Origin of the sequence: Streptomyces lasiicapitis, from assembly GCF_014646335.1 — a bacterium.
GTDB classification, from domain to species: Bacteria; Actinomycetota; Actinomycetes; order Streptomycetales; family Streptomycetaceae; genus Streptomyces; species Streptomyces lasiicapitis.
In genome coordinates, this window is sequence record NZ_BMNG01000011.1 from 55,713 (window position 1) to 167,818 (window position 112,106).

Genomic DNA, 112,106 nt, shown 5'->3' on the forward strand with positions numbered 1-112,106 from the left:
GCGTCGTCCAGCGCCACGCCCACCACGCCCTGGACGACGCGCGCGTGCTCGCCGAGGCGTTCCGGCCGAGCCTGCGGGCGGCGGCCGGCGGGGGTGTGCGGCTGCCGCTCCTGGAGTGCCGCCCGCTCACGGAGTGGGTCGACGGCGGGGCGCGTATCGGCCGCCAGAGCACGGGGCCGGGCGGGGGGCCGGGCGCGGGCTCCTGGGGAGGCAACTCCTCGTACCAGCAAGGGAATTGGCGCGCCTCCCGCAAGCGCCCCGCCTGCCCCTTCCCCAACCCCGGACGGTGGGAGGACGGCAAGCCGCTGAAGCAGGGCATGCGCGTCGCCTTCTCCGGGGACACCTCCGTGGACCGCGAGCTCCTGGAGGACCGCGCGTTCGAGGCCGGTCTGCACATCGCCACGAGCGTGTCGCGGCTCACGAGCCTGCTCGTCACCAACGACCCGGACTCGGGCACGTCGAAGACGACGAAGGCCCGCGCCTTCGGCACCCCGGTCATCGACGAGGCGGCGTTCGGCCAGCTGCTCCAGGACGTGGCCCCGGCGGACGGCGCCGCCGCGGGTGCGTCCGGTAGGTCCAATACGCCGGGCTCATCCGGTACGCCCGGTGCGTCCTCCGCGTCAGACGGGTGATTGCCGGGCGACTCGCCCGCCCACCGCTCGCCCCACACCACCGCCGCGTCCCACCCTGTGGCGCATGGCACGTTGCGAGGTCTGTGGAAACGACTACGGCATGTCCTTCGAAGTGCACGCGCAGGGCGCGGTGCATGTCTTCGACTGTTTCGCCTGCGCCATCCACCGCATGGCGCCGATCTGCGAGCACTGCCGCTGCCGCATCATCGGGCAGGGCGTCGAGGTGGAGGGCCACTGGTACTGCGGGGCGCACTGCTCGCGGGCGGAGGGGATGGTGGGAATCGTCGACAAGGTCTGAGCGGGCTCGGCGCCTGCTGTGTGGGGGTCACCCCCGACGGGGCCCCTCCCGTCGGGGGTGTTTCACACGCGGGGTACCGTCGAAGTTGTGTACCGCTTCCTGTTGACCCGCCAGTGGGTGATCCTCACCCTCATCGGTCTCGTTCTCATCCCCGTGATGATCGAACTGGGCTTCTGGCAGCTGCACCGCCACGAGAACCGCGTGGCGCGCAACGAACGGATCGGCAAGGCCCTCGACGCCCCGCCGGTCCCCGCCGAGCGGCTCACATCGCCCGGCCGTGAGGTGCCCGACTCCGCCGTGTACCGCGCGGTGACGGCCAAGGGCACGTACGACGCGAAGCACGAGGTCGTGGTGCGGCGCCGCACCAACGGCGACGACGAGGTCGGCTTCCACGTCCTGACCCCCTTCGTCCTCGACGACGGCAAGGTGCTGCTCGTCAACCGCGGCTGGATCCCGGCCGACGGACCGCAGACCGCCTTCCCCAAGATCCCCGCCCCGCCCCGCGGCGAAGTCACCGTCACCGGCCGCCTCATGCGGGACGAGACGTCCGCGGCCAGCGGCATCAAGGACGTACGTGGACTGCCCGACCGCCAGATCATGCTGATCAGCAGCGGCCAGCAGGCGCACGCCCTGGGCAAGCAGGTCCTCGGCGGCTACGTCCAGCAGACCGCGCCGAGCGCCGACTCGCCGCAGCTCCTCGGCGCGCCCGACCACAGCGGCATCGGACCGCACATGGCGTACGCCGTGCAGTGGTGGCTGTTCGCCGCCGGGGTCCCCGCGGGCTGGGTGGTCCTGGTCCGCCGCGAACGCAAGGACCGCCTGGCGGCGGCAGCGGCGGAGACGGCACCGGCGGAGCCCGCGGAGGCGTCGCCCGCGACGGCCTGACACGGGCGATCCCGCGTACGGGGTCGGTACGGGGTCAACTCGCCCCCGCCTGACGGCTCACCGAACCCGGGGACCGGCACCGGCACCGCCCTCGCCCTGCTCCGGGCCGACGCGGCAGGATAGGGCCATGGATCTTGGACTGAACAACCGTGTGTACATCGTCACCGGCGCCAGCCGGGGCCTCGGCAACGCCGCCGCCCGCGAGCTGGTCGCGGAGGGCGCGAAGGTCGTCCTGACCGGACGGGACGAGAAGGTCGCCGCCGCGGCGGCCGCGGAGCTCGGCCCGAACGCGGTGGGCGTCGCCGCGGACAACGCCGAGCCGGACGCCGCCGAGCGGCTTGTCGCGGCGGCGCGCGAGAACTTCGGGGGCCTCGACGGCATCCTCATCAGCGTCGGCGGGCCGCCGCCCGGTTACGTCGCCGACAGCACCGACGAGCAGTGGCGGGAGTCCTTCGAGTCGGTGTTCCTCGGTGCGGTGCGGCTGGCGCGGGCCGCGGCGGCGGAGCTCGACGAGGGCGGTGTCATCGGCTTCGTCCTGTCCACGTCGGTGCACGAGCCGATCCCGGGCCTGACCATCTCCAACGGCCTGCGCCCCGGCCTCGCGGGCTTCGCCAACTCCCTCGCCGACGAGCTGGGGCCGCGCGGCATCCGGGTCGTCGGTCTGCTGCCCGGCCGCATGGACACCGACCGGGTCCGCCAGCTGGACGGCCTCTCCGCCGACCCCGAAGCGGCCCGCCTGGCGGCCCAGTCCCGCATCCCCCTGCGCCGCTACGGCACCCCCCAGGAGTTCGGCCGCACCGCCGCGTTCTTCCTCTCACCGGCGGCGTCGTACCTCACGGGCGTGATGCTTCCGGTGGACGGGGGCGCGAGGCGGGGCTTCTAGCTTCGGCGGGGGGGCGCCCGCTGGGCTGCGGGTGGGGTCAACTCACGCGCTCGGCGCGATGCTTCACCGCCCGCAGCTCCACCGTCGCAGGCAACCGCTCGAGCCCCGCCGAGTCCCGCGCATGCGCCAGCGCCTCCTCGCAGGTGCCCCGCAGGGCCTCCGCCGGGACGGCCTCCGCCGCCAGGAGGAGCCCGACCCGTGCCTCGGGCGCGTTGCGCCGCCCGGTCAGGCGTACGCGTGCGCGCTCCACGCCGTCGAGCGCGGACGCCTCGCCGGCCAGCACATTCTCCATCGCCCGCCCCCGCAGCAGCGCCCCTTCCCCGTCCCCGGTCTCCACGAGCACCTCGGCGAGCCGGCGCCACCGCAGCTGCGCGGTCAGCCACCACAGGGCGAGCAGCACGATCACGGCGAGCACGGCGATGACGGTCGGCCACCACCAGCCGTCGTCGCGCCACCGCGCCCGGTCGGCGTCGCTGAGCAGCACGTCGTCACGGCGGTCGTGCACCCACCACGACGGCGGCTCGACGCCGAGCCCGACGGCGAGCACGGACCCGCCGACCAGCACGAGCGCGAGTCCGGCAAGCCCGAGCAGTACGCGGTTCAACGTCCGCAGCATGCCGTTCACCCCTTCCGACCCGGCCGCGCCACGTGCACCGAAAGCGCGGGCGGGCTGCCGAGCCCGAGTTCGCGGATGGTCTCGGCGAGTGTCGCGTCCAGGTCGCCGCGTACGTCGTCGAGTTCACGGAAGTGCGACACGGCCCGCACCTCCACCTTGGACCTGCTCATCCGCACCCGTACCGACCGCACTCCGGCCACGTCCATGGCCCGGTCCCGCAGCACCATCGCGGCGGCGTCCCGGTGCAGCCCGGCCCGCACGTCGTCGTGCGTACGCCGCATCGGCAGCACGGCCCGCAGCCCGGGTGTCACCGCGAGCACCAGCAGCCACAGCCCGATCGCGGCCGCCGCCGCGGCACCGGCGAGCACCGCCGTGCTGTCCAGCGGCCGTTCGGCCAGCTCCCGCGCGAGCTCGCGGCGCCATCGCATCGCGGGGTGGTCGGCCCGTACGGCGACGATGTCGTACAGAAGGAGCCCGGCCCCGCCGAGGATCAGCAGGGCGAGCAGCCCGGCGGGCACGCGCCGCGCGGACCAGAAGCGGGGTGCGCCGCCGTCGTCGCCGCTGAGCGTGGGCAGCGGCTGGTAGTCGGCGGCGGACGCCGACTGGCCGAGCTCGGGCTCCGGCCCGGGCGCGGCGGCCTCCATGACCGGCGCCGCCTTGGTCAGGTCCGGCCCACTACCTTGCTGGGGCTCGCTCATCGGGTCCTCCCCTGCGCCGCGGCCCGCGCCTGCGCGGAGTGCAGCCGCTCGACCTGGACCGCCACTTCGGGCACTTCCATGCCCGCCAACGCCTTTACCCGTTCGGCGACTTGGCGACGCACGGCACCGCACTGGCGGCCGATGTCGCTGGGGTAGTCCAGTTCGAGACTGACGCGGACACGGGCGCTGTCGGATGGGGTCTCCCCTGCTCGAGCGGAGCCGAGAGCTCGGGGATGCACGCTGACCGTCGCGTGCGGCGCCGCCGCCTCGGCAGGCAGCACGGGCAGCGCCTCACGCGCGGCGCGCGCGGCGATCTTCGCGACGACGCGGTCGGCGATCCGGGTCGCGCCGCGCTCGCCGGGCGGTACCTGCCCCACGACCTCGGCCGCCACCGCTCATCGCCGCCGGTCGCCGCGCGGGCGGAAGAAGTCGCCGGGCTCCAGGTCCCCCTCCAGGAACCGTCCGGCGACGAAGCCGATGGCGCCCAGGGCGGCCACCAGCAGGAAGGCCCCGAACCCGCCGAAGTATCCGGCGAAGCCGAGGGCCATTCCGGCGATCATGCCGATCACGGCAAAGCTCATCGTGCGCTCCTTCGCTCCTGCGCGCCTCGTACTCCCCTGCGACCCCGCGGCCACGCCCGCCGCCGCGCGACGGCTCCTGCTTCACGCATACCCAGGCCGCGCGCCGACGCCGCCTCGCGACCGGTGACGGGTGCGGAACACACCGGGCCCGGGGTCCGCGCGGGGCGGCTACTGCAGCCGCGACGGCTGCTCGTCGTCCTCGTCGTCCGGCAGCTTCACATCGCTCACCGCGATGTTCACCTCGACGACCTCCAGGCTCGTCATGCGCTCGACGGCGGCGATGACGTTCTCCCGTACGTCCTGGGCGACATCGGCGATCGACACGCCGTAGTCGACGACGATCTCCAGGTCGAGCGCCGTCTGCACCTCGCCGACCTCGGCCTTCACCCCGCGCGACACGGATTTCGAGCTGCCGGGCACCCGGTCCCGCACGGCCCCGAAGGTCCGGGCGAGCCCGCCGCCCATGGCGTGCACCCCGACCACGTCGCGCGCGGCGAGCCCTGCGATCTTCTCGACGACGCCGTCCGCGATGCTGGTCCGCCCGCGCGTCGCGGGGTCCCCTCCCCCGCGCCTCCGCTCTCCGCCCTTCCCGGCGGCCTCGGCGGGCGACTCCTTGGCGAGCGTGTGGGACGTCGTCCGCTCTCCGGTGTCGGTCATCACGATGGTCCTTTTCGGCAGGGGATCTGCTCTTTCGTCCACACTAAGCGCGGCCCCGGACCGGCGCGCCCGGGATGGGGCACGCTGGAGCCATGACGGGTGACGGATGGACCTCGGCGGTACGTCGCCAACTGGGTCTCGGCCGCGTGCTGCCGCTGGGTGGCCCGGGTGACGGCGCGTGGCTCGCGGAGTCGGCGGCCCGCGCGGTGCTGCGGGGCTCGGCCGAGCGGGTGGCGGGGGTACGGCTGACCGGCCTGCGGGTGTCCCTCGCGGATCCGGACGCCGGGCGGCTGTCTCCTGACGCGTACGTCTCCACGGTGCCGTCGCCCCCGAGCGCGCTGCCGCCGGGGCCGCTGCGGATCAGCGCGGACTTCACGGCCGTCATGGCCGAGCCCCTGCCGGCGACCGCGTCCCGGCTGCGTACGGCACTCGGTACGGCCGCGGCGGACCGGCTCGGTCTGGTGGTGGCGGAGGTGGATCTGCGGGTTACGGGGCTGCTCGACGAGTACGAGTACGAGGCCGGGGACGGTGCCGAGTCCGGGGACGGTGCCGGGGAGGGCGCCCGACTGAACGCGGCCCTCGGCGACCTGCCCCCCGAAGAGCGGCACGACCAGGCCGGACAAGAGGACGAGCCGTCATCGGCCGCCGACTCCGACGAGGGGCGCGTGGCGCGTGCCGTCCTCGCGGTGCCGGGTGTGACCCGGATGGCGGGCACCCTCGGGGGCCTGGGCCGGGCCATCCACATCGAGGAGCACGCGGCGGTGCAGGCGCTGCCGCGCCGCCACGTCCGCGTGGAGGTGGCGGCGGACGCCGGCCTGCGCACGCTGGACGTGGCCCGCGCGGTTCGCGCGACGGTCACCGAGTCCCTGCCGGACCGGCCGTCAGTGGCGGTACTGGTCACAGCGGTGGACTAGCTCACTATTGTCGCCCCGCCAACTCACCTAAGGGCAGGTTGACTTGACGGGGCGTCGGCCATAGCGGCGCCCCAACCCCCGTACGAACAAAGAACCTTGTCAGTCCCCGATACCCGCGAGGTCCCGCAGCCTGCGTGCCTGCGCGGCCCGCTCGGCACGGCGCTGCTCCTCGTACGAGCGGCCCGTGACGCCCTGGAGCAGTGCCTTGGTCTCGATGACCGCGTCGCGCGGTGCGGCGAGCAGGGCGGCGGCCAAGTCCTGGGCGGCGGCGTCGAGTTGGTCGCCAGGGACGACGAGGTTGGCGAGGCCGATGCGCTCGGCCTCGGCGGCCTGGACGAAGCGGCCGGTGGCGCAGATCTCCAGGGCGCGGGCGTATCCGACGAGGGAGACGAGCGGGTGCGTGCCGGTGAGGTCGGGCACCAGGCCGAGGCTGGTCTCGCGCATGGCGAACTGCGCGTCGTCGGCGGCGACCCGCAGGTCGCAGGCGAGCGCGAGCTGGAAGCCCGCGCCGATCGCATGGCCCTGGACGGCGGCGATGGACACGATGTCGCCGCGCCGCCACCAGGTGAACGCGTCCTGGTACTCGGCGATGGCCGCGTCGAGGTCGTCGTCGGCGCCGCGCGCGAGGTCGAGGAACGACGGCTCGCCCTCGAAGCCCTCGGGCGTGAACGCCTGCCGGTCGAGGCCCGCGGAGAAGGACTTGCCCTCGCCGCGCAGCAGCACCACGCGGACGCTGCCGGGCAGCACCCGGCCGGCCTCGGTCAACGCCCGCCACAGAGCGGGAGACTGGGCGTTGCGCTTGGCCGCGTTGGCCAGCGTCACCGTGGCCACGGCGCCGTCGATCGTGAGACGTACGCCGTCCTGATCGAGAACCGGTGCCGTCGCGCCTGAACCGCTCAGTCCGATCGGACCGGTCTCAGCCGAACCGCTCGGGCTGCTCGAACCGCTGTCGGGCGAAGCCATCAATGCCTCCGGTGGTGAGTGCAGTCGTCGTGAACGGACGCGTCGACGCAGGTCAGCACCCATGCGGACGCAGATTCACGACCGCATCAGCGCATGTCGACGCACCGCCTTGCGGGCACTGGCTCGCGCCCACAAGTGACTGCACAGTAACCACCCGGTCGATCAGCCGATCGACCGGGTGGCCACACCGGCCCACCGGAGCCGGACGGCCGCGAGACGGCTGCTAGCTGGAAGCCGCCTTCTTGCCTCGCGTCGCCCCGCCGCGTCCCCGCAGCGTGACTCCGGACTCACTGAGCATCCGGTGGACGAACCCGTAGCTACGGCCGGTCTCTTCGGCCAACGCCCGGATGCTCGCACCGCCGTCGTACTTCTTCTTCAGGTCTGCCGCGAGCTTGTCGCGCGCGGCGCCGGTTACCCGGCTGCCCTTCTTCAGAGTCTCGGCCACCCGTGCCTCCTCATGGGAAGTGCGCTCTGGACTTCTCATGATCACCCCTACCGGGCCTCCTGGCCACCCATTCGGCAAGGTCCGTGCGACTTGATTGGCCGCGCGTCAAGCGGCCGCCACGAGCGGAATTAACGATTCCGCACGTCCCTGCACGTACCGCCGAATGGGTTCTGCGAGGAAGCGGCAGGTCAGCGGCGTGCCGGGGAAAGGCGGGCCTGCGGGTCCCGTGGGACGAAGAAATCCGTGTATCGCACACGTCGGTACGAGGACGACTCACACAGATGAAGGATCACGGATCGGCCGAATGATCCATACGCAGTGGATCAGTCAATCGATCAAGCGCGCTGGAGGTCGCCCGGCGGGGCCGTGACGGGTCCGTCGGGCGTCTCGCCAGGCGGTCCCGTCAGGCGAGGGCGACCAGGTCCGCGTAGTCCGCGCCCCACAGGTCCTCGACGCCGTCCGGCAGCAGAATGATCCGCTCCGGTTGCAGCGCCTCGACGGCGCCCTCGTCGTGGGTGACGAGGACGACGGCGCCCTTGTAGGTGCGCAGCGCGCCCAGGATCTCCTCGCGGCTGGCGGGGTCGAGGTTGTTGGTGGGCTCGTCGAGGAGCAGCACGTTGGCCGAGGAGACGACGAGCGTCGCGAGGGCGAGACGGGTCTTCTCGCCGCCGGACAGCACGGCCGCGGGCTTGTCGACGTCGTCTCCGGAGAAGAGGAACGAGCCGAGCGTCTTGCGCACCTCGACGAGGTCGAGGTCGGGGGCGGCGGAGCGCATGTTCTCCAGGACCGTGCGCTCGGGGTCGAGGGTCTCGTGCTCCTGGGCGTAGTAGCCGAGCTTGAGGCCGTGGCCCTCTATGACCTGCCCGGTGTCGGGCTTCTCGGCGCCGCCGAGGAGGCGCAGGAGGGTGGTCTTGCCCGCGCCGTTGAGGCCGAGGATGACGACGCGCGACCCCTTGTCGATGGCGAGGTCCACATCGGTGAAGATCTCGAGCGAGCCGTACGACTTCGAGAGTCCCTCGGCCATGAGCGGCGTCTTGCCGCACGGCGAGGGCTCCGGGAAGCGCAGCTTGGCGACCTTGTCGCTCTGGCGCACGTCCTCGAGGCCCGCGAGGAGCTTGTCGGCGCGGCGCGCCATGTTCTGCGCGGCGACCGTCTTGGTGGCCTTGGCCCGCATCTTGTCGGCCTGCGAGTGCAGGGCCGCGGCCTTCTTCTCGGCGTTCTGGCGCTCGCGCTTGCGGCGCTTCTCGTCGGACTCGCGCTGCTGCTGGTAGAGCTTCCAGCCCATGTTGTAGACGTCGATCGCGGAGCGGTTGGCGTCCAGGTAGAAGACCTTGTTGACGACCGTCTCGACGAGGTCGACGTCGTGGGAGATCACGATGAAGCCGCCGCGGTACGTCTTCAGGTAGTCCCGCAGCCAGACGATGGAGTCGGCGTCCAGGTGGTTCGTCGGCTCGTCGAGCAGCAGGGTGTCCGCGTCGGAGAACAGGATCCGGGCCAGCTCGATGCGGCGGCGCTGACCGCCGGAGAGCGTGTGCAGGGGCTGGCCGAGCACGCGGTCCGGGAGGTTCAGGGCGGCGGCGATGGTGGCGGCCTCGGCCTCGGCTGCGTACCCGCCCTTGGTGAGGAACTCCGTCTCCTGGCGCTCGTACTGCTTGAGGGCCTTCTCGCGGGTGGCGCCCGCGCCGTTCGCGATGCGCTGTTCGTTCTCGCGCATCTTGCGGATCAGTACGTCGAGTCCGCGCGCGGAGAGGACGCGGTCGCGGGCGAGCACGTCGAGGTCGCCCGTACGCGGGTCCTGCGGGAGATAGCCGACCTCTCCGGAGCGGCTGATCGTGCCGCCCGCCGGGGTGCCCTCACCGGCCAGGCACTTGGTGAGCGTCGTCTTGCCCGCGCCGTTGCGGCCGACGAGGCCGATGCGGTCGCCCTTGGCGATGCGGAACGAGGCGTTCTCGATGAGGATGCGGGCGCCGGCACGCAGCTCGATACCGGAGGCGGTGATCACGGTCAGACTCCTGGACAGGGGAAAGGACGGCGGGAGAAGGGCATGGACGATGCACGATGCGATGCCGCGCCGCTAAGCGCGCCGCTCAGCTCAGCCGTCTAATGCAGCAGGAGAATGGCCATAGGGGCAATTCTAACGGGGGGCCGCAAGCGGTTTTTCCTCGCGGGGGGCGGGGCGCTGGGCACGGGGCCGGCGGGGGGTGCTTGGGCCGCGGGGCTGCGGCGTCTGTGCGGGGGCGGGGGCGACACGGTGTGGCGGGGTGGCCCCGTCCCCCGTTCGGACCTCCGTCCGGGGCCGGGGGGCGGGCGGCGTATCAGGATGAAGTCGCCGGACGTCCGGCGCGGGGCGGCGCGGCGTCGGCCCGCAGACGAGGCAGCGGTCTCGCCCCGAGGCTGTCGGCTCGCCCCGCGGCAGCCGTCTCACCCCCGGGACGACCGCCTCGCCCCCGACGGCAGTGGGTCTCGTACTCGATGCAGGCAGAGGGTGGTGTGCCCATGCAGTTCGACGACGACGCGGATCTTGACACCTCTGAGGTGCAGGATGTGCGGGGCAGCCGGATTCCCGGCGGCAGGGCGACCGTCGGTGGTGGCATCGCGGGGCTGATCGCGCTGCTGCTCGGGCTGTTCTTCGGTGTCGGTCCGGACCAGCTCGGGTTGACCGACGACGGCGGCGACGAACCCGCGGCCTCGTCCTCCTCGCTGGCCCAGGTCCAGCAGAGCTGCCGTACCGGCAAGGACGCGAACGCCCGGGAGGACTGCCGGACCGTGGCGGTGGTCAACAGCGTCCAGGACTACTGGCGCCAGGAGTTCCCGCGCCGCGGGGGCCGGTACGCGCCGGCGCCGACCGTGTTCTTCAGCGGCCGGGTCGGCACGGCGTGCGGCGCCGCGTCGTCGGCGGTCGGCCCCTTCTACTGTCCCGGCGACCGCAAGGTCTACCTGGACCTGGGATTCTTCGACGAGCTGCGGACGAAGTTCGGCTCCAGCGGCGGCCCGTTCGCGCAGGCGTACGTCGTGGCGCACGAGTACGGGCACCACGTGCAGAACCTGATGGGCACGCTGAGCCGGTCCCAGGACGGGCGCACGGGCGAGAACAGCAACGCCGTACGCGTCGAGCTGCAGGCCGACTGCTACGCGGGCGTGTGGGCGCACAACGCGACACGGACCCCCGACGAGTCGGGCAAGCCGCTGATCACCAAGCTCACGGACGCCGACATCCGCGACGGCCTGGACGCGGCGGCCGCGGTCGGCGACGACCGCATCCAGCAGCGCTACCAGGGCCGCGTCACCCCCGAGTCGTGGACCCACGGCTCCGCCAAGCAGCGCCAGGACTGGTTCTACCAGGGCTTTCGTACCGGCGACATGGCGCAGTGCAACACCTTCCGCTGAGGCGGCGGCCGGGCCCGTCCGGCGGCCGCGGGCCGTTGTCAGACCCGGGTGCAAGACTGTGGAACAGGTCACAGGGACAGGGGTCGAGGACGAAGGAGTGATCGGCATGACAGGCGCTGTCAGGGGACGCCCCAGCATCTTCCCCACGCTGTTGTACGCGGACGCCAAGGCCGCGATCAAGCAGCTCACGGAGGCCTTCGGCTTCACGGAGACGAGTGTGTACGAGAGCGAGGACGGCAAGATCCTGCACGCCGAACTCGCGTATGGGAACGGCGCGGTGATGCTCGGCTCGAAGGGCCGCGGCGGCCTCTTCGCCGAGACGATGGACAAGGCGGGCCCCACGGGGACGTACATCGTGGTGGACGACGTCGACGCCCACCACCAGCGCGCCGTCGAGCACGGCGCGGACATCCTGATGCCCCCGACGGACCAGGACTACGGCTCGCGGGACTACATGGCGCGGGACGCCGAGGGCAACATCTGGAGCTTCGGGACGTACGCCCCCGAGATAGGCGGCTGACCCGCCCCACCCCGCGGCTGAGGCGGGACGGGCGCGGCGCTCACATGCCCCCGGTGTGCACCTGGAACGCGGCGCGCCGCACGGCCTTCGCGAGCGCCGGGTCGGGGTGCGCCGCGGCGAGCGCGACGAGCACCTGCACGGTCCGCGGATGCCCGACGGTGCGCACCTCGTCGATGAGCGAGGGCACGGTCGGCTGCGGCGCCGACTCCAGATGGCGTACGAGGAGTTCGGCCTCGCCGTGGTCGGCCACGGCGGCGGCGGTGTCGACCCACAGCCAGGTCGACTCCTCCCGCGTCAGGACGAGGTGGACGTCCTCGGGGTCGGTGCCCTCGTGCTCGGCGAGCCACAGCAGGGCGTAGGGCCGCAGCGAGGTCTCGTCGACGACGGCGCGTACGTCGGGTTCGGCCGGGGCGCCGACGACCCGCAGGGCCTCGAAGGCCAGGCCGCGCAGCAGGGCGTCCTCGCCGCGGGCGGCGTCGAGGAGTTCGGTGACGGCGCTGCCGGCGTCGCGGGCGGCGAGCCAGGCGCGGTATTCGGCGCGGGCCGCGTTGGGCCGCAGGCGGGCGCAGCCGCGGAGCATGTCCTCGGCGGACTGCTCGATGTGCCCGGCGGGGCTCTGCGCGGCGACGCAGATCTGCTCCAGCTTGACCCACACGGCCCAGCTGCCCAGCGGAGTGAGCGTGGCCTGACCGTCGGCGCAGGTCAGGGCGCCGACGGCGGACAGGGCACGGAGGGCCCAGTCGAGCAGGGCGGGCAGCGGCGGGGCGGTGCCGTCGTCGGGGTCGGCGGCCGCGGTGGGCGGCGCGGAGGCAGCGGGGGGCGGCGCGGAGGCAACAGCAGCCAGTGCGGTCGCCGCGGCGGGCGGGACGGGGCCGCCGGGGGGCGGGACCGCATTGGTGTGCGGCGGTGACTTGGGCTCGGGCTCCGCCTGCGAGTCGTAGGGGATTTCGCAGCGTTCGGTGCGCAGCTCCCGGACGCGCTGGTCGAGCAGGTCCAGGAGCTGGGGCACGGGCACGGGGCCCGCCGACAGCTGGAGGAAGGAGAGGAGCTGGGGGACGGCCTCGACGGTTTCCGCGACGGTGGCGGGCGGCAGTTCGGCGGGGGCCGGGTGGGCGAGCGACCAGGCGTCGAACAGGGCGACCCAGCCGCGCAGGACGGCGGCGTCGTCCCGGTCCCAGGCGCGCAGCCGCCAGCCGGGCCGCGCGGCGGAGCCGTGCACCTCGACGAGTCCGGCCAGGCGGGCGGTGTCCCAGTCGGAGCGGACCTGGTGGACCGTCACGTCCAGTTCGGCGGCGGCGCGTTCGGCGGACGCGTCGGAGAGGACGCCGCCGGTCCCTTTGCCCGGACCCGCGGCGGCGTCGGCGGGCGCGGCGGCGGCAGCGGCGGTCCGGGCCTGCTTGCCGCCCTTCGCGCCGCCGGCCCCGGTGCCACTGGCCTTGGCGCCGTTCTTGGTTCCGTTCTTGGCTCCGGCCTTGGCGCTGTCCTTGCCGGTGCCGCGCTGCGGCCCGGTGCCGGGGCTCAGCGCGTGGTCGGCCCAGCGGGCGACGCGTACGGCGGCGGCCAGGCCCGCGCGGGCCATGCGGGCCAGCTCGGCGGGCGCGGGTGTGCCCTCGGGCGGCGGGGGCGCGGGACGGCGCGAACGGCGCTGGGTCACCGCGCCGGGGGTGCCGAGGGGACTGCGCGGTCGGACGCGCTCCGGCTCCGTTCGCCTTTCGGCCTTCGGGGACGGCGTGCGGACGAGGTGGAGCCGGGAGTCGCGCGGGATACGGGACGTCACGGGAGCAGTCTTCCTGCTGGCGGTCGGAAAACCCAAACGGAATCCCGGCGGCGCCCCGGCGCACGCGCCCGGCGGCGGTTGCGGACGGTCAGGCGCAGGGGTGAGGAAGTGGCCGCATCGGCTACATCAAGGGGGTGAGGAAGCGCCGCAGCGCCTCTTCGTACCGTGCGGGGTCGGCGTTCCACATGGCGCCGTGGGGCGCATCCGGAACGCTGTGCAGGGTGACGAGGTCGGGTCGCTTTCCGGCCAGTTGACGGGAGAGGCCCCAAGGGGCGACGACGTCGGCGGGGCCGTGCAGGAGAAGCGTCGGCACCTTCAGGGCGGCGGGGTCGGCGGTGGTGGCGACCCGGTCCCCGCGCAGTCCGGTGCGGCCCTGGGCGGCGCGCACGGCTAGCGGGAGCAGGGGTCCCGGGGTGCGGCGCGCGGTGGCGAGGGCGCGCAGGGTGGTCTCCCAGTCGAGCACCGGCGAGTCGAGGATCAGGCCGCTGACGCGGTCGCGGAGGCCGGAGTGGGCGGCGGCGTGCAGGGCCATCGAGGCGCCGGTGGACCAGCCGTACAGGACGACGTCGCGCGCGCCGTAGCGCACCGCGTAGCGGATGGCGGCGTCCAGGTCGCGCCACTCGGTCTCGCCGAGGTGGCCGAGCCCGTCCGGCGAGCGGGGCGCGCCCAGGTCGCCGCGGTAGGCGAGGTCGAGCACCGGCAGCTGCTGGCGGCGCAGGAAGTCCATGACGACCATCGGGTGCTCGCGCGTCGTGCCGAGGCCGTGCACGGTGATCACCCAGGTGTCGCGGTTGCCGGGCACGAACCAGGCGGGCAGCGGGCCGAGTTCGCCCGGGATGTCGACGTCGGCGTGGTCGATGCCGAGCGCGGCGTGCGGGTCGCCGATGTGGACCTGCGGGGTGAGCCAGACCCGGGCGCCGGGTTCCAGGGTGCCGTGGGTGACGCGTTCGAGGCGGCGTACGACCGTGTCGGCCTCGTGCGGGGCGGTGTCGAGGACCGGGCCGACCACGGCGTGGCAGCCGTCGCCGCTCAGGCCGTAGACGCCGGGGCGCTGGGAGGCCAGGGCGCGGGTGAGGGTGATCTGGCCCGCGGCCGTGGAGTGCACCGTCAGGCGCGGCTCCGTCGGCAGGGGGCGGCCCGCGGGGGCCTTCAGGGCGGCGTCGCTGGCGTAGCGGCCGGCCGCGATGGCCAGGGCGGCGGTGGCGCCTAGGACGGCGGTGGCGGTGGTGACGGCGGCGGCCGTCGCTTTGGCTGGGCGCACGGGTTCAGTGTCTGCGGGGTGCGGGCCGGGGGCCAGTGGGCGGGTGCCGGTGGGGTGGGTTTTCCCCAAACCCGCCCCTTCCTGAGACCGGGGGCTTCGCCCCCGGACCCCCTATCGGCCTTCGGCCTCGTCCTCAAACGCCGGACGGGCTGAAACCTGGCCGTACCCCGACAGTTTCTCTTCCACTTCGTGCAGCTGGCTCAAAGACAGGAGATGGGGCACACGTCCCGGTCCCGCCGTCGCCGTGAGCCACACCTGGCACATCCACTCCAGTTGGGCCGTGCGGTCGAAGGCCTGGGCGAGGGTGTCTGCGTAGGCGACCGTTCCGTGGTTCTGGAGGAGGCAGGCCGAGCGGTCGCGCAGGGCGCGCAGCATGTTCTCGGCCAACTCGTCGGAGCCGTACAAGGCATAGGGCGCGACACGGACGGGGCCGCCGAGGGCGGCGGTCATGTAGTGGATGGTGGGGAGTTCCGGTACGAGGGTGGAGACGGCGGTGGCGTGCACGGCGTGGGTGTGGACCACGGCGCCCGCCGCGGTGCTGCGGTAGACCGCCAGGTGCATGGGAAGTTCGCTGGTGGGGGCCAGGTCGCCGATGGTCCGGTTGCCGTCCAGGTCTACGCCGAGGACGTGCGCGGGCGTCAGCTTCTCGTAGGGGACGCCGCTCGGGGTGACGAGGACGGTGTCGCCGACGCGCACGGAGACGTTTCCCGAGGTGCCGACGACGAGGCCGTCCGTCACGGTCCTGCGGGCGGTCGCGACCAGTTCGTCCCAGGCCCGCGCGATGGCCTCGCGCGCCGGGCCCGCCGTCGTGTCGTGCCGCTGCTCAGTCATGCGGGCGATCCTGCCAGAGGGCGCCTCGGCGGCTGGCCGAGGTTCGCGGGGCCCGGGCGGATCTTCCAGTACTCTTTGGGCGTTTTGTCACGCACGCCGCCATCGGGGGGAAGCATGGCCCGTGAGCACAAATCGTCCCGTCGGAGCGCCCGCGCCCTGACCGTGTCCGTGGCGGTCGCGGCCGCCGTGGCGGTCGGCGGGACGGCCTTCGCCGAGATTCCGGTTCCGGCGGCCGCCCGGACCCGGGGGCACGACGTGTCCTCGCACCAGAAGAACGTCGACTGGCAGCGGGCCGAGGACAGGGGCGCGCGCTTCGTCTACGTGAAGGCCACCGAGTCCCACACCTACCGCAACCCCTACTTCCGTCAGCAGTACGACGGCTCCCGCGCGGTCGGCCTGGTCCGCGGCGCGTACCACTTCGCCCTGCCGCACAGGTCCTCGGGCCGGACCCAGGCCGCGCACTTCCTGCGCAACGGGGGCCAGTGGACGGCGGACGGCTGGACGCTGCCGCCCGCGCTGGACATCGAGCACAATCCGTACGGCGACCGGAAGTGCTACGGCCTGAGCAAGAGCCGGATGGTGGGCTGGATCAGGTCATTCAGCGACGAGGTGCGGCGGCAGACGGGACGCAGGCCGACGATCTACACGACCGCGCGGTGGTGGAACGACTGCACCGGCGGCAGCGCCGCCTTCGGGGCGAACCATCCGCTGTGGCTCGCCCGCTGGTCGTCCTCCCCCGGAGCGCTGCCTCGCGGCTGGTCCTTCTGGACGATCTGGCAGCACGACAACGGTGGCGACCTGCCGGGTGATCAGAATCTCTTCAATGGCTCGAAGGCCCAGCTCAAGGCGTTCGCCCGGGGCTAGCCGAAAGGGCCTCGGACGGCGGGATTCCGGGCCCACGACGGGCTCTCGCCGCTACCCGGCCGCACCTTCCGGTTGCCGCCGGACGGATGCGGAGTGGCGAGAACCCACTTCGAGTCACCGCACAGCCCAACTCAGTTCACTTTCCGTTCACTCAGGTTGCCTACGTTCCACGAGCCACTGACGTCCAACAGAAGCCTGGGTAAATGGAACACATCACGCTTCTCCTCGGGATCGTGATCGTTACCGCTCTCGTGTTCGATTTCACGAACGGTTTCCACGACACAGCCAACGCGATGGCGACGACCATCTCGACCGGCGCTCTCAAGCCCAAGACGGCGGTGGCCATGTCCGCCGTGCTGAATCTCGTCGGAGCGTTCCTCTCCGTCGAAGTCGCCAAGACGATCTCCGGCGGCATCATCAATGAAGACGGTCTGAAGACCGAAGTGATATTCGCGGCCCTGGTGGGCGCGATCCTCTGGAATCTTCTGACCTGGCTGCTCGGCCTGCCGTCCAGCTCCTCGCACGCCCTGTTCGGCGGCCTCATCGGCGCCGCCGTGATGTCCATGGGCTGGTCCTCGGTCAACGGCGGCACCGTCGTCACCAAGGTGCTGCTCCCCGCGATCGCGGCCCCGCTCGTCGCCGGTATCGCCGCGACGCTCGCGACCCGGCTCACGTACAAGATCAGCAGCCGCACCGACGAGAAGGCGACCTCGAAGGGGTACCGCGCGGGCCAGATCGCCTCCGCCGGACTCGTCTCGCTCGCCCACGGCACGAACGACGCCCAGAAGACGATGGGCATCATCACGCTGGCCCTCATCACCGGCGGCGTGCTCAACCCGGGCGCGAACCCCCCGATGTGGGTCATCGTCTCGGCCGGTGTCGCCATCGCGATGGGTACGTACCTCGGCGGCTGGCGGATCATCCGCACCATGGGCAAGGGCCTCACCGAGCTGGCGCCGCCGCAGGGCTTCGCGGCGCAGACGTCCGCCGCGACCGCCATCCTCGCCTCCTCGCACATCGGCTTCTCGCTCTCCACCACCCAGGTCTGCTCCGGCGCCGTCATGGGCGCGGGCCTCGGCCGCAAGGGCGGCGTGGTGCGCTGGTCCACGGCGACGCGGATGTTCGTGGCGTGGGGTCTGACGCTGCCTGCCGCCGGCCTGGTCGGCGCGGGCGCCGAGCTCCTCACCAAGCAGGGCACCTGGGGCATCGCCACCACGGCCGCGCTCCTCATCGGTGGCTCCGCCGTCATCTGGCAGCTGTCGCGCCGTCAGCCGGTGGACCACACGAACGTCACCGCCGACGAGATCGGCTCCGCCGGTGCCGACGCCGAGCCCGCGGGCGTCGTCACCACCGCCATCGCCGCCGTCTCCCCGCCGCCGGCGGGTCCGGTCGCCGCGGCCACCGAGGCCATCAAGGACACGGCCGCCGGCACCGCCGCCGCTGTCGACGTCCGGACGACCATCTCGCCCGCGCCCGCCGCGTCCGCCACGGCCGTGGCGGACTCCGCCCGGCCCGCCACGGTCTAAGGAAGAAGCAGCATGAAGATCGACTGGGCAGCTCTGGGCTCCGTCTTCGGAGTCAGCCTCGCGGTGACCGTCGCCCTCGTGGGCCTGTTCACGCTCGGCATCGTCGGCCTCTCCAAGCAGGAGCAGGCCCGGGAGGCGCAGGCGGCCGGAGGCTCCGCCGCCGCGCTCCCCGCACGCGTGGGCGCGTACGCGTGCTTCGCGCTGTGCGCGGGAGCAGTGGCGTACGGGATCTCGCTGATCGTCGCCTGACACGTCCGGTCGCCGCGCGACAGCGCGCGGACCGGAATCGCAGCACAAGCCCTGGGGGGCGACCGACATGGTCGCCCCCCAGGGCTTTCGCAGTTCAGGGCCCGGTCCGCGCCCCCGCGGGCTAGATCAAAAGCGCGCATCACCGTACGTCCGCGATCAGGACGCGCGGCCATTCGCTCAAGTTCGATTAGACATACGGCATACTGGGTAGCAGCAGTCTGCTAGGGTCTGCCGCACATATGTCAGACAGAGCGGCTGCGCTGCGCTGCACGGCGGAGGGCCAGTCTTCGTTAGGCATAACTTCTTATCGCTGCCCTTCGTACGGCTTCATGGCGAGCTGACTCCTGGTCGTAGTGAAGGAGCCTCATGCCCAGCGAAGTAGACCCGAGCCTGAATCGTCGTAAGCTCCGCATCGCCCTGCGCAAGGCCCGTGAGGAAGCCGGGCAGACCCAGGGCGGCGCGGCCGGCGACCTCGAATGGTCCTTGTCGAAGCTGAACCGCATCGAAAAGGGCACAGTCAGCGTCTCGGTGACGGACCTTCGGGCGCTGCTGCGTCAGTACGGCGTGGACGACGAGGAAAGGGTGACCGAGCTGGTCTCCGCCGCCCGCGGCTCGAAGGGGCAGTCGTGGTGGGTGCAGTGGTCGGACATCGCCAACCCCCGGTTCACCGAGTACCTCCCGTTCGAGGCCGCCGCCGATTCACTGCGCACGTACCACCCGATCATCATGCCCGGCCTCCTGCACACCGAGGAGTACGCGGACGCCCTGTCCACCCCCGAGGTCAGCGACCCCGGCACCCGCCGCCGTCTCGTGGAGTTCCGCACGGCCCGCCAGGAGCGGGTCTTCGACGAGAGCGGGATCGGCGACCTCCACTTCGTCGTCGACGAGTCGGCGCTGCGTCGACAGATCGGGGGCCCCTCGGTGATGCGCGCGCAGTTGCAGCGCCTCATCGAAGTCGCCGAGCATCCCCGCGCCACGCTCCAGGTCCTGCCCTACTCGGCCGGGGCGCTGCTGAGCACGCAGAACGCGTTCGTGCTCCTCGGCTTCAAGGACGACGACGACCTGATCTACCTGGAGAGCGCCCAGTCCGTCGTGGCCACCCGGGACGACTACGAAATGGTCGCCAACTTCCAGGACTGCTTCGAGCAACTGCGGCAGATCGCCTACAGCGACAGCCGCGCGATCGACCTGATCAACGAGGTCAAGGAAGGCTTCGCAGGCTGATTCCGGAGCCGTCCGCTCCGGGACGAGGGGAGGGCTGGCACGATGCCGGTCGTCACGTTGGCACGGTGGCTGTTGCGCTGCCTGACGGCCTCGGACACCACGAACCCGGCCGACCCCACACCCCCCGGCGGCGTCACGGGCGCCGGCGGGGGCCCGGCCGCTGATCCCCTGGACGGCGGCGAGCCCGTCCCCGCCGAACCCACCGCCCCCTCCCACATCCACGACCTCATCAGAGAAGGGATGAAGGATCCGGCGTTCGCCCGCGAACTGGACCGCCTTCTCGACAGCGAGCACCAGCGCAGTCTGCACACCCAGGAGCAGCAGACACTGAGTTTCCTGGCGAAGGCGGGCTGTGTGTCGGTGTGTCTCGCCGTGGTCGTCGTGGCGCTGGTGCCGGCCGGGATCGTCGCCCAGGGCGTCGTCGCGCACTACGACGTCAACCCCTGGCACTTCGTCGTCGCGCTGACGGGTGGCTGCGGACTGCTGACCGCCGCGGTGGGCTGGCTCGTACGGACCCTGCGCCGCGGCCGCCGCCAGGAACCGGCCGCTACGACCGACGCCGGCCCTCCGGCTGACGGAGCGTCCGCGGACGGACCCGCTCCACGTGCCGGCGCGGGATGAGCGGCGTGCACCCCCACACGACCCCCGCGCCCGCAGCCACGACCGCGGCCGTGGCCAGCCAGACCGCGAGCCGGACTTGGAGGCCCTCCACGAGGAGGGAGGCGAGAGCACCGGCGGCCACCGCGACAGCACCGCTGACCACGCAGTACGACACGAAGACGAGGCGCCGGGCGGGCCCAGCGGCATGCCTGCTCAGTGGCAGCTGCCTGCTCTCAACCCCCATGGTCTCCAGCCTTTCGTGCGCACGCTGGGACAGCTCACTCCACCCCGACTCTCCCCGAGGCCACCCCTCTGACAAACGCGCGCCACGCCGACGGCGTCACGTTCATGTGCCCTTCACCGCGGTGATTCGAGTCACGGACCCACACCGCTCCATTCGGATGAGCCACTTCCACGCATTCACCGGTCGCCGTGCTGTAGCTGCTGGTGAACCACCGCCCTGCCGGTAAGTACTCGTCGGCCACACCGCCCCCTTGCCCGCTGCCCTCACGAGAGCCGGACGGTGCCTGGCCCGGCGGCAGTTGCCCGCGCCCTGCCGGGTTCGCGTTCCGCGTCGCTCTCCTGCTGTCATGTTCAAGCTTACGGAGAGTGGTGGGGCCCGCCTAGCCGTAAACCGGCCCTGGGCACGTGCCCGTGTGCACCTCCGCACACTCTCCCGTCGCAGGTCAACAGCGAGTTGACGGGCGTCGCGGGCCATGGTGGACTGCCCGAGCCAATTACGGCGGCAGAAGAGGAAGCCGGTGCGAATCCGGCGCGGTCCCGCCACTGTCACCGGGTGATCCGAACACGATCCCCGGGAGCCAGGAACTCTCGCCGCCGGTCTAGTCGAACCAGGGCGCGGACACCCTGAGTGAGGACATATCGCCATGCGCGGCCGCCCGTTGCCGGTCCCTGCTCCCTCGCGGGTGCCGTTCGCCCCGAGAACTCCGCTCGGCGTGGCGGCGGGCTGAGCCCATGTGTGCCGATCGCGACTTCGCGTACGGCGCCGCCGCCGGCCTCCTCGGTGACCTGCTGCTCGGCGATCCTCGCCGGGGGCATCCGGTCGCTGTGTTCGGGCGTGCCGCGGGGGCCGTGGAGCGGGTGCTGTGGCGCGACCACCGTGGGTGGGGCGCGCTGCACACGCTGGTGTGCGCCGGTGGTGCCGCGGGCGCCGGCGCGCTCGCCTCTCTTGCCGTACGCCGCTCCCCTGCCGCGTCCGTCGGGCTGACCGCCGCCGCCACCTGGGCCGTCCTCGGAGGGACTTCCCTCGGGCGGGAGGCCCGCGCCATCGGGGGTGCCCTCGCCGCCGGGGACGTCGACGTCGCCCGGGAGCGGCTGCCGCACCTGTGCGGGCGTGACCCCGAGGCACTGGACGCCGACGGGATCGCGCGTGCCGTGGTGGAGTCCGTCGCCGAGAACACCTCCGACGCCGTCGTGGGCGCGCTGGTGTGGGGTGCCGTCGGGGGCGTGCCGGGGCTGCTCGGGTTCCGTGCCGTCAACACGCTCGACGCGATGGTCGGGCACAAGTCCGCCAAGTACCGGCGCTACGGGTGGGCTTCCGCCCGCCTCGACGACGTCCTGGGGTGGCCCGGGGCGCGGCTCACCGCCGCGCTCGCCGTGGCCGCCGGGGGGTCGCCCCGGGGGGCGGTGCGGGCGTGGCGTGCCGACGCCCCGAAGCACCCCTCCCCCAACGCCGGGGTCGTGGAGGCCTCGTTCGCGGGGGCGTTGGGGGTGCGGCTCGGGGGGACTCTCTCGTACGGGGGGCGGGTTGAGCGTCGGCCTGTCCTCAACGGCGAGGGGCGCGCCGTCGCCGTGGACGACATCGAGCGGGCCGTGCAGCTGTCCCGGCGGGTGGGGTGGCTCGCCCTGGGGTGCGCGGTTGCTGTGGATCTTGTACGGCCGAAGCGGTGGAGGCGGTTCGCGTGAGTGGTGGGCTGCTGGTCGCCGGGACCACGTCCGATGCCGGGAAGAGTGTCGTCACCGCCGGGATCTGCCGGTGGCTCTCCCGCAAGGGAGTGTCCGTCGCGCCGTTCAAGGCGCAGAACATGTCGCTGAACTCGTTCGTCACGCGCGAGGGTGCCGAGATCGGGCGGGCGCAGGCCATGCAGGCGCAGGCCGCCCGGGTCGAGCCCAGCGTGCTGATGAATCCCGTGCTCCTGAAGCCGGGGAGCGACCGGTCGAGTCAGGTCGTGCTCATGGGCAGGCCCGTGGGCGAGATGAGTGCCCGCGGCTATCACGGAGGTCGGCAGGAAGCGCTGCTCGACACCGTCGTGGGATGCCTGGAAGAGCTTCGGGGCACGTATGACGCCGTGATCTGTGAAGGGGCGGGGAGTCCCGCCGAGATCAACCTCCGGCGTACCGACATCGTGAACATGGGGATCGCGCGGGCCGCCCGCTTCCCGGTCGTGGTGGTCGGGGACATCGACCGCGGGGGTGTGTTCGCCTCCTTCTTCGGGACCGTGGCGCTGCTGAGTCCGGCCGATCAGGAGCTGGTCGCGGGCTTCCTCGTCAACAAGTTCCGCGGGGACGTGTCGCTGCTCGAACCCGGGCTCGACATGCTGCGCGACCTCACCGGGCGGCGGACGTTCGGCGTGCTGCCGTTCCGGCACGGGCTCGGCATCGACGAGGAGGACGGGCTGCGAGTCTCGCTGCGCGGGGCGGTGCGGGAGTCCGTCGTGGCGGCGCCGGTGGGCGAGGACGTGCTGCGGGTCGCCGTGTGCGCGGTGCCGCTGATGTCCAACTTCACGGACGTGGACGCGCTGGCCGCCGAACCCGGCGTCGTGGTGCGGTTCGTGGACCGGGCCGAGGAGCTCGTCGACGCGGACCTCGTCGTCGTACCGGGAACGCGCGGCACCGTGCGCGCCCTGGAGTGGCTGCGTGAGCGCGGGCTCGCGGACGCGCTTGCGCGCCGGGCTGCCGAGGGGCGGCCGATCCTGGGGATCTGCGGCGGCTTCCAGGTGCTCGGGGAGCGGATCGAGGACGACGTCGAGTCGCGGGCCGGGACCGTGGACGGGCTCGGCCTTCTGCCCGTACGCGTCGCGTTCCAGCGGGAGAAGACCCTGGCCCGGCCCGTCGGCGAGGCTCTCGGCGAGTACGTCGAGGGGTACGAGATCCATCACGGCGTCGCCGAAGTCCTCGGCGGAGAACCCTTCCTGGACGGGTGTCGGGTCGGGGCCGTGTGGGGCACCCACTGGCACGGCTCGCTGGAGAGCGACGCGTTCCGGCGGCGCTTCCTCACCGAAGTCGCGCGTGCCGCGGGCCGCCGGTTCGTGCCCGCGCCCGACACCAGCTTCGGCACGCTGCGCGAGGAGCAGCTCGACCTCCTCGGCGACCTCATCGAAGAACACGCGGACACCGACGCGCTGCTGCGCCTGATCGAGACCGGCGCTCCGTCCGGTCTCCCCTTCATCGCACCGGGGGCACCCTCATGACCGTCCTGCTTCTGTCCACCGCCGACACGGACCTGCTCGCGGCCCGCGCCTGCGGCGCGGCGTACCGCATCGGCAACCCGGCCCGCGTGGACGTGCGCGAGGAGCTGCCCGCGCTCCTCGACGGCGCGGACGTCGCCGTCGTACGCCTCCTCGGCGGCAAACGCGCCTGGGAGGACGGGCTCGCCGCGCTGAAGGCGGCCGGGATCCCGACCGTCCTGCTCGGCGGCGAGACCGTGCCGGACGCCGAGCTGATGGCCGAGTCGTCGGTGCCCGCCGGTGTGGTGGCGGAGGCGCTGCGCTACCTCGTCGAGGGCGGCCCCGACAACCTCGTGGAGCTGGAGCGGTTCCTGTCCGACACCGTGCTCCTCACCGGCCACGGCTTCGCGGAGCCGCGGAAGATGCCCGAGTACGGGGTGCACGGGGAGCGCGCGCACGTCGAGGGGCGCCCGACCGTGGGCGTGCTCTTCTACCGCGCGCACCAGCTCTCCGGGAACACCGCGTTCGTGGACACGCTGTGCGACGCCATCGAGGCCAAGGGCGCCAACGCCCTTGCGGTGTACTGCGGTTCGCTGCGCGGCGCCGACCCCGGTCTGTACGAGACCCTCGGGCGGGCCGACGTCCTCGTCGCCACCGTCCTCGCCGCGGGCGGCACGCACGCCTCCGAGGCCAGCGCGGGCGGCGACGAGGAGGCCTGGGACATCGGCGCGCTCGCCGACCTCGACATCCCCGTCCTCCAGGGCCTCTGCCTGACCTCGTCCCGCGCCGCCTGGGCGGACTCCGACGCCGCCCTCTCCCCCATGGACGCCGCGATGCAGGTGGCGATCCCCGAGTTCGACGGCCGCATCGTCACCGTCCCGTTCAGCTTCAAGGAGCAGGGCCCCGACGACGTCCCCGTGTACGTCGCCGACCCCGAGCGGGCCGCGCGCGTCGCCGGAATCGCCGTACGCCACGGCCTGTTGCGGCACAAGCCGAACGCGGAGAAGAAGCTCGGCATCGTCTTCACCGCCTATCCGACCAAGCACAGCCGCGTCGGCAACGCCGTCGGCCTCGACACCCCCGCCTCCGCGGTACGCGTCCTCAACGCCCTGCGGGACGCGGGCTACGGCGTCCACGGCCACCCCGACAACGGCGACGAGCTGATCCACACCCTCATCAACGCCGGTGGCCACGACGTCGAATGGCTCACCGAGGAGCAGCTCGCCGCCGCGCCCGCGCGGGTGCCGCTCGCCGACTACCAGGCATGGTTCGACACGCTCGACCCCGAGCTGCGCGACGGCATGCTGGAGGCCTGGGGCGAGCCGCCCGGCAGCCTGTACGTCGACGGCGGCGACATCGTGCTCGCCTCGCTCCAGTTCGGGAACGTCGTCGTGATGATCCAGCCGCCGCGCGGCTTCGGCGAGAACCCCATCGCCATCTACCACGACCCGGACATGCCCCCGTCCCACCACTACATGGCCGCGTACCGCTGGCTGGACAACACGTTCGGCGCCGACGCCGTCGTGCACATGGGCAAGCACGGCACCATGGAGTGGCTGCCCGGCAAGGGCCTGGGACTGAGCGGTGGCTGCGCGCCGGACGCCGTGCTCGGCGACCTGCCGCTCGTCTACCCCTTCATCGTCAACGACCCCGGCGAGGGCACCCAGGCCAAGCGGCGCGGGCACGCCACCGTCGTGGACCACCTGGTGCCGCCGATGGCCCGCGCGGACACGTACGGCGACCTCGCGAAGCTGGAGCAGCTCCTCGACGAGTACGCGCTCGTCAGCGACCTCGACCCGACGAAGGCGCCCGCCGTGCGCGCGCAGATCTGGACGCTGGTGAAGGCCGCGGAGCTGCACCACGACCTGCACGTCGACGACCAGCCGGACGACGACTCGTTCGACGAGTTCGTGATGCACATCGACGGCTACCTGTGCGAGATCAAGGACGTACAGATCCGCGACGGCCTGCACATCCTCGGCGGCGGGCCCGTCGGTGAGGCGCGCGTCAACCTCGTCCTCGCGGTGCTCCGGGCCTCCCAGGTGTGGGGCGGCGCCGCCAACGCGCTGCCGGGGCTCCGGGCCTGTCTCGCGGAGCACTTCGGCCTGGACGAGAAGGAGTTGCTCGGTGAGCCGGGCGCGGCCGTGAAGGTGGCCGACGGGCTCACGGCTCTGGTGGACGGGCCCGCGCGGACCGCCGCCGACGCCATCGACCTCCTCGAGCAGTTGTGCCGGAGGCTCGCCGAGGGCATGGAGGAGCGCGGCTGGGACCTCGCCGCCGTGCGCGGGCTCGTCCGTGACGTCGTCGGCGTCGAACTGCCGCCCGCCGTCGCCGTCCTGGGCTTCGCCTGCGAGGAGGTCGTGCCCCGGCTCGCCCGCACCACCGACGAGATCGGCAACATCCTGCGCGCCCTCAACGGCGGGTACGTCCCCGCCGGTCCTTCGGGCTCCCCCACACGCGGCCTCGTCAACGTCCTGCCGACCGGCCGCAACTTCTACTCCGTCGACCCCAAGGCCATCCCGTCCAGGCTGAGTTGGGAGGTCGGGCAGTCGCTTGCCGACTCACTGATCGCCCGCTATCTGGCGGACACCGGCGAGCACCCGAAGTCCGTGGGCCTGACCGTGTGGGGCACCTCCGCGATGCGTACGCAGGGCGACGACATCGCGGAGATCCTCGCGCTGCTCGGGTGCCGGCCGGTGTGGGACGACGCGTCGCGCCGCGTCACCGGCTTCGAGGTCGTGCCCGTCGCGGAGCTCGGCCGGCCCCGCATCGACGTGACCGTCCGCATCTCCGGCTTCTTCCGCGACGCGTTCCCACACGTCGTGGGGCTGATCGACGACGCCGTACGGGCGGTCGCCGAACTCGACGAGGACGCCGCCGACAACTACGTACGCGCCCACGTCGACGAGGACGCCGCCGAACACGGCGACCGGCGGCGCGCCACCGCCCGCATCTTCGGCTCCAAGCCCGGCGCGTACGGGGCGGGGCTGCTGCCGCTCATCGACGCGCGCAACTGGCGCTCCGACGCCGATCTGGCGGAGGTGTACGCGGTGTGGGGCGGCTATGCGTACGGGCGGGGGCTCGACGGGCGGGCCGCTCGGGGGGACATGGAGACCGCTTTTCGGCGGATCGCCGTCGCCGCGAAGAATGTGGATACGCGCGAGCACGATCTCGTGGACGCCGACGACTACTTCCAGTACCACGGCGGGATGGTCGCCATGGTGCGGCACCTGACCGGCGAGTCGCCCGAGGCGTACGTCGGGGACTCGGCCGTGCCGGATCAGGTGAAGACGCGGACGTTGGGGGAAGAGACGCACCGGGTTTTCCGGGCTCGGGTCGTCAATCCGCGGTGGATGGCCGCGATGCGGCGGCACGGGTACAAGGGGGCCTTCGAGATGGCCGCCACCGTGGACTATCTGTTCGGGTACGACGCCACGGCTGGTGTCGTGGACGACTGGATGTACGAGAAGTTGTCGGCAGAGTACGTGTTCGACCCCGAGAATCGGGCGTTCATGGAGAAGTCCAATCCTTGGGCGTTGCGGGGGATTTCCGAGCGGTTGCTCGAGGCGGCGGAGCGAGGGCTCTGGGCCGAGCCGGACGCGGAGACGTTGGAGCGGTTGCGGGCCACGTATCTGGAGCTTGAGGGGCAGCTTGAGGGGGGTGCGGAGTGAGGCCCTGCGGGGCTTTCCCCAATCCCGCCCCTTCCCGAAGCCGGGGGCTCCGCCCCCGGACCCCCGTATCGGCCTGGACGGCCTCGTCCTCAAACGCCGGACGGGCTGAAATGTTGCCGTACGCCTGGAATCCGCTGGAGGTCGTCGCGTGAGTACCCCCTATCCCTTCACCGCCCTCGTCGGGCAGGACGATCTGCGGCTTGCCTTGTTGCTGAACGCCGTGTCTCCCGCCGTCGGTGGCGTGCTCGTGCGTGGTGAGAAGGGGACTGCCAAGTCCACTGCCGTGCGGGCGCTTTCGGCGTTGCTGCCGGAGGTGGATGTTGTCGCCGGGTGCCGGTTCTCCTGTGCTCCTGGGGCGCCCGATCCCGCCTGCCCCGATGGGCCGCACGAAGCCGGGGGCGGGGTCGCTCGCGCCGCTCGCATGGTGGAGTTGCCCGTCGGGGCCTCCGAGGATCGGCTTGTGGGGGCGCTCGACATCGAGCGGGCGCTCGCCGAGGGCGTGAAAGCCTTCGAGCCGGGGCTGCTCGCCGACGCGCACCGGGGGATTCTGTACGTCGACGAAGTGAACCTGCTCCACGACCATCTGGTCGACCTGCTGCTCGACGCCGCCGCCATGGGGGCCTCGTACGTCGAGCGGGAGGGCGTGTCCGTACGGCATGCGGCGCGGTTCCTGCTCGTGGGGACCATGAACCCCGAAGAGGGCGAGCTGCGGCCGCAGTTGCTCGACCGGTTCGGGCTCACCGTCGAGGTCGCCGCCTCCCGCGAGCCCGACCAGCGCGTGGAGGTCGTACGGCGGCGGCTCGCCTACGACGACGATCCGGACGGGTTCGCGGCACGCTGGGGCGATGAGGAGGGTGCCGTACGAGGGCGTATCGTCGCCGCCCGTGCGCTGCTGCCGCGGGTGCGGCTCGGGGACGGTGCGCTGCGGCAGATCGCGGCCACCTGCGCCGCCTTCGAGGTCGACGGCATGCGCGCCGACATCGTGATGGCGCGCACCGCGACCGCGCTTGCCGCGTGGGCGGGGCGTGAGGACGTGCTCGCCGAGGATGTGCGGCAGGCCGCCCTGCTCGCGCTGCCGCACCGGCGGCGGCGCAATCCCTTCGACGCCCCGGGCCTCGACGAGAACAAGTTGGACGAGACGTTGGAGGAGTTCGGGGAGAACGACGGGGACGACGAGCCCGATCCCGATGGTGGCGGGCCTGATGGTGGGGGCGGGCAGTCGCCTCAGGACTCCGGGCCCGAGCAGTCCGGGGACGGCGCCGCCGCGACGCCCGAGGCCTCCGACGACGGGCCGCCTCAGGGCGGTGGAGCCGGCGAGCAGCAGGCCGTGCGGGCCGGTGAGCCGTTTCGTACGAAGGTTCTGAGCGTGCCGGGGCTCGGTGAGGGTGCGGCCGGGCGGCGGTCGCGGGCGCGGACCGAGCACGGGCGTACGACGGGTGCGCGGCGGCCCCGAGGGGCGCTCACGAAGCTGCACTTGGCGGCCACCGTGCGGGCCGCGGCGCCCCATCAGCGGGCGCGCGGGCGGTCCGGGCGCGGGCTCGTGGTGCGGCGTGACGATCTTCGACAGGCCACCCGGGAGGGGCGTGAGGGCAACCTCGTGCTGTTCGTCGTGGACGCCTCGGGGTCGATGGCGGCGCGGCAGCGGATGGGCGCCGTGAAGGGCGCGGTGCTCTCGCTGCTGCTCGACGCCTATCAGCGGCGGGACAAGGTGGGGCTCGTGACGTTCCGGGGGGTGGGGGCGGAGGTGGCGTTGCCGCCGACGTCGTCCGTGGACGCGGCGGCTGTGCGTCTGGAGTCGCTGCCCACCGGGGGGCGTACGCCGGTCGCCGCCGGGCTGCTGCGCGCGCACGACGTGCTGCGGGTGGAGCGGATGCGGGATCCCGCGCGGCGGCCGCTGATCGTCGTGGTCACCGACGGGCGCGCGACCGGAGGCGTCGAGCCGGTGGCCCAGGCGGGGCGTGCCGCGCGCCTTTTCGCCGCCGAGGGGCATGCCTCGGTCGTCGTGGACTGCGAGTCGGGGCCGGTGCGGCTCGGGCTCGCGGGGCAGTTGGCCGGGGAGCTCGGCGGGACCGCGGTCACGCTGGACGAGCTGCGCGCCGACTCGATCGCCGGGCTTGTGAAAGACGTTCAGGGTGCTTCGACGAGGAGGGTCGCCTGATGCCTCAGGGACAGCCGAGTGTCGTGCCCGACGACGGGCTTACGACGCGTCAGCGACGCAATCGGCCGCTCGTCGTCGTGCACACGGGAATCGGCAAGGGCAAGTCCACCGCCGCCTTCGGGCTCGCGCTGCGGGCCTGGAATCAGGGGTGGCCCATCGGTGTGTTCCAGTTCGTGAAGTCCGCGAAGTGGAAGGTCGGCGAGGAGAACGCGCTGCGGGTGCTCGGTGCCAGCGGGCAGGGCGGGTCCGTCGACTGGCACAAGATGGGTGAGGGGTGGTCCTGGATCCAGCGTGCCCCGGCCGACGGCGAGATGAGTAACGAGGACAAGGCTCGTGAGGGCTGGGCGCAGGTCAAGCGGGACCTTGCCGCCGAGACCTATCAGCTGTACGTCCTCGACGAGTTCGCCTACCCCATGCACTGGGGGTGGATCGACGTCGAGGAGGTCGTCGCCGTGCTGAAGGCCCGGCCCGGGACGCAGCATGTCGTGATCACCGGGCGCAACGCGCCGGACGCGCTCGTGGAGTACGCCGACCTCGTCACCGACATGTCCAAGGTCAAGCACCCCATGGACGCCGGGCAGAAGGGGCAGCGGGGCATCGAGTGGTAGCACGTGTCGTTGTCGCCGCGCCGTCCTCCGGGAGTGGGAAGACGACTGTCGCGACCGGGTTGATGGCCGCCTTCACCGAGGCCGGGCTCGCCGTGTCCCCGCACAAGGTCGGGCCCGACTACATCGATCCCGGGTATCACTCGCTCGCCACCGGGCGGCCGGGGCGGAACCTCGACGCCTATCTGTGCGGGCCCGACCTGATCGGTCCGTTGTTCGCGCATGGGGCCGCCGGGTGTGACCTGGCTGTCGTCGAGGGTGTGATGGGGCTGTACGACGGGGCCTCGGGGCAGGGGGAGCTGGCTTCCACCGCGCATGTCGCGAAGTTGCTGCGGGCTCCTGTCGTGCTTGTTGTCGACGCCTCGTCGCAGTCTCGGTCTGTGGCTGCGCTGGTGCACGGGTTTGCCTCTTGGGATCCGGGGGTTCGGGTCGGTGGGGTGATTCTCAACAAGGTGGGGTCGCCTCGGCACGAGGAGTTGTTGCGGGAGGCGTTGGATTCTTCCGGGGTGCCTGTGCTTGGTGCGTTGCGGCGGGTGCCGCAGGTTCGGGCGCCCTCTCGGCATTTGGGGCTTGTGCCTGTTGCCGAGCGGCGGGCTGAGGCTCTTGAGGCTGTGGCTGCGTTGGCCTCGCAGGTGCGGGAGGGGTGTGACCTTGAGGCGGTGTTGGCGTTGGCTCGGGGTGCGGCGCCGTTGTCGGGTGCGGGGTGGGAGCCCTGCGGGGCTTTCCCCAGTCCCGCCCCTTCCCGAAACCGGGGGCTCCGCCCCCGGGCCCCCGAATCGGCGCTTCGCGCCTCGTCCTCAAACGCCGGACGGGCTGAGATCAGCACGCCGGACAGACAGCAGAGCCAGGAGCGACCCGTCGTCGCCATGGCCGGTGGGGCCGCGTTCTCCTTCTCCTACGCGGAGCATGCCGAGTTGCTCACCGCCGCGGGAGCCGACGTCGTGACCTTTGATCCGTTGCGCGACGAAGAACTTCCCCCCGGGACCCGGGGGCTCGTCATCGGTGGTGGGTTCCCCGAGGTGTACGCGCCCGAGTTGTCCGCCAACGAACCGCTGCGGAAAGCCGTCGCGGAGTTGGCGGCGAGTGGGGCGCCCGTTGCCGCCGAGTGTGCCGGGTTGCTCTATCTGGCGCGGGAGTTGGACGGGAAGCCGATGTGTGGGGTGCTCGACGCCGCGGCGTCGATGTCGGAGCGGTTGACGTTGGGGTATCGCGAGGCCGTCGCCGTGTCGGACAGTGTGCTCGCCGAGGCGGGTACGCGGATGCGGGGGCACGAGTTCCACCGGACGGTCGTCGAGCCGGGCGCGGGGGCGGCTCCCGCCTGGGGGCTGCACGCCCCTGAACGGCGCGTCGAAGGTTTCGTACAACAGGGTGTGCACGCGAGTTATCTGCACACGCACTGGGCCGCCGAGCCCGGGATCGCCCGTCGGTTCGTGGAGAGGTGCAAGGCATGAGTGGCAGCGGCAGCAGGCTGATCGGCGTGGGGGTCGGACCCGGCGATCCCGAGCTCGTGACCGTCAAGGGCGTGAACGCGCTGCGCGGCGCCGACGTCGTCGTCGTGCCCGTCATGGACACCGGCGAGCGCGGCCGCGCCGAGGCCACGGTGCTGCACTACGTGCCCGAGGACCGCGTCGTACGCGTCGTGTTCGCGCTCAACGAGCGCACCGACCGGGCGCGGCGCGAGGCCGCCTGGGACGCTGCCGGGCAGCAGGTCGCCGAGCTGCTGCGCGAGCGCGGCACGGTGGCGTTCGCGACGATCGGTGACCCCAATGTGTACTCGACGTTCACGTATCTCGCGCAGACCATCGCGGAGCTGGTGCCGGGCGTGGGTGTCGAGACCGTGCCCGGGATCACCGCGATGCAGGATCTCGCGGCGCGCAGCGGGGCCGTACTGACCGAGGGCACCGAGCCGTTGACGCTGGTGCCGGTGACGGCCGGGGCCGCCGTGCTGAAGGACGCGCTTGCCGGGCCGGGGACCGTGGTGGCGTACAAGTTCGGGCGGCTCGCGCACGAGGTCGCGGCGGCGCTGCGGGAGACCGGGCGCACCGAGGACGCGGTGTGGGGGTCGGCGCTCGGGCTGCCCGAGGAGTCCATCCGGGGCGCCGAGGAACTGGGCGACGGGCCGCTGCCGTACCTCTCGACGCTCATCGCGCCCGCTCGGCGTGACGGCGGGCGGGGCGGGAAGCTGTGACCTCCGACCGAGGGCGCGGCTCAGTCCGCGAGGCCCACCACCAGCCAGATGAACGCCGCCCCCGCCACCGTGCACAGCAGCGTCGAGCGCGCCGGGTGGTCGTGGTGCGCCTCGGGCAGGATCTCGGCGGCCGCGAGGTAGAGCAGGGCGCCGCCGAAGAAGCCGAGATAGCCGCCGAGCAGTTGCTCGGGAATGGTGAAGGCCAGCGTGGTCGCCGCGCCCACGACCGGGGCCACCGCGTCGGCGAGGAGCATCGCGACCGCCTTGCGGCGGGCGTTCCCGTACAGCCGGGTGATCGTGTACGTGTTGAAGCCGTCCGCGAAGTCGTGGGCGATGACGGCTACCGCCACCGCCGCGCCCATGCCGCCGCCCACCTGGAAGGCCGCGCCGATCGCGACGCCGTCCATCATGCTGTGGCCGACCATCGCCGCAGCCGCCGTCAGGCCGACCTCGGGGACCCGGCCGCCGTTGTGCTCGGCCGCCCCGTGCGCCGACCGGCGCAGCGCGAGCAGCCGCTCCACCACGTGCGCGAACAGGAAGCCCGCGACGGCCAGGAGCAGCGCCGCCGGTACGCCGAAGACCGGGCCACCGGCCGCCTCCAGCGCCTCCGGCAGCAGGTCGAGGCCAACCACGCCGAGCATCAGGCCGCCCGCGAGACCGAGCACCAGGTGACGCCGGTCGGTGACCCGCCCCGCGGTCCAGCCGCCGACGAGTGTCATCACGAACGCGCCGAGCGCCACGAACACCGCCATGCGCTCTTGCTAGCCGATTGACCCCGCCGACGCGCCGCGCACCCGCCCCACGGCCCCGTGGGCCACTCCCCCGGCCCCGTCCCCGGGCCACACATCTTCTTCAGTCCCCGTTCCGTACGAGTCCGTACGAGCCTGTATGAGAGGAACTCCCTCATGGCCGACGCCGCCCCCACCGGCAAGGTGACCTTCGTCGGGGCCGGTCCCGGCGCCGCCGACCTGCTGACCTTCCGGGCCGCCCGCGCCATCGCGGACGCCGACGTGGTCATCTGGGCCGCCAGCCTCGTACAGGCCGAGGTCCTGGAGCACGCCCGCGAGGGCGCCGAGATCCTGGACTCGGCGGTGCTGTCCCTGGAGGACGTCGTCGCCGTGTACGAGCGGGCGGCCAGGGACGGCCTGAAGGTCGCGCGGATCCACTCCGGTGACCCGGCGCTGTGGGGCGGCACGCAGGAGCAGTTCGACCGGTGCGTCGCGCTCGGCGTCGAGACGGAGATCGTGCCGGGTGTGTCGTCGTTCTCGGCCGTCGCCGCCATCGCCGGGCGCGAGCTGACCATCCCCGAGGTCGCCCAGTCCGTGATCCTCACCCGGCTCGGCGGCGGCAAGACGCCGATGCCGCCCGGCGAGGAGGTGCGGGAGTTCGCGCGGCACGGCACGACGATGGCGCTGTTCCTGTCCGCGGCACGCAGCGGCCAGCTCGTGCGGGAGCTCCTCGAAGGCGGCTACCCGACGACCACGCCCGTCGTCGTCGCGTACCAGGCCACCTGGCCGGAGGAACTCGTACTGAGCTGCACGATCGAGACGCTGGAGGAGACGGTCAAGGAGCACCGCCTCTGGAAGCACACGCTCTTCCTCGTCGGCCCCGCCCTCGCCGCCCACGGCACCCGCTCCCACCTCTACCACCCCGGCCACTTCCACGGCTTCCGCAAGGCCGCCCCCGAGGCCCGCGCGGCCCTCCGCGCCGAGAAGCCCCGCTCATGATCACCGTGATCGGTACGGGGACGGGGGCACCGTTGGACGCGGCGGCACGGGCGGCGGTGCGGGGCGCCGCCCTTGTGGTGGGCGGGCTCCGTCATCTTGAGGCGGCCGAGGTTCCTGCGGATGTGCGCCGGGTTGTGCTCGGTCCGCTGACGCCCGCGCTGGAGGCGATCGAGCAGGCACGGGTAGCCCGTCCGGCGATTGAGGACGAGGCCGAAGGCCGATCTGCGGTCACCACGCCCCCGGCACGCATAGTCGTCCTGGCCTCCGGAGACCCCGGATTCTTCGGCATAGTGCGCGCCCTGGCGGACAGGTTCGGCCCGGACGCCCTGGACGTCAGGCCCGGCGTCTCCTCCGTGGCAACGGCGTTCGCCCGGGTCGGCATACCGTGGGACGACGCAGTAGTGGTGAGCGCCCATGGGCGCCACCTGCGCACCGCGGTGAACGCCTGCCGCGCCCACCCGAAGGTCGCCGTCCTCACGGGCCCAGGCAGCGGCCCCGCCGAACTGGGCGCCGAACTGGCCCGCCGCACGGCGACCCGCACTCTGATCGTGGCCACCGCCCTGGGCGACCCCGCCAGAGAACGCGTGGAGCGGGTCACGCCCGCCGAGGCCGCCGCCCGCGACTGGGGCACCGCCGTCGGCGTGGTGCTCTGCCTCGACGAGGACCGGGCGGTCACGACGGCCGCCCGTACCGTCGCGGGGCCGCGGACCGGACCCGGCCAATGGGCGCTCGACGAGGACGAGTTCGCGCACCGGGACTCGATGATCACCAAGTTCGAGGTGCGGGCGCTCGCGCTGGCCCGGCTCGGGCCGCGCGTCGGCGACCTGGTGTGGGACGTCGGCGCGGGCTCCGGCTCCGTCGCCGTGGAGTGCGCGCGGCTCGGTGCCGCCGTGACCGCCGTGGAGAAGACCGCGGACGGCATCGAGCGGATCCGCGCCAACGCCGCCGCGCACGGTGTCGACGTACTAGCCGTGCACGGGGCCGCGCCCACCGTCCTTTCCGACCTCGCCGACCCCGACGCGGTGTTCGTCGGCGGGGGCGGGCGTGAGCTGCCCGCCATCGTGACCGCGTGCGCGCGGCGGGCGCGGCGGGCCGTGGTGGTGTCCCTTGCCGCGCTCGACCGGGTGCCCGCGGTGCGCTCCGCGCTGCTCGGGGCCGGGTTCGACTGCGACGGGGTGCTGCTGCAGTCGTCGCGGCTCGCGCCGCTGCCGGGGGATGTCACGCGGCTCGCCGCGACCAATCCGGTGTTTCTGCTGTGGGGTACGCGTCCGGCTGCGCCGGGCGTGGGGCCCTCTGGTTCAACTTCCTTTACCGAAGGGGTAGTTCAGTGATCGGCCTGATCTCCGGCACGAAGTCCGGCGGGGGCGCCTGTGCGCGGCTGGCCTCGGCCTGGCCCGCGCGTACGCGGGTGTACGAGGGTCCCGTACGGGAAGCGTTCGAGCGGGCCTTTCGCGAGTGCGAGCAGGTGGTGTGCTTCCTCGCCACCGGGGCCGTGGTGCGGTTGGCCGCGCCGCTGCTCGCGGGGAAGGCTGTCGACCCGGGGGTCGTGTGTGTCGATGAGGGCGGGCGGTTCGCCGTCGCCCTGCTGGGCGGGCACGCGGGGGGCGCGAACGCGTTGGCCCGGGCGGTCGGGGAGGTGCTCGGGGCCGAGCCGGTGATCACGACTGCCACGGACGCGGTGGCCGTGCCGGGGCTCGACATGCTCGGGTTCCCCGTGGAGGGGGACGTCGCCGGGGTCACCCGGGCCATGCTGGACGGGGAACCCGTCGCCCTGGAGGCGGAGTTGGTGTGGCCCCTTCCCGCGCTTCCGTCGAACGTATCGGCACCGGAGGCCGGGGCTGCTGGGGCTGTGCCCACCCTTCCCCAAGCTCTCGGCTCCGCTCGAGCAGGGGATGCCCCACTCGCCGGGCGGGGTGAAGAGCCGGTGGTGCGGGTCTCCGACCGCACGCTTGAGCCCGCGCTTCGCGAAGTCGTGTTGCGGCCGCCCTCGCTCGTCGTGGGGGTCGGGGCCAGCAAGGGGGCGCCCGTCGACGAGGTGCTTGGACTCGTCCGGGATTCGCTGCGGGGCGCCGGTCTTTCCGCCCTCTGCGTACGGGAGTTGGCGACCGTCGACGCCAAGCGGGACGAGGCGGGGATCGTCGAGGCGGCCGGGCGGCTCGGGGTGCCGTTGGTGACGTACGCGGCCGAGGAGTTGGCCGCAGTGGAGGTGCCGAATCCTTCGGGGGCGCCGCTCGCCGCCGTCGGGACGGCGTCCGTCGCCGAGGCGGCGGCGCTGCGCGGCGGAGGTGAACTCCTCGTGCCGAAGCGGAAGTCGGAGCGGGCGGACGGCAGGCCCGCCATGGCGACCTGTGCGATCGTGCGGCGGCCCGCGCGGGGGCGGCTCGCCGTCGTGGGGCTCGGTCCCGGGGCCCGGGACCTGCTCACGCCGCGCGCCCGCGACGAACTGCGGCGCGCCGCCGTGCTCGTGGGGCTCGACCAGTACGTCGACCAGGTCCGGGACCTGCTGCGGCCCGGGACCCGCGTCATCGAGTCGGGGCTCGGCGCCGAGGAGGAGCGGGCGCGTACCGCCGTCGCCGAGGCCCGCGCGGGCCGGGCGGTCGCGCTGATCGGGTCGGGGGACGCGGGCGTGTACGCGATGGCGTCGCCCGCGCTCGCCGAGGCCGGCGACGACATCGACGTCGTCGGCGTACCGGGAGTGACCGCCGCGCTCGCCGCCGGCGCGCTGCTCGGCGCCCCGCTCGGCCACGACCACGTGTCGATCAGCCTGTCCGACCTGCACACGCCGTGGGAGGTCATCGAGCGCCGGGTGCGCGCGGCGGCCGAGGCGGACCTGGTCGTGACGTTCTACAACCCGCGCAGCCGGGGCCGGGACTGGCAGCTGCCCAAGTCCCTCGCGCTGCTCGCCGAGCACCGGGCGCCGACGACGCCCGTCGGTGTCGTACGCAACGCCTCGCGCCCCGACGAGAGCGTGCGCCTGACCACCCTCGCGGCGCTCGACCCGGACAGCGTCGACATGATGACCGTCGTGACCGTCGGCAACACCGCGACCCGCGCGATCGCGGGCCGCATGGTGACGCCGCGCGGCTACCGCTGGCAGGGGGTGTGACCGCCATGAAGAACACGGCGAACACGACAGGGTCGGCGCGCGTCGTGCATCCCATCGAGCAGGAGTCGTTCCGGCGGCTGCGCTCCCGCCTCGACACCTCGCACTTCCCGCCGCTGACGCGGGCCGTCGTGGAGCGCGTCATCCACTCCGCGGCGGATCTGGACTACGCGCGGGACCTCGTCACGGACGAGGAGTCGCTCGTACGCGGCCACGCCGCCCTGCACGCGGGTGCGCCCGTCGTCGTGGACGTGGAGATGGTCGCGGCCGGCATCACGCGGCGCGAGACCGTGTGCCGGCTGAAGGACGCCAAGTCCGCTGCCGGGCTCACGCGTTCGGCGCACGCGATCCGGCTCGCGTACGAGCAGGTCGGTCCCGGCGCGCTCTGGGTGATCGGCTGCGCGCCCACCGCCCTGGAGGAGCTGCTGCTGCTCGACGCCAGGCCCGCCCTCGTGATCGGCCTCCCGGTCGGCTTCGTCGGCGCTGTCGAGTCCAAGGAGGCGTTGCGCGCCAGCGGGCTTCCCGCCGTCAGCAACGTGTCCGAGAAGGGGGGTTCGGCGGTCGCGTCGGCCGCCCTGAACGCCCTGCTGTACCACCCCGCGGCGCCCGCCGCCGCAGAACGACCCGAGGAGATCAAGTGACCACCCCGCCCGCACTGCTCATCGCCGGACACGGCACCCGTGACGACGCCGGTGCCGCCGCGTTCCGCGACTTCGTCCAGGAGCTGGCGCGCCGCGAGCCCGAACTGCCCGTCGCGGGCGGCTTCATCGAGCTGTCGCCGCCGCCGCTCGGCGAAGCCGTGAGCGAACTCGTCGAACGGGGCGTGAAACGGTTCGCGGCGGTGCCGCTGATGCTGGTGTCCGCCGGGCACGCCAAGGGCGACATCCCGGCCGCGCTGACGCGCGAGAAGGAGCGCCACCCCGGCATCTCGTACTCCTACGGCCGCCCGCTGGGCCCGCACCCCTTGATCCTTCAGGTCCTGGAGCGGCGGCTCGACGAGGCGCTCGGCGACACCGTGCGCACCCCGGAGGACCGGGCCGACGTCACCGTGCTCCTGGTGGGGCGCGGGTCGACGGACCCCGACGCCAACTCCGAGGTGTTCAAGGCGGCGCGGCTGCTGTGGGAGGGGCGCGGGTACGCGGGCGTGGAGACCGCGTTCGTGTCACTGGCCGCGCCCGACGTGCCGTCGGGGCTCGACCGGTGCGTGGCGCTCGGCGCGCGGCGCGTCGTCGTCCTGCCGTACTTCCTGTTCACCGGCATCCTGCCGGACCGGGTACGGCAGCAGACCCAGGGCTGGGCCTCCGCGCACCCCGACGTCGAGGTGCTGTCCGCCGACGTGATCGGCCCCGAGGAGGAGCTCGTCGAGCTGGTGATGGAGCGCTACCGCGAGGCCGTGGCCGGAGACCTCCGGATGAACTGCGACACCTGCGTGTACCGGGTGGCGCTGCCGGGCTTCGAGGACAAGGTGGGATTGCCGCAGCAGCCGCACTTCCACCCGGATGACGACGGCCACCACCACGGGCATGGCCACGGGCACGGCCACGGCCACGGCCACCACGGAAGCCATGCGCACTCGCACTGAGGGGGGTTCGCGGGCGGGCGCGGTCGAGGTTGATCTTCGGCATCACGGGGACGTGGAGGTGCGGGGGCGGGGTGAGCTCGTCGATCTCGCCGTCAATGTCCGTGCCGGTACGCCGCCTTCGTGGCTGAAGGAGTGTGTCGCCGAGTCGCTCGACGGGCTCGCCGCCTACCCGGACGGGCGGGTGGCGCGGGCCGCTGTGGCCGCGCGGCACGGCGTCGCTCCGGAGCGGGTGCTGCTCACGGCGGGGGCCGCCGAGGCCTTCGTGCTGCTCGCGCGGGCGCTGCGGGTGCGGCGGCCCGTCGTCGTGCATCCGCAGTTCACCGAGCCGGAGGCGGCGCTGCTCGACGCGGGGCACGCGGTGGCGCGGGTGCTGTTGCGGGCGGAGGACGGGTTCCGGCTCGACCCGGACGCGGTGCCCGAGGACGCCGACCTCGTCGTCGTCGGCAACCCGACGAACCCCACGTCCGTGCTGCACCCCGCGGCGGACCTCGTACGGCTCGCCCGGCCCGGGCGGGTGCTCGTGGTGGACGAGGCGTTCATGGACGCGGTGCCCGGTGAGCGGGAGGCGCTCGCGGGGCGGGTGGACGTGCCCGGGCTCGTCGTGCTGCGGAGCCTCACCAAGACGTGGGGGCTCGCGGGCCTCCGCATCGGCTACGTCCTCGCCGACCCGGCGGTCGTTGCCGAGTTGTCCCGCGCGCAGCCGCTGTGGCCGGTGTCGTCGCCCGCGCTGGCCGCGGCGGAGGCGTGCATGTCGCCTCGTGCGCTTGCCGAGGCGGGGCATGTGGCGCACCGGGTCGCCGCCGAGCGGCGGCATCTGGTGGCCGGGCTCGGGGAGTTGGCCGGGGTGAGTGTGGTGGGGCCCGCGGAGGGGCCGTTCGTGCTGGTGCGGGTCGCCGGGGGCGGCGGGGTTCGGGCGAGGTTGCGGGAGCGGGGGTTCGCCGTGCGGCGGGGCGATACGTTTCCTGGGCTGGGGCCTGAGTGGGTGCGGGTGGCTGTGCGGGACCGCGCGACGGCCGACAGGTTCCTGTCGGCCTTGGGCGAGGCGCTGCCGCCGGCCCCCTGACCCGGCCGTCGGCGACTGCTCGCCCGGTGGGGCGTGCTCCTGTCCCGCCGCTCCGCGGCAGTCCCCCACTGTGGGCAGCTGGGCCACGAGATGCGGCCCCCGCCCCCAAAGGCAGCCCAGGTCGGCGGAGGCGTTTCCGGACGGGGGTGAGGTGGTTCACGGCCCCCGGTGCCGTGACCGCTGCGCGGTGGAGGCCGAGGGGTGGCCCCCGGCCGGGGATCGGCGGCCCCGGCCGAGGAACGGTGCCCCCGTAGGGGCGCCGGTCAGCGGCGGCGGCGGGTTACCACCAGGGCGCCCCCTCCCGCGAGGACCAGGACCGCGGCGGCGCCCGCCACGTACGGCGTGGCCGAACTGCCGCCGGTCTCGGCGAGGTTGTCGTCGGGTGCGGCCTTCGCGGCCACCGGCTCCGCCGGCTTGCCCTGCGGGGCGGGGCCCTCGGCCTGCGGCCTGGGCAGCGGCTTGGCGCCGGGCCCGGGCGCGGCGCAGTTCGCCCCGGCCAGGGTCACGGTGCCCTCGACCGCCGCGACCCCGAGCTTGAGCGGGTCGACGGACACCTTCAGGCGCAGCGCGACCGCGGCGGCCGTACGGGACGTCGTCCGCGTAGAGGACAGGTCGAGCCGCACCTCGCCGACCCCGGGCACGGCAACCTGCGTCGTGCCCGCGGCCTTCACGGCGACCCGCTTGCCGAGCACTGTCACCCCACCCAGCAGCTTCGACTCGGCCACGGGCCGCTTGCCGGACACGCACAGGGCCTTGGACGTCACCTGGTCCACCTCGACGAGGGGCAGCAGGGGCAGTCCTGGCAGGTGCACCTTCGCGCGCGCGACGTTGCTGTACCCCTCCGCGGTGCCGCCCTTCACCGTGGCCCGCGCCGTCGCCACGTCCGCGCGCAGCACGTGGAAGGCGCGTCCGCCGTCGACACCGTCCAGCTTCGCGGTGAGCGTGGTCTTCTGTGCGCTCGCGGGCGCGGACACCTCGTTGAGGGCCACGTTCAGCGGGACGTTCACGGTCTTGTTGAGCAGGGACACGTTGAGGCCGGTGCGGAGTACGACGGCGTCGGCGCTGCCGCCGCGGTGGTCGTCGGTGGCGTGGGCGGCACCGGCGGAGGAGAGGGAGAGCGCCGCGGTACCGGCGGCGACCACGGTCGCGGCGGCGAGGGCGCCGGTGCGGCGGGAGGCGCGCAGTCTGCGGAAGGCGCTGCCGCCGGAGAAGGCGGTGGTGTCGGCCGAGGAGACGTTTCCGCCCGAGCGGGCGGTGTCGGCCGGGAAGGCGTTGCAGGCCGAAGAGGCGTTGCTGGTCAAGGTGGTGGAACCCCCACATGAGTCACGGAAGTACCGACCGCGCACGCCACACGGGGACATCGCGTGCGCGCGGCACCAGGGAAGTCGGAGTGCGCTGGCGGCGCCCTCCCGACTCCCGGAATCTTTACGCACTCAGAGTGAACGAGCAGCAACCAGGCGTGAGTTCACTCCAAGGAGACGTTTCCGTCGGTGTATTCGAATCCGGCGGCACGAGCGTTCCCTCAGACCCCGCGCTTCACGTCCGTGCCGGTGAAGAGCGTGATCGCCGCGTTGACAGCCAGGGCCGGAGCAAAGTTACGTACAACGAACCGGAACCCGTCGCGTCACTCTCTGTCAACCCGTCGCCCCGTCGACCCGCCCACAGGAGCCACCGAGTCACATGACCCGCAACGTCGTCCTGATCACCGCCGACCAGTGGCGCGGCGACTGCCTGTCCGCCGCGGGACACCCTGTCGTCCGCACCCCCTACCTCGACCAACTCGCGGGCCGCGGCGCCCGGTTCGAGAAGGCGTACTCGGCCGTGCCGTCGTGCATCCCGGCCCGCGCCGCCCTCCACACCGGCCTCGCGCAGACCTCGCACCGCCGCACGGGCTACCGGGACGGCGTGCCGTGGGAGTACCCCGTCACGCTGGCCTCCGAGTTCGGCCGCCACGGCTACCAGACGCGCGCCATCGGCAAGTTGCACGCCTTCCCGGAGCGCAACCGCATCGGGTTCGACGAAGTGACCCTGCACGACGGGTATTTGCACGCGTCACGTGTGCGCGGCGTCGATCCGCGCTTCCACGACGACTATCTGTCCTGGCTCGAAGCCCAGCCGGGCGAGCGTGCCGGCGCCGACTACGCCGACACCGGGCTGGATTGCAACAGCGTGGTCGCCAGGCCCTGGCCCCGGGCCGAGCGGCTGCACCCCACCAACTGGGTGGTGAGCGAGGCGGTCGACTTCCTCTACCGGCGGGACGTCACCGCCCCCTTCCTGCTCCATCTCTCCTTCCACCGGCCCCATCCGCCCTACGACCCGCCCGCCTGGGCCTTCGAGCAGTTCCTGCGCGCTCCCTTCGAGGAACCCGTCGTGGGCGACTGGGCCGACGCGCTCGCCCACTGGCGCGACGACAGCCGCGCGGACGCCAACTACGCGACGTACGACGCCGAAACGGTCCACCGCGCCCGCGCCGGCTACTACGGCCACATGGCCCACATCGACCAGCAGATCAATCGCTTCCTCACCGCCCTCTCCGAGTTCGGTCTCGCCGACGACACATGGGTGTGCTTCACCTCCGATCACGGGGAGATGCTGGGTGAGCATCGGTTGTGGCGGAAGGCGTATCCGTACGAAGGGTCGGCGCGGGTGCCTCTGCTGCTCGCCGGGCCCTCCGGTTCCCTCCCCCGCGGCGGGGTCGTCTCCTCCGCGCTCGCCGAACTCCGGGATGTGATGCCTACGTTGCTGGAGTGTGCGGGGTTGCCTGTGCCCGATGGGCTCGACGGGCACAGTCTGCTTCCCGCGGCGCGGGGCTCGTCCCTGCCCGCTCCGCGGACCTGGCTGCACGGGGAGCACGCGCTCTTCGGGGAGTCCATGCAGTGGCTCACCGACGGGCGGGAGAAGTATGTGTGGTTCTCGGGGACTGGGAGGGAGCAGCTTTTCGATCTGGTCGAGGATCCGCGGGAGGCGTGCGACCTCGCGCCGTCCGCGCCGGGGGCTGTGGCGGTGTGGCGCGAGCGCCTGGTGGGGGAGCTGGCGGGGCGCCCTGAGGGGTACGTCGCGGACGGCGCGCTGGTGCCGGGCCGGGCACCGCTGGACGTCCTGCCGGAGGCTCCCCAGCCCCACCCCTTCCCGTAACCAGGGGCGCTGCGCCCCCTGGACCCCAGCCGAATCGCCGCTTCGCGGCTCGTCCTCAAGCGCCGGACGGGCTGGATCCTTGCCGCGACCGGCACATATTCAGCCCCTCCGGCGATTGAGGAGCGGGGGTCTGGGGGCAGAGCCCCCAGTTTCGGGAAGGGGTGGGATTGGGGAGCCCCCGGCAAGGCCCCCGCCTCAGCCCACCACCCTCCCGTTCAACACCACCGCAGAAGGCGCCGCCAGCACCCGCACATCCGCCCGCGGATCCCCCTCGTACACGACAAGATCCGCAGGAGCCCCCTCCACGAGTCCGGGCCGCCCGAGCCACGCCCGGGCACCCCACACGGCGGCGGAGATCGCGTCGACGGCGGGGATCCCGGCCTTGGTGAGCTCAAGGACCTCCCCGCCGACGAGCCCGTGGGCGAGCGCGCCGCCGGCGTCGGTGCCCGCGTACACGGGCACCCCGGCGTCGTAGGCGGCCCGCACGGTGTCGTAGCGGCGGGCGTGCAGCCGCCGCATGTGGTCCGACCAGCGGGGGAACTTCGCCTCGCCCCCGGCGGCGAGTTGCGGGAAGGTGGCGATGTTGACGAGGGTGGGCACGATGGCGACGCCGCGTGCGGCGAAGAGGGGGATGGTGTCCTCGGTGAGGCCGGTGGCGTGCTCGACGCAGTCGATGCCCGCCTCGACGAGGTCACGGAGGGAGTCCTCCGCGAAGCAGTGGGCGGTGACGCGGGCGCCGAGCCGGTGGGCCTCGGCGATGGCGGCCTCGACGGCGCCGCGCGGCCAGCAGGCGGTGAGGTCACCGGCGTCGCGGTCGATCCAGTCGCCGACGAGCTTGACCCAGCCGTCGCCGCGCCGCGCCTCGCGGGCGACGTACGCGACGAGGTCGTCGGGCTCGATCTCGTGGGCGTAGTTGCGGATGTAGCGGCGGGTACGGGCGATGTGCCGGCCCGCGCGGATGATCTTCGGCAGGTCCTCGCGGTCGTCGATCCAGCGGGTGTCGGAGGGCGAGCCCGCGTCGCGCAGGAGCAGCGCGCCCGCGTCGCGGTCGGTGAGCGCCTGCTTCTCGGCGACGTCCGGGGCGACGGGTCCGTGGGCGTCCAGACCGACGTGGCAGTGCGCGTCGACGAGGCCGGGCAGGGCCCAGCCCCGCACGGTGATCATGTCCGCCCCGGCAGGGCGCTGGTAGGTCACCCGCCCTCCCACCACCCACAACTCGTCCCGTACGTCCTCGGGCCCGACGAGCACCCGCCCCTTCACGTGCAGCACCGTGCGATCGCTCATGGGCAGCAGCTTAGACAGCACCGTGGGAGGCGAGAGGGCTGACTTCGGGGGTGGGTACGCTCGATGCGCGGGAGGACCCCGTCCGTCCCGTCCATCCCATCCATGAGCGACACGAGCGACGAAGCGAGCAGCAGCGTGACCCACCCCTTCCTTGACCTTGCGCCGCTCGGCGCCGCGCACTTCGCCGCCATCGAGGACCGGGTGGCCCGGCTCCTGGACACCGAGCAGGACGTCGTGATCATGCAGGGCGAGGCGCTGCTGCCCCTGGAGGGCTGCATCCGCGGCGCCGCGCAGCCGGGGACGACCGCCCTCAACGTCATCACCGGGCCCTACGGGCAGACCTTCGGCGACTGGCTGCGGGACTGCGGCGCGACGGTCGTCGACCTGGCCGTGCCGTTCCACACCGCCGTGACGGCCGCGCAGGTCGAGGAGGCCCTCGCCGCGCACCCCGAGATCGACTTCGTGTCGCTCGTGCACGCGGAGGCGGCGACCGGCAACACCAACCCGGTCGCGGAGATCGGCGAGGTCGTGCGTGCGCACGGCGCCCTGTTCATGCTGGACGCCGTCGCGTCCGTGGCCGCCGAGCCGCTGCTCCCGGACGCGTGGGGCGTGGACCTGTGTGTGATCGGTGCGCAGAAGGCGATGGGCGGGCCCGCCGGGGTGTCGGCGGTGTCGGTGAGCGCGCGCGCCTGGGCGCGGCTCGCCGCGAATCCGCGGGCGCCGCGGCGCTCGTACCTCTCCCTCCTGGACTGGAAGGAGCGGTGGGTCGACGGTGGCCGGAAGGCGCTGCTGCACGCTCCGGCGCAGTTGGAGATGTTGGCGCTGGAGGCGTGCGTGGAGCGGATCGAGGCGGAGGGGCTCGACGCTTTGATGGGGCGGCATGCCACGGCCGCTGCGGCTACGCGTGCGGGTGCGGTCGCTCTTGGCGGTGGTCTTGAGCCGTACGTGTACGAGGCTTCCGACGCCGCGCCCGTCGCCACGACGTTGCGTGCGCCGCAGGGCGTCGACGCCTCCGAGCTGGTCGCGCGCGCCCTTGCCGCCGATCCCGTGCTGCCGCTGGTCGCGGGTGGTGGCGCGTTGGCCAAGGAGATGATTCGCGTCAACCACTATGGGCCCGACGCTACTCGGGGGGTCGTCCATGCGTCGCTTGCCGCGTTGGGCGCCGCGATGGCCGAGTGCGGCCTCACTGTCGACCTGGAGGCCGCTCGCCGCGCCGTCACGGCCGCCTGGCTGTAGGCCCCGGCCCTCTCATGGGGCTCCGCCCCTCTCCCCCGTTCGGCGCTTCGCGCCTCGTCCTCAAGCGCCGGACGGGCTGACAACACCTCCCGTCGCCCGGCCGGTGGCCGAAACGCCTGCCGTCGGCCGACGCGCCCTGGGAAACCCGTGCGCACGGGGGGAAGCATGTCCCCATGCCCACCATGCCGGACGGCCGCCCCATCCCTCACCTCACCGCCGACGAGCCGACCATGCTTGCCAGTTGGCTGGATTTTCACCGTGAGACGCTCGCGCACAAGTGCGCGGGGCTCGACGACGCGCAGACGCGGCGGGCGGCCGTGGAGCCGTCCGCGCTCAGCCTGTTCGGGCTGGTCCAGCATCTGGCGGACGTCGAGCGGAAGTGGTTCCAGCGAGTGTTCGCCGGGCGGGACGTGCCGTGGATCCGCGGCGATCCGGCGAGCGGCTTCACGCCGGACCCGGAGCGCTCGTTCGCCGACGTGCTCGCGGTGTGGCGGCGCGAGGTCGAGGTCAGCCGGGAGATCTGCGCGGGGCGCTCGCTCGACGACACCGGGCGGCTGTCGGCCGAGGAGGCCGCCCTGATGGGCAGTGCGGCCATCAGCCTGCGCTGGATCCTCGTCCACCTCATCGAGGAGTACGCCCGCCACAACGGCCACGCCGATCTGCTCAGGGAGCGCGTCGACGGAGTCACCGGGCCGTGACACGGCGGCAAATCCGGCGGCAGAATGAACGGGTCCACGGCAGGTGCACAGCAATTCGCGCACCGCTTTTCATGAATTCTTTATGCGAGCAGCTTCCCGTATTCTTCTGCCCGCTTTCCAGGGGCCTAAACACTAAGGTTTCGCCAGCGCCAATCCACGTAATTCGGGCACGTCTCGCGGGAGTTTCGTTTCTGTGACGCACTCCACAGGCCGTCTGTTTTGTCGGATATAAACTATACAAAAACGGGATAAATGGACGCCCATTCATGCGGGCGCCCGCGCCTGCGTGATAACACATGAGGTCGCCGCGCGTAACCCCTTCCCCCGATGCAATCCGAGAAATTGCTCGGTAAATTCAATCCGCATGACCGCTGCACAAGCCGATCTACCGACCGACCTGCAAGCGAATTTCCTTGAAATGCCCGAGGGGCTGCGGCTCGACACCCCCGGCGTCGCCGACGGCGCCGCGATCTGGCGGATCGCCCGCGACTCGAAGGTCCTCGACCTCAACTCCTCGTACAGCTACCTGCTGTGGTGTCGCGACTTCGCCGCGACGTCCGTCGTGGCCAGGGACAGCGCATCTCCAGGCGGCGAACCCGCCGGATTCATCACCGGCTACATCCGCCCCGACAAGCCGCGCACCCTGGTGGTCTGGCAGGTGGCCGTCGACCACGCGCACCGTGGTCGTGGCCTCGCCGGCGCGCTGCTCGACGGGCTTGCCGCGAAGGTCGCCGCCCACCCCGGGTTCGACGCCCTGGAGACGACCATCTCGCCGGACAACACCGCCTCCGAGCGCCTGTTCACCTCGTTCGCGAAGCGCCACGGCGCGCGCGTCGAGCGGACCGTGCTGTTCGACGCGGCCCTGTTTCCCGATGACGACGGCGGGCACGAGCCCGAGGTCCTGTTCGACATCGCCCCACTCTTCCGCTGACCGGCCGGCTGCCGCGCCACCGGAGGCCTGACGCACCGTCACATGCCCCCGGCACGATCCCAGTCCACCCAGAACCCCTCACGATCAATCCATCTCCCAGGAGATCTGCTGTGACCATCACCCAGCCCGACCTGAGCGTCTTCGAGACCCTGGAGTCGGAGGTGCGCAGCTACTGCCGCGGTTGGCCCACTGTCTTCGACCGCGCGCAGGGCAGCCGCATGTTCGACGAGGACGGTCACGAGTACCTCGACTTCTTCGCGGGCGCCGGCTCGCTCAACTACGGCCACAACAACCCGGTCCTCAAACGCGCCCTCATCGACTACCTGGAGCGCGACGGCGTCACGCACGGCCTCGACATGTCGACGACGGCCAAGCGCGCCTTCCTGGAGTCGTTCCAGAACCTGGTCCTTCGCCCGCGCGACCTGCCGTACAAGGTCATGTTCCCGGGCCCGACGGGCACCAACGCGGTGGAGTCCGCGCTGAAGCTGGCCCGCAAGGTCAAGGGCCGCGAGTCGATCGTGTCGTTCACGAACGCCTTCCACGGCATGTCGCTCGGCTCCCTCGCGGTGACCGGCAACGCCTTCAAGCGGGCGGGCGCCGGCATCCCGCTGGTGCACGGCACGCCGATGCCCTTCGACCACTACCTCGACGACTCGATGCCGGACTTCCTCTGGTTCGAGCGGCTCCTGGAGGACCAGGGCTCCGGTCTGAACAAGCCCGCCGCGGTGATCGTCGAGACCGTGCAGGGCGAGGGCGGCATCAACGTCGCGCGCGCCGAGTGGCTGCGTTCGCTGGCCGACCTCTGTCGGCGCCAGGACCTGCTCCTGATCGTCGACGACATCCAGATGGGCTGCGGCCGCACCGGCGCGTTCTTCTCCTTCGAGGAGGCGGGCATCGTCCCCGACATCGTGACGGTGTCCAAGTCCATCAGCGGCTACGGCCTGCCCATGGCGCTCACCCTGTTCAAGCCCGAGCTGGACGTGTGGGAGCCCGGCGAGCACAACGGCACCTTCCGCGGCAACAACCCGGCCTTCGTCACGGCCGCCGCCGCCCTGGAGACGTACTGGTCCGACGGCTCGGCGATGGAGAAGCAGACCCAGGCCCGCGGCGAGCAGATCGAGCAGGCGCTTGTCGCGATCGCCGACGAGGCCGGCGACGCCATCGAGGAGTACCGCGGCCGCGGCATGGTCTGGGGCATCGAGTTCCGTGACAAGCCGCGCGCGGGCGCCATCGCCAAGCGCGCCTTCGAACTCGGCCTGCTCATCGAGACCTCCGGTCCCGAGAGCGAGGTCGTCAAGCTGCTCCCGGCCCTGACCATCACGGCCGAGGAGCTCGACGAGGGCCTGCGCACGCTCGCCCGCGCGGTCCGCGAGACCGCCTGAACACCTACACCACACGCACAGACAAGGAATCGACTCACCGTGATCGTCCGCTCGTTCAAGGACATTGAAGGCACCGACCGGCACGTCAAGGCCGCTTCGGGCACCTGGGAGAGCAAGCGCATCGTGCTCGCCAAGGAGCGCGTCGGCTTCTCGCTGCACGAGACCGTGCTCTACGCGGGTACGGAGACGTCCATGTGGTACGCCAACCACATCGAGGCCGTCGTCTGCACCGAGGGCGAGGCCGAGCTGACCAATGACGAGACCGGCGAGAAGTTCACCATCACGCCGGGCACGATGTATCTGCTCGACGGGCACGAGAAGCACACGATGCGCATCAAGAAGGACTTCCGCTGCCTGTGCGTGTTCAACCCGCCGGTGACGGGCCGCGAGGACCACGACGAGAACGGCGTGTACCCGCTGCTCACGGAGCCGGAGGCGGTTTGACCCGCGGCTGACGGCACAGACATCCCGCACAGGGCCGTACGAGAGAGGAGAGGCAGGCAACACCATGACCACCGCACCCGGACGCACCGCCGACCTGTACCCGACCCGAGGCGCCGAAGAGGTCCTCATCGAGCGCAAGGACCCCGTGGTGTGGTCCGCGCCGGGTACGCCGGGACCCTTCACCGGAGAGGACCTGGCGGGGTTCGAACGTGACGGCTTCCGGGCCGTCGAGCAGCTGCTCACGCCCGAGGAAGTCGGTGAATACCACGCCGAGTTGGAGCGGCTGGTCAACGACCCGGCGATGCGCGCGGACGAGCGCTCCATCGTCGAGCCGCGCTCCCAGGAGGTCCGGTCCCTCTTCGAGGTGCACCGGATCAGCGAGGTCTTCGGGCGGCTCGCGGCCGACCCGCGCGTGGTCGGCCGCGCCCGGCAGATCCTCGGCTCCGACGTGTACGTCCACCAGTCCCGGATCAACGTGAAGCCGGGCTTCGGCGCGTCGGGCTTCTACTGGCACTCGGACTTCGAGACCTGGCACGCGGAGGACGGCCTCGCGAACATGCGGACCGTCTCGGTGTCGATCGCGCTCACCAAGAACCACGACACCAACGGCGGGCTCATGATCATGCCCGGCTCGCACAAGACGTTCCTCGGCTGCGCGGGCGAGACGCCGAAGGACAACTACAAGAAGTCGCTCCAGATGCAGGACGCGGGCACGCCGTCCGACGCGGCCCTCACCGGGCTCGCCGCCGACTACGGCATCCGCCTGTTCACCGGCGAGGCGGGCTCGGCGACCTGGTTCGACTGCAACGCCATGCACGGCTCCGGCGACAACATCACGCCGTTCCCGCGCTCGAACGTCTTCCTCGTGTTCAACAGCGTGGAGAACGCGGCGGTCGAGCCGTTCGCTGCGCCGGTGCGGCGGCCGGAGTTCATCGGGGCTCGGGACTTCACTCCGGTGAAGTGACCCTGATTCAGGCATGAGTCGGCCCGGCATCCCGTGGGGTGCCGGGCCGACTCACGTACGGCTCATCCGAGTTGGTTACGCCGACTGAAGCTCCGGGTAGTCCGTGTAGCCCTTGGCGTCGCCGCCGTAGAACGTGGACTGGTCCGGCGTGTTGTACGGGCCGCGGGTCTTCAGGCGGGCCGGCAGGTCAGGGTTGGCGAGGAACAGGGCGCCGAAGGAGACGAGGTCGGTCGTGCCGTCCTCGACCAGGGCGAGGTCGTCGTGGCCGGTGGGGCCCTCGGTCGCGGGGTTGAGGATGAAGGTGCCGCGGAACTCCTTGCGCAGCGCCTGCGTCAGCTCGCGGATCTCGCCGACCTCCATGACGTGCACGTAGGCGAGGCCGAGGACGTTCAGCTCCTTCACCAGGGCGAGGTAGGCCTCGTCCGGGTCGGGCTCGTGGATGCCGTTGAAGGGGTTGCCGGGCGAGAGGCGGATGCCCGTGCGGTCGGCGCCGATCTCGGTGACGACGGCCCTCGCGACCTCGACGGCGAAGCGGATGCGCTTCAGCGCCGAGCCGCCCCACTCGTCGTCGCGCTGGTTGGAGCCCGGCGCGAGGAACTGGTGGATGAGATAGCCGTTGGCGCCGTGCAGCTCCACGCCGTCGAAGCCCGCGTCGATCGCGTTGCGGGCCGCGGCGGCGAACTCGCCGATCGTGGCGCGTACCTCGTCGCCGGTCAGCTCGCGGGGCGTGATGAAGTCCTTCGGGCCCTCGTGCGTGTAGACCTGCCCCTCGGCGGCGATCGGGGACGGGCCGACGTTCACCAGGCCTTCGGGCAGCAGCGAGGGGTGGCCGATGCGGCCCACGTGCATGATCTGGGCGTAGATCCGGCCGCCGTTCGCGTGCACCGCGTCGGTGACCCGGCGCCAGCCCGCGATCTGCTCGGCGCTGTGCAGGCCCGGGGTGTCCGGGTAGCCCTGGCCCACCGGCGAGGGCTGCACGCCCTCGGTGATGACAAGGCCCGCGCTGGCGCGCTGCGCGTAGTACTCGACGACGAGGTCGGTGGGGACGCCGCCCTCACCGGCCCTGCTGCGGGTCATCGGCGCCAGGGCGATGCGGTTCGCCAGCGAGACACCGGAGAGGTCGATCGGGTCGAATGCGGTGGTCATCACAGCTCCAGGACATACGAAGATTGGTCGGCCAAGTAATTCAACCGGGAGTCACTGTAGCGCATTCCTTGGCCGACCAAGTTAATCTCGGAGGGGAACCAGGACGACACTGGTGGAGGATGGCGACGGCGGACAGGGCCGGGCCGGCGAAGGGCAGGAGTTCCGATGAAGGCCGACACAGGGACGGCGGGGGCCGCGCAGGCCGACCCCGCGTGTAGGGAGCGGCTGCCTCTGGCCGCCCAGGACGGGCCGGTCAGCATGACGATCAGCCGGGTGGCCCGGCTGCACCGGATCGCGGCGGGCAAGCTCCTGAAGGGCCTCGGCCTCTACCCCGGCCAGGAATTCGTGATGATGCACCTGTGGGACGCGGGCCCGGTGCGCCAGTCCGACCTCATCAAGGCCGTCGACCTCGACCCGTCGACGGTCACCAAGATGCTCCAGCGCCTGGAGCAGGCCGGGCACGTGCGGCGGCGGCCCGACCCGGACGACCGCCGGGCCGTGCTCGTCGAGGCAACCGACGCCAGTTGCGGGCTGCTCACCGAAGTACGGCGCTCCTGGGGCGAGTTGGAGGACCACACCCTCGCCGGACTCGACCTCGGCGAGCGGGCGGAGCTGGCCCGGCTGCTCGCCCGGGTCGAGACCAACCTCTGCGTGGAGACGGCGGACTGCCCGGAGGAGGCGCGGCGCCAAGCGTTGCGGCGGTAGGGGGTACGGCCTCCTCCCGAGCTGCCGCTCCGCCCGCCGCGGGACCTCAGCTGCTGCGCAGACCCTCCAGGAGGCGGTCCACGTCCGACTCCGTGTTGTAGAGGTGGAAGGCCGCCCGCAGATTGCCCGCGCGGTCCGACACCTCGATGCCCGCCGCGCTCAACTCCGGCTGGCGGACGCCGAGTCCGGGCACGGACACGATGGGCGACCCGGGCGAGGGCACCGGCTCGTGGCCGAGCGTGGCGAGCCCGGCGCGGAAGCGGTCCGCGAGCGCCAGGTCGTGGGTGCGGATGGCGGCCACGCCCAGTTCCTCGATCACGGCGAGCGAGTGCCGCGCGCCCGCGTACGCGAACAGGCTCGGGCTCTCGTCGAACCGCCGTGCGGAGCGGGCGAGTTCGGTGATCGGGCCGTAGCAGCTGTCCCAGGGGCGCTCCCCCGCGACCCAGCCCGCGAGGAGCGAGGGCACGGCCTCGTAGCCGTCCGGCCCCTCCGGGACGACGAAGAACGCGACACCGCGCGGGCAGGTGAGCCACTTGAAGGCGACCGACGTCAGATAGTCAACGTCCGCGATGTGCTCCGCGACGTCCAGCCAGCCCGTCGCCTGCGAGGCGTCGAGGTAGAGCTTGGCGCCGTGCGCGCGGACGGCGGCGCGCAGCGCGGGCAGGTCGGCGACGCGGCCGTCCGCCGACTGCACGGCGGAGACCGCGACCAGGGCGGTGTCCGGGCGTACGGATTCCGCGATGCGCTCCAGCGGTACGGCGCGGACCTTCAGGTCGCCGCGTACGTGGAACGGGTTCACCGTCGAGCTGAAGTCGCCCTCCGCGGTGAGGACTTCGGCGCCGGCCGGCAGCGAGGCCGCGATCAGGCCGCTGTACACGGCGACCGACGCGCCCGCCGCGACCCGGCTCGGGGCCACGCCGACCAGACGCGCGAAGGTGGCGCGGGCCGCCTCCACGTCCGCGAACATGTCCTCCGGGCTGCCGTGGGCCACCGACAGCGTCGCCTGGTGCATCGCGCGCACGGCGCGGTCCGGGAGCAGACCGGTGCTCGCGCTGTTCAGGTACGTGGTCCTGGGGGCGAACTCGGAGCGTACGAGGGTCTGGAAACCCTCGGGGGTCGAGGCGGTCGCGGCAGTCGAGACGGTGGGGGTGCGGTCGGGGCCCTGGCCGGAAGTCTCCATGAGGTCACTGTGCCGCCTCGGCAGGGTGTGGTCCATTGCGCATGATTGACCAGTACCTCGTAGCGGTGCTTATCCGTGCCTCTGACCAGGGCTTGTCCCGACCGCGCCGCGTCAGCCGCGCGGGACCTCGCAGCCGTCGGGGCCGCAGGCGTCGCCGCCCGCGTCGGCGCCGTCCTGGGTGATCACCGTCAGCGGCGAGCGGGCCGCCCACGCCTGCTCAAGGGCCTGCGAGAAGACCTCGGCGGGCTGGGCGCCGGAGACGCCGAACTTCCGGTCGAGGACGAAGAACGGGACGCCGTTCGCGCCCAGCTCGGCGGCCTCGCGCTCGTCCGCGCGGACGGCGTCGGCGTACGCGGTGGGGTCCGCGAGGACCTCGCGGGCGGCGTCGGCGTCCAGGCCCGCCTCGACGGCGAGGGCCGTCAGGCGCTCGTCGTCGTCGAAGACCGAGCGCTCCTCGGCGAAGTTGGCGCGGTAGAGCGCGCCGATGAGGCGGTCCTGGGCGTCCTGGCCGCCCACTTCGCGCGCGAAGTGCAGCAGGCGGTGCATGTCGAAGGTGTTGCCGTGGTCACGGCCCTCGGTGCGGTACGTCAGGCCCTCGGCCGCCGCGTTGTCGCCGAGGCGCTGCTCGGCCTCCCTCGCCTGGGCCTCGGTCATGCCGTACTTCTGCGCCAGCATCGGGATCACGGGGGCCGTGTCGCCCTTCGGGCGGTTCGGGTCCAGCTCGAAGGAGCGGTGGATCACCTCTACGGCGCCCTGGTGCGGGAAGGCCTCGAGGGCCTTCTCGAAGCGGGCCTTGCCCACGTAGCACCAGGGGCAGGCGATGTCGCTCCAGATCTCGACGCGCATGTGCTTCTTCCTCGGGTCGTACGAAGCGGAGCCACCCTCCGCCGCCTGGTCCAACCCGGACCGGGCGCCGTCCATTCCCCGTACATTCCCCGCCCCTTCCCCGTCCCTTCCCCGCTGCGACAGCGGTCAGCCCGGCGGCGGGCCGAAGTGGCGCGTGTTCGCGCGGATCCATGTGCGCAGGTGGGACAAGGGTTCAAGCGCGCCTCTGCCCAGGGGCGTCAGCTCGTACTCCACGCGGGGCGGGACCTCCGCGAAGACCGTGCGGTGCACCAGGCCGTAGTCCTCCAGGCGGCGCAGCGTCTGGGTGAGGACCTTGGGGCTCACGCCCTCCAGCTTGGCGCGGAGTTCGCCGAAGCGGCGGGGGCCGTCCGCCAGGGCGGTGATCGCGAGGCCGGTCCATTTGTTGGCCAGGAGCTCGAAGATCTCACGGCCGGGGCAGAGGAGCCCGTAGATGTCGTGGCGCTGCTCCGCGGCCTCCGACGTCGGCGTAAAGCGGCTCTGAGCTGTCATGGTTTCCAGAATATAGTTGGCGCCCTTGCGGGTGATCGGGCCCCGGGCCGTACGGTCCGGGCATGATCAAGAACGACCCCGCCACCCCCGTCCGCACCGGCATCGTCGGCCTCTCCGCCCGCTCCGGCTGGGCCCCCCACTCCCACCTCCCGGCCCTCACCCGCCTCCCCGGCTACGACCTGCGCGCCCTGGCGGCCTCCACCCCGGAGTCGGCCCGCGCCGCCGGCGAGAAGTACGGCGTCCCGCACACCTACGGCAGCGCCGCCGAGCTGGCCGCCGACCCGGCCGTGGACCTGGTCGTCGTCAGCGTCCGCGTCCCGCTGCACCGCGAGGTGATCCTGGCCGCGCTCGGCGCCGGCAAGCACGTCCTGTCGGAGTGGCCACTCGGCAACGGCCTCGCCGAGGCCGAGGAGCTCGCGCACGCCGCCGCCCGCGCCGGAGTGCGCACCTTCGCCGGGCTCCAGGCCCGCTCCGCGCCCGCCGTACGCCACCTGCGCGACCTCGTCGCCGACGGCTTCGTGGGAGAGGTGCTCTCGACCAGTCTGGTCGCGTCGGGGCGGCGCTGGGGGCCGACCTTCGAGCCCGGCGGCGGCTACCTCCTGGACCGCCGCAACGGCGGCACGATGCTCACCATTCCGTTCGGCCACACCGTGGACGCCCTGGCCATGGTGCTCGGCGAGTTCACCGAGGTGTCGGCGACCACGGCGACGCGGCGGCCCGTGGTGCGGGAGGAGGGCAGCGGGCACGCCGCCCCGATGACCGTGGACGACCAGATCGCCGTCAGCGGGCGCCTCGACTCCGGCGCCGTCGCCTCCGTGCACTTCCGGGGCGGGCTCTCCCGCGGCACCGACTTCCACTGGGAGATCAACGGCACGGACGGCGACCTCGTCGTCACCGGCGACCACGGGCACCTCCAGCAGGCCCGCCTGCGCGTGCGCGGCGCCCGCGGCGGCACGGACACCGCGCTCGCCGAACTCCCCGTCCCCGAGCGGTACTTCGACGTGCCCGAGCTGGACGGCTTGCGCGGCGAGGCTGCGTACAACGTAGGAGTGCAGTACGCCCACGTCCTGCGCGATCTGCGCGAGGGCACCGCCACCGTCCCGGACTTCGCGCACGCCGCGCGGCGGCAGCGGCTGCTCGACGCGGTCGAGCGCGCCGCCGCGACGGGAACCCGCGTGACGCTCTGAAGGCAGGCCGCGTCAGGAGCCGTCGCGCAGCCCCTTCGGCCAGTTCGGGCGGAACTCGATGTGCTCGAACGTCACCACGCACCCCTCCCCCTGCGGCGACTGCGCGAGGAAGCCGACGAGCGCCGCGGCGGCCGTCTCCTCGTCGCCGAGCTGGAAGATCCGGACGAACGTCCACGTCTCGCCGTCCGTGGAGGCGTGGAAGGCGAACGCCGTGCCCGTGCGGCTGATCCGCAGCCAGACGCTGGAGCCGTCCACGACGAAGGCGTTGGCGTCGTCCGAGCGGCCCCGGGTGACGACCGTGCAGATGGTGGGGCGCTCCGGGGAGCGCTCGAAGCAGAGCTTGGCCCACTCGCGCTCCCCCACGTGCAGGTAGAGCACGCCCGCGTCGAAGGCGGCGGCGAAGCCGACCGTGACGCGGGCGATCAGCTGGAAGTCGCCCTCGGGCGCGCCGAGCAGCCGGGGCGCGTCGGACGCCGGGTCCAGGGACTCGCCCGTGGGCGGCACGAAGCGGTCCTGGCGGGGTCCCGCCCAGCCGGTGAGGGTGCCGCCCGTTTCGTCGGAGGCGTCGTACGACCAGTTCCCCTCGGGGCCGTACGGCCGCAGCGTGAAGGGCAGTTCGGGCAGGGTCAGGCTTCCGGTCCGCTTGGCGTTCATGCCGTCAGTGTTCCAGGCGGCCGTCGTAGCGTCGCGGCAGACCGAGGGGATTGGCGTCGTGCAGTTCGGGCGGAAGGAGCGCCTCGGGGGTGTTCTGGTAGACGACCGGGCGCAGCCAGCGCTCGATGGCGGTGCCGCCGACGGAGGTGGAGGTGCTCGTCGTCGCGGGGTAGGGGCCGCCGTGCTGCTGGGCGGGGGCGACGGCCACGCCGGTGGGCCAGCCGTTGACGAGGACGCGGCCCGCGAGCGGGGTGAGTTCGGCGAGCAGCCGTGTGCCGCGGCCCGCGCCCGATACCCCCGCCGCCTCGTCGTCGGAGAGGTGCACGGTCGCCGTCAGGTTGCCGGGGAGGCGGGAGAGCACGGCCGTGATCTCGTCGTCGTCCGTGTACCGGGCGACGACGGTGACGGGCCCGAAGCACTCCTCCAGGAGCAGGTCGTGGGCGCCCTCGGCAGCGAGGCACGCGGCCGGGACGGTGAGGAATCCGGCGGTGACGGTGTGCTCGTCGACGGCGCCGGGGGTCACCGGGGCGTCCACGTCGGGCAGTTGAGCCCGTTCGGCCACCCCGGCGACGAAGTTGTCGCGCATGCGGTGGTCGAGGAGCACCCCGGCGCCGGTGGCGTCGACGGCCTCCGTCAGGGACTTCAGGAGGCGGTCGCCGCCCGCTCCGACGGGGGCGAGGACGAGGCCGGGCTTCACACAGAACTGGCCGACGCCGAGCGTCATCGAGCCCGCGAGGCCGGTGCCGATCTGCTCGGCGCGCTCGGCGGCGGCGGCCTCGGTGACGACGACCGGGTTCAGGGAGCCGAGCTCGCCGTGGAAGGGGATCGGTACGGGGCGCGCGGCCGCCGCGTCGAACAGGGCGCGTCCGCCGCGTACCGAACCGGTGAAGCCCGCCGCCGTGACCAGCGGGTGGCGGACCAGCTCGACGCCCGCCTCGAAGCCGTGCACCAGGCCGACGACGTCCTCAGGGAGGCCGTGCCGGGCGGCGGCCGCGCGCAGCACGGCGGCGACGCGCTCGGACGTCGCGGGGTGGTCGGGGTGCGCCTTGACGACGACGGGGCAGCCCGCGGCGAGGGCGCTGGCGGTGTCGCCGCCGGGCACGGAGAAGGCGAAGGGGAAGTTGGAGGCGGCGTAGACGGCGACGACGCCGAGCGGGACCTTGTGGCGGCGCAGGTCCGGGACGGGGGGTGTGGCCGCGCTGTCGGGGTGGTCGATGACGACGTCCAGGTACGCGCCCTCGTCGACGATGTCCGCGAAGGCACGCAACTGGTAGCAGGTGCGGGCGAGTTCGCCGGTGAGGCGGGCGGTGCCGAGGGCCGTCTCCGCGTCCGCCTCGGCGACGAGGTCGTCCTTGGCGCCGTCCAGGAGGTCGGCGGCGCTCCGCAGGAACGCGGCGCGGACCGTACGGTCGGCGAGCGCGCCGCGCACGGCGTGCGCGGCGGTGACGGCGCGGTGCACGTCGGCGGCGGTGGCTTCCGTCCCGACCTGCTCGCGCTGCTTCCCCGTTCGGGGGTCGACACTCCAGACTGGTGCTGTTGCCACCGCGGGTTCCTCCACTGGTCCGACTCGCCTGACTGCTCTGATCCGCTGCCGCCCGAGAGCGGCGTTCGATATGCTGAACGCTGTCTCTGATGGTGAATCTTCGGGGGCAGTGGAACTATTTCTCGTCGGACGTGAGGGGTCAAGGGCGATGTCGGCTGGGGAGACGGGCGGGGGCGCGCAGGTCAAGTCCGCGGTGCGCACGGTGGAGTTGCTGGAGTTCTTCGCGGGCCGGCCCGGCATGCACGCGCTGGCCGACGTCCAGGAGGCCGTCGGGTACCCCAAGTCCAGCCTCTACATGCTCCTTCGCACCCTCGTCGAGCTGGGCTGGATCGAGACGGACGCGACCGGCACGCGGTACGGCATCGGCGTACGGGCCCTGCTCGTCGGCACGTCGTACATCGACGGCGACGAGGTGGTCGCCGCGGCCCGCCCCACCCTCGACCGGCTCTCGGACGACACCACGGAGACCATCCACCTGGCCCGCCTCGACGGCACCAACGTGGTGTACCTCGCGACCCGCCAGTCCCAGCACTACCTGCGCCCCTTCACCCGCGTCGGCCGCCGCCTGCCCGCGCACTCCACCTCGCTCGGCAAGGCGCTGCTCGCCACCCACACCGACGAGCAGGTCCGCAAGATGCTGCCGGAGAACCTGCCGTCGCTGACGGAGAACACGATCACCGACCGCGAGAAGCTCATCGAGGAGCTGCGTACGGTGCGCGAGCAGGGCTTCGCCGTGGACCGCGAGGAGAACACCCTCGGCCTGCGCTGCTTCGGCGTGGCCATCCCCTACCGCACCCCCGCGCGGGACGCCATCAGCTGCTCGGTGCCGGTGGCCCGGCTCACGCCCGCCCACGAGCAGATGGTCAAGGACGCGCTGTTCGACGCGCGGGACCGGCTGACGCTGGCCACGCGGCGGCTCTGAGGCACCGCTGGGCCCCGCCGCCGGGGCTCCGGCTCTGAGGCCGACTCGTCCCGGCCCCGGCGCCGCCTCCCCCGCGCGGCGGAGGCGGTTCACCGGCAGGCAGGACGTGCCGCCGGGGCGGGCGCGCGAACGTGGAGGCATGACTCAGGCACACGTCCCCGCACCGGCCGCCCGCAGCGCGGCGCCCCTCGGCACCCCCGGCACGCTCAGCGGACCGCGTCGGCTGCTGCGCGCCGTGGCCATCGCCTCCTGCGTCCCGTACCTCTCCCTCAAGGTCGCCTGGATCGCGGGCAGCCACATCGGCATCCCCGAAGGCAGCTCCCTCCTGGAGCACCGCGGCCTGCTGGCGGCGGCCAACAGCCTCACCGTCCTCATGGACGGCTCCGTCATCGTCCTGGCGCTGCTGCTGACCCGACCCTGGGGGCGCCGCGTCCCGGCCTGGCTGCTCGGCCTGCCCATGTGGGCCGCCACCGGGCTGCTCCTGCCGATCATGGCCGGGTTCCCCACGCAGCTCGCGGTGCGGGCGCTCGGCGGGTCCGTGAACAATCCCGAGGACACCGGCCACAAGCCCTTCCTCGACGAGTGGGTCTTCGGGGTGGTGTACGGCGGGTTCATCCTGCAAGGGCTCAGCCTGGGGCTGCTGTTCGTCCTGTACGCACGTGACCGGTGGGGGCACGTGTGGCGGGGCCGGGTGTGGGACCTGCCCAGGGCCGTGGCCGGTGGGCGGGCGATGCGGACGGGGGCCGTGGCGGCGGCCGTGCTCGCGCTGTTCCCGGCCGGGCTGAAGCTGCTGTGGGCGGCCGGGTCGACGGTCGGCCTGAACGAGACGCGTGTCGCGGAGCGCACCTCTGACTTCTACGTCCTCTCGGCCCTCGAAGTCGGCTACCTGGCGGCGGCCGTGGCCGGAGCTCTCGCCCTCGCGTTCCGGCGGCCGCCCGCGCTGCCGGTGAAGGTCGCGCTCGGGCTCGCCTGGGCCGGTTCTGGGGCGGTGGGGTGCTGGGGCGCGTGGATGTTCGCGACGTCGTTCGCGGGCTCGGCGGACGTGGCGGACCGGCCCACGACCGTGATGCTTCTGGCCTACGCTGTGCAGATGATCATCGGAACGCTCGTGGCCGGAACCGGCGTGCGCTTCCTCAAGGAGCGCGCGGCCGAGGCCCCGCGCCGCCCGGCGTGAGACGGTTCACGGCGGCCCTCGTCGGGCGGCGGACGCGGCGGCGGTGGATCCATCTGATCCTCGGCGGCGCGCTCGCCATGCCGTACGTCCTGGTCGGCTCGATCATGGCCGGGCCGCTGCTCGGCGAGACCATGATGCTCGGTTCGTTCTCCTCGCAGCTCCTGTCGTTCGCGTTCGGGCTCCCGCTCGCCGCGATCACCGCGCTGTTCCCGCTGACCCGGCCCATGTCGGTGGCGGCGGTGCGGGCGCTGTGCGAGGTGCCGGACGACTCGCTGGCCGACGGGCCGCCGCGGTCACGGGCCGCGCGCGGGCGCACCATGGCCTGGTTCACGCTGCACCTCGGCTTCGGCGGGGTCATGAGCGGGATGACGCTCGGGCTCGTGCCGTTCGCGTCGTTCCAGATCGTCCTGCCGGTCTTCGTGGGCCTGGGGGACTCCTGGCTGGGGCTCCCCGAGAACCTGCGGGAACCCTGGGTGCTCGCGCTCGCGCCGGTCACGGGCACCCTGTCCCTCGTCGCGCTCGCCGGGTGCGCGGCGGGCGCCGGTGCCCTCCTCGCGGGCTGGGCGCCGCTGCTGCTCGGGCCCACGCCCGCCGACCGGCTCGCCGACGCCGAGCGCCGCGCCGCCGACCTCGCCGTGCGCAACCGCCTCGCCCGCGAACTGCACGACTCGGTGGGCCACGCGCTCAGCGCCGTCACGCTCCAGGCGAGCGCGGCCCGCAAGGTCCTCGACCGGGACCCGGAGTTCGTCCGCGAGGCCCTCGCCGCCATCGAGGACACCACCCGCCGCACCGTCGGCGAACTCGACGCCGTCCTCGGCGTGCTGCGCGAGGGCGGCGAGCGCGGCTCCACCGCCCCTGCGCCCACGCTCGGCGGCGACCTCGACGGACTCCTGCGCCGCACCCGCGCGGGCGGCCTGCGCGTCGACGCCTCCGTCGACCTCGGCGCGCTCGGGCCCGAGGGCGCCGGGGCGCTGCCGCCGATGGTGTCCCGCGAGGGCTACCGCATCGTCCAGGAGGCCCTGAGCAACGCCCTCAAGCACGCCGGCCCCGACACCGCGGTGACCCTGCGCGTCGGGCTCGACGGCTCCGGCCTGGAGATCGTCGCCGAGAACCCGCTCCCCGACGCCGCCCGCACCGAGCCCGCGCCCGCCCGCACCGGCGGCGGCCACGGCCTGCGCGGCATAGCCGACCGCGCCCGCCTCCTCGGCGGCACCGCGGCGGCCGGGCCCGCCGACGGCGCTCCCGGCGCCCGCGTCTGGAGACTTCACGTACGCCTGCCCTTCACGGGCCACGCATGACATGACCCGACCGGAAGGACAGACCCCATGACCGACGCCGCATCGCCCGCCCCGCTGCGCATCGTGCTCGCCGACGACGAGCGCATGGTGCGCACCGCGCTGCGCGCCATCCTCGCCGCCGAGCCCGACCTGGAGATCGTCGGCGAGGCGGCGACGGGCGCCGAGGCGGTGTCCGTCGTGCGCGAGCTGAAGCCCGACGTGGTGCTCATGGACGTACGCATGCCGGAGATCGACGGCATCCGCGCCACCGAGCAGATCCTGCGGGGCATGGACGAGCCGCCGCGCATCGTCGTCGTCACGACCTTCGAGAACGACTCCTACGTGTACGAGGCGCTGCGCGCCGGAGCGTCCGGTTTCCTGCTCAAGCGGGCCGAGGCCGAGGCGCTGGTGCAGGCGGTGCGGCTCGTGGCGCGCAGCGACTCGCTGCTGTTCCCGGCGGCCGTGCGGGCGCTTGCCGCCGAGCACGCGCGCGCCGCCGAGACCGCGCAGGCGCCCTGGATCGCGCGGCTCACCGGACGCGAGAGCGAGGTCCTTCGGCAGATGGCGGCCGGGCTGACCAACGCGGAGATCGCCGCGCGGATGGAGGTCGGTCCTGCGACGGTGAAGACGCATGTGGCGGCGGTCCTCGCGAAGACGGGGGCGCGGGACCGTACGCAGGCGGTGATCGCGGCGTACGAGGCGGGGTTCATGAAGAGCTGAGCTCCTGAGCGGCGCGGTTCATGAAGAGCTTCTGAGAAAACGGACACATCGCCGCAAGAGGGGAACGGAACGCGGCGGCGTGCTCGTCCTTCTGTGGGATGAACAAGACGATCAGGCACACCTCGGTCTTCGTGCTGCTCCTGGTGCTCGCCCTGCTTGTGCGGGCGACCTGGGTGCAGTTCCACGACTCGAAGGCACTCGCGGACGACAAGCTGAACCGGCGCAACGCGATCGAGCAGTACGCGTACCCGCTGGGCGACATCATCGTGGCCGGGGACGCCGTCACCGGTTCCAAGCGCACGAAGGGCGGTGACCTGGCGTACAAACGCACCTACAAGGACGGCCCGCTGTACTCCGCCGTCACCGGCTACAGCTCGCAGGTGTACGGCGCCACGCAGCTGGAGGGCATCTACAAGGACCTCCTCGACGGCACCGACAACCGCCTCAAGAACCCCCTCGACACGCTCACCGACAAGCGTGCCGACCCCGGTGAGGTCCTGACGACCATCGACCCGGCCGTGCAGAAGGCCGCGTACAAGGCCCTCGGCGACAAGAAGGGCGCCGCCGTCGCCATCGATCCCAAGACCGGGAAGATCCTCGGCATGGTGTCCACGCCGTCGTACGACCCGTCGAAGATCAGCGGCCTCACCGACGGCGACGCCTGGAAGGCGCTCACCTCCGACGAGGACAAGCCGATGGTGAACCGCGCGATGCGGCAGCCGCTGCCGCCCGGTTCCACGTTCAAGCTGGTCGTGGCCGCGGCCGCGCTCGAGGACGGGCTCTACGGCTCCGTCGACGAGAAGACCGTGAGCCCCAATCCGTACACGCTGCCCGGCACGCGGACCGTCCTCAAGAACGAGAGCTCTTCAGCTCCCTGCGAGAACGCGACGATCCGTACGGCGCTGCAGTACTCCTGCAACAACGTCTTCGCCAAGATGGCCGTCGACCTCGGGCAGGACAAGGTGAAGTCGCAGGCCGAGAAGTTCGGCTTCAACGCCGACAAGCTGGACGTGCCCGTGCGGGCCTCCAAGAGCGCCTACCCCTCCGACATGGACAAGGCGCAGACCGCGCTCACCGGCATCGGACAGTTCGACGTCACGGCCACGCCGCTGCAGATGGCCATGGTGTCCGCCGCGATCGCCAACGGCGGGGAGCTGGCGTCTCCGCACATGGTCTCCAAGGTCACGGACTCGGACGGGAACGTCCTCCAGGACTACGACGGTGACGGCGCGGAGCGGGTGGTCAGCTCGTCCACCGCCGAGGGGTTGCAGTCCGCGATGGAGACCGTGGTCTCCAAGGGGACCGGGACCAACGCGCAGATCAGCGGGGCCACCGTGGGCGGCAAGACCGGTACCGCTCAGCACGGTGAGAACAACTCCAAGACGCCGTACGCCTGGTTCACGTCCTACGCCAAGGGGGGCGACGGCAAGGAGGTCGCTGTCGCGGTGATCGTGGAGTCCTCGGACGCCTCGCGGTCCGAGGTGAGCGGGAACGGGTTGGCTGCGCCTATTGCTTCGGCGATGATGCGCGCGGCGCTGCGCTAGCTTGCGGGTTCCCGGGGCCGCCAGGGGCGACTCCCGACCCTTAAGAGCAGCCCAGGTCGACGGTCACTTTTGTGGATGGCGGCCACGTCGTAGGTGGGTGGCCAGGACTAGGGCCAGTGGGAGCACTCCGCCCGCCAACAGGCCTGTTGTGAAGCCCAGGCCTGAGGCTGGGTTGCCACCGTCGTGGATAGCTGCGGTGATGCCCGATGCCGTCAGGGCTGTGATCGCCAAGGCCAGCGCAGCGTAGAAGCGGCGGCTGCGGAAGGTGTGGCGGGTGGGTGGGGGCGGGGGCGTGGGCAGTTCCGCTGCGGGGCCCAGGCTTGCTGCGCGTGGGCGTTTGAACCACGCGTGCACCAGCCAGTTCCCGCACGCCTCCCAGCCGTCGGGGGCCAGCCGTTCGTCCAGGCCCTCGCGTCCCCGCGTGACCAGCTCCCGCCGGTACTCCCACCGCTGCGGGCGGTCCCGGTCGCGGCGGCACACGAACCGGCCGAGCGCGTCCACCCGCTCCACCTCCCAGCCCTCGTCCCCGAAGCGCCCAAGGAGTTCCTCGTCCACGAAGGTGTCGGCGGTCCAGCGCCAGGTCTCGGCGTCCGGGTCGGGACGGGTGGTGTCCGGCGCGGTCCGCCCTGCGGCAGGCGCCAGTTCGCGCGCGAACTCCTCCAGCGGCCCGAACTCCTCCTCCGGTACGCCCCCGCACTCCGCCAGGTGCTCCCCGAGGTCCGCCAGCGTCACCCGGACGTGCTCCTCGGGCAGCCCGAGCCCCCGCAGCCGCGTGCCCAGGTCCGCCAAGTACGGCTCCGCGTTCATCGCACTCCCGCCCGCGCCAGGACCTCACGTACCGAACCGTCGAACGCCAGCCACAACTCCCCCTGCTCGGAGAGGACTTCGCGTCCCTCCGCGGTCAGGGTGTAGTAGCGGCGCCCCGGACCCTTCTCCGTCGCCCGGAATTCCGCCGCCACCAGCGCCGCCTCCTCCAGGCGGTTCAGGACGGGGTACAGCGTGCCGCCCTTGATCTGGCCGAAGCCCGCCGCGCCCAGGCGTTTGGCGATCTCGTAGCCGTAGCTCTCGCCGTCGGTGAGGGAGGCCAGGACCAGCAGGTCGAGGACTCCCTTGAACCAGCTCGCGCGGCGGTCCGCGGTCACGCCGTGCCGCCCTGCGCCTGCGGGAGTTCGGGTGCGGGGATCAGCAGGTCCCGCACGGTGAGCATGGCGTGTACGGCGACCGGCAGGAGGAGGCTGCCGGTGGCCAGGTAGAGGCCGGTGAGCAGCGCGCCGAAGAGGGCGAAGACGAGGACGCCGGAGCCGCCCTGGTACCAGCCCGCGAGGGCGTACACGGCCAGAGCCAGCGCCGCCGCCACGGGCAGTTCGAGGCCCAGTACGCCGACGCCGAAGGCGATGAGCAGGCCTCGGTACACCAGCTCCGAGCAGACGCTGTCGGTGACGGCGGCCGCCATCGCCAGGCGGCGCTCCGCCGCGGTGCGCGGCAGCATCGCCTCGATGGCCGCGCGGCCGGGGATGTGCTTGCCCTCCCTGGCCATCTCGCGGAAGGCCCGCCCGGACGCGACGGAGACCGCCCCGAACAGCAGGACGGCCGCGACGACGTACAGAGGGTTGTCCGGTGCGGTGAGGCCGAAGTCCGCGGCGGTGGTGTCCGGCGAGAGCAGCAGGACCGCCACCGCCAGCGCGGCGAACGCCCACCACAGGGCGATGGTGAGGGTGAAGTAGCGCTTCAGCGCCCGGGGTTGGGTGGCTCTGCGGCGCGCCAGCGAGGCGTACATCCGGCGGCCGAGCCACGGCTCGACGAGCAGCAGATAGCCGCCGAGCGCGCCCGCAAGGACGGTTGCGGGCATGGTGAAGTCCGGCGAGATGGTCATGCGGTCCCCCTGGCGATCGAACTGCCTAGACCGTAATGCGAGCTAGTTAGGGATGCAACCTAGCCAGTGGTGCCGACTGATGCGGTCGGCTAGCCCGCGTAGGGGTCGGGGACCGCCCCCGGTCTCGCCAGGAAGTCGAAGTCGCAGCCCTGGTCGGCCTGCGTGACGTGCTCGGCGTACAGGGCTCCGTAACCGCGTTCGTAGCGGGCCGGAGGTGGGGTCCACTGTGCCCTGCGGCGGGTCAACTCCTCGTCCGAAACGTTGAGTTGGAGAGTGCGGGCCGGTACGTCCAGCGTGATCGTGTCGCCGGTGCGGACCAGCGCGAGGGGGCCGCCGACGTGCGACTCGGGCGCGATGTGCAGCACGCACGTGCCGTACGAGGTGCCGCTCATCCGCGCGTCGGAGATCCGCACCATGTCGCGCACGCCCTGCTTCAGCAGGTGTTCGGGGAGGGGGAGCATGCCGTACTCGGGCATGCCGGGGCCGCCCTTCGGGCCGCTGCCGCGCAGGACGAGCACGTGGTCGGCGGTGATGCCGAGGGAGGGGTCGTCGATGGTGGCGCGCAGCGTGCGGTAGTCGTCGAAGACCACGGCCGGGCCGGTGTGCTTGAGCAGGCGGGGCTCGGCGGTGATGTGCTTGATGACGGCGCCGTCGGGGCAGAGGTTGCCGCGCAGGACGGCCACGCCTCCCTCGGTGGCGAGGGGGTTGTCGCGGGTGCGGATGACGTCGTCGTCGTGGACCCGGGCGGGGGCGAGCTGTTCGCGCAGGGTGTCGTGCGCGACGGTGGGGCGGTCCAGGTGCAGCAGGTCCGGGATGCGGGAGAGGAAGCCGGGCAGGCCGCCCGCGAAGTGGAAGTCCTCCATGAGGTACGTCGTGCCGCCCGGCCGCACGTTGGCGAGCACCGGGACCCGGCGTGCCGTGCGGTCGAAGTCGTCGAGGGTGAGGCGGACGCCGGCGCGCGCGGCCATCGCGACGAGGTGGATGACGGCGTTGGTGGAACCGCCGAGGCCGAGGACCGTGGTCACCGCGTCCTGGAACGCCTCGGCGGTGAGGAGGTGCGACAACGTGCGGCCCCGGCGTACGAGTTCGACGATGCGCAGGCCGGACGCGGCGGCCATGCGGTCGTGCGCGGAGTCCACGGCCGGGATCGACGAGGCGCCGGGCAGCGTCACGCCGAGGGCCTCGGCGGCGGCGGTGAGCGTGGACGCCGTACCCATCGTCATGCAGTGGCCGGGCGAGCGCGCGAGGCCGCTCTCCAGCTCGGCCAGCTCGCAGTCGCCGATGAGACCGGCCCGCCGCTCGTCCCAGTACTTCCACATGTCCGTGCCCGAGCCGAGCACTTCGCCGCGCCAGTGGCCCGGCAGCATCGGCCCGGCGGGCACGAAGACGGTGGGCAGGTCGACGGACGCGGCGCCCATCAGGAGCGCGGGCGTCGACTTGTCGCAGCCGCCGAGCAGCACCGCGCCGTCCACGGGATAGGAGCGCAGGAGTTCCTCGGTCTCCATGGAGAGGAGGTTGCGGTACAGCATGGGGGTGGGCTTCTGGAAGGTCTCGCTGAGCGTCGAGACCGGGAACTCCAGCGGGAAGCCGCCCGCCTGCCACACGCCCCGCTTGACCGCCTGGGCGCGCTCGCGCAGATGGACGTGGCAGGGGTTGATGTCCGACCAGGTGTTCAGGATCGCCACGACCGGCTTGCCCAGGTGCTCCTCGGGGAGATAGCCGAGCTGACGGGTGCGGGCACGGTGCGAGAACGAACGGAGGCCCGATGAGACACCGCTGCCGTACCACTGGTGGCTGCGCAACTGGCGTGCGGCGGCGGGGACGTTCACGCCACCCACCCCGCCACGATCCCCGCGACCTCCGCGCGCGCCCGTTCCGGCAGCACGCTGCTCGGCGGGCGTACGTCGCGTCGGCACAGGCCGAGCGCCGCCAGCGCCTCCTTGACCACCGCCACGTTGTCCGCCGAGCCGTCGGCTGCCCGCAATTCCTCGAAGCGGCGTACGCGTTCCCAGACGGTCATCGCCGTCGCGTGGTCGCCGGCCCGCAGCGCGTCGTGCATCGCGAGCGAGAGCCGGGGCGCCACGTTCACGAGGCCGGAGGTGAAGCCGGTGGCGCCGGCGGAGAAGTACGAGGGCGCGTACGGCTCCGCGAGGCCCGCCACCCACACGAACCGCTCCAGGCCCGCGTCCCGCGCGAAGCCCGCGAACCGGACGGCGTCCGGTACCGCGTACTTCACGCCGAGGACGTTCGGGCAGCCGTCGGCCAGCTCGGCGAGGCGCGCGCCCGGCAGCCTCGGGTCGCGGACGTACGGCACGACGCCGAGGCCGGGCACGGCCTCCGCGACGGCGCGGTGGTAGGCGACCCAGCCCGCGCCGGAGACGTACGGGTGCGCGGGCTGGTGCACCATCACCAGGTGCGCGCCGGTATCGGCGGCGTGCCGGGCGTCGGCGGTCGCGGTCGCCAGGTCGTGGCCGACGCCGACGACGACCTCGGCACGCTCCCCCGCCTCCGCGACGGTCTGCTCCGTGACGACGCGGCGTTCCTGGGGGCTCAGGGCGTAGAACTCGCCGGTGTTGCCGTTCGGCGTGAGGGTGCGCACGCCCGCGTCGAGCAGGCGGCGCAGCAGGGCCCGGTGGGCCGGGCGGTCGAGGGAGCCGTCCTCGACGAAGGGGGTGACGGGGATGGCGACGACGTCGGCGAGGGCGGTGCGGCGGGGGTCAGGGCCAGGCGCGGGGCCGGGGCGTGGGCCGGGGCCGGGGACCCACGCGGACGCCGTCACGCGAGGGCTCCTTCCACACCCCGGCCGGAGCCCTGGCCGGAGGCCTGCCCCACGTCCTGCCCGGACGTCTCTCCCGCAACCCGGCCGGAGGCCCCCGTGGCCCGCACAGCCCTCCGTACGAACGACTCGATGTGATCGTGCAGCGCCCCCGCCGCCGCGTCCGCCGCGCCCTGCCGGGCCAGGCGGAGGATGTCCGCGTGCTCGGCGGCCTCCGTCGCCCAGGACGGGTCGGCGGCCCACGCGACGGTGGAGACCAGGGCGGCCTGGTCGCGGAGGCCGTCGAGGGTGCGGGTGAGCAGCGGGTTGCCGCAGTCGGCGTACAGAGCGCGGTGGAAGTCCCGGTTGGCCAGGGAGCGTTCGGCGGCGTCGGGGGCCGCGGCGGCGCGCTCCAGGGCGGCGGCGGCCACCTCCAGCGGGGCGCCGCGCCGCACGGAACGGCGCAGCGCCTCCGGTTCGAGGAGCAGCCGCACGTCGTACACCTCGCGCGCCATGTCCGCGTCCACCTCACGCACCGTGGCGCCCTTGTACTGGCTCATGACGACGAGCCCGGTGCCCGCGAGGGTCTTCAGGGCCTCGCGGACCGGCGTCTTGGACACCCCGAAGAAGCCGGCCAGGTCGGTCTCGACGAGCGGGGTTCCGGGCGGCAACTGCCCGGCGAGGATGCGGTGCTTGATCGCCTCCAGGACGAACTGGGTCCGGGAGGGAATGGGCGCCGACGGGGCGTCGCCCGCCGGCAGGTGCGCTGAGGTCATGTCCGCCTCTCGCGTATCGCGTCTCATATATGACGCATGAAGTACGACGCGACGAAGCTAGGCGCGGCACGGGTGTTCCGTCAACGGGTGTGACGTCAGGGGATGTTGCCGAGATCAGGCCCTGCGATCAGGCTTTGGGGTCGGGCCCTGGGGTCAGGGCCGCCAGCCGGGATCGCGCCCGCTCAGCGCCACCACGCGCTCCAGGAGCGGAGCGTCGTCGGCGACAGGCAGGGGCGGGCCAAACATCGTGCCCCGCGCGTCGGGCGACTCCGCGGCCGTGGCGGACACCATGGCGTAGGAGACGGCGAGGCTCGCCTCGTCGGGGGCGTACTCCTGCCCGGTGGCGCGGGCCAGGTCCCAGCCGTGCAGGACGAGTTCGTTGAGGGCGACCACGCCCGCGATGTCACCGGTGAGCTCGACGCCGCCCGCCCGGGTCTCCCCGGTCCAGGCGGCCGGGTCCCGCCACACCTCGGCGAGCTCACCGAGCAGCCGCGGCAGATCCTCCCGCCAGCCCTCACCGAGGTCCGGCACGCTGCTCGACGGATCCGTGTCCGTGCTCGGCCCGAGCCGCTTGCGCCCGGCATCGGCGAAGGCCCCGGTGAGGTGCACGACGTGGCCGAGCAGATGGCGTACGGCGTAGTCGGGACAGGGGGTGGGCCCGTCGAGCTGATCGTCCTTGACACCTTCGGCGACCCGCGCGACAAGCCGCGTCTGCGGCCCGAAGTTCGGCAGTTCGTATCGGTCGTCCGGCATGGGGTTCTCCTTCGTCCCGGGGCCGCCCGTGCACTGCCCTCTCCTCAGAGAGACTCCCGCCGCGCCCCGAACTCATCGGCGCCCGATAAGGCATCTGCCCGATCCCGGCCGGGGGCCTCAGCACGAGCATCGGCCGCATGGCAACGACGATCGGACGTGTCCTGCGGGACCGCAACGCGGGGCTCTGCCTGGGGGCGGTCGTGGTCTCCGGCTTCGGGAGCTCCGCGATGACGCTGGTGTCGGGCATCTGGGTGAAGGAGCTGACCGGCTCCGACGGCCTCGCCGCCCTGTGCGCCCTCGCCCTGTGGGCCCCGCTGCTGTTCGGCCCCCTCCTCGGCACGCTCGCCGACCGCACCCGCGGGCGGCCGCTGCTCGTCGCCGTGAACGCGGGGCTCGGGGTGCTGCTGCTCGCGCTGCTCCGGGTGGATTCGGCGGCGTGGCTGTGGCTGCTCTTCGCGGTCCTCGTGGTGTACGGGGCGTGCGGCGTCGTCACCGACGCGGCGGAGGCGGCGCTGGTGGCGGGGGCGGTCGGCAGGGATCTGCTCGGTGACTTCAATGGCCTTCGGATGGCCGCGAACGAGGGCATGAAGCTGCTCGCGCCGCTCGCCGGTGCCGCCGTCTTCGCCTCCTGGGGCGGGCCCCGCGTGGCGCTGCTCGACGCCGTCACCTTCGTCCTCGCGGGTGGCATGTTCGCGCTGCTGCGGGTGTCCGAGGGCCGCCCGGCGCCCGACCCCGAGGGGTGGCGGGAGCGCACCGCGCGCGGTGCCCGCCACCTGTGGGGTGACGCGCGACTGCGTCCGCTGGTGGTCGCGGGCGGGCTCACCATGCTGTCGTCGGGGCTCGGCGGCGCCCTAGTGTACGCGATCGTCGAGGCACTGGGGCACTCCCCCACGTACACGAGCGTGCTGTACGTCGCACAGGGCGTCGGGTCCGTCGCCGTCGGGCTCGCCTCGGGTGCCCTGATGCGGCGGTTCGGCGGGCGGCGGTTCGCGGGCGCCGGGATCGCGCTGACCGGCGTTTCGGCGGTGCTGAACGCGCTGCCCTGGGACGCGGCGGTCCTCGCGGGCAGCGTCGCCAACGGGGTGGGGCTGCCGTGCGTGCTCGTCGCCGCGCTCACTGCCGTGCAGCGCGAGACGCCCGGGGAGCTGGTGGGGCGGGTGGCCGCCACCGCGAACACGCTGATGTTCACGCCGACGGCGATCGGCATCGTGCTGGGCGCGGCGCTCGTCGAACTCGTCGAACTCCGGCTGCTGCTCTGCGTCCTGGCAGGGGCACGGCTGCTGATCGCCGCGCCCCTGCTGCGAGCCGTCTCCGCGCCCGCTACTTCACGCCCGCCCACCGCTTGATCGTCGCGATGGCGCGGGACTGCTGGGGTTCGGGGAGTTTGGCGATGGTGGCGCCGTGGTTGGCGCCCGGGACCTCGTAGAGGTAGGAGTCGCGGTGGCTGGGGCGGAAGCGTTCGGCGCTCCAGGGGTCGTTCTCGCCGTAGATGAACATCATGCGCTGGCCGCGGGTTTTTACCCAGCGGTCCACGTCGGCGATGATGCTGTTGTTGTAGGAGCCGCGCATGGCGGGGGGCAGGACGGAGTTCGGCTGGTAGATGTCGGGGTAGTGGCGGACACCCTTGAGGTGCTTGAACTTCAGGTCGGCCCAGCCGAGTTGGGTGGCGGCCTGGCGGTAGTAGGGGCCGGTGGTGTGCTCGCCGAGTTCGGCGTCGTGGTAGACGCTCAGGCCGTGCTTCTTGGACCAGTCGTACAGCTCGTCGTCGCCGACGGTCTTGGCGTCGGGCACGGTCGGGCAGTCGGCGACGGTGCCGGACTGCCAGAAGTTCCACACCTGGTCGAGGACGGCGAACTCGTAGGCACGGTCGGTGGTGCCGAGGGTCTCGTGGAAGGTCTGGCCGTTCGCCTTCGCGTCGGCCTCGAACTTGGGCAGGAGCGCGTCGCGGCGCACCAGCATCTCGCGCTGCACGGCGTTCAGGGCGGTGCGGCACTCCTTGGTGCCGACGGTGCGGAAGAAGCGTTCGTAGCCGCTGTCGTCCCGGTTGTTCGCGTCGTTGGGCGCCACGAACGCGACGACCGCGTCCAGGTCGTCGGGGTAGAAGCGCTCGTGGTACGTGGCGGTCATGCCGCCCTTGCTGCCGCCCGTGCCGAGCCACTTGCCCTTCTCGATGGTGCGCAGGGCCCGGGTGATGCGGTGTTCGTCGGCCGCCTCCTGCTGGACGGTGAGCTTGGTCCAGTCGCGGCCGTCGGCGCCGGAGGGCCGGGACTGCTCGAAGTAGCGGTGTTCCAGGCTGACCTGGTTGGCGTCGATCAGCTTGGTGAGGGCCGTGGTGTTCTGGGCGAGGGTGTAGCCGCCGGTGTAGAGGACGGTCGGCTTGTCGGTGGCCTTGTGCCAGAGGGACAGGCGCTGGGTGAAGGTGCCGCCGTGCGGGCGCCGGTGGTCGACGGGCTGGCGGTAGGTCAGGGAGTAGAGGGGGTGGCCCTCCTTGTCCGTGACGGAGACGACGGTCATGCCCGGGATGTTCTCGAGCTGTTCGCGGATGTCGGCGGACGTGGACGGCCGGTTCCCGGTGACCGCGGATGTGTACGGCTGATTCCCGGTGACCGCGGACGAGTGGGTTTCGGCCGCGTCGGACGGGCGGGGGCCGGTCTGCGCGGCCGCGGGCGCGGTGGTCGCGAGCACCGCCGCACCCGCCGTGAGGCCGGCGCAGACCAGCGCGGATATCCCCTTGTTGCGCACCTTGTCTCCTCTGAGTCCTGCCGCGAAAGCGTGGGCCCTGCCCCCGGGAGCGGCGTGTGGTGCGCGGATCGTAGCCGGTGTCAGCCGCTGCGCGACAGGGCCTTTCCGACCAGGGCGAGGTCCTCGTCCGAGGCCAACCCGGCATGGTAAAGCCGCAGTTCAGTGGCGCCGAGCCGGGCCGCGCGCCGGGCGTCGTCGGCGAGCGTGGCGGGGCTGCCGCCCATGCCTCGTACGACCGTGAGGTTGGCGGCGATGACGGTGTCCTCCCCGGCGTGGGCGGTGAACGGCGCCAGCGGTTCGGGGCCCTGGGCGCAGGGCACGACCACGCCGTCGGCCACGGCCAGGATGTGCCGCGGGTCCACTCCGGCGTTCGCCCCGCAGTGGTACGTCACCGGGTCGGCGTGCAGAAGCACTTGGAAGCCGCCGGGAGCCGCCGCGCGCACGGCACCGACCGCGGCTTCCTGGAGCGCGCGGGCGCTCTCCTCCCGCCAGGCCAGCGTGACCGCAGCCCTCTCGGCGCCGAGGAGCTTCTCGACGCCCGCCCACCCGGACGCGGCGGCCGCGCCCCGCCACACCGGTTCGAGGGCGAGGCACACGGCCGCCGCCAGCTCGTCCGGGTCCTGCCCCTGCCGGGCGTACCCGGCACGGCAGTCGGCACAGAAGCACAGCGACATCAGGTACTGGCCGGCCTCGCCGAGGCCCACCCCCGCGATCTTGTCGTGGGCGTGCAGATGCGCCAGGCCGTACCAGCCGCACGACTCCAGCTCGGTACCGCCCGCGCCGGGCCGGACGGCGGCCTCCGCGGCGAGGTCGACGAGGTAGGCGCGGGTGGCGGGCCGCGCGACGCAGGGCGCCCACGCGTAACGGTCGCCGTAGGCGTTCACGACCGACGTCTCCGGATGCTCGGCACCCATACGGGAGTTGTGGGCGAGGACCACCCAGGTGTGCACGTCGAGCCCGGCCGCGGCGAGGGCATCGGCGGCCTGCCCGTAGGCGTCACCGGGGGCCCAGTCCCCGGCCGGGTGGGGGCGCAGGGCGCGGCCCCACCAGCGCTCGCCGGGCTCGTACAGAACAGCGGCGTACGACGCGGTGACCACGCGGTGGCGCGGATGGCGGGGGGTGAGCGCGCGGGTGGAGTGGTACGCCGCGGCGAGCGTCACCTGCCGCACGCCGAGGTCGGCGATCCGCGCGGGCGCGGCCGGGTCGCCGACGACGTCCCACGGGTAGAGGAACGCGGACGCCTTCACACGCCCTCCCGCAGCAACGACCGGCCGTGCTCGATGAGTTCGGCGAGCCGCTTGACGTGGTCGTCGGACGGCTCGTGCAGCGGCGGCCGCACCCCGCCCACGTCGAGCCCCGCGAGCCGCACGCCCGCCTTGACGAGGGAGACCGCGTAGCCCCGGCCCTGCTGGCGCAGCTCGACGAAGGGCCGGTAGAAGCCGTCGATGAGGCGTTCCGCCGTCTCGTCGTCGCCGGAGTTCAGAGCCTTGTGGAAGGCGAGCGCGAGGTCGGGCGCGAAGCAGAAGACGGCCGACGAGTAGAGGCTCACGCCGATGCCGCGGTAGGCGAGGCCGGTCAGCTCGGCGGTGGGAAGGCCGTTGAAGTACAGGAACTCGCCCGGAACTTCGGTGCGTACGGCGCTGACGATGCGCTGCATCAGGTCGAGGTCGCCGAGGCCGTCCTTGAAGCCGATGATGCCGTCCGCGCGGGCGAACTCGACGACCGTCTCGGGCGTGAAGACGGCGTTGTCGCGCTGGTAGACGATGACGTCGAGCGAGGTGGCCGCGGCCAGTTCGGTGTAGTGCCGGATCAGGCCCTCCTGCGCGGCGACCACGAGGTACGGCGGCATGGCGAGCAGCCCGTCGGCGCCCGCCTCCTCCGCCAGCTTCGCGTACCGCACGGCGAGCGCGGTGCCGTATCCGGCGCCCGCGACCACCGGGACGCGGCCCGCGGTCTCCTCGACGGCGGCCGCGACGAGCCGCTGGAACTCCTCGGGGGTGAGCGCGTGGAACTCGCCCGTGCCGCAGCAGGCGAACACCGCGGCCGCGCCCGCCTCCACGCCCGCGCGCACATGCGTACGGAACGTCTCGATGTCCACGGAGCCGTCGGCCCCGTACGGAGTGACGGGGAAGAACAGCGGTCCGCTGGGAACGCGGAGCCGAGAGGCGAGAGGGGCTGACGTCACGGGCGCTCCCTAGCGTGCACGTTTCTGATTCATGTCTACATCCCTGAACGCGCCCACGCTAGGCCGCCGAGCCGGGCCGGTCAAGCGGGCAAACCCGCAACTCAGGAGCGGATTCACCGACTCCGCGCCACACTTGACTCCTGGGCGCGGCGCTCCCTAGCGTGTCCACGAATGTGAATCGCATACATGAACGCGTACGAGGAGATCACCGTATGCCCGCTCCCCGCACTGTCCTGCTGACCGGCGCCGCCGGTGGCCTCGGCACTCTGATGCGGGGACTTCTGCCCGCGTACGGCTACGACCTCAGGCTGCTCGACGTTCGGCCAGTCGAAGGTGAACCCGACGCCCGCACGGTGGACCTCGCCGACCGGGACGCCCTGCGCGAGGCGGTGCGCGGCGTCGACGCCGTCCTCCATCTCGCCGGGATCTCCCTGGAGTCCACCTTCGACAAGATCCTCAAGGCGAACATCGAGGGCCTGCACAACCTCTACGAGGCGGTGCGCGAGGAGGGCGTCCCGCGCGTCGTCTTCGCCTCCTCCAACCACGCCGTGGGCTTCACGCCGCGGCCGGTGGGCGACGATCCGCTGATCCCGGTGGACACGCCGCGCAGGCCCGACACCTTCTACGGCCTGTCGAAGGCCTTCGGCGAGGATCTGGCGCAGTTCTACTGGGACAAGCACGGCGTCGAGACGGTGTCCGTGCGGATCGGGTCCTGCTTCCTGGAGCCCGCGAACGTCCGGATGCTGTCGGTGTGGATGTCGCCGGGCGACGGGGCGCGGCTCTTCCACGCGGCCCTCACCGCGCCGGACGTCGGGCACACCGTGGTGTACGGCTCGTCGGCCAACACCCGGCTGTGGTGGGACCTGTCGTCCGCGCGAGCGCTCGGCTACGAACCCCAGGACGACTCCGAGCAGTTCGCGGAGAAGCTGGTCGCCGAGCACGGCGAGCTGGACCCCGACAACCCCGACCACACCTACCTGGGCGGCCACTTCTGCACGAATCCGCCAGTGTGGCCATATTGAGCTCTCCCTGACGGCTGTCGGGCTCATCCTTGGAGTTGACGGTTCCGTACGCCTGCGGGCGGGCGCGGGTCAGCCCGCGGGGCGACGTGCGCCGATCCGCCGCTCGCTAGCGTGAGTTGCCATGACACGAACCCGAACCGTCGTGCGCGGGCTTGCCGTCGCCGCCGCGATCGCCCTGGCGCTGTCCGTGCCGCTCCCGGCCACGGCCCTCGCGCAGACCGCCCCCGCCACCCCGGCCGCCGCGACCGTCACGGCAGCCGCGGACACGACCGCCTCCCGGCCCCAACTCCCGCGTCCCACCGGCCGGTTCGCGGTCGGCCGCGACACCCTGCACCTGGTCGACAAGAGCCGCGAGGACCCCTGGGTGCCCGCGGCCGGGGCGCGGGAGCTGATGGCGTCGATGTACTACCCGGCGCGGGCGGCGGGCGGCAGGCCCACCGCGTACACCTCCGAGGCGGCGGCCCGCGAGCTGCTGAAGCACTTCGAGCTCGACGGGCAGGTCACGGCCGCCGATTACGGCTCGACGCGCACCTACGCCCGCACCGGGGCGCCCGCCGCGCGGGGCAAGTTCCCCCTCGTCGTGCTCTCCCCCGGCTTCACCGCGCCGCGCTCGACCCTGACGAACCTCGCCGAGGACCTGGCGAGCAGGGGGTACGTGGTCGCGACGGTCGACCACGCCTATGAGGCGGCGGGCGCGGAGTTCAGCGGCGGGCGCGTGCTGCCCTGCGTCGGCTGCAAGGACGGCGGGGGCGACTCGGGTCCGCGCATCACCGAGGGCCGGGCCAAGGACCTGTCGTACGTACTTGACCGGCTCGTCGGCGGCAGGACGGGCGAGGCGACCTGGCGGCACTCCGGCATGATCGACGGCAAGCGGATCGGGATGGGCGGGCACTCCATCGGCGGCGCCGCCACGGCCACCCTGATGGCCACCGACCGGCGGGTGCGGGCGGGCATGAACATGGACGGCGGCTTCCACATCAGGCCGCACGGCATCGAGCGCCCCTTCCTGCTCCTCGGCACCGAGTCCACGGCAAGCCCGGACGGGCCCTACAACTGGGCCGAGGCGTGGCCCGGCCTCGAGGGCTGGAAGCGGTGGCTGACCGTGGCCGGGTCCGGGCACTTCACGTTCACCGACGCACCGGTCGTCTTCGGCCAGCTCGGCGTGGACGACCCCGAGGCCCCGATCACGGGCACCCGCGCCGAACGGATCACCCGCGCGTACATCGGCGCGTTCTTCGAGCGGCACCTGCGCGGCGTCGGCCAGCCGCTGCTCGACGGGCCGACGTCCGCCCACCCCGAGGTCGGTTTCCACCGGCCCTGACGGGACCCGACGAGACCGGGACCCGACAGGACCCGACAGGACCCGACGGGCACGGACCGTCGGACCGTCGGACTTCCCGACCGTTCATTTCCGGCCGCCCGATCACCGATCGGGCGGCAAACGGGCAGCACGGGCCGATCATCGGGCACATGATCGGCCCGTCCCGCAGGCAGTCGCCCCGGCAAACGGGCGGATCCGGGCATCATCGGGCCCGGCGTGCGCCTGGCCAGCCCCTTCCCCGCGCTGTAGAAACTTCCCACAGGCCCGAACGGGCAGCACAGTGGATCTGTGCGAGCGAAGTCTCCGGGGAAGAGGTGGCGCCCATGACGGCGGAGGAACGCCAGCGGCAGATCGTGCGCGCGGCCCGCCACTCGGGGTCCGTCGACGTCACCGTCCTCGCGGCCGAGCTCGGCGTCGCCAAGGAGACCGTGCGCCGCGATCTGCGCGCCCTGGAGGACCACGGCCTGGTCCGGCGCACCCACGGCGGCGCCTACCCGGTGGAGAGCGCCGGTTTCGAGACGACGCTCGCCTTCCGTACGACGATGCACGTGCCGGAGAAGCGCCGGATCGCGGCCGCCGCCGCCGAGCAGCTCGGCGACGCCGAGACCGTCTTCATCGACGAGGGCTTCACCCCCCAGCTCATCGCCGAGGCCCTGCCCAAGAACCGGCCGCTGACCGTGGTCACCGCCTCGCTCGCGACCGCGGGCGTGCTCGCCGAGTCGGAGCACGTGACCGTGCTGCTGCTCGGCGGCCGGGTGCGGGCCGGGACGCTCGCGACCGTCGACCACTGGACGACCCGCATGCTCGCGGGCTTCGTCATCGACCTGGCGTTCATCGGCGCCAACGGCATCTCCCGCGAACACGGCCTCACCACCCCCGACCCCGCCGTCAGCGAGGTGAAGGCGCAGGCCATGCGCGCCTCGCGGCGGACCGTGTTCACGGGCGTGCACACCAAGTTCGGGGCGACGAGCTTCTGCCGGTTCGCGGGCGTGGGCGACCTGGAGTCCATCGTCACCAACACGCAGCTGCCCGCCTCCGAGGCGCACCGCTACTCCCTGCAGGGCCCGCAGGTCATCCGGGTCTGACCGCCCGGGCACCGGCCCGACAACCGCTTCCCGCCCGTCTCCCACCCGCTCGTCCTCCGCACACCGGCTCCCCACATGGCCGCCGGTGCGGCACCGCACACCCTCAAGTGCCCCGTGTCACCCCGTCCCCCATCCCCCACCCCCTCCTCTGTCCCCACTGTTCAGGAGCGATTCATGCGAACCCAGAGCCGACGGAGGCCGCGGCGCCTGCTCGTCGCGACCGCCGCAGGGACGCTGCTCACCCCGCTGCTCGCCGGCTGCTGGGCCGGGGCGGGCGGGACCGGTTCCGGCGGCGACTCCATCAACGTACTGATGGTGAACAACCCGCAGATGGTGGAGTTGCAGAAGCTCACCGCCGCCCACTTCACCAAGGAGACGGGCATCAAGGTGAACTTCACCGTGCTGCCCGAGAACGACGTCCGCGACAAGATCAGCCAGGACTTCGCCAACCAGGCGGGCCAGTACGACGTGGCGACGCTCAGCAACTACGAGATCCCCATCTACGCCAAGAACAGCTGGCTGCGCGACCTCGGGCCCTACACCCGCAAGGACCGCGCGTTCGACCAGCGCGACATCCTGCCGCCGATGCGCCAGTCCCTCACCGGTGAGGACGGCAAGCTCTACGGACAGCCCTTCTACGGAGAGTCGTCGTTCTTGATGTACCGCAAGGACGTCTTCAAGAAGAAGGGCCTGACCATGCCGGAGAAGCCCACCTGGCAGCAGGTCGCGGACCTCGCCGCCGAGGTGGACGGCGCCGAGAAGGGCATGAAGGGCATCTGTCTGCGCGGGCTTCCCGGCTGGGGCGAGGTCATGGCGCCGCTGACGACCGTCGTCAACACCTTCGGGGGCACCTGGTTCGACAAGGACTGGAAGGCGCGCCTGGACTCCCCCGAGTTCGAGAAGGCGACCCGCTTCTACGTGGACCTCGTGCGCGAGCACGGCGAGTCCGGAGCGGCCCAGTCCGGGTACGCGGAGTGCCTGAACAACCTCACCCAGGGCAAGACCGCCATGTGGTATGACGCCACGGCCGCGGCCGGCTCCCTGGAGGCCGCCAAGTCCCCGGTCAAGGGCAAGATCGGCTACGTACCGGCGCCGGTGGAGAGGACGGAGAGCTCCGGGTGGCTCTACACCTGGGCGTGGGGCCTGCAGAAGGCCTCGAAGAACCCCGACAAGGCCTGGAAGTTCATCTCGTGGGCGTCCAGCAAGGAGTACGAGAACCTCGTCGGCGAGAAGATCGGCTGGTCCAACGTGCCCGCGGGCAAGCGCGCTTCGACGTACGAGAACCCGAAGTACCGCGAGGAGGCCGCCGCCTTCCAGGGCGTCATGCGCGCCGCGATCTCCGATGCCCGCCCGCGCGATCCGGGCGTGCAGCCCCGGCCCGCGCCCGGCATCCAGTTCGTCGGCATCCCCGAGTTCACCGACCTCGGCACCCGGGTCTCGCAGGAGATCAGCGCGGCCATCGCCGGACGCCAGTCCGTCGAGTCGGCCCTGGAGAAGTCCCAGAAGCTCGCCGAGAAGATCTCCGAGGAGTACGAGGGACGATGACCGCCACGACAAGCACCACCGTCACGCACGCGCGCGTGCCCTCGTCCGCACGGCGCCCCTCGGGAAGGCTGCGCGCCTGGGCCACCCGGGCGCCCCTGCTGCCCGCCCTGATCTTCATGATCGCCGTGACCCAGCTGCCGTTCGTGGCCACGCTGGTGATCTCCTTCTTCGACTGGAACGCGCTCTACCCGGACGCCCGCAGCTTCACAGGACTCGCCAACTACCAAGAGGTCCTCACGGACGCCGACCTGCGCAAGTCCGTGTGGACGACGATCCTGCTCACCGCGACGGTCGTCCTCGCGAGCCTCGTCATCGGCCTCGGCCTCGCCCTCCTCCTCGACCGGAAGTTCCGCGGCCGGGGCGTGGTGCGCACGCTGCTGATCGCGCCGTTCCTGCTGGTGCCCGTGGCCGCGGCGCTGCTGTGGAAGCACGTGCTCTACAACCCCGAGTACGGCCTCTTCAACGGCATCCTGCACTGGGTCGGCGGCGACGGCGCGACGCAGCCCGACTGGATCTCCAACACCCCGCTGATCGCCATCGAGCTGTCCCTGATCTGGCAGTGGACGCCGTTCATGATGCTGATCCTGCTCGCCGGGCTGCAGAGCCGCGACACCGAGCTCATCGAGGCGGCCCGCATGGACGGCGCGAGCAACTGGCAGGTCTTCCGCCACCTCACGCTGCCGCACCTGCGCCGCTATCTCGAACTGGGCGCCCTGCTCGGCTCGATCTACATCGTGCAGAACTTCGACGCGGTCTTCACGATCACATCCGGCGGCCTCGGCACCGCGAACCTGCCCTACACCGTCTACCAGAGCTTCTACCAGGCCCACGAGAACGGCCTGGCGTCCGCCGCCGGTGTGCTCGTCGTCATCGGCTCGATCATCATCGCGACCTTCGCGCTCCGCGTGGTGTCGTCCCTCTTCCGTGAGGAGGTGTCCCGCGCATGAGCGCCGCGACGACGCAGGAGACCGTACAGACGCAAGGGCCCCGCACACCGAAGGTGTTCCGCGCGCGCACCAAGGGAGCGGGCCTCGGCCTCGTGGCCTGGCTTGCCGGACTCCTCTTCTTCCTGCCCATCGCCTGGATGGCGCTGACGTCCTTCCACTCGGAGGAGGACGCGGCGACCAACCCGCCCTCGGTCGCGGCGTCCCTGACCCTGGACGGCTACCGGGAGTTCTTCGGCTCGGGCGGCGGCGCGAGCCCCTGGCCCTCGCTCATCAACTCCTTGGTGGCGTCGACGGCTTCGACCCTGCTCGTGCTGGTCCTCGCCCTCCCGGCGGCGTACGCGCTGTCGATCCGCCCGGTGAAGAAGTGGACGGACGTCCTGTTCTTCTTCCTGTCGACGAAGATGCTGCCGGTGGTGGCAGGCCTCCTCCCCATCTACCTCTTCGCCAAGAACACCGACTTCCTCGACAACATCTGGCTCCTGGTCATCCTCTATACGTCGATGAACCTGCCGATCGCCGTCTGGATGATGCAGTCGTTCCTGTCCGAGGTGCCGGTGGCGATCATCGAGGCGGCGCAGATCGACGGCGCGCGCCTGCCGACGATCCTCACGCGCGTGGTGGCCCCCATCGCACTCCCCGGTATCGCGGCCACGTCCTTGATCTGCTTCATCTTCAGCTGGAACGAACTGCTCTTCGCCCGAGTCCTGACGGGGGTGGTCGCGCAGACGGCCCCCGTCTTCCTGACCGGCTTCATCACCAGCCAGGGCCTGTTCCTCGCCAAGGTGTGCGCCGCGTCGCTCGTCATCTCCCTGCCGGTGCTCGCCGCGGGGTTCGCCGCCCAGGACAAGCTGGTCCAGGGTCTGTCGTTGGGAGCCGTCAAGTGAAAGCCGCCATCATCGAGTCCGTCGGCAAGGCCGTGGTCGGCGAGGTCCCCGACCCCACGCCGGGGCCGCGCGACGTGGTCGTCGAAGTCGCCGCGTGCGGTCTTTGCGGGACCGATCTGCACATCCTGCAGGGCGAGTTCGCGCCGACGCTGCCGGTGGTGCCGGGGCACGAGTTCGCCGGCACGGTGGTCGGCGTGGGCACCGCGGTCACGGAGCTGTCCGTGGGCGACCGCGTCGCCGTGGACCCCTCCCTCTACTGCTACGAGTGTCGCTACTGCCGCGACGGCCACAACAACATGTGCGAGCGGTGGGCCGCCATCGGTGTCACCACGGCGGGGGGCGCGGCGCAGTACGCGGTCGCGCCGGTCGCCAACTGCGTACGCCTTCCCGAGCACGTCCGCACCCAGGACGCCGCCCTCATCGAGCCGCTGTCCTGCGCGGTGCGCGGCTACGACGTGCTGCGCTCGCGACTCGGCGCGCACGTCCTCATCTACGGCTCCGGGACCATGGGCCTGATGATGCTGGAGCTCGCCAAGCGGACCGGGGCGGCGAGCGTCGACGTCGTCGACCTCAACGCCGAGCGGCTCGCCACCGCCGAGCAGCTCGGCGTCACCGGGACCGGGGCGAGCGCCGACGATCTTGACCGGCCGCAGGGCTGGGACGTCGTGGTCGACGCGACCGGCAACGCGGCGGCCATCCAGGACGGGCTCGGCCGGGTCGCCAAGGCGGGGACGTTTCTGCAGTTCGGGGTGGCCGACTACGCCACGCGCGTGACGATCGATCCGTACCGGATCTACAACCAGGAGATCACCATCACCGGGTCCATGGCCGTGCTGCACAGCTACGAACGGGCTGCGGAGCTGTTCGCGGCCGGGGTCCTCGACCCCGATGTCTTCATCAGCGATCGGGTGCCGCTGACGCGGTATCCGGAGGCGTTGGGGCAGTTCGCGGCGGGGGTGGGGCGGAAGATTGTGGTGGTGCCGTAGGGGTCCTGCCGGACGGGCTGATATGCGCCGGCACATATCAGCCCGTCCGGCGTTTGAGGACGAGGCGCGGAGCGCCGATAGCGGGGTCCAGGGGCGGCAGCCCCTGGTTACGGGAAGGGGCGGGATTGGGGAGCCACCGGCCCGCAGAATTCCTCCCAGGTAAGGGAACGGCAAAGTCCCCCCGCTCGTTACCCCAGGCATGACAGCTATGACCCCCGGCTCGAACATCCCGCTGACCGCGGCCCGCGTGGCGGTGGACGTCACCGCCCCCGTGCGGCTCGACGTATCGGGCCTGCTGCTCACCGCCGACGGCAAGGTGCGCTCAGACAACGACTTCATCTTCTACAACCAGCCCACAGGCCAGGGAGTGACCTACCGCTCCGGCGGCGGCACGTCCCCGGACGCGATCACGGTCGACACGGCGTCCGTCCCGCCCGGCATCGAGAAGATCGTCGTGACGGCGAGCCCGGACGCCGCGGGCCAGTCCTTCCAGGGCGTGGAGCCCACGGCCACGATCCGCAACGCGGACGACGGCTCGGTCCTCGCCACCTTCACCCCGCCCCAGCTCGGCACGGAGACGGCCCTCGTCATCGTCGAGATCTATCTGCGCAACGGCGCCTGGAAGGCCCGAGCGGTCGGCCAGGGGTACTCCAACGGCCTCGCGGGCATCGCGACGGACTTCGGCGTGACGGTCGAGGAGCCCGCCCCGGCCCCCGCCCCCGTCCAGCCGGCGGCGCCGATGGCTCCCCCGACGGGCCCCCCGGTCCAGGCCCCGCCCCCGCCGACCGCGGACCCCCGCATGGCCCAGCAGCCCCCCGCCCCGCCGGCCGCCCCGGCCGCGCCCGCCCCCGGCGCCGGGAAGATCAACCTGGACAAGGGCCGCGTCAACCTCCAGAAGAACCAGACGGTGTCCCTGGTCAAGGGCGGCCGCCCGCTGCTCTCCCAGGTCAAGATGGGCCTCGGCTGGGAGCCCGCCTTCCGCGGCAAGGACATCGACCTGGACGCCTCGGTGATCGCGTACGGCCCGCAGCGCAACCACATCGACAGCTGCTACTTCGGCAAGCTGAAGATCCTCAAGGGCGCCATCAAGCACTCCGGCGACAACCTGACGGGCGAGGGCGGCGGTGACGACGAGGTGATCGTGGTCGACCTCGGCGCGCTCCCCCAGGACGTCACGGGCCTGGTCTTCACGGTCAACTCCTTCTCCGGCCAGAAGTTCACGGAGGTCGCGAAGGCGTACTGCCGCCTGATCGACGGCGCCACCGGCGAGGAGCTGGTCCGCTTCGACCTGACGAACGCCGAGGCGCAGACGGGCGTGATGATGGCGAAGCTCGTCCGCCAGTTCACGGGCGAGTGGGACATGACGGCCATGGGTGACTTCGTGAAGTCGCGGACGGTGCGCGGCATGGTGAAGCCGGCGGCGCAGGCGCTTTAGCGCTCGGCGCAGCGGTAGCGGAGGAGGGGGCGTGGCGGCCACTGGGTGCGGCTGCCACGCCCCCCTGGCTCGGGTCGGCCTTCCCGCCGTGGGCAAGCGCTCAGCCAAGCTTCGCCAGATGTGCGGAGATGCCCCCTGCGGGTCGGTGGGGGCTGGTCGCGCCCCGCGGCGGAGCCGCAGATCGGTGCGGCCCCGCGCCCCTTACGGGGCCGCGGTACCGCACCCGACTGCAGCAAGACCGCTCAGTCGAACAGCGCGCTGTACGCGTTCAGCGCCGGCTGCCCGCCCAAGTGCGCGTACAGCACCGTGGAGTCCGCCCCGATCTCCCCGCGCCGGACCAGGTCGATGAGGCCCGCCATCGACTTCCCCTCGTACACCGGGTCGGTGACCATCCCCTCCGTGCGGGCCGCGAGGCGCATCGCGTCGAGGGTGGCCTCGTCGGGGATGCCGTACGTCCCGGCGTGATAGCGCTCGTCCAGCTCCACGTCCGCGTCCTCGATCTTCCTTCGTACGCCGATGAGTCCGGCCGTGCCGCGCGCGATCCGCAGGGTCTGCTCGCGGGTGCGGGCGGGCTCGGCGGAGGCGTCGACGCCGATGACGCGACGCGGCCGGGCACCCCAGGCCGCCCCCACCTCGGCCCCGGCGGCCCCCGCCACCTCCGCGGCTTCGGCGTCCTCGGCCAGCGCCGCGAACCCCGCGACCATCCCGGCCTGCGTGGACCCCGTCACCGAGCACACGACGATGGTGTCGAAGTAGACGCCAAGACGCCGCTCCTGCTCGGCGAGCTCCGCCGCCCAGCCCGCGAAGCCGAGGCCGCCGAGGCGGTGTTCGGAGGCGCCCGCCGGGATGGCGTACGGCGTGCCGCCCGCCTCCTCGACCTCCCGTACGGCCCGCTCCCAGCTCTCCTTGACGCCGATGCCGAACCCGGCCCGCACCAGGCGGACGTCGGCGCCCGCGAGACGGCTGATCAGGATGTTGCCGACCTTGTCGTACACGGAGTCCGGCCACTGCACCCAACTCTCCTGGATCAGCACGCACTTGAGCCCGGCGCGGGCCGCGACGGCCGCGACCTGCCGGGTGTGGTTGGACTGCACCCCGCCGACCGACACCAGCGTGTCGCAGCCCTGCGCGAGCGCGTCGGCGACGAGGTACTCCAGCTTGCGGGTCTTGTTGCCGCCGTAGGCGACGCCCGAGTTGCAGTCCTCGCGCTTGGCCCACAGCGCCGGGCCGCCGAGGTGGCGGGTCAGGCGCTCCAGGGGGTGGACGGGCGAGGGGCCGAAGAGCAGCGGGTGGCGGGGGAAGGACTGGAGCGTGGTGGCGAGGGACACGGGGCCTCCTGGGGTGCGCTGCGGCCGGGCCGGCCGCCTGAGACGTCCTGCGGCCGGTCCCGCCCGCAGGGAAGTCCTGCCGGCCGACCGGCCGTCGTACCGTGCGGTCAGCAGCCAGCCTGCGGGCCGGGCAAGCGGCGATCAACCCCCGCGCCCGACCCGACCCCGCCCCCCCCCGCCCGCCGCGCGTCACTCCATCCATGGCCAGTCGGCCGCCCGGCCTCCAGAACTGCACCATCCGCACCACATCAACAGGTGACGATTCCGTTCACCACAATCAGCCTGGACGGACTGACCGAAATTCCGTAGACACGTTTCTCTCCGACAGGAGCAACGCTCTTCACTCGGTCAAGGGCGACCGACTCGTCGTATCCATGCATGTCACTACGTGCTGGCCGTACATGGCGAAGATTGTCGGCCAACCACCGCAGCTTCTCTGCCTTGTAACCAATGCGCAGGTCCAACAGACTGGCCAGGCGGTTCACCGCAAGCGCTCGCGAGACTTCGACACAGAACAGAGGGCGTCGATGGATCACTGCGTAGCCACCGATCCGACGCTCGGATCCACCTCGTGCCGGTGACCGAACGCGCATGCAGCTGGCAACTCCAAACCGCAGTAACGCATCTGACACCTGCTCGGCCAGCCTCGGCGACACGGTGCAATACTCCACTGTGCCATGGAGCGTCCCCTTTCTGTTGGCTCGTTCCCGCACGCACCCATCCGTGTCAATGAGCCCTGACAAGCACCCGATCAGGAACTCGCGGCTCAAGGGAAGGTCAGGCAATTCCTTCCCTTCACAGCGCTGCCCCCAGACCGCGTAGTCGCGCAGCACCTGGGTCAACGGGTTCCGATGGCCGGACCGGTAAGGAAAGCGCATGCGCACGATGGATCCCATGGGGATCTCTCGCACCCCGCAGCCATGGCGTGCGGCAAACGTTCGCATGAATTCCGCAGCCCCGTCTGCGGGATCACAGTGAAACTCAGGAGTGCAAGAGGTCATGCCCCCATCGCCCAGCATCGCCCCCACGAAGTAGCCATCCTCCCGACCTCCCACAGACCCCTGATGATCTGCCGTCAACGGGATAGGCACGCGGTCTCCAATGGCCAACCCCTCGGTCTTCTTCCACTCCCAGGCCTGCCTCCCGGTACGCCGTTGCGTCACCCACGAGTGCTCCCGAATCACCTCGACCATGCGGCCCGAAACAAACTGGATGCGGAATACGGACTCGATGCCGCGTTCGATCCACCCGGCAGGGCGAGTTGGGCGGAGTTGCCCAACAGAGTGATCGCGAGGCCCTTGATTCGGCCCATACCGAACCGGCCTGGTATCCCACTCCTTGTCATAAGAGAGAACCGATAGACGTCTCCCCACCACGTCCTCCACCGGCTTCGCCCCGCCGCCAGGAAGCCAGATCCTGCACCCTTCCGCAATGCCGCCCAACTCGCCGCGCACGTTCTCCCCTTGCCCCCGCGCCAGCATTTTCTGTCCTGGGAAGGCAATGTAATTCCCCACCCATGACGGCACACGGAATCGCACAGGCGTCACTCGATCGAGCGGACGAGTCCGCAACCGTAGGATGCCTCGGGGGCGTCGCACAGTGAGGTCGGGGCGGGGAGTCGAGCCGGGGAGGGGACTGGCGGCATGGCAGGGGCCACGCGTGGGACGACCTCCGTCGAGATCGGGGGCTACCGGCTGATCGCGCTGCTCGGCGCGGGCGGCATGGGGCGGGTGCAGTTGGCGCGGTCCGCGTCCGGGCGGCCCGTCGCCGTGAAGACCGTGCACGCGCACCTCGCCGCCGAGCCGGAGTTCCGTGAGCGCTTCCGCCGCGAGACGGCCGCCGCGCGCGCCGTCACCGGGCCGTACACCGCGGCCGTGCTCGACGCCGACCCGGACGCCGAACAGCCCTGGCTGGTCACGGAGTTCTGCGCCGGGCCGGTCCTCACCGCCGCCGTGGCCGCGCACGGCGCGCTGTCCGCCGCCGACCTCGCGGCGCTCGGCGCGTCCCTCGCGGAGGCGCTCGCGGCGGTGCACGCTGCGGGTCTGGTGCACCGTGACCTGAAGCCGTCCAACGTGGTCGTCACCCGCGACGGGCCCAAGGTCCTCGACTTCGGCATCGCCAAGAGCGCGACCGACGACAGCCTCACCGCCACGGACGAGGCCATCGGCTCCCCCGGCTTCATCGCGCCGGAGCAGCTCGCCCGCGCCGCCGATGACGCCCGGCCGGGGCCGCCCGCCGACGTCTTCGCGCTCGGCGCGCTGCTCGCCCTCGCCGCGACGGGCCGCGCCCCCTTCGGCGCGGACGGCGCCGCCCGCGTCCTGTACCGCACCCTGCACGAGCCCCCGGACCTCGACGGCCTCCCGGACCCCGCCCTGCACGCCTTCCTCACCCGCTGCCTGACCCGCGCCCCCGAGGACCGCCCGACGGTCGGCGAGGTCCTGGAGTGGTGCGGGGCGCGTACGCGGGGTGGGCCGTGGTGGGAGCAGGGGGCTGTGGCCGAGCTGATACGGCGTCATGAGGATGATGTGGCGCGGTTGTTGAGGCAGGGGCGGGGGGAGGCGGGCGACGGGCCCGACGCGTCCGCGCCTGAAGCCTCCGTGCCCGACGCCTCCGCGCCCGACACCGACACCAGCTCCACCTCCGGCTCCGGCTCCGGCCCTACGGGCACCACGGCACCGGCACCCGACACCGCGCCGCACGCCGATGGCGTACCGCCCACCAACGCACCACACCCCACCGCACCGCCGCCCACCGAGGCACCACCGACCACCCCACTCCCACCCCCCGAGGACGGCCGCCCCACCCGGCGGCGGCTCCTCCTCTGGGGCGGCGGAGCCCTCGCCGCGGCGGCGGGCACCACCGGGGTCGTCGTCGCGGCCCGGGACGGTGGGCGCGAGGGCGGGGCCCGTGACGGCTCGCGGGAACGGCGGCAGGGGGCGGTGGCGCGCGGGCGGGTGCTGTGGAGCCGTGACGTGGGCGATCTCCGCTCGGGCAGCGGTCTGCTGCGCCGCGGCGACGACCTGTACCTGCTCGGCACCTCGTCCCTCACCTGCGTCGAGGCCCGCTCCAACACGGTGCGCTGGGTGTACTCCGAGGAACAGTTGCAGAGCGCGGACCGCCACCGCGACACGGTGTACGTCCTCCAGGACGACCTGTTCGAGCCGGAGTTGCACGCGCTGGACGCCGCCACCGGCCGCAAGGTGTGGACGTCCCCGCATCCGCGCCTCAACCCCAAGCGCCGCATCACCACGCCGACCGGCCTCGACGCCGACTCCAGCGCGCTGGAGGGCAACCAGGGCCAGTTCCTGCTGGCGGGCGACGTGGTGTGCCTCCTGACGTACGCGCCGTACGACACCATGTGGGCGCGGCGCGGCGCGTGGGGCAGGCACTGGCGGGCGTACGGGTACGACGCGCGCACCCGTGAGCCCCTGTGGTTCCACGAGGGCGCGGCCGCCGGGGTGATCGGCGTGGACCAGGCGGGCGGCCGCATCGCCGTGGCCGCGTCGGCGAATCCGGGCAGCCCGAGCGCGGACGACTACGCGCGGCGGGACCCCTTAGTGGTGCTGCGCGCGGCGGACGGGAAGGTGGAGCGGACGGTGCGGGGCGGGGCGCGGTATCCGCGGGCGCACCCGGGTGCGAAGGGCACGGCCTGCTACATGAGCCGCACCGCGATCCGCGCGGTCGACCTGGCCACGGGACGCGTCCGCTGGACCCGGCGGGTGGAGTCGGCGTCGGCGGTGACCGCGCTGCCCGTGCGCGGGATGGTGGTCGCGGCGACGTCCGAGGGGTTGAGCGGGTACGCGGCGGCGTCCAGCGGCGGGCCCCGGTGGACGCGCGCCGACGTCGACCAACTCACGGCAGCCGACGGCTCGTTGCTGACCGCCGACGGCCTGGTGTTCGTCTCGGGCCCGGAACCGGGCACGACGGGCGAGGCCGGCTGGGGCCTGCACGCACTCGACGCCCGCACGGGCCGCACGGTCTGGGCGGTGCGGTCCGACGCCATCGCGTCGGTGGAGGCGGCGTCCGCCACGCCGGACATCGTCCACCTGTACGCAGACGAGACGGTCGTAGCAATCACACCCCCGGACCGCCCGTGACGTCCCCCTACCTCACCAACCCCGCACCGCACCGCCGCACCCGCACGGCCCCCGACCGACACACCGAGCCAGGCAACGGGCACCCCGCCGCGCCGCACGCCGGCCGCCCCGCCACCCCCGGCGGCACCCCCGCATGACCTCCCCGCTCCTCCCGGAGGATCCCGAAGACCTCGGCGGGCACCGCCTGCTCTCCCGGCTCGGTGCAGGCGGGATGGGGCAGGTCTATCTGGCCCGCAGCGTCGGCGGGCGGCTGCTCGCGGTGAAGACCGTGCACGAACACCTCGCGGCGGACGCGCGGTTCAGGGAGCGGTTTCGGCGGGAGGCGACCGCCGCTCGGGCCGTGACCGGTGCCCATACCGCCGCCGTGGTGGACGCGGATCCCGACGCCGACCGGCCCTGGCTCGCCACCGCCTTCCTGCCGGGCGTCACCCTCCGCCAGGCCGTCGCCGCCACCGGCCCGCTGACCGCGGAGGTCACCCGCGCGCTCGCCGCCGCCCTCGCGGAGGCCCTGGCCTCCGTCCACGCCGCGGGCATCGTGCACCGCGACCTGAAGCCGTCCAACGTCCTGCTCACCGCCGACGGCCCCCGCGTCATCGACTTCGGCATCGCCCGCGCCACCGGCGAACACGCGCACGGTCCGCTCACCGCGACCGGATCCATCCTCGGCACGCCCGGCTACATGGCGCCGGAGCAGATCCTCGGCGGCGCGACGGGACCCGCCACCGACGTGTTCGCGCTCGGCGCCGTCCTGGCGTTCGCGGTGACCGGCGCCAGCCCGTTCGGCGCGGGCCCGGTCGCCGTCCTGCTGTACCGCGCGGCCCACGAGGAACCGGAGCTCGGGGACGTCCCGGACCGGGCGGGCCTGCGGGAGCTCGTCGCCGCCTGCCTCCATCGGGATCCGGCCCGGCGCCCCGGCGTCGACGCCGTCCTGCGGATGACGTCCACACCCGACAGCCCCCTGTGGTGGCGGGAGGAGCCGCTGCGGTCCCTCATCGCCGGGTCGGCTCCACGGGTCGCGCAGACCGAGGCCGCCGCGGCCGACGGGACCACTGTTGCCGACGTACGGCCCCCGATGGACACGGCACCCGTCAAGCCGACGACGACGCCGACACCACCCCAGCCCCCGCCGAGACCCGCGTCCGCGGACCGCCTCCGCACCCTGACCCGCCGCTCCGCCCTCACCCTCGGCGGCGGTGGCCTCGTCGCCCTGATGGGGTGGGCCATCAGCAACGCACCGGACTCCGGCCCCACGCGCGCGAGCGACGAGAGCGTCCTGACGCGGCGCAAGGGGCGCCGCACCCCGCGCGCCACCCGCTGGACGCTGACGCTGGACGAGGCGTTCGGCGCGGGACGGCTGAACGGGCTGCTGCCGGCGGACGGCACCGTGTTCGTGCACGGCCCCGACCGGGACTCGTCCCTCGGCGGCACGGTCCACGCCGTGCGCGCCGCCGACGGCACCGAGCGGTGGCGGCGCGACGGCGGCACCCCGGCCGCGTCCGCGCTGTGGGGCGTGGCCGACGGGCTCCTGGTCGCGCCCGACGTGCTCGCGGAGGTCGTCGACGTACGCGAGGGAAAGCCCTGGCCGGTGAAGGACGCCTGGCCGTCGGGGACCACGCGGTGGTACGCGGTCGCGGGCGGGCGGCTCGCGACGCTGCACACGACCGGCTCGACGAACGACCCGGAGCTGCGCCTGCGCACCCTGCCCGGCGGCGCCTCGCCCGCCGTCCGCAAGGACGTGCCCGCCTGGCGGCCGCCCGCCGTCTCCGGCTCGTCGCTGCTGCTCGCGCCGGAGCCCGCGGCGCTCGTCGACGGCGCGTCCTGCCTCGACGCGCGCACGGGCGACACGCGGTGGACGTACAAGGGCCTGCGCCCCGACGACCGGGCGGTCGCCAGTCCCGTGACGCTCCCTCAGCAGGGCTCCCGCGGGCCGAGGTTCGCGCTCCTGACCGAGGAGTCCGAGCTGCATCTCATCGACGTACGCGATGGCAAGCGCCACGTACGCAGTCGTCTGGACGTGGTGGCGGGGCGGGGCACGACGGCCCTCGGGCAGGCCGACGGCGTCGGTCTGGTGCTCGGCGGCGGGCGGCTCGTCGGCTTCGACCCCGAGAGCGGCAAAGAGCTGTGGCGGCACAACTCCGCGGGGCTGGACGCGAGTTGGCCGCGCCGGGCGGGCGGCGTACCACAACCCGTCGTCGCCGACGGCGTCCTCGTGCACTGGACGGACACGAACACCCTCCAGGGTGTCGACGTCCGTGAGGGCCGCAAGGCGCTGTGGAAGGTGTCGTTCGAGGCCACCGGCCAGCGCCCGCCCGCGATCGGCGGCGCCACCGTCTACGTCACGGCGGGCCGCGAGGTCCGCGCGCTCGGCCTGCGCGACGGCAAGGAGCGGGCGCGGTGGCCGCTTGGCGGCACGGCCACCGCGCTCGCCGCCGATGCCGACGGGTGGTACGCGCTGATCGACGGTACGTCCGTACGCGCCGTCAACGCGCCGCCGGGGTAAGGGCGTTGGCGATCCCAGGCCATCAAGGGCGCTGGCGCCGCCACGGCCCGGTGATGGCCAGCATGATGCCGGGCGTCTGGATGTTGGCGTACAGCGTCCGGCCGTCGGGCGAGAAGGTGACGCCCGTGAACTCGCTGTAGGACGGCTTCTCGGGCGTGCCGCCGTTGAGTTCGTTGCGGGCGATGGGGTACGTCCGCCCGCGCTCGGTCGCGCCGAACAGGTGCTGGATGCCTTCGCCGTCCTCGGCGATGACGAGGCCGCCGTAGGGCGAGACGGTGATGTTGTCGGGGCCGTCGTAGGCGCCGTCCTTGCCCGGGTCGGGGTTCACGCCGAGGAGGACCTTCAGGGTCAGGGTGCGGCGGCCGGGGTGGTAGAACCACACCTGGCCGTCGTGCTGCGCGCCGGGGCTCTCCGCGCGGGCGTACGAGGAGACGATGTAGGCGCCGCCGTCGGCCCACCACATGCCTTCGAGCTTGCGGGCGCGGGTGACGGCGCCGGTGTCGAACTGCTTGCGCACCGGGACCGTGCGGGCGTCGCGGTCCTTGACCTCCACCCAGTCCACGCCGTAGACGGTGCCGGTCTTCGTGGCGCGCGAGAGGTCGTCGACGAAGCGGCCGCCGGAGTCGTAGCACTTGGGGGCCTTGAGGACACCGGCGTCGTCGGCGAGGGTGCGCAGCTTGCCGCGTCCTGGCCTGAAGCCGTGCGGCGGGGTCCAGCGGTAGAACAGGCCGTTGGGGCCTGCGGCGTCCTCGGTGAGGTAGAGGTGGCCGCGCTTGGGGTCGACGACGACGGCCTCGTGGGCGTAGCGGCCGAGGGCCTTGATGGGCTTGGGGCCGCGGTTGGCGCGCCGGTCGTAGGGGTCGACCTCGAAGACGTAGCCGTGGTCCTTGGTCATGCCGTTCTGGCCGGCCCTGTCCTCGGTCTCCTCGCAGGTGAGCCAGGTGCCCCAAGGGGTGCTTCCGCCCGCGCAGTTGGTGGCGGTGCCCGCGACGCCCACCCACTGGGCGACCTCGCCGCCGCGGCGGACCTCGACGACCGTGCAGCCGCCGGCCGCGGCGGGGTCGTAGACGAGGCCTTCGGTGAGCGGCACCGGGTACTTCACCTTGGTGCGGGGGCCGCCCAGCTCGTGGTTGGCGACGAGCAGGGTCACGCCGCGCGGGCCGTCGAAGGTGGCGGTGCCGTCATGGTTGGACGGGGTGAACTCGCCCGTCTCCAGCTTGGTCCTGCCGCTGTGGGTGATGACGCGGTACGAGAACCCGGCGGGGAGCGCGAGCAGGCCCTTGGGGTCGGGCAGGAGCGGGCCGTAGCCGGGCGCGCCGTGGCCGTGTCCGTCGTGGCCGTCGGCGTCGGCCGCCCCCGCGACCTCGGGGTCCTCCGCGGCGAGCGCTCCGGGCGCGGTGGCCAGCGCGCCGACGCTGCCCGCCAGGGCGACGCCCGCCCCGGTGACCGCTGATCGTCTGGCGAAATCCCTACGAGTGAGCGTCGACATGATGTCTCCTGAGGGAGCGAATGAGGGCGCGTACGGCCGGGCCTGCTGTCGGCCACAGATTCCCGCTCACGCATAAACGGCAGTTGAACGAGGACCGACTTCGACGGTCGAATTCCGGCTCACCGCGTCTGCGTACCCGAGCCCGGTGCCGTCTACGTGAAGCAGCGTACGTTGCGGACACGCGCGCCGGACGCCTTGACCGCCGATGGTCCCGGCAATAGACACGCAAGTACCGCATCCCGCAGGGCGACCTGCGGAACCGCATCACCCACGCGGGGAGGCGAGCCGGAGTGGACGCACACCAGGCGCGCAGCCTCCATGAGGACCGGCTGATGAGGCTGGCCAATGTCACCGGAGTCGGCACCGGCAGGGACGAGAACTCGGGCGCGGACGTGATCGTCGTCTTCGTCACCCATCGAGTGCCCCTTGAACGGCTCCGTGACGAAGACGTGGTTCCGGACGTACTCGACGGCGTGCCCGTGCGCGTGCTGGCCATCGGCGACGTCGGCGCGCAGGACGACGTCTGAGACGACGCTCCCGGAACCCGTGACTTCACTTGGGCACAGGGGAAGAGGTGGTCTGGCGTGAGCCAGCCCGAATTGATGCGAGGACCCACCGGCGGCACGCTGAGCGACAGCTCCCGCCAGCAGGCGATGAACGACTTCATGCGCCGCGACCAGCCGCTCGCGAACGTCGTCGGCTTCGGCCACGGCGTGAAGTGGAGCGACGGACGGCCCACCGGCGAATCCGCGGTGCTGGTGTTCGTCACCCAGAAGGTGCCCGAATCACTGCTCCCGGAGCGGGACGTGATTCCTCGTCAGATGGATGACGGCACCCCCACCGACATCCTGGCCGTCGGCCATGTGGCCGCCCAGCGCCAGCAGTCCAGGTCCGCCGGACGCGGCGACGTCCGCACGCAGCCCTCGTACGACGCGCAGAGCACGGCGAGCGGGCAGCTCGCGGGCCTGTCGCAGCCGCAGCTCGAAGAGGCGGGCGGGCTCGGCGCGTTCGAGCCGCAGCTCCTCAAGCGCCGGATGCGGCCGAGCCCCTCGGGCTTCTCGGTCGGCAACGTCCGGGTGACCGCGGGCACGCTCGGCAGCGTGGTGTACGACTTCCTGCCCGGCGCGTCCGTCGACCCGCCCGGCGCGGGACTCGGCGTACCGGCGAAGTTCTACATCCTGTCCAACAACCACGTGCTCGCCGACTCCAACCGGGCGCAGCTCGGCAGCCCGATCGTGCAGCCCGGCATCTTCGACGGCGGCCAGGACCCCGCCGACCGGATCGCGACCCTGGACCGCTTCATCACGATCCAGTTCGCCCCGCAGATCCCGCTGGAGCGGCACAACAACGTGGTGGACGCCGCGCTCGGCACCGTGGACTTCCAGGACGCGACGCGTGAGCAGTACTTCAGCGGGGCGCCGCGCGCCTGGCGGCGCAAGGCCAATGTCGCCGTCGGCGACCTCGTCAAGAAGTCCGGCCGCACCACGAACATCAGCTTCGGCCGGATCATCTCCGTCGACGCCACCATCGACGTCAACTACGGCACCGCGGGCACCGCCCGCTTCAAGGACCAGATCCTCACCACGAACATCTCCGCGGGCGGCGACTCCGGGTCCCTGGTGACCTCGCTCGACACCGTCGCGCTCGGCCTGCTCTTCGCGGGCTCCTCGACCGTCACCGTCGTCAACCACATCGAGAACGTGCGCGCGCTGCTGCGCGTCGAGATCGCCGAACAGCTCGCCTGACACGACTTCCCGGAGGGAGGGTTCCATGACCACACAGGCACGCAAGCAGAAGGGCCGGGCCCGCGCGGAGCACCGTTTCCACAATCCGCAGGGCGCCGAGGTCAAGACGCGTGACGAGGCCTTCGCCACGCAGATGGACGTCACGGCCGAGGCCGTCTCGACCGACTGCAAGCTCACGCTCCACAGCGGCCAGGTCACGTTCGGCATCGAGGTGAAGTACAACCCCAACACCTACCCGCACGTCGTGACCGGCGGCCAGATCACATCCGGCATCTGCGGTGCCCCCTGGGACATCACCGGCGGCTTCATCGGCGACACGATCCGCCTCGACGCGAAGCGCTCCGGCCAGGGCACCTGCGCCGACACCCTCACCATCGTGGGCGAGTACCAGAACCCGCCCGCGTACCGCGGCACGTACGGCTTCGACGGGGCGACGTCCTCGTTCAAGCACACGACGCGCTACGAATGCTGACCCCTTGGGCCGGGCGGGCGGAACCCTTGCCACTGCGGCTGGGTTTCAGCCCGTCCGGCGTTTGAGGACGAGGCCGTTCAGGCCGATAGCGGGGTCCAGGGGCGGCAGCCCCTGGTTACGGGAAGGGGCGGGCTTGGGGAGCCCCCGGCAGGGCCCCCGCCTAGGCCTGCTGGGAGCGGGCCTTGAAGGCCGCCTTGCGGGCCTCCTTCGCGACCTTCTTGTCGGGGTGGAGGCGCCCCATCGCCTCGAGGACGTCCGCCGTCGCGGGGTGGTCGACCCGCCACGCGGCGGCGAAGAACCCGCTGTGCTGCGCGGCAAGCCCCTCCACAAGCCCCTGCAACTCCTCGGAGTTCCCCTCCGCGGCAAGCTGCGCGGCAATCGTGTCGATGGTCAGCCAGAACACCATCTCCTGGGACGGAGCGGGCACATCGGCGGCGCCGTGCTCGGCGAGCCACACCCGGGCAAGCCCCCCGAGCTCGGGATCGTCGAGCACGTCGCGCAGCGCGGGCTCGGCCGACCCCCCGACGAGGGACAGCGCCTGCTGACAACGGAGCCGCCGCAGCGGCGCCCCCTCGTCCCCGCCCCGCGCAGCGGCAAGCAACTCCCGCGCGGCACCGAGCGGTTCACGCCGGGCGAGCCACTGCACGATCTCGGCCTGCGCCGCACCCTGCGGGAAGGCAGCCGTGCCGTCGAGCAACGTGTCGGCCCCCTTGTCGGCGAGGTCCCCGACGGCGGGCGCGTCCAGCCCGGCCTCCAGCATCCGCGCCCGGATCCCGTACAGACCGAGCGGGGTCAGCCGCACCATCCCGTACCGGGTGACGTCCTCGTCCTCGTCGTCGGCGGCGGGCAGCGGCTCCTCGCTGTCGATGTCGGCCATCAGCGCCTCGTCGACGGGCTGGTACTCGACGAGCCCGATCGGCTCCAGCATCCGGAACTGGTCGTCGAGCCGCATCATCGCGTCGGAGACCTGCTCCAGGACGTCGTCCGTGGGCTCGCCCATGTCGTCGGGCACGATCATCGACGCGGCGAGCGCGGGCAGCGGCACCGCGCCGTCGTCCCCGGCACTGCCGCCGGCGGTCAGCAGGTACAGGTTGCCGAGGACGCCCTCCAGGAAGTCCGACTCGCCCTGCGGGTCCCAGCCGAGCGCCTCGAAGTCGATCTCGCCGCCGTCCTCGATGGTGTCGACGAGGTCCTCCAGGTCGGGCACCGTGGCGTCGGCGAACACCGCCTCCAGGGCGAGCAGCCAGATGCCGAGGACGTCCTGCGGCCCGCCGGAGGTGAGCTGTGCCAGCTCCTCGCCCGCGGCGACGCTCCCGTCGGCGTCGTCGGAGTCCGCGTCCTGGACCTCGACGAGACCCGTGTCCACGGCGACCCGCCAGGCCTCGCTCGCGAACGCGGCCGCGTCACCCTCGTCGGCGCCCTCGGCGCCGCCGGTGAGCCCCAGCTCGGCCGCCGCGGCCGGCAACTGCTCGTCGACGAGCTCACCGCCCGCCCCCACCCGGGTCTCGGGGCCGGCCCAGCGGGCGAGCCGCACGGCGCGGGCGAGCAGGGGTGTGGCGAGCGCGTCCCGCGCGAGCTCCGCTTCGGAGTGCAGCAGCACCGGCGGCAGGGTGGCGGGGCTTTCGGACATCGGCTGGTTCTCCTGACGGGCGTACGGGGTCTGCTGCGTGAAGCCTAGACGGATTTGACCGGTTGCCGCCTGCTTCATGTCCCCGTCAGGAGACGTACAGATCACGCACACCCGGAGAACCTTGACAACTCACCTGCTCACGCAAGAGATTGACGCGCGTAGAGCGCCACACGCAGCACTCCCCCGCCGCGGTTGTCCCCACCCCGAACCCACCCTCACCCTCACTCGGAGTCCCGATGCCTCACATACCGAGATCCGCCGCCGTCAGCGCCGTCGTCGCCACCGCCCTCGCGGCCGGACTGCTCGCCACCACCGCGACCGCCTCCGGCGTCTCCGGCGCCTCCGCCGAAGGGGCCCGGGTGCACGACATCCAGGGCACGACGCGCCTGTCCCCGCTGATGGGACAGCAGGTCAGCGACGTACCGGGCATCGTCACGGGAGTGCGCGGCTACGGCTCGAAGGGGTTCTGGATCCAGGACACGCGGGCCGACGGCGACCGCGCGACCAGCGAGGGGATCTTCGTCTACACCTCGTCGGCACCGACCGTGAAGACGGGCGACGCGGTCAAGGTCTCCGGCACCGTGACCGAGTACGTGCCCGGCGGCGCCTCCTCCGGCAACCAGTCGCTGACCCAGATCACCAAGCCGACGGTGACCGTGGAGTCCTCCGGCAACGCCCTGCCCGCGCCGGTGACCGTCGACGCCAAGTCCGTGCCCTCGGCGTACGCGCCCAAGGGCGACCCGGCGGCGGGCAACAGCGTCAACGCGCTCCCCCTGAAGCCCCGTTCCTACGCCCTGGACCACTACGAGTCCCTGGAGGGCATGAACGTGCGCGTCGGCTCCTCGCGCGTCGTCGGTGCCACGGATCCGTACTCCGAGCTGTGGGTGACCGTGAAGCCGCACGAGAGCGCGACCGGGCGCGGGGGCGCGCGGTACGGCTCGTACGGCTCGCAGAACACCGGGCGGCTGCAGATCCAGCAGCTCGCGCCGGTCTCCGAGCAGCCGTTCCCGAAGGCGGACGTCGGCGACGTGCTGACCGGCGGCGCCGAGGGGCCGCTCGACTTCAACCAGTTCGGCGGGTACACGCTGACCGCCCGCACGCTGGGCAAGATTGCGGACAAGGGGCTTGAGCGGGAGAAGACCCGGCCGCAGCGCAAGGGCGAGCTGGCCGTGGCGACGTACAACGTCGAGAACCTCGACCCCGGCGACCCGCAGGCGAAGTTCGACGCGCTGGCCTCCGCCGTGGTCACGAACCTGGCCGCGCCCGACATCGTCGCCCTGGAGGAGATCCAGGACAACAACGGCGCGAAGAACGACGGCACGGTGGCCGCCGACCAGACGCTGAAGAAGTTCACGGACGCGATCGTCGCGGCGGGCGGGCCGCGCTACGACTGGCGGACCGTGGACCCGCAGAACAACAAGGACGGCGGCGAGCCCGGCGGCAACATCCGTCAGGTGTTCCTGTTCAACCCCGAGCGGGTGTCGTTCACCGACCGCGGTGCCGGTGACGCGACCACCGCGACCGGCGTCGTGCGCGCGGGCAAGGACGCCGCGCTCACGCACTCGCCCGGCCGCATCGCCCCCGCCGACGCGGCATGGACCAACAGCCGCAAGCCGCTCGCGGGCGAGTTCAGCTTCCGCGGCCGCACCGTCTTCGTGATCGCGAACCACTTCGCGTCCAAGGGCGGCGACGAGTCGCTGACCTCGCACCACCAGCCGCCGGTGCGCTCATCGGAGACGCAGCGGGTGCGCCAGGGCGAGGCCGTGAACTCCTTCGTGCGGGAGATCCGGGCCGTGCGCAAGGACGCGGACGTGCTCGTGGTCGGCGACATCAACGACTTCGAGTTCTCCGCCACCACCAAGGCACTCGAAGCGGGCGGCGCGCTGCGCGCCGGCATCAAGACGCTGCCGAGGTCCGAGCGCTACTCGTACGTCTTCCAGGGCAACTCCCAGGTCCTCGACCAGATCCTGGTCAGCCCGGGTGTCGGCCCGTTCCGCTACGACAGCGTGCATGTGAACGCGGAGTTCGCGGAGCAGAACAGCGACCACGACCCGCAGGTGGTGCGGTTCAAGCCGTAGCAGGTCCTTCCTCGCGGGGGCGGGTGTGCGGCCCGTCCTCGCGGGTTCAGCCGTAGAGCCGCGTCAGCCAGTCGTGCCAGGCGATCTCCGTGCCCTTGGCGTCCGCCTGCGGCGCGAAGTCGTGGAGGGTGACGCCGACGGGCCCGCCGAAGTGGTTGCGGCCGAAGAAGCGGTGCAGGGCGTCGTCGGTGCGCAGGCCGATGAAGTGCGGCGTGCGGAAGTCGACCACGGCGTCCAGTTCGGCGCCCGCCGCGCTCAGGCGTACGCGGGCGCCCTCCCAGGCGTCGACGGGCAGGCCGAGTTCGCGGGCCAGCTTCGCGAAGCCGTCCGGCGTCGCCGACGCGGCGGGGGCTTCGAGGGCGATGAAGCTGGCGGGGCGGCCCGCGAAGTACGTGAGGTACTCGCGCAGGGTGTGCAGGTGGAAGTCGGTGTGCCGGGCCGCCGCCTCGTACTGGTTCGCCCAGTCCGTGGTGAAGGTCCCGCTGTGCGCGTACCGGACCCAGCAGCGGCGGCCGCCGTCGCGGGGTTCGATCTCGTGGACCAGTCGGTTCAGGCTCTGCCGCGGGGGCAGCGCGTCCGGGTCGTCGGAGCGGACCGCGAGGCGGCGCGGCGGGTCCCAGACGGTGACGACACCGCCGAAGGGCCCGGCGCCGCCCTCGCGCGGCTCGTACTCCATGGGCCACAGCCACCCGCCGGTGCCGGTGGTGAACGCGTCCCACACCTCCTGCTGCGAGGAGCCGACCTCGAACTCCCGGACGATCTCGAATTCCTTGCCGCTCATGGGGACTCCTCGGGGTTCACCCCCACATGACCCCACCGGTTGGGCCCCCGGTAAAGCCCTCCGGCGCGACTACTTGAGCCGCCCGGCCGCTCGGGGCCGCTCGGAGCTACTCGGGCACGACCCCGAACGCGCGCCGGTAGCGCCGTACGCGGCCCCCCTCGACCGTGCCGGGGAACTCCCGCACCCGCCGCCAGGCCTCCGAGACCGTGCCGATGCCCTGGCCCGGCCCCTCCAGGGCCCGCGCGTGGTGCTCGGCGGTCTCCCACTCCGCGTAGTTCACGATCCGGGTGCCGTCGGTGCTCAGGTGGAAGTGCGCCGCGAGCAGTCCCGGCACGGGGCCGGTGCCGATCGCCGTGAGTACCGTGTCCACCCAGGACCGCTGCCGGTCGGCGTCCGGGCCCTCGAACTCGACGTCGACGGTCACGAAGGCCTCGGGCACGGCGCCGGTCCCGGAGCCCGGCGTCACGCTCCGGTACAGGCTGGTCCTGGTCAGGCCGAGCCGTTCGATGCCGGGCACCGCCGTGTCGATGTCGGCGTTCCGCGCGTCCCGGCCCTGGGCAAAGAAGGCCTGGTAGGCGTCGTCGTCACGCCACTGCGAGTGGTGCATGAGGGTGGCGCCGTCCTCCCCGGCGTACACGTGGTACGACAGCAGGCCCTCGTGCGGCCAGGGGCGGCTCTCCCAGGCCTTGGCGATGGCGTCCACGGTCGCCTCCTGCCGCTCGGGGGTACCGACGTCCCAGGTGCTGAAGAAGGCGAGACCCACGTCGGCGCGGGTCGGGTCGGGGTGGGTGGTGGCGCGCTGCGTCATGGTGCTCTCCAGGTCGTGAGGGCGTACGCGGCCGGGGCGCGGCGGCGTACGCGTGATCGTGCGTGATGACGTACGCGGTGCCCGTGCCCGCGCTTTCGGCGGTGCCCGTGCGCTGCGTACGACGTCTACGTTCCGACCTGAACCTTGGTTGAAGTCAAGCGCGTTCGGGGCCGGGCGTCGGCGCCGCGTCAACCCGTCCGAATTCCGGCGTCGTCGCCGCGTCAGGCCCACTCCGGCTCGGGCAGCGTCACCGCGTCAGACCCGCTCCGGCTCCGGCAGCACCACCGCATCAAGCCCGCTCCGGCTCCGGCAGCACCACCACATCAAGCCCCGGCCGCTTCGCCCTGCGCCCGCCGCCCCCGCCGCCGACCGCCCCCGGCCGCCGCACCCGCGACATCCGCCGCCACACCCACGGCGCCATCGCCCCGGCCAGCCACGCCACCTCCTGCGCCGCGCCGCCGAGCGCCGACACCGGCGCGAGGGCGGGCAGCGGGCGGGCCCAGTCCCCGTATCCGGTGAGGCCGAGCGCGTCGGCGACCCCGGCGGCTATGCGGGCGTGGCCGACGGGGCTCGCGTGCGTGCGGTCGCGGCTCCACAGCCGCGGATCGGCGGTGATGCGCTGCGGGAACAGGTCGAGGACCACGACGCCGTGCCGGTCGGCGGCGGCGCGGATGCGGGCGTTGAGGTCGATGACGCGTGGCTGGGCCCGGCGGGCCAGCGGGGCGATGCGTCCGATGTCGGGGAAGGTCACGGTGACCACGCGCGCGCCCGCGCCGGTGAGTTCGGCGAACATCTCCTCGACGGCGCGCGCGGTGCGGGCCGCGTCGTAGCCGGGCCTGACCAGGTCGCCGACGCCGGCCACGACGGTCGCGAGGTCCGGCTTCAGCTCCAGGGCCGGGCCCAGCTGTTCGTCCCTGACCTGCTCCGCCAGGTGGCCGCGCACCGCCAGGTTGGCGTACGTGAAGTCCGGGTGCCCGAAGGCGAGGATCTCCGCGAGCCGGTCGGCCCACCCGCGGTAGCCGTGGTGTTCGTCGCCGTCGCCGAGGCCTTCGGTCTGGCTGTCTCCGACGGCGACGTAACGCTCGTACGGGTGCGAGGTCATGGCCCGAGGGTCCTGCGCCCGCCGGGGCCCGTCAACGAGGCCTCGGGGACACGTGTCACACTCCGGCCAGGCCCGCCCCAGCGGTTCTCACGTGCCCCTACAGCAGGTGGCTGCCGCCCGTCACGAGCAGTACTTCGCCGGTGATGAACGAGGCGTTCGTGAGGTCGGCCACCGCATCGGCGATGTCCTCCGCGCGGCCCACGCGGCGCAGCGGAAGGCGCTCCGCGACCGCCGCCATCTCGGCCTCGATGCCCTCCAGGCCGTCGAACCACGGGGTGTCGATCATGCCGGGCGCGACCGCGTTGACGCGGATCCCGGGGCCGAGGGTCTTGGCGAGCAGCAGGGTCATGTGGTTCACGGCGGCCTTGCTGACGGCGTACGGGATCGAGCTGCCGACGGGGCGCACGCCCGCCGCCGACGAGATGGTCACGACGCTGCCCGCGCCGCTCGCCCGCAGATGCGGCACGGCGGCGGTGATGGTCTGCCAGACGCCGACGACGTTGATGTCGTACAGCTCCCGCCAGACGTCGGGGCTCGCGGCGTCCAGGTCGTCGTGGGCGATGAACCGGGTGGCGCCCGCGCAGTTGACCAGGATGTCGAGGCGTCCGTACGTGTCCACGGCGCTCTGGACGAGGCGCTTGGCGTCGGCCTCGACGGAGACGTCGGCCTGGACGTAGACGGCGTCGGGCAGTTCGGCGGCCAGCTTCTCGCCCGCCTCGACGGAACGCGCCGAGTTCACGACCACGCGGACGCCCGCGGCAGCGAGACGGCGGGCGACGGCGGCGCCGATGCCGGACGACGATCCGGTGACGACGGCGACGCGCCGCTCCCCACCGACGGCCGCTCCGTCCCCAGCGGCCACTTCCTCACCGGCGGCCGGTGTCTCGCCCGTGCGCTGTTCCTTGCTGCTCATGCGGTGGATCCCCTCGGGTAGACCTGCCGCGCCCGCGGCGATCATACGCAGCGCCCCGAGGCCGACCGTCCCGCCCGGCTAGTCCGGTTCCCGCAGCCGCCCCAACTGGCTCTGGAACCAGTCGAGTCGGGCCTGGAGCAGCGCCGCCTCGGCGGTCAGCTCGGGCAGGCCGAGGCCGGCGGCGACGGGATCCGCGGAGACCGGCGGCTCCGCCACGACCCGCAGCCCCTCCCCGGCCACCGCCGCGAACCGGCCGAGGCTCACCACCGTGCGCCCGCCGCCGCGCCCGCACGCGCCGCACACCCCGTCGAGGGCGCGCCAGCCCGGCCTGCCCCACCCGGCGTCCGTGAGGCGGGTCGCGGCGGCGCCGCAGCCGCAGGGCTGCACGGTCACCGTCCGCACCCGCTGACGCGCGTACCGGAAGCCCTTCTCGAAGCGGATGTACGCGCCGAGCACCGTCACCTCGAGCAGTGCCGCCCTGCGGTGCTCGGCGGTGCACAACAGCCCCTCGGCGGCGGCGCGTTCGTGCACGCAGTGGAAGCCGCAGTCGCAGCGCCGGTGGGGCGCGCGGTGCCGTCTGCCGTAGGCGCAGCGGGCCTCGTCGAGCACGCCGTACGGCAGCGAGCCGCCCAGGGAGACGCCGGTGAATCCGGCGCGGGTGCCGTCCTGGGAGAGCACCGGGTGGGCGATCTTGTATCCGGTGGGCGGCTCCTCGGGGCGTTCCTCGGGAAGCCGGAACCTCATCGGCCCGCGGTCACCTCGACGGGTGCCTCGGCAGCCAACTCCGCGGCTTCCAGAGTCAGTTCGGGGTGGATCTCGTCGACTGCGGGGAGCTCATCGGGGCTCTCCCCGACGAGGGCACTTTCCTCGGCGATTCCGGTGGCGACTGCCCTGCCCAGCCTCATGGTGCCTCCTGTGAACGACCGACCGACGTCCCGGCGCCTGCGCGTCCGGCTCCCGCCATGGTGACGTATTCCGGGGCGAGTTGGTACGGTCCCTGAACTGCCGCCCCGCATGCTGTAGCAGGTCTGCGAATTACCTCGTAGCAGAATTAAGTGGAGCTTCATCACCGGCGCGTCGAGACTGCCCTTATGACCGCAACCTCCCTGCCCGGCGCAGCTCCCCCGCCCGGCGCGGCCCCGCCCGCATCCGCCCCCTTCGGCCGCGCCCTGTGCGCGATGATCACGCCCTTCACGGCGTCCGGGACCCTCGACCTCGACGGCGCCCAGCTCCTCGCCGACCGTCTGGTCGCGGACGGCTGCGAGGGCCTGGTGCTCTCGGGCACCACCGGGGAGTCCCCGACGACGTCCGACGCGGAGAAGGCGGCGCTCGTGCGCGCCGTCCGGGAGGCGGTCGGCGGCCGGGCCACCGTCGTCGCGGGCGTCGGCAGCAACGACACGGCGCACACCGCCGAACTCGCCCTGCAGGCCGAGAAGGCGGGCGCGGACGGCCTGCTCGTGGTCACGCCGTACTACAGCAAGCCGCCGCAGGACGCGGTCGAGGCGCACTTCCGCGCGGTCGCGGACGTGTCGGGCCTGCCGGTGCTGCTCTACGACATCCCGGGCCGCACCGGCACCCGCATCGAGCCGGACACGATGCTGCGCCTCGCGGAGCATCCGCGGATCGTGGGAGTCAAGGACTGCGCGTACGACCTGCTCGGCTCCGCCAAGGTGATGGCGCACTCGGACCTCGCGTACTACACGGGCTGCGACGAGTTCGTCCTGCCGCTGTACGCGCTCGGCGGCGCCGGGTACATCAGCACGGTCGCCAACGTCGCGCCACGCACGCTGCGGGCGATCGTGGACGCGTTCGACGCGGGCGACACGGCGAGCGCCGCGCGCGGTCAGCGGCAGCTCAGCGAACTCATCGAGCTGATGATGGCCTCCGGCCTGCCCGGCACGGTCACGGCGAAGGCACTCCTCGGCGCGCTCGGTCTGCCCGCGGGTCCGGTCCGCGCACCCCTGCTGCCCGCCGACCGGAAGGCGGTCGACGGGCTGCTTGCGGCGTACGAGGCACTCGGCGGAGCGCTCCCGGCCGGGGCGGTTCAGCGCGCGGTGAGCATCGGCGTCCACACGCGCTTGTAGCCCTCGACCTTCCCACGGACGGCGGTCAGCGGCACGGCCTTCTTGCTGCCGACGGTGACGAGCACGAGCCGCTTGCGGTCGTCGTTCTTGCCGGTGCACCGCGCCGGGTCGGCGCAGGCGAGCGCGACGATCCGCTTGCTGTCGGCCCAGGCGAGCTGCTCCTGGCTCGGCACCCACGCGACCTTCTTGCCGGTCCTCGGGTCGAGGACCGGCGAACCCTTGGCGTCGCCGTCGGCCGCGAGCAGCTTGCCGTCGGGCGAGAGTCCGGCCTGCGGCCAGCCGGCGTACTTCTCGGCGGCGGGCGCGGAGGTCGGCCTGCCGCTCAGGGTGTACCAGTCGCGGTAGTCCTTCTTGCCCTGACGCGCGTACTGCTGGACGTAGAGCCGGGTGCCGTCGTGGTTGAAGTGCAGGTCCTGGCGCGAGACGCCGGGGAACATGCCGTCCTCGTCCGGGGAGGGCTGGGGCACGTCACGGAAGGGGCCGACCTTGCCGGACGCGGCCTCGATCAGGACGTAGCCGGTGCGGCTGCCGTGGTGCCGCGGCCAGCTCACGGAGCCGTTGCCGGGCACGGCGACCATCCGGTCCGGGTTCTTGCGGTACGCGGTCGCCACCAGACGCTTGCCGTCCGGGGACCACTCGACGCCCGCCACGCCGTGGTCCAGCGTGATCCAGCGCGTCACCTTGCCCGTGCGCAGGTCGAGCATCCCGACGCGGCGCGTCGGCAGTTCGCCCTCCAGGACGGCGGCGGTGCGCATGCCGGGGGCGACGGCGACCCAGGCCCATTTGGTGTCGGCCTTCTCGTACTTCATGGTCCTGGGGTTCAGCAGGAAGTACGAGCGGGCGAGGAGTTCGTCGCCGTTGCGCTGCGGGACGTCACGGGTGACGGAGTATCCGGCCAGGCCGGTCCTTCCTGCGGCGACGAAGTCGCGGGGCACCGACTGGCCGGGGTGCGCGATCACGTCGCCCGTGCGGGACGCGCTCGCCGGGCCCGCGTCCTCGCGCCCCGAGTCGAGGGCGGTCACGCCCACCACGACGGCGGCGGCCGTGCCGAGCGCGGCACCCCCGATGGTCCGGGCGCGTCGGCGGCGCCTGGCGGCGAGCACCCGGCCCGCCAGGTCCCCGCGCGGTCCGCCCTGCTCGGCGGCCTGTTCCTGGAGCGCCTCGCGCACCAGCTGGTCAACGTTCACGGACGTACCTCCACAGGCGAGATGTCACGGGGCGGCGGGGCCTCGGCGACGGCCGGGCCGAGCGCGGCCAGTTCGGGGGCGAGGGAGCGCAGCCGGGCGAGGGAGCGGTGCGCGGTGCTGCGGACGGTGCCGACGGAGCACCCGAGGATCCGGGCGACGTCGGCCTCCGGCAGGTCCTCGTAGTACCTGAGGACGAGCACGGAGCGCTGGCGCGGGGTGAGCCGGGCGAGCGCGCCGCGCATCACGACGCGCAGCTCGGCGGCGCTCTCCCCGCCGTCGTCGGCGCGCTCGGGCGGCTCGGCGACGGCCACCTCGCGGCGCGGCCACTTCAGGCGCCACCAGCTGATCTGCTGGCGGTAGAGGACCTGCCGGACGTACGCCTCCGGGTCCTCGACCCTGCTCCACCGGCCCGCGACCTTCACCAGGGCGGTCTGCAACTGGTCCTCGGCGGCGTGCCGGTCGCCGCCGCACAGCAGCACGGCGGTCCTCAGCAGGGCGGCGGATCTGCTCTCCACGAACTCCCGGAAGCGGTCCTGGCTCTCGGCATCCATCGTCACCTTCTCGTCTCCGGCGGCCCTGCTGCCCCCTCTGCTGTGGATGACGTGCGCGGACCCGCGTCGCTATGCCTGTGGCGCGACGCGGGTCCGGGGCGGAGCGTGGTGCGGTGTCAGTCGAGCGGGTTCTTGGGGAAGCCCTTCGCCTTGGTCCACTTCAGCCGGTCGGAGTGGTACTTGAACGTGACCTGCTTGCCGTTCTCCGTGATGTCGGCCTTGGCCCAGCCGTCGAAGTTCTTGGTGAGGTGGCGGTCCCACTTCGTCAGTCGCCCGGTCGCGACGGCGGCGATCGACTCCGTCGGGGGCTCGCCGTCCGAGCAGTAGACGCCGAAGTCCGCGATCGCCGCGACGGTGCCGGCCCTCGCCTTGAGCGTGATGCCCTGGCAGGCGTCGGTCTGGGCGCGGTAGACGACGGCGGGCTTGGACCAGCCGCGCGCGCGGGGGCTGTAGTCCTGGACGTAGAGCCGCTTGTTCTTGAGGTAGTGCATGGCCACGCGGCGGCCGTCCGGGAGCTTCACCTGCGACTCGAAGGGGCTGGGGCTGCCGCTCCAGTGGATGTCGCTGTGCCGGAGCTTGTACGTGTGGCCCCCGGCGGCCGCGCGGTCCACGGAGGCGTGCGCGCCCGCGTCCCGCCCCACGCTCTGCCCGCATCCCGCGAGCAGCACGACCACGGCGGCGGCCCCCGAGGCCAACGCGCGCGTTCCGGTTCTGTTCATGTGGATCTCCCCTCGTTGCCGCGCAGCATACGCACGAAGGGCGCCGCTCCGGCGAGGAGGGCGCCCTTCGTGCTGGTTTCGTGCTCTGTCAGTTGTGGCTGTGGAGCACGTCGTTGAGGCCGCCCCAGACCGCGTTGTTCGGGCGGGCCTCGACGGCGCCGGTGACCGAGTTGCGGCGGAAGAGGATGTTGGAGGCGCCGGACAGGTCACGGGCCTTGACGATCTCGCCGTCGGGCATCGTGACGCGCGTGCCGGCGGTGACGTACAGGCCCGCCTCGACGACGCACTCGTCGCCGAGGGCGATGCCGACGCCGGCCTCGGCGCCGATGAGGCAGCGCTCACCGATGACGATGCGGACGTTGCCGCCGCCGGAGAGGGTGCCCATGGTGGAGGCGCCGCCGCCGATGTCCGAGCCGTCGCCCACGACGACGCCCGCCGAGATGCGGCCCTCGACCATGGACGTGCCGAGCGTGCCCGCGTTGAAGTTCACGAAGCCCTCGTGCATGACGGTCGTGCCCTCGGCGAGGTGCGCGCCGAGCCGGACCCGGTCGGCGTCGCCGATGCGTACGCCCTTGGGGGCGACGTAGTCCGTCATGCGCGGGAACTTGTCGACGGACGTCACCGCGAGGTGCAGGCCCTCGGCGCGGGCGTTCAGGCGCGCCTTCTCCAGGTCGTCCACGGCGACCGGGCCGAGCGAGGTCCAGGCGACGTTGGCGAGCAGCCCGAACATGCCGTCCAGGTTCTGGCCGTGCGGCTTGACCAGACGGTGGCTGAGCAGGTGCAGGCGCAGGTACACGTCGTGGGCGTCGAGCGGCTTGTCGTCCAGGGACGCGATGACCGTGCGTACGGCGACGACCTCCACGCCGCGGCGGGCGTCGGCCCCGATCGCCTTCGCGGCGCCCTCGCCGAGCAGCTCCACGGCGCGCTCGGCGGTCAGCCGCTCGGTCCCGGCGGGGCCCGGCTCGGCGACGAGCTCGGGCGCGGGGAACCAGGTGTCGAGGACGGTGCCGTCGGCGGCGAGGGTGGCGAGCCCGGCGGCGACTGCGCCGGTCGTACGGGAGGTGTCAACAGAAGGCGTATCGGTCATGAGTGAAACCTAACCGGGCCGGACCGACGGAAGCTAACCGGTACGGGTCCCCGTCTCACGTACCGAGCGCACCTCCTTGGTACGGGACACCCCTGGTCGAGCCGCCCGCCCCGCCACAAGGAGCAGCACCCCGGCCCCACCGGCCAGCACCGCGCACACCGGCCACAAGGCCCCCGGTGCCGCCGTGTAGAGCGCCCCACCCAACGGCGCCGACAGCACGACCCCGCTCACCGACACCCCCGAGTACAGACTCTGGAACCGCCCCTGCACATGCGCGGGCGCACTGTCGGCGACGTACGCGGTGGCCGGAGTCTTGTAGAGGATCTCCCCCGCGGTGAGCAGCCCCATCATCGCGAGGGCGGACCCCGCCCCGACCCCGAAGGCGAGCACCCCGTACCCCGCCCCCACCAACAGCACCCCGCCTCCGATGATCAGCAACGGCCGCCGCCCCCGCAGCGCCAGGGTCACCGGAAGTTCGAGCAGCAGGATGAGCCCTCCGTTGATCGCGAGAAGCCACCCGTAGAACCCGGTGTCGAGCCCGTGCCGGGCAAGATCCGTGGGCAGCGTCGAGTACTGCTGCCGATAGACGAGGTCGGTGACCAGAATCGCGCCGAGCAGCACCACGACGGTCGGCCGCACCCGCAACGCGGCGAACACCCCGGGCGCGTCCGGCGCACCCCCGGCGACGGGGTGGACGACCCCCCGCGAGGGCAGCACGCGCGCGGCGTACGCGGCGAAGACCAGCGTCCCCACCCCGTCCACGACGAACAGCACGCCGTACGAGAACTGCGCGATGAGCAGCGCGCCCAGCGGCGGCCCCACCGTGAACCCGGCGTTGCCCGCGAACCGCATGACCGCGAACCCCTGCCGCCGCGCCCCCTCCGGCACGGTCACCGCGACGAGCGCCCCGTTGGCGGCCCGCGCACACCCGCCCGCGTACTGGCTGAGCACGGGCACGACGTACAGCAACGCCACCGGAAGCACGGGCAGCGACAGCACGCCCACACCGCTGACGAGCGAGCCGACGAGCAGCACGCGCCGGTGGCCGTGGCGGTCGCCGAACCATCCGCCCGTGAAGTTCCCCGCGACCTGCCCCGCGCCGCCGATGCCGCTGATGAGCCCGGCCTGCGCGACGGACAGACCGCGCTCGTGCGTCAGGTACACGAAGAAGTAGACGAAGGTGAAGGCCACCACCATGTTGAAGAACTGACCCGCGGCGAGCAGCCACACGGTCCTCGGTATGTCGCGCAGCCCGCGCAGCATGCCACCCCCGGAAAAACGCAGTGAGTTCCTTTTGGGAACGGACTATGGCAGCATGCGAAGCTCCGGGTCAACGCCCCACCGGCCCGGGGAGAGTGTGAGGGACATGCCACGCCGTACGAGCCTCGGCGACGCCCACTGCGCCATCGCGCAGGCCCTGGACGTCGTCGGCGACTGGTGGACCCTGCTGATCGTGCGCGACACGGCCCGCGGGGTGCACCGCTTCGACGAGCTCCAGCGCGAACTGGGCCTGTCCCGCAAGGTGCTGGCCGAGCGGCTGCGCCTCCTGGTCGACGCGGATGTGCTGGCCCGGGTGCCGTACCAGGACCGCCCGCCGCGTCACGAGTACCGCCTCACGCCGCGCGGCCGCGCCCTGCTGCCGGTGCTGATCGCCCTCCAGGACTGGGGGGACACCTGGGTGTTGGGAGAGGGAGAGATGACGGCGACGGCACCGACGGAGGCCTCGCAGGAGGCACGGCGTGTACACGAACTGCTGGGGACGCGGGTTCCCGAGCTCCAACTCCTCGCGGACACCGGTGAGTTGACGGACCCGGTGGCGGCGGGGGCGACACCGGGAGCGCCCGGAACCGCACCGTTCACCGTCCTGTACTGCTTCCCGGGCGCCTACGCCCGCAAGGACGCCTACCCCCCGGGCTGGTCCACGATCCCGGGCGCGCCCGGCTGCACGCTGGAGTCGTGCACCTACCGCGACCGGCTCGCGGAGTTCACCGCGGCGGGCGCGGCCGTGCGCGGCGTGTCCACCCAACGCCCCGACGAGCAGCGGGCGTTCGCCGAGAAGGAGGGCCTGCGCTTCCCGCTCCTGTCGGACGCGGACCTCGCCCTGACGGCGGCCCTGCGCCTGCCGACGTTCCGCGCGGCGGGCGTGAGCCGCCTCAAGCGGCTGACGCTCGTCGTGGACGCGGACCGGGTCGTACGGGACGTCCAGTACCCGGTCACGGACGTGACGGCGAGCGTGGACACGGCCCTGGCGAGGGTCAACTCGCTGCGGAACCAGCTGAGTTGAGCACCCGCCCGAGCAGCTCCCGGGTGTACGCCTCGTCGTACTCGCTCCCCGTGAGCAGCACCTGGAGGCAGACCCCGTCCATCACCGCGACCATGCCGCGCGCGGTGACGGGGTCCGTCCGCTCCCGCAGGACCTCGGCGACGCCCTCGCACCACTCGGCGGCCACCGGCCGCAGCGCGGGGCGGCGCAGGGCGGACAGATAGAGCTCGTACTCCAGCTCGACCGCATCGCGCCGCCCGGAGGCCCACTCGCCGAGCAGCGCCGCCAGCTCGGCGGGGATGTCGGCGTCCGGGTCCCGCAGCACCCCGCGGTCGCGCACGAGCTGCGCGAAGCCCTCGTTGGACTGGCGCAGCGCGGCCACAAGGAGGTCGTCGAGCGTCTTGAAGTGGTACGTCGTCGACCCCAGCGGCACATCGGCCTCGGCGGCGACGGACCGGTGACTGAGGCCCGCGATGCCCTTGGCGGCCGCGACCCGCAGCGCCGCGTCGATGATCCGCTGCCGCCGGTCCGGGTCGTAGCGCCGGGCCATCAGTGGGCCCCGCCGAGGTTCAGCACGACGACGCCCACGATGACGAGCACGATGCCCGAGATCTTGACCAGGCTCGTCGACTCCCCCAGGAACAGCATCCCGATGCCGGCGACCGCGGCGGTCCCTATCCCCGCCCAGATCGCATAGGCCGTCCCCACCGACATCGTCTTCAGCGTCTGCGCGAGCAGCGTGAAGGCCAGCAGATACCCCGCGACGGTGAGCAGCGACGGCCAGAGCCGGCTGAACCCTTCGCTGTACTTCATGGCCGTCGTCCCGGCCACCTCCGCCGCGATGGCCGCGGCCAGCAGTCCGTATCCCATGCGTACTAGCGTACACAACGATGCGTACGGGTGTACATAGTCGCGACGGGCGCATGCAGAAGGGCCCGCACCCATGGGTGCGGGCCCTTCTGCGCTACCTCAGGCAGGCCTCAGCAGGCCCCCGAGCCAGAGAAAATCAGACGTTGAACCCCAGCGCCCGAAGCTGCTCGCGGCCATCGTCCGTGATCTTGTCCGGGCCCCACGGCGGCATCCAGACCCAGTTGATCCTGAGCTCGTTGACGATGCCTTCCGTCGCGGACTTCGCCTGGTCCTCGATGACGTCGGTCAGCGGGCAGGCCGCGGACGTGAGCGTCATGTCGATGGTGGCGATGTTGGCGTCGTCGATGTGCACGCCGTAGATCAGGCCCAGATTGACGACGTCGATGCCCAGCTCGGGGTCGACGACGTCGTACAGCGCCTCGCGGACCTCCTCCTCGGAGGCCGGCTTGGTGGTCAGCGTCTCGTTCTCGCTCATGCCGTCTTCCTTTCGGCCTCTGCGGCCTCGACGTCGGCGCCGAGTGCCTGCGCCGTCGCGTCCTTCCACGCCATCCAGCTCAGCAGAGCACACTTCACGCGCGCGGGGTACTTCGAGACCCCGGCGAACGCGACCGCGTCCTCCAGGACCTCCTCCATCGCGTCGTCCGGCTCCAGCTTGCCCTTGGACTGCATCAGCTCCAGGAACACGCCCTGGATCTTCTGCGCCTCGGCGAGGTCCTTGCCGACGAGCAGCTCGTTCAGGACGGACGCGCTGGCCTGGCTGATGGAGCAGCCCTGGCCCTCGTACGACACGTCCTCGATGCGCGAGCCGTCGTACTTCACGCGCAGCGTGATCTCGTCGCCGCACGTCGGGTTGACGTGGTGCACCTCGGCGTCGCCGTCGCGCAGACCGCGCCCGTGCGGATGCTTGTAGTGGTCCAGGATCACGTCCTGGTACATCGAATCCAGCTTCACGTCCCAGCCAGCCCCTCAGCCGAAGAAGTTCCGTACGTGCTCCAGGCCCTCGACGAGTGTGTCGATCTCGCCGGGCGTGGAGTACAGATAGAACGACGCTCGCGTGGTCGCGGGAATTCCGTACCGCAGGCAGACGGGGCGGGCGCAGTGGTGGCCGACCCGGACCGCGATGCCCAGCTCGTCGAGGACCTGGCCCACGTCGTGCGGGTGGATGTCGCCGAGCGTGAAGGAGATCGCGGCGCCGCGGTCCTCGGCCGTGGACGGGCCGATGATCTTGAGGTCGGGGACCTCGAGGAGGCGCTTGACCGCGTACTCGGTGATCGCGTGCTCGTGCTGGGCGATCTT

The 112,106-nt window shown here is 72.6% G+C and carries 108 protein-coding genes and 1 riboswitch (2 of these 109 cut by a window edge); of the genes, 57 read left to right on the forward strand and 51 right to left on the reverse strand.

What is annotated here, in order from left to right:
• The 4 genes from IEY91_RS23825 to IEY91_RS23840 all read left to right on the forward strand — a co-directional run.
• Window positions 1–632, forward strand: the 3' portion of a protein-coding gene (locus IEY91_RS23825; protein ID WP_229697198.1) for a DEDDh family exonuclease. Its footprint begins 532 nt before the window's first position; only the last 632 of its 1,164 coding nucleotides appear in the window; the start codon falls outside the window, past its left edge; the stop codon is at window positions 630–632.
• Window positions 633–696: 64 nt separating this feature from the next.
• Window positions 697–930, forward strand: a complete 234-nt coding sequence (locus tag IEY91_RS23830; protein WP_164326087.1) for a metallothionein — start codon at window positions 697–699, stop codon at window positions 928–930.
• An 87-nt stretch (window positions 931–1,017) separates the two neighbouring features.
• Window positions 1,018–1,815, forward strand: coding sequence for an SURF1 family cytochrome oxidase biogenesis protein (locus tag IEY91_RS23835; protein ID WP_189175631.1), 798 nt, complete (start codon window positions 1,018–1,020; stop codon window positions 1,813–1,815).
• A 127-nt stretch (window positions 1,816–1,942) separates the two neighbouring features.
• On the forward strand, window positions 1,943–2,698 hold the full coding sequence (locus tag IEY91_RS23840; RefSeq protein ID WP_164326085.1) for an SDR family oxidoreductase: 756 nt from the start codon (window positions 1,943–1,945) through the stop codon (window positions 2,696–2,698).
• A 37-nt stretch (window positions 2,699–2,735) separates the two neighbouring features.
• Here the strand turns inward: IEY91_RS23840 and amaP are convergent, their stop codons facing one another.
• The 5 genes from amaP to IEY91_RS23865 form a co-directional block, all read right to left on the reverse strand.
• On the reverse strand, window positions 2,736–3,314 hold the full coding sequence (amaP, locus tag IEY91_RS23845; protein WP_189175632.1) for an alkaline shock response membrane anchor protein AmaP: 579 nt from the start codon (window positions 3,312–3,314) through the stop codon (window positions 2,736–2,738).
• 5 nt (window positions 3,315–3,319) lie between these two features.
• On the reverse strand, window positions 3,320–4,012 hold the full coding sequence (locus IEY91_RS23850; RefSeq protein ID WP_189175633.1) for a DUF6286 domain-containing protein: 693 nt from the start codon (window positions 4,010–4,012) through the stop codon (window positions 3,320–3,322).
• Window positions 4,009–4,389, reverse strand: coding sequence for an Asp23/Gls24 family envelope stress response protein (locus IEY91_RS23855; protein WP_229697199.1), 381 nt, complete (start codon window positions 4,387–4,389; stop codon window positions 4,009–4,011). The genes IEY91_RS23850 and IEY91_RS23855 overlap by 4 nt, the downstream gene beginning before the upstream one ends.
• Before the next feature lie 18 nt (window positions 4,390–4,407).
• A complete protein-coding gene (locus IEY91_RS23860; protein WP_164326081.1) occupies window positions 4,408–4,593 on the reverse strand; it encodes a hypothetical protein in 186 nt (61 codons plus the stop codon).
• A gap of 168 nt (window positions 4,594–4,761) precedes the next feature.
• On the reverse strand, window positions 4,762–5,250 hold the full coding sequence (locus IEY91_RS23865; protein WP_189175635.1) for an Asp23/Gls24 family envelope stress response protein: 489 nt from the start codon (window positions 5,248–5,250) through the stop codon (window positions 4,762–4,764).
• A 92-nt stretch (window positions 5,251–5,342) separates the two neighbouring features.
• Between IEY91_RS23865 and IEY91_RS23870 the strand changes: the two genes are divergently transcribed.
• On the forward strand, window positions 5,343–6,164 hold the full coding sequence (locus IEY91_RS23870; protein ID WP_189175636.1) for a nucleopolyhedrovirus P10 family protein: 822 nt from the start codon (window positions 5,343–5,345) through the stop codon (window positions 6,162–6,164).
• Between the two features lie 99 nt (window positions 6,165–6,263).
• On the opposite strand, the gene IEY91_RS23875 is transcribed toward IEY91_RS23870, so the two are convergent.
• The 3 genes from IEY91_RS23875 to IEY91_RS23885 form a co-directional block, all read right to left on the reverse strand.
• Window positions 6,264–7,127, reverse strand: coding sequence for an enoyl-CoA hydratase/isomerase family protein (locus IEY91_RS23875; protein WP_229697200.1), 864 nt, complete (start codon window positions 7,125–7,127; stop codon window positions 6,264–6,266).
• 223 nt (window positions 7,128–7,350) lie between these two features.
• Window positions 7,351–7,572: a helix-turn-helix domain-containing protein gene (locus IEY91_RS23880; RefSeq protein WP_016645426.1), complete on the reverse strand. Its 222-nt coding sequence runs from the start codon at window positions 7,570–7,572 to the stop codon at window positions 7,351–7,353.
• Window positions 7,573–7,975: 403 nt separating this feature from the next.
• Entirely contained in the window at window positions 7,976–9,574 is a 1,599-nt protein-coding gene (locus IEY91_RS23885; protein ID WP_189175637.1) for an ABC-F family ATP-binding cassette domain-containing protein, read from the reverse strand.
• Between the two features lie 494 nt (window positions 9,575–10,068).
• Between IEY91_RS23885 and ypfJ the strand changes: the two genes are divergently transcribed.
• Both ypfJ and IEY91_RS23895 read left to right on the forward strand, forming a co-directional pair.
• Window positions 10,069–10,959: a KPN_02809 family neutral zinc metallopeptidase gene (ypfJ, locus tag IEY91_RS23890; RefSeq protein WP_164326077.1), complete on the forward strand. Its 891-nt coding sequence runs from the start codon at window positions 10,069–10,071 to the stop codon at window positions 10,957–10,959.
• A 106-nt stretch (window positions 10,960–11,065) separates the two neighbouring features.
• On the forward strand, window positions 11,066–11,479 hold the full coding sequence (locus IEY91_RS23895; protein WP_164326076.1) for a VOC family protein: 414 nt from the start codon (window positions 11,066–11,068) through the stop codon (window positions 11,477–11,479).
• A 40-nt stretch (window positions 11,480–11,519) separates the two neighbouring features.
• On the opposite strand, the gene IEY91_RS23900 is transcribed toward IEY91_RS23895, so the two are convergent.
• The 3 genes from IEY91_RS23900 to IEY91_RS23910 form a co-directional block, all read right to left on the reverse strand.
• Window positions 11,520–13,058, reverse strand: coding sequence for a hypothetical protein (locus IEY91_RS23900; protein ID WP_189175819.1), 1,539 nt, complete (start codon window positions 13,056–13,058; stop codon window positions 11,520–11,522).
• Window positions 13,059–13,377: 319 nt separating this feature from the next.
• Complete coding sequence (locus IEY91_RS23905) at window positions 13,378–14,517, reverse strand: alpha/beta hydrolase family protein (protein WP_189175638.1); 1,140 nt, start codon at window positions 14,515–14,517, stop codon at window positions 13,378–13,380.
• 111 nt (window positions 14,518–14,628) lie between these two features.
• On the reverse strand, window positions 14,629–15,348 hold the full coding sequence (locus IEY91_RS23910; RefSeq protein ID WP_189175639.1) for a class II aldolase/adducin family protein: 720 nt from the start codon (window positions 15,346–15,348) through the stop codon (window positions 14,629–14,631).
• 114 nt (window positions 15,349–15,462) lie between these two features.
• Here IEY91_RS23910 and IEY91_RS23915 point away from each other — a divergent pair, with 114 nt between their 5' ends.
• From IEY91_RS23915 to IEY91_RS23935, 5 genes are all read left to right on the forward strand, one after another.
• Window positions 15,463–16,212, forward strand: coding sequence for a lysozyme (locus IEY91_RS23915; RefSeq protein ID WP_164326073.1), 750 nt, complete (start codon window positions 15,463–15,465; stop codon window positions 16,210–16,212).
• Between the two features lie 203 nt (window positions 16,213–16,415).
• Window positions 16,416–17,738 (forward strand): inorganic phosphate transporter, encoded by a 1,323-nt coding sequence (locus IEY91_RS23920; protein WP_189175640.1) that lies wholly within the window; start codon window positions 16,416–16,418, stop codon window positions 17,736–17,738.
• A 12-nt stretch (window positions 17,739–17,750) separates the two neighbouring features.
• The gene (locus IEY91_RS23925; protein ID WP_164326071.1) at window positions 17,751–17,987 is read left to right on the forward strand and encodes a hypothetical protein; all 237 of its coding nucleotides are present in this window, start codon (window positions 17,751–17,753) and stop codon (window positions 17,985–17,987) included.
• A gap of 366 nt (window positions 17,988–18,353) precedes the next feature.
• A complete protein-coding gene (locus IEY91_RS23930) occupies window positions 18,354–19,211 on the forward strand; it encodes a helix-turn-helix domain-containing protein (RefSeq protein WP_164326070.1) in 858 nt (285 codons plus the stop codon).
• Between the two features lie 42 nt (window positions 19,212–19,253).
• The gene (locus tag IEY91_RS23935; RefSeq protein ID WP_189175641.1) at window positions 19,254–19,832 is read left to right on the forward strand and encodes a hypothetical protein; all 579 of its coding nucleotides are present in this window, start codon (window positions 19,254–19,256) and stop codon (window positions 19,830–19,832) included.
• A gap of 257 nt (window positions 19,833–20,089) precedes the next feature.
• Here the strand turns inward: IEY91_RS23935 and IEY91_RS42385 are convergent, their stop codons facing one another.
• Window positions 20,090–20,296: a DUF397 domain-containing protein gene (locus IEY91_RS42385; RefSeq protein WP_189175642.1), complete on the reverse strand. Its 207-nt coding sequence runs from the start codon at window positions 20,294–20,296 to the stop codon at window positions 20,090–20,092.
• 205 nt (window positions 20,297–20,501) lie between these two features.
• Window positions 20,502–20,662, forward strand: a riboswitch (cobalamin riboswitch).
• A gap of 124 nt (window positions 20,663–20,786) precedes the next feature.
• Between IEY91_RS42385 and IEY91_RS23945 the strand changes: the two genes are divergently transcribed.
• The 7 genes from IEY91_RS23945 (at window position 20,787) to cobI (ending at window position 31,840) form a co-directional block, all read left to right on the forward strand.
• Window positions 20,787–21,737 carry a cobalamin biosynthesis protein gene (locus IEY91_RS23945; RefSeq protein WP_189175643.1) on the forward strand — a complete coding sequence of 317 codons (951 nt, stop codon included), beginning with the start codon at window positions 20,787–20,789 and terminating at the stop codon, window positions 21,735–21,737.
• A complete protein-coding gene (locus IEY91_RS23950) occupies window positions 21,734–23,242 on the forward strand; it encodes a cobyric acid synthase (protein WP_189175644.1) in 1,509 nt (502 codons plus the stop codon). Before IEY91_RS23945 ends, IEY91_RS23950 begins: the two co-directional genes overlap by 4 nt.
• The gene (gene cobN / locus IEY91_RS23955) at window positions 23,239–26,889 is read left to right on the forward strand and encodes a cobaltochelatase subunit CobN (protein WP_189175645.1); all 3,651 of its coding nucleotides are present in this window, start codon (window positions 23,239–23,241) and stop codon (window positions 26,887–26,889) included. The genes IEY91_RS23950 and cobN overlap by 4 nt, the downstream gene beginning before the upstream one ends.
• 148 nt (window positions 26,890–27,037) lie before the next feature.
• Window positions 27,038–29,047 carry a putative cobaltochelatase gene (locus IEY91_RS23960; RefSeq protein ID WP_189175646.1) on the forward strand — a complete coding sequence of 670 codons (2,010 nt, stop codon included), beginning with the start codon at window positions 27,038–27,040 and terminating at the stop codon, window positions 29,045–29,047.
• On the forward strand, window positions 29,047–29,655 hold the full coding sequence (gene cobO, locus IEY91_RS23965) for a cob(I)yrinic acid a,c-diamide adenosyltransferase (protein ID WP_164326063.1): 609 nt from the start codon (window positions 29,047–29,049) through the stop codon (window positions 29,653–29,655). The genes IEY91_RS23960 and cobO overlap by 1 nt, the downstream gene beginning before the upstream one ends.
• Window positions 29,649–31,103 carry a cobyrinic acid a,c-diamide synthase CobB gene (locus IEY91_RS23970; protein WP_189175647.1) on the forward strand — a complete coding sequence of 485 codons (1,455 nt, stop codon included), beginning with the start codon at window positions 29,649–29,651 and terminating at the stop codon, window positions 31,101–31,103. Before cobO ends, IEY91_RS23970 begins: the two co-directional genes overlap by 7 nt.
• Window positions 31,100–31,840, forward strand: a complete 741-nt coding sequence (gene cobI / locus IEY91_RS23975; protein ID WP_189175648.1) for a precorrin-2 C(20)-methyltransferase — start codon at window positions 31,100–31,102, stop codon at window positions 31,838–31,840. Before IEY91_RS23970 ends, cobI begins: the two co-directional genes overlap by 4 nt.
• Window positions 31,841–31,860: 20 nt before the next feature.
• Here the strand turns inward: cobI and IEY91_RS23980 are convergent, their stop codons facing one another.
• Window positions 31,861–32,592 carry a ZIP family metal transporter gene (locus tag IEY91_RS23980; protein WP_164326060.1) on the reverse strand — a complete coding sequence of 244 codons (732 nt, stop codon included), beginning with the start codon at window positions 32,590–32,592 and terminating at the stop codon, window positions 31,861–31,863.
• Between the two features lie 153 nt (window positions 32,593–32,745).
• Here IEY91_RS23980 and cobM point away from each other — a divergent pair, with 153 nt between their 5' ends.
• Genes cobM through cobC form a run of 6 tightly spaced genes read left to right on the forward strand, consistent with a single transcriptional unit; the run spans window position 32,746 to window position 39,315 of the window.
• Window positions 32,746–33,567, forward strand: a complete 822-nt coding sequence (gene cobM / locus IEY91_RS23985; RefSeq protein WP_189175649.1) for a precorrin-4 C(11)-methyltransferase — start codon at window positions 32,746–32,748, stop codon at window positions 33,565–33,567.
• On the forward strand, window positions 33,564–34,898 hold the full coding sequence (gene cbiE, locus IEY91_RS23990; RefSeq protein WP_189175650.1) for a precorrin-6y C5,15-methyltransferase (decarboxylating) subunit CbiE: 1,335 nt from the start codon (window positions 33,564–33,566) through the stop codon (window positions 34,896–34,898). Before cobM ends, cbiE begins: the two co-directional genes overlap by 4 nt.
• A complete protein-coding gene (cobJ, locus tag IEY91_RS23995) occupies window positions 34,895–36,673 on the forward strand; it encodes a precorrin-3B C(17)-methyltransferase (RefSeq protein ID WP_189175651.1) in 1,779 nt (592 codons plus the stop codon). The genes cbiE and cobJ overlap by 4 nt, the downstream gene beginning before the upstream one ends.
• A 5-nt stretch (window positions 36,674–36,678) precedes the next feature.
• Entirely contained in the window at window positions 36,679–37,311 is a 633-nt protein-coding gene (locus IEY91_RS24000; protein WP_189175652.1) for a precorrin-8X methylmutase, read from the forward strand.
• Window positions 37,308–38,252 carry a sirohydrochlorin chelatase gene (locus tag IEY91_RS24005; protein WP_189175653.1) on the forward strand — a complete coding sequence of 315 codons (945 nt, stop codon included), beginning with the start codon at window positions 37,308–37,310 and terminating at the stop codon, window positions 38,250–38,252. Before IEY91_RS24000 ends, IEY91_RS24005 begins: the two co-directional genes overlap by 4 nt.
• Window positions 38,236–39,315: an Rv2231c family histidinol phosphate aminotransferase CobC gene (cobC, locus tag IEY91_RS24010; protein WP_189175654.1), complete on the forward strand. Its 1,080-nt coding sequence runs from the start codon at window positions 38,236–38,238 to the stop codon at window positions 39,313–39,315. The genes IEY91_RS24005 and cobC overlap by 17 nt, the downstream gene beginning before the upstream one ends.
• Before the next feature lie 263 nt (window positions 39,316–39,578).
• Here cobC and IEY91_RS24015 read toward each other — a convergent pair whose 3' ends face one another.
• The gene (locus tag IEY91_RS24015; RefSeq protein WP_229697201.1) at window positions 39,579–40,661 is read right to left on the reverse strand and encodes an SCO1860 family LAETG-anchored protein; all 1,083 of its coding nucleotides are present in this window, start codon (window positions 40,659–40,661) and stop codon (window positions 39,579–39,581) included.
• A gap of 334 nt (window positions 40,662–40,995) precedes the next feature.
• Here IEY91_RS24015 and IEY91_RS24020 point away from each other — a divergent pair, with 334 nt between their 5' ends.
• Window positions 40,996–42,450 (forward strand): arylsulfatase, encoded by a 1,455-nt coding sequence (locus IEY91_RS24020; RefSeq protein ID WP_189175655.1) that lies wholly within the window; start codon window positions 40,996–40,998, stop codon window positions 42,448–42,450.
• 195 nt (window positions 42,451–42,645) lie between these two features.
• Here the strand turns inward: IEY91_RS24020 and IEY91_RS24025 are convergent, their stop codons facing one another.
• A complete protein-coding gene (locus tag IEY91_RS24025) occupies window positions 42,646–43,734 on the reverse strand; it encodes an amidohydrolase family protein (RefSeq protein WP_164326052.1) in 1,089 nt (362 codons plus the stop codon).
• 135 nt (window positions 43,735–43,869) lie between these two features.
• On the opposite strand from IEY91_RS24025, the gene IEY91_RS24030 reads away from it, so the two are divergent.
• From IEY91_RS24030 to thpD, 6 genes are all read left to right on the forward strand, one after another.
• A complete protein-coding gene (locus IEY91_RS24030; protein ID WP_189175821.1) occupies window positions 43,870–44,970 on the forward strand; it encodes a pyridoxal-phosphate-dependent aminotransferase family protein in 1,101 nt (366 codons plus the stop codon).
• Window positions 44,971–45,143: 173 nt separating this feature from the next.
• Window positions 45,144–45,668 (forward strand): DinB family protein, encoded by a 525-nt coding sequence (locus IEY91_RS24035; protein WP_164326051.1) that lies wholly within the window; start codon window positions 45,144–45,146, stop codon window positions 45,666–45,668.
• A gap of 364 nt (window positions 45,669–46,032) precedes the next feature.
• Window positions 46,033–46,599 carry a diaminobutyrate acetyltransferase gene (ectA, locus tag IEY91_RS24040; RefSeq protein ID WP_189175656.1) on the forward strand — a complete coding sequence of 189 codons (567 nt, stop codon included), beginning with the start codon at window positions 46,033–46,035 and terminating at the stop codon, window positions 46,597–46,599.
• Window positions 46,600–46,709: 110 nt separating this feature from the next.
• Window positions 46,710–47,981: a diaminobutyrate--2-oxoglutarate transaminase gene (ectB, locus tag IEY91_RS24045; RefSeq protein WP_164326050.1), complete on the forward strand. Its 1,272-nt coding sequence runs from the start codon at window positions 46,710–46,712 to the stop codon at window positions 47,979–47,981.
• A 39-nt stretch (window positions 47,982–48,020) separates the two neighbouring features.
• Window positions 48,021–48,425: an ectoine synthase gene (locus IEY91_RS24050; RefSeq protein ID WP_016643612.1), complete on the forward strand. Its 405-nt coding sequence runs from the start codon at window positions 48,021–48,023 to the stop codon at window positions 48,423–48,425.
• Window positions 48,426–48,489: 64 nt separating this feature from the next.
• Window positions 48,490–49,389 carry an ectoine hydroxylase gene (gene thpD, locus IEY91_RS24055; protein ID WP_189175657.1) on the forward strand — a complete coding sequence of 300 codons (900 nt, stop codon included), beginning with the start codon at window positions 48,490–48,492 and terminating at the stop codon, window positions 49,387–49,389.
• Window positions 49,390–49,464: 75 nt separating this feature from the next.
• Here the strand turns inward: thpD and IEY91_RS24060 are convergent, their stop codons facing one another.
• Window positions 49,465–50,535: an alkene reductase gene (locus tag IEY91_RS24060; protein WP_189175658.1), complete on the reverse strand. Its 1,071-nt coding sequence runs from the start codon at window positions 50,533–50,535 to the stop codon at window positions 49,465–49,467.
• A 165-nt stretch (window positions 50,536–50,700) separates the two neighbouring features.
• On the opposite strand from IEY91_RS24060, the gene IEY91_RS24065 reads away from it, so the two are divergent.
• Window positions 50,701–51,240, forward strand: coding sequence for a MarR family winged helix-turn-helix transcriptional regulator (locus IEY91_RS24065; RefSeq protein WP_189175659.1), 540 nt, complete (start codon window positions 50,701–50,703; stop codon window positions 51,238–51,240).
• A 46-nt stretch (window positions 51,241–51,286) separates the two neighbouring features.
• Here IEY91_RS24065 and IEY91_RS24070 read toward each other — a convergent pair whose 3' ends face one another.
• The 3 genes from IEY91_RS24070 to IEY91_RS24080 all read right to left on the reverse strand — a co-directional run bounded on the left by IEY91_RS24070 (window position 51,287) and on the right by IEY91_RS24080 (window position 53,776).
• Window positions 51,287–52,420 (reverse strand): aminotransferase class V-fold PLP-dependent enzyme, encoded by a 1,134-nt coding sequence (locus IEY91_RS24070; protein ID WP_189175660.1) that lies wholly within the window; start codon window positions 52,418–52,420, stop codon window positions 51,287–51,289.
• 111 nt (window positions 52,421–52,531) lie between these two features.
• On the reverse strand, window positions 52,532–53,266 hold the full coding sequence (locus IEY91_RS24075; protein ID WP_189175822.1) for a DsbA family oxidoreductase: 735 nt from the start codon (window positions 53,264–53,266) through the stop codon (window positions 52,532–52,534).
• 126 nt (window positions 53,267–53,392) lie between these two features.
• Complete coding sequence (locus IEY91_RS24080; RefSeq protein ID WP_164326044.1) at window positions 53,393–53,776, reverse strand: winged helix-turn-helix transcriptional regulator; 384 nt, start codon at window positions 53,774–53,776, stop codon at window positions 53,393–53,395.
• A gap of 62 nt (window positions 53,777–53,838) precedes the next feature.
• Between IEY91_RS24080 and IEY91_RS24085 the strand changes: the two genes are divergently transcribed.
• A complete protein-coding gene (locus IEY91_RS24085) occupies window positions 53,839–54,963 on the forward strand; it encodes a Gfo/Idh/MocA family protein (protein WP_189175661.1) in 1,125 nt (374 codons plus the stop codon).
• A gap of 12 nt (window positions 54,964–54,975) precedes the next feature.
• Here the strand turns inward: IEY91_RS24085 and IEY91_RS24090 are convergent, their stop codons facing one another.
• Complete coding sequence (locus IEY91_RS24090) at window positions 54,976–55,617, reverse strand: DUF1349 domain-containing protein (RefSeq protein ID WP_189175662.1); 642 nt, start codon at window positions 55,615–55,617, stop codon at window positions 54,976–54,978.
• Between the two features lie 4 nt (window positions 55,618–55,621).
• On the reverse strand, window positions 55,622–57,160 hold the full coding sequence (locus IEY91_RS24095) for an aldehyde dehydrogenase (NADP(+)) (RefSeq protein ID WP_189175663.1): 1,539 nt from the start codon (window positions 57,158–57,160) through the stop codon (window positions 55,622–55,624).
• A 148-nt stretch (window positions 57,161–57,308) separates the two neighbouring features.
• On the opposite strand from IEY91_RS24095, the gene IEY91_RS24100 reads away from it, so the two are divergent.
• The 5 genes from IEY91_RS24100 to IEY91_RS24120 all read left to right on the forward strand — a co-directional run bounded on the left by IEY91_RS24100 (window position 57,309) and on the right by IEY91_RS24120 (window position 62,797).
• Window positions 57,309–58,082, forward strand: a complete 774-nt coding sequence (locus tag IEY91_RS24100; protein WP_164326040.1) for an IclR family transcriptional regulator — start codon at window positions 57,309–57,311, stop codon at window positions 58,080–58,082.
• Between the two features lie 139 nt (window positions 58,083–58,221).
• Complete coding sequence (locus IEY91_RS24105; protein ID WP_189175664.1) at window positions 58,222–59,256, forward strand: hypothetical protein; 1,035 nt, start codon at window positions 58,222–58,224, stop codon at window positions 59,254–59,256.
• Entirely contained in the window at window positions 59,253–60,554 is a 1,302-nt protein-coding gene (locus IEY91_RS24110) for a sensor histidine kinase (protein ID WP_229697202.1), read from the forward strand. Before IEY91_RS24105 ends, IEY91_RS24110 begins: the two co-directional genes overlap by 4 nt.
• Before the next feature lie 27 nt (window positions 60,555–60,581).
• Window positions 60,582–61,253, forward strand: a complete 672-nt coding sequence (locus IEY91_RS24115; RefSeq protein WP_164326038.1) for a response regulator transcription factor — start codon at window positions 60,582–60,584, stop codon at window positions 61,251–61,253.
• 98 nt (window positions 61,254–61,351) lie between these two features.
• Window positions 61,352–62,797: a peptidoglycan D,D-transpeptidase FtsI family protein gene (locus IEY91_RS24120; protein ID WP_189175665.1), complete on the forward strand. Its 1,446-nt coding sequence runs from the start codon at window positions 61,352–61,354 to the stop codon at window positions 62,795–62,797.
• 63 nt (window positions 62,798–62,860) lie between these two features.
• On the opposite strand, the gene IEY91_RS24125 is transcribed toward IEY91_RS24120, so the two are convergent.
• The 7 genes from IEY91_RS24125 to IEY91_RS24155 all read right to left on the reverse strand — a co-directional run bounded on the left by IEY91_RS24125 (window position 62,861) and on the right by IEY91_RS24155 (window position 68,954).
• A complete protein-coding gene (locus IEY91_RS24125; protein ID WP_189175666.1) occupies window positions 62,861–63,604 on the reverse strand; it encodes a DUF1700 domain-containing protein in 744 nt (247 codons plus the stop codon).
• The gene (locus tag IEY91_RS24130; RefSeq protein ID WP_164326035.1) at window positions 63,601–63,939 is read right to left on the reverse strand and encodes a PadR family transcriptional regulator; all 339 of its coding nucleotides are present in this window, start codon (window positions 63,937–63,939) and stop codon (window positions 63,601–63,603) included. Before IEY91_RS24130 ends, IEY91_RS24125 begins: the two co-directional genes overlap by 4 nt.
• Window positions 63,936–64,670, reverse strand: a complete 735-nt coding sequence (locus IEY91_RS24135; RefSeq protein ID WP_189175667.1) for a CPBP family glutamic-type intramembrane protease — start codon at window positions 64,668–64,670, stop codon at window positions 63,936–63,938. Before IEY91_RS24135 ends, IEY91_RS24130 begins: the two co-directional genes overlap by 4 nt.
• A gap of 89 nt (window positions 64,671–64,759) precedes the next feature.
• Window positions 64,760–66,499 carry an L-arabinonate dehydratase gene (araD, locus tag IEY91_RS24140; RefSeq protein WP_189175668.1) on the reverse strand — a complete coding sequence of 580 codons (1,740 nt, stop codon included), beginning with the start codon at window positions 66,497–66,499 and terminating at the stop codon, window positions 64,760–64,762.
• The gene (locus IEY91_RS24145) at window positions 66,496–67,449 is read right to left on the reverse strand and encodes a dihydrodipicolinate synthase family protein (RefSeq protein ID WP_189175669.1); all 954 of its coding nucleotides are present in this window, start codon (window positions 67,447–67,449) and stop codon (window positions 66,496–66,498) included. Before IEY91_RS24145 ends, araD begins: the two co-directional genes overlap by 4 nt.
• Window positions 67,446–68,201, reverse strand: a complete 756-nt coding sequence (locus IEY91_RS24150) for a GntR family transcriptional regulator (RefSeq protein WP_189175670.1) — start codon at window positions 68,199–68,201, stop codon at window positions 67,446–67,448. Before IEY91_RS24150 ends, IEY91_RS24145 begins: the two co-directional genes overlap by 4 nt.
• Before the next feature lie 153 nt (window positions 68,202–68,354).
• Window positions 68,355–68,954 carry a TIGR03086 family metal-binding protein gene (locus tag IEY91_RS24155; protein ID WP_189175671.1) on the reverse strand — a complete coding sequence of 200 codons (600 nt, stop codon included), beginning with the start codon at window positions 68,952–68,954 and terminating at the stop codon, window positions 68,355–68,357.
• Window positions 68,955–69,091: 137 nt separating this feature from the next.
• Here IEY91_RS24155 and IEY91_RS24160 point away from each other — a divergent pair, with 137 nt between their 5' ends.
• The gene (locus IEY91_RS24160) at window positions 69,092–70,300 is read left to right on the forward strand and encodes an MFS transporter (RefSeq protein WP_189175672.1); all 1,209 of its coding nucleotides are present in this window, start codon (window positions 69,092–69,094) and stop codon (window positions 70,298–70,300) included.
• On the opposite strand, the gene IEY91_RS24165 is transcribed toward IEY91_RS24160, so the two are convergent.
• The 3 genes from IEY91_RS24165 to IEY91_RS24175 all read right to left on the reverse strand — a co-directional run bounded on the left by IEY91_RS24165 (window position 70,275) and on the right by IEY91_RS24175 (window position 73,881).
• Window positions 70,275–71,696, reverse strand: coding sequence for a S28 family serine protease (locus IEY91_RS24165; protein WP_189175673.1), 1,422 nt, complete (start codon window positions 71,694–71,696; stop codon window positions 70,275–70,277). The two genes, IEY91_RS24160 and IEY91_RS24165, sit on opposite strands and share 26 nt — an antisense overlap.
• An 80-nt stretch (window positions 71,697–71,776) precedes the next feature.
• Window positions 71,777–72,943 carry a hypothetical protein gene (locus IEY91_RS24170; protein ID WP_189175674.1) on the reverse strand — a complete coding sequence of 389 codons (1,167 nt, stop codon included), beginning with the start codon at window positions 72,941–72,943 and terminating at the stop codon, window positions 71,777–71,779.
• On the reverse strand, window positions 72,940–73,881 hold the full coding sequence (locus IEY91_RS24175; protein ID WP_189175675.1) for a 5-dehydro-4-deoxyglucarate dehydratase: 942 nt from the start codon (window positions 73,879–73,881) through the stop codon (window positions 72,940–72,942). Before IEY91_RS24175 ends, IEY91_RS24170 begins: the two co-directional genes overlap by 4 nt.
• 212 nt (window positions 73,882–74,093) lie before the next feature.
• On the opposite strand from IEY91_RS24175, the gene IEY91_RS24180 reads away from it, so the two are divergent.
• The 8 genes from IEY91_RS24180 to IEY91_RS24215 all read left to right on the forward strand — a co-directional run bounded on the left by IEY91_RS24180 (window position 74,094) and on the right by IEY91_RS24215 (window position 83,106).
• On the forward strand, window positions 74,094–74,903 hold the full coding sequence (locus IEY91_RS24180) for an NAD-dependent epimerase/dehydratase family protein (RefSeq protein WP_189175676.1): 810 nt from the start codon (window positions 74,094–74,096) through the stop codon (window positions 74,901–74,903).
• A 121-nt stretch (window positions 74,904–75,024) separates the two neighbouring features.
• The gene (locus IEY91_RS24185; RefSeq protein ID WP_189175677.1) at window positions 75,025–76,224 is read left to right on the forward strand and encodes an alpha/beta hydrolase family protein; all 1,200 of its coding nucleotides are present in this window, start codon (window positions 75,025–75,027) and stop codon (window positions 76,222–76,224) included.
• A gap of 323 nt (window positions 76,225–76,547) precedes the next feature.
• Window positions 76,548–77,309: a DeoR/GlpR family DNA-binding transcription regulator gene (locus IEY91_RS24190; protein ID WP_189175678.1), complete on the forward strand. Its 762-nt coding sequence runs from the start codon at window positions 76,548–76,550 to the stop codon at window positions 77,307–77,309.
• Between the two features lie 174 nt (window positions 77,310–77,483).
• Window positions 77,484–78,854: an ABC transporter substrate-binding protein gene (locus IEY91_RS24195; RefSeq protein ID WP_189175679.1), complete on the forward strand. Its 1,371-nt coding sequence runs from the start codon at window positions 77,484–77,486 to the stop codon at window positions 78,852–78,854.
• Window positions 78,851–79,801, forward strand: coding sequence for a carbohydrate ABC transporter permease (locus IEY91_RS24200; protein WP_189175680.1), 951 nt, complete (start codon window positions 78,851–78,853; stop codon window positions 79,799–79,801). The genes IEY91_RS24195 and IEY91_RS24200 overlap by 4 nt, the downstream gene beginning before the upstream one ends.
• Window positions 79,798–80,685, forward strand: a complete 888-nt coding sequence (locus IEY91_RS24205; RefSeq protein WP_229697203.1) for a carbohydrate ABC transporter permease — start codon at window positions 79,798–79,800, stop codon at window positions 80,683–80,685. The genes IEY91_RS24200 and IEY91_RS24205 overlap by 4 nt, the downstream gene beginning before the upstream one ends.
• Window positions 80,682–81,671, forward strand: coding sequence for a zinc-dependent alcohol dehydrogenase family protein (locus IEY91_RS24210; RefSeq protein WP_189175681.1), 990 nt, complete (start codon window positions 80,682–80,684; stop codon window positions 81,669–81,671). Before IEY91_RS24205 ends, IEY91_RS24210 begins: the two co-directional genes overlap by 4 nt.
• Window positions 81,672–81,879: 208 nt before the next feature.
• Window positions 81,880–83,106 carry a TerD family protein gene (locus tag IEY91_RS24215; RefSeq protein WP_189175825.1) on the forward strand — a complete coding sequence of 409 codons (1,227 nt, stop codon included), beginning with the start codon at window positions 81,880–81,882 and terminating at the stop codon, window positions 83,104–83,106.
• A 242-nt stretch (window positions 83,107–83,348) separates the two neighbouring features.
• Here IEY91_RS24215 and IEY91_RS24220 read toward each other — a convergent pair whose 3' ends face one another.
• Window positions 83,349–84,434, reverse strand: coding sequence for a 1-aminocyclopropane-1-carboxylate deaminase (locus IEY91_RS24220; RefSeq protein WP_189175682.1), 1,086 nt, complete (start codon window positions 84,432–84,434; stop codon window positions 83,349–83,351).
• Between the two features lie 248 nt (window positions 84,435–84,682).
• Complete coding sequence (locus IEY91_RS24225; RefSeq protein WP_164326017.1) at window positions 84,683–85,330, reverse strand: LAGLIDADG family homing endonuclease; 648 nt, start codon at window positions 85,328–85,330, stop codon at window positions 84,683–84,685.
• Between the two features lie 747 nt (window positions 85,331–86,077).
• Here IEY91_RS24225 and IEY91_RS24230 point away from each other — a divergent pair.
• The 3 genes from IEY91_RS24230 to IEY91_RS24240 are packed head-to-tail and all read left to right on the forward strand — an operon-like array spanning window position 86,078 to window position 91,031.
• The gene (locus tag IEY91_RS24230; RefSeq protein WP_189175683.1) at window positions 86,078–88,531 is read left to right on the forward strand and encodes a serine/threonine-protein kinase; all 2,454 of its coding nucleotides are present in this window, start codon (window positions 86,078–86,080) and stop codon (window positions 88,529–88,531) included.
• Window positions 88,528–88,668, forward strand: a complete 141-nt coding sequence (locus tag IEY91_RS24235; protein WP_164326015.1) for a hypothetical protein — start codon at window positions 88,528–88,530, stop codon at window positions 88,666–88,668. Before IEY91_RS24230 ends, IEY91_RS24235 begins: the two co-directional genes overlap by 4 nt.
• On the forward strand, window positions 88,665–91,031 hold the full coding sequence (locus IEY91_RS24240; RefSeq protein ID WP_189175684.1) for a protein kinase domain-containing protein: 2,367 nt from the start codon (window positions 88,665–88,667) through the stop codon (window positions 91,029–91,031). The genes IEY91_RS24235 and IEY91_RS24240 overlap by 4 nt, the downstream gene beginning before the upstream one ends.
• Window positions 91,032–91,053: 22 nt before the next feature.
• Here the strand turns inward: IEY91_RS24240 and IEY91_RS24245 are convergent, their stop codons facing one another.
• A complete protein-coding gene (locus IEY91_RS24245; protein ID WP_189175685.1) occupies window positions 91,054–92,520 on the reverse strand; it encodes an alkaline phosphatase PhoX in 1,467 nt (488 codons plus the stop codon).
• A 332-nt stretch (window positions 92,521–92,852) separates the two neighbouring features.
• On the opposite strand from IEY91_RS24245, the gene IEY91_RS24250 reads away from it, so the two are divergent.
• From IEY91_RS24250 to IEY91_RS24260, 3 genes are read left to right on the forward strand one after another with little or no spacing between them, the layout of a single operon-like run.
• On the forward strand, window positions 92,853–93,047 hold the full coding sequence (locus IEY91_RS24250; protein ID WP_189175686.1) for a hypothetical protein: 195 nt from the start codon (window positions 92,853–92,855) through the stop codon (window positions 93,045–93,047).
• 57 nt (window positions 93,048–93,104) lie between these two features.
• Complete coding sequence (locus IEY91_RS24255) at window positions 93,105–94,265, forward strand: chymotrypsin family serine protease (RefSeq protein ID WP_229697204.1); 1,161 nt, start codon at window positions 93,105–93,107, stop codon at window positions 94,263–94,265.
• A gap of 25 nt (window positions 94,266–94,290) precedes the next feature.
• Complete coding sequence (locus IEY91_RS24260; protein WP_164326011.1) at window positions 94,291–94,737, forward strand: hypothetical protein; 447 nt, start codon at window positions 94,291–94,293, stop codon at window positions 94,735–94,737.
• A 160-nt stretch (window positions 94,738–94,897) separates the two neighbouring features.
• Here the strand turns inward: IEY91_RS24260 and IEY91_RS24265 are convergent, their stop codons facing one another.
• Complete coding sequence (locus tag IEY91_RS24265) at window positions 94,898–96,367, reverse strand: hypothetical protein (RefSeq protein ID WP_164326010.1); 1,470 nt, start codon at window positions 96,365–96,367, stop codon at window positions 94,898–94,900.
• Window positions 96,368–96,603: 236 nt separating this feature from the next.
• Here IEY91_RS24265 and IEY91_RS24270 point away from each other — a divergent pair, with 236 nt between their 5' ends.
• Complete coding sequence (locus tag IEY91_RS24270) at window positions 96,604–98,445, forward strand: DUF8508 domain-containing protein (protein ID WP_189175687.1); 1,842 nt, start codon at window positions 96,604–96,606, stop codon at window positions 98,443–98,445.
• Between the two features lie 46 nt (window positions 98,446–98,491).
• On the opposite strand, the gene IEY91_RS24275 is transcribed toward IEY91_RS24270, so the two are convergent.
• The 6 genes from IEY91_RS24275 to IEY91_RS24300 all read right to left on the reverse strand — a co-directional run bounded on the left by IEY91_RS24275 (window position 98,492) and on the right by IEY91_RS24300 (window position 102,954).
• Window positions 98,492–99,226 (reverse strand): SRPBCC family protein, encoded by a 735-nt coding sequence (locus IEY91_RS24275; protein ID WP_189175688.1) that lies wholly within the window; start codon window positions 99,224–99,226, stop codon window positions 98,492–98,494.
• A gap of 106 nt (window positions 99,227–99,332) precedes the next feature.
• The gene (locus IEY91_RS24280) at window positions 99,333–100,034 is read right to left on the reverse strand and encodes an antibiotic biosynthesis monooxygenase (protein WP_164326007.1); all 702 of its coding nucleotides are present in this window, start codon (window positions 100,032–100,034) and stop codon (window positions 99,333–99,335) included.
• Window positions 100,035–100,323: 289 nt separating this feature from the next.
• Complete coding sequence (locus IEY91_RS24285; protein ID WP_189175689.1) at window positions 100,324–101,136, reverse strand: SGNH/GDSL hydrolase family protein; 813 nt, start codon at window positions 101,134–101,136, stop codon at window positions 100,324–100,326.
• Between the two features lie 97 nt (window positions 101,137–101,233).
• Complete coding sequence (locus tag IEY91_RS24290) at window positions 101,234–102,049, reverse strand: SDR family NAD(P)-dependent oxidoreductase (RefSeq protein WP_189175690.1); 816 nt, start codon at window positions 102,047–102,049, stop codon at window positions 101,234–101,236.
• A 78-nt stretch (window positions 102,050–102,127) separates the two neighbouring features.
• Window positions 102,128–102,793, reverse strand: a complete 666-nt coding sequence (locus tag IEY91_RS24295) for a hypothetical protein (protein WP_189175691.1) — start codon at window positions 102,791–102,793, stop codon at window positions 102,128–102,130.
• The gene (locus IEY91_RS24300) at window positions 102,790–102,954 is read right to left on the reverse strand and encodes a hypothetical protein (protein WP_164326003.1); all 165 of its coding nucleotides are present in this window, start codon (window positions 102,952–102,954) and stop codon (window positions 102,790–102,792) included. Before IEY91_RS24300 ends, IEY91_RS24295 begins: the two co-directional genes overlap by 4 nt.
• Window positions 102,955–103,140: 186 nt before the next feature.
• Here IEY91_RS24300 and dapA point away from each other — a divergent pair, with 186 nt between their 5' ends.
• Window positions 103,141–104,133, forward strand: coding sequence for a 4-hydroxy-tetrahydrodipicolinate synthase (gene dapA, locus IEY91_RS24305; RefSeq protein ID WP_189175692.1), 993 nt, complete (start codon window positions 103,141–103,143; stop codon window positions 104,131–104,133).
• On the opposite strand, the gene IEY91_RS24310 is transcribed toward dapA, so the two are convergent.
• The 5 genes from IEY91_RS24310 to IEY91_RS24330 form a co-directional block, all read right to left on the reverse strand.
• Window positions 104,094–105,320 (reverse strand): WD40 repeat domain-containing protein, encoded by a 1,227-nt coding sequence (locus tag IEY91_RS24310; RefSeq protein ID WP_189175693.1) that lies wholly within the window; start codon window positions 105,318–105,320, stop codon window positions 104,094–104,096. The genes dapA and IEY91_RS24310 overlap by 40 nt on opposite strands.
• Window positions 105,317–105,871 (reverse strand): SigE family RNA polymerase sigma factor, encoded by a 555-nt coding sequence (locus IEY91_RS24315; protein WP_189175694.1) that lies wholly within the window; start codon window positions 105,869–105,871, stop codon window positions 105,317–105,319. Before IEY91_RS24315 ends, IEY91_RS24310 begins: the two co-directional genes overlap by 4 nt.
• A gap of 116 nt (window positions 105,872–105,987) precedes the next feature.
• On the reverse strand, window positions 105,988–106,590 hold the full coding sequence (locus IEY91_RS24320) for a hypothetical protein (protein WP_229697205.1): 603 nt from the start codon (window positions 106,588–106,590) through the stop codon (window positions 105,988–105,990).
• 88 nt (window positions 106,591–106,678) lie between these two features.
• Entirely contained in the window at window positions 106,679–107,677 is a 999-nt protein-coding gene (dapD, locus tag IEY91_RS24325) for a 2,3,4,5-tetrahydropyridine-2,6-dicarboxylate N-succinyltransferase (RefSeq protein ID WP_164325999.1), read from the reverse strand.
• A gap of 33 nt (window positions 107,678–107,710) precedes the next feature.
• Entirely contained in the window at window positions 107,711–108,940 is a 1,230-nt protein-coding gene (locus IEY91_RS24330) for an MFS transporter (protein ID WP_229697206.1), read from the reverse strand.
• Window positions 108,941–109,043: 103 nt separating this feature from the next.
• Between IEY91_RS24330 and IEY91_RS24335 the strand changes: the two genes are divergently transcribed.
• Window positions 109,044–109,961, forward strand: a complete 918-nt coding sequence (locus IEY91_RS24335) for a winged helix-turn-helix transcriptional regulator (protein WP_189175695.1) — start codon at window positions 109,044–109,046, stop codon at window positions 109,959–109,961.
• Here IEY91_RS24335 and IEY91_RS24340 read toward each other — a convergent pair.
• The 5 genes from IEY91_RS24340 to IEY91_RS24360 form a co-directional block, all read right to left on the reverse strand.
• Complete coding sequence (locus tag IEY91_RS24340) at window positions 109,933–110,490, reverse strand: TetR/AcrR family transcriptional regulator (protein WP_189175696.1); 558 nt, start codon at window positions 110,488–110,490, stop codon at window positions 109,933–109,935. The two genes, IEY91_RS24335 and IEY91_RS24340, sit on opposite strands and share 29 nt — an antisense overlap.
• A complete protein-coding gene (locus tag IEY91_RS24345; RefSeq protein ID WP_229697207.1) occupies window positions 110,490–110,810 on the reverse strand; it encodes a DMT family transporter in 321 nt (106 codons plus the stop codon). Before IEY91_RS24345 ends, IEY91_RS24340 begins: the two co-directional genes overlap by 1 nt.
• A 136-nt stretch (window positions 110,811–110,946) precedes the next feature.
• Window positions 110,947–111,285, reverse strand: coding sequence for a metal-sulfur cluster assembly factor (locus tag IEY91_RS24350; protein ID WP_030358830.1), 339 nt, complete (start codon window positions 111,283–111,285; stop codon window positions 110,947–110,949).
• Window positions 111,282–111,761, reverse strand: coding sequence for a Fe-S cluster assembly sulfur transfer protein SufU (sufU, locus tag IEY91_RS24355; protein WP_016642170.1), 480 nt, complete (start codon window positions 111,759–111,761; stop codon window positions 111,282–111,284). The genes IEY91_RS24350 and sufU overlap by 4 nt, the downstream gene beginning before the upstream one ends.
• A gap of 15 nt (window positions 111,762–111,776) precedes the next feature.
• Window positions 111,777–112,106, reverse strand: the 3' portion of a protein-coding gene (locus IEY91_RS24360) for a cysteine desulfurase (protein ID WP_164325995.1). 939 nt of this gene lie beyond the right edge of the window; only the last 330 of its 1,269 coding nucleotides appear in the window; its start codon lies beyond the right edge, outside the window — the gene reads right to left on this strand; its stop codon occupies window positions 111,777–111,779.

Coding starts and splice junctions, on each gene's coding strand:
- IEY91_RS24275 (WP_189175688.1), bottom strand. CDS start 99,226: ATGAGCGGCAAGGAATTCGAGATCGTCCGGGAGTTCGAGGTCGGCTCC.
- IEY91_RS24025 (WP_164326052.1), bottom strand. CDS start 43,734: ATGAGCGATCGCACGGTGCTGCACGTGAAGGGGCGGGTGCTCGTCGGG.
- dapD (WP_164325999.1), bottom strand. CDS start 107,677: ATGACCGATACGCCTTCTGTTGACACCTCCCGTACGACCGGCGCAGTC.
- IEY91_RS24080 (WP_164326044.1), bottom strand. CDS start 53,776: ATGACAGCTCAGAGCCGCTTTACGCCGACGTCGGAGGCCGCGGAGCAG.
- IEY91_RS24205 (WP_229697203.1), top strand. CDS start 79,798: ATGAGCGCCGCGACGACGCAGGAGACCGTACAGACGCAAGGGCCCCGC.
- thpD (WP_189175657.1), top strand. CDS start 48,490: ATGACCACCGCACCCGGACGCACCGCCGACCTGTACCCGACCCGAGGC.
- IEY91_RS24320 (WP_229697205.1), bottom strand. CDS start 106,590: ATGAACAGAACCGGAACGCGCGCGTTGGCCTCGGGGGCCGCCGCCGTG.
- IEY91_RS23840 (WP_164326085.1), top strand. CDS start 1,943: ATGGATCTTGGACTGAACAACCGTGTGTACATCGTCACCGGCGCCAGC.
- IEY91_RS24150 (WP_189175670.1), bottom strand. CDS start 68,201: ATGACCTCAGCGCACCTGCCGGCGGGCGACGCCCCGTCGGCGCCCATT.
- dapA (WP_189175692.1), top strand. CDS start 103,141: ATGACCGCAACCTCCCTGCCCGGCGCAGCTCCCCCGCCCGGCGCGGCC.
- IEY91_RS24300 (WP_164326003.1), bottom strand. CDS start 102,954: ATGAGGCTGGGCAGGGCAGTCGCCACCGGAATCGCCGAGGAAAGTGCC.
- IEY91_RS24315 (WP_189175694.1), bottom strand. CDS start 105,871: ATGGATGCCGAGAGCCAGGACCGCTTCCGGGAGTTCGTGGAGAGCAGA.
- IEY91_RS23895 (WP_164326076.1), top strand. CDS start 11,066: ATGACAGGCGCTGTCAGGGGACGCCCCAGCATCTTCCCCACGCTGTTG.
- cbiE (WP_189175650.1), top strand. CDS start 33,564: ATGATCACCGTGATCGGTACGGGGACGGGGGCACCGTTGGACGCGGCG.
- IEY91_RS24070 (WP_189175660.1), bottom strand. CDS start 52,420: ATGGAGACTTCCGGCCAGGGCCCCGACCGCACCCCCACCGTCTCGACT.
- IEY91_RS24060 (WP_189175658.1), bottom strand. CDS start 50,535: ATGACCACCGCATTCGACCCGATCGACCTCTCCGGTGTCTCGCTGGCG.
- IEY91_RS24075 (WP_189175822.1), bottom strand. CDS start 53,266: ATGCGCGTCGAGATCTGGAGCGACATCGCCTGCCCCTGGTGCTACGTG.
- IEY91_RS24115 (WP_164326038.1), top strand. CDS start 60,582: ATGACCGACGCCGCATCGCCCGCCCCGCTGCGCATCGTGCTCGCCGAC.
- IEY91_RS24000 (WP_189175652.1), top strand. CDS start 36,679: ATGAAGAACACGGCGAACACGACAGGGTCGGCGCGCGTCGTGCATCCC.
- IEY91_RS24345 (WP_229697207.1), bottom strand. CDS start 110,810: ATGGGATACGGACTGCTGGCCGCGGCCATCGCGGCGGAGGTGGCCGGG.
- IEY91_RS23925 (WP_164326071.1), top strand. CDS start 17,751: ATGAAGATCGACTGGGCAGCTCTGGGCTCCGTCTTCGGAGTCAGCCTC.
- IEY91_RS24090 (WP_189175662.1), bottom strand. CDS start 55,617: ATGAACGCCAAGCGGACCGGAAGCCTGACCCTGCCCGAACTGCCCTTC.
- IEY91_RS23915 (WP_164326073.1), top strand. CDS start 15,463: ATGGCCCGTGAGCACAAATCGTCCCGTCGGAGCGCCCGCGCCCTGACC.
- IEY91_RS24285 (WP_189175689.1), bottom strand. CDS start 101,136: ATGACCTCGCACCCGTACGAGCGTTACGTCGCCGTCGGAGACAGCCAG.
- IEY91_RS24240 (WP_189175684.1), top strand. CDS start 88,665: ATGACCTCCCCGCTCCTCCCGGAGGATCCCGAAGACCTCGGCGGGCAC.
- IEY91_RS23930 (WP_164326070.1), top strand. CDS start 18,354: ATGCCCAGCGAAGTAGACCCGAGCCTGAATCGTCGTAAGCTCCGCATC.
- IEY91_RS24155 (WP_189175671.1), bottom strand. CDS start 68,954: ATGCCGGACGACCGATACGAACTGCCGAACTTCGGGCCGCAGACGCGG.
- ectA (WP_189175656.1), top strand. CDS start 46,033: ATGACCGCTGCACAAGCCGATCTACCGACCGACCTGCAAGCGAATTTC.
- IEY91_RS24335 (WP_189175695.1), top strand. CDS start 109,044: ATGCCACGCCGTACGAGCCTCGGCGACGCCCACTGCGCCATCGCGCAG.
- IEY91_RS24020 (WP_189175655.1), top strand. CDS start 40,996: ATGACCCGCAACGTCGTCCTGATCACCGCCGACCAGTGGCGCGGCGAC.
- cobI (WP_189175648.1), top strand. CDS start 31,100: ATGAGTGGCAGCGGCAGCAGGCTGATCGGCGTGGGGGTCGGACCCGGC.
- IEY91_RS23945 (WP_189175643.1), top strand. CDS start 20,787: ATGTGTGCCGATCGCGACTTCGCGTACGGCGCCGCCGCCGGCCTCCTC.
- amaP (WP_189175632.1), bottom strand. CDS start 3,314: ATGCTGCGGACGTTGAACCGCGTACTGCTCGGGCTTGCCGGACTCGCG.
- IEY91_RS23860 (WP_164326081.1), bottom strand. CDS start 4,593: ATGAGCTTTGCCGTGATCGGCATGATCGCCGGAATGGCCCTCGGCTTC.
- IEY91_RS24100 (WP_164326040.1), top strand. CDS start 57,309: ATGTCGGCTGGGGAGACGGGCGGGGGCGCGCAGGTCAAGTCCGCGGTG.
- cobN (WP_189175645.1), top strand. CDS start 23,239: ATGACCGTCCTGCTTCTGTCCACCGCCGACACGGACCTGCTCGCGGCC.
- IEY91_RS24280 (WP_164326007.1), bottom strand. CDS start 100,034: ATGACGCAGCGCGCCACCACCCACCCCGACCCGACCCGCGCCGACGTG.
- IEY91_RS24295 (WP_189175691.1), bottom strand. CDS start 102,793: ATGAGGTTCCGGCTTCCCGAGGAACGCCCCGAGGAGCCGCCCACCGGA.
- IEY91_RS24180 (WP_189175676.1), top strand. CDS start 74,094: ATGCCCGCTCCCCGCACTGTCCTGCTGACCGGCGCCGCCGGTGGCCTC.
- cobC (WP_189175654.1), top strand. CDS start 38,236: ATGCGCACTCGCACTGAGGGGGGTTCGCGGGCGGGCGCGGTCGAGGTT.
- IEY91_RS24035 (WP_164326051.1), top strand. CDS start 45,144: ATGCCCACCATGCCGGACGGCCGCCCCATCCCTCACCTCACCGCCGAC.
- IEY91_RS24245 (WP_189175685.1), bottom strand. CDS start 92,520: ATGTCGACGCTCACTCGTAGGGATTTCGCCAGACGATCAGCGGTCACC.
- IEY91_RS23920 (WP_189175640.1), top strand. CDS start 16,416: ATGGAACACATCACGCTTCTCCTCGGGATCGTGATCGTTACCGCTCTC.
- IEY91_RS24085 (WP_189175661.1), top strand. CDS start 53,839: ATGATCAAGAACGACCCCGCCACCCCCGTCCGCACCGGCATCGTCGGC.
- IEY91_RS24065 (WP_189175659.1), top strand. CDS start 50,701: ATGAAGGCCGACACAGGGACGGCGGGGGCCGCGCAGGCCGACCCCGCG.
- IEY91_RS24350 (WP_030358830.1), bottom strand. CDS start 111,285: ATGAGCGAGAACGAGACGCTGACCACCAAGCCGGCCTCCGAGGAGGAG.
- IEY91_RS24230 (WP_189175683.1), top strand. CDS start 86,078: ATGGCAGGGGCCACGCGTGGGACGACCTCCGTCGAGATCGGGGGCTAC.
- IEY91_RS23865 (WP_189175635.1), bottom strand. CDS start 5,250: ATGACCGACACCGGAGAGCGGACGACGTCCCACACGCTCGCCAAGGAG.
- IEY91_RS23850 (WP_189175633.1), bottom strand. CDS start 4,012: ATGAGCGAGCCCCAGCAAGGTAGTGGGCCGGACCTGACCAAGGCGGCG.
- IEY91_RS23900 (WP_189175819.1), bottom strand. CDS start 13,058: ATGGCCCGCGCGGGCCTGGCCGCCGCCGTACGCGTCGCCCGCTGGGCC.
- IEY91_RS23980 (WP_164326060.1), bottom strand. CDS start 32,592: ATGGCGGTGTTCGTGGCGCTCGGCGCGTTCGTGATGACACTCGTCGGC.
- IEY91_RS24225 (WP_164326017.1), bottom strand. CDS start 85,330: ATGGGATCCATCGTGCGCATGCGCTTTCCTTACCGGTCCGGCCATCGG.
- IEY91_RS23910 (WP_189175639.1), bottom strand. CDS start 15,348: ATGACTGAGCAGCGGCACGACACGACGGCGGGCCCGGCGCGCGAGGCC.
- IEY91_RS24330 (WP_229697206.1), bottom strand. CDS start 108,940: ATGCTGCGCGGGCTGCGCGACATACCGAGGACCGTGTGGCTGCTCGCC.
- IEY91_RS24120 (WP_189175665.1), top strand. CDS start 61,352: ATGAACAAGACGATCAGGCACACCTCGGTCTTCGTGCTGCTCCTGGTG.
- IEY91_RS24190 (WP_189175678.1), top strand. CDS start 76,548: ATGACGGCGGAGGAACGCCAGCGGCAGATCGTGCGCGCGGCCCGCCAC.
- IEY91_RS24125 (WP_189175666.1), bottom strand. CDS start 63,604: ATGAACGCGGAGCCGTACTTGGCGGACCTGGGCACGCGGCTGCGGGGG.
- IEY91_RS24340 (WP_189175696.1), bottom strand. CDS start 110,490: ATGGCCCGGCGCTACGACCCGGACCGGCGGCAGCGGATCATCGACGCG.
- IEY91_RS24135 (WP_189175667.1), bottom strand. CDS start 64,670: ATGACCATCTCGCCGGACTTCACCATGCCCGCAACCGTCCTTGCGGGC.
- IEY91_RS24270 (WP_189175687.1), top strand. CDS start 96,604: ATGCCTCACATACCGAGATCCGCCGCCGTCAGCGCCGTCGTCGCCACC.
- IEY91_RS24160 (WP_189175672.1), top strand. CDS start 69,092: ATGGCAACGACGATCGGACGTGTCCTGCGGGACCGCAACGCGGGGCTC.
- IEY91_RS24200 (WP_189175680.1), top strand. CDS start 78,851: ATGACCGCCACGACAAGCACCACCGTCACGCACGCGCGCGTGCCCTCG.
- IEY91_RS24260 (WP_164326011.1), top strand. CDS start 94,291: ATGACCACACAGGCACGCAAGCAGAAGGGCCGGGCCCGCGCGGAGCAC.
- IEY91_RS23935 (WP_189175641.1), top strand. CDS start 19,254: ATGCCGGTCGTCACGTTGGCACGGTGGCTGTTGCGCTGCCTGACGGCC.
- IEY91_RS24265 (WP_164326010.1), bottom strand. CDS start 96,367: ATGTCCGAAAGCCCCGCCACCCTGCCGCCGGTGCTGCTGCACTCCGAA.
- IEY91_RS24185 (WP_189175677.1), top strand. CDS start 75,025: ATGACACGAACCCGAACCGTCGTGCGCGGGCTTGCCGTCGCCGCCGCG.
- IEY91_RS24195 (WP_189175679.1), top strand. CDS start 77,484: ATGCGAACCCAGAGCCGACGGAGGCCGCGGCGCCTGCTCGTCGCGACC.
- ypfJ (WP_164326077.1), top strand. CDS start 10,069: ATGCAGTTCGACGACGACGCGGATCTTGACACCTCTGAGGTGCAGGAT.
- IEY91_RS23870 (WP_189175636.1), top strand. CDS start 5,343: ATGACGGGTGACGGATGGACCTCGGCGGTACGTCGCCAACTGGGTCTC.
- IEY91_RS24250 (WP_189175686.1), top strand. CDS start 92,853: ATGAGGCTGGCCAATGTCACCGGAGTCGGCACCGGCAGGGACGAGAAC.
- IEY91_RS23830 (WP_164326087.1), top strand. CDS start 697: ATGGCACGTTGCGAGGTCTGTGGAAACGACTACGGCATGTCCTTCGAA.
- IEY91_RS24215 (WP_189175825.1), top strand. CDS start 81,880: ATGACCCCCGGCTCGAACATCCCGCTGACCGCGGCCCGCGTGGCGGTG.
- IEY91_RS23875 (WP_229697200.1), bottom strand. CDS start 7,127: ATGGCTTCGCCCGACAGCGGTTCGAGCAGCCCGAGCGGTTCGGCTGAG.
- cobO (WP_164326063.1), top strand. CDS start 29,047: ATGCCTCAGGGACAGCCGAGTGTCGTGCCCGACGACGGGCTTACGACG.
- IEY91_RS24290 (WP_189175690.1), bottom strand. CDS start 102,049: ATGAGCAGCAAGGAACAGCGCACGGGCGAGACACCGGCCGCCGGTGAG.
- cobM (WP_189175649.1), top strand. CDS start 32,746: ATGGCCGACGCCGCCCCCACCGGCAAGGTGACCTTCGTCGGGGCCGGT.
- IEY91_RS24105 (WP_189175664.1), top strand. CDS start 58,222: ATGACTCAGGCACACGTCCCCGCACCGGCCGCCCGCAGCGCGGCGCCC.